Raw genomic sequence first — 114,879 nt, forward strand, 5'->3', positions numbered from 1 at the left:
CTGAAACATCGCGCATCAGCACTCGCCGCTGCGGGTGTTGTGCAGACGTTCCCTAGTTTTCCAAGAATCTTGAGTCTCTTATTTGCTAGACGTCCAAGTCTTGACTCGCTTTGCGACTCATAGGACAACCGCTGACACATTCGGCAACGGAACAGTTGACCAAGGAAAAACATCACGCTGCAGGGTCTCCTGCAACCGGGGCACAGAAACAGTACTCGAGTTCCACCGAAACCACATGGAACATGCTTTAGTTCGATAGTCTCTCGCACGTGGGTTGCGCCCACGTTGTATGAGATGAGCATCTGTAATGCGTAGGTACGAACCGAAATTGCGGAAGAGGTGCGCAGCGTCCGTGGATCCTTCCAGTACCAGAGACCTTTCCACGGTGTCTTGAACAGACCAGCTTTCTGCATCGCTCGTATGTCCAGCCTCCGGGCAGCCTCCACGTGACAAGCTTCACCAGGTCGACCAGCCCCTACGCGCGAACCACCCCAACCGTTCTCACTTCTCATTTCGGAATCAAGCCGGTGCGAGCGTTGCGCGTTGGGTGAACAAGGCGGCTGCCAACTTGGCAAAGTGCGTGCTCTTTCGGTGAGCCTGCTGGGCGACCATGGAAGTCCCCTTCCACAACATACGCATTCAAAGCTTCAATCGTGCCGGATGATGCCTTTAACTTTTCTACTTTTACTCGCGTAACGTTCTCATCACTAACGTCTGGATCGCCGGGCTCGGGACCCAGGTGGTTGCCGGGGGCACGCTGGATCGGGTTCGGTTCGTTCATTTTCGATCAGTGACGGTTAAGTTGACGGTATGGACGGGGGCTGAGTCAGCTGCGGGCCGCGCAGATACTGGGTTTTCTGGTGGCAGTTGATGATTCGCTACGAATGATTCGGAACGAACACGGCGCGCGACCCTGCGTTTTGGTGGACGTCGGCGTTGGCCAGTAACCCAGCGATGTACCGTCGATGGGTGCACGCCGCCCAGCTCGGCTGCAATGGCGCGCACGGAAAGGCCGGCGAGTCTCAGTGCCTGGGCACGCGCCACTACGCTGTCGGGGTAGACGCACCAGTGGTGACTCGGCCCCACGGGCAGCCCCTGGAGATTCGTGGTCTTGATGACGACGCTGGTCATACGTCGCCCTTCGTCTCGCACGGGGTGCGCATAAAGTGGTCGACACCAACCAGTTCCCTTACTGTTGCGGCGGTGTTCGGGCCGGCGCGGTGTTGGCGCCGCCCCAACCTGCAAAGATTCACCTGATACGGGTGATGCGGGTCAAAACCCATTGCAGGGCCCATAGAGCTCTCTCCACTGACCCCAACCCACCCACTTTTCTCAACACCGTAGAGAGAGCAGACCAACTGTCGGAATGTGTGGAGACCCGTATCACCCGCATCAGTGAGCCCAACGACCCCCGCCTGATGCGGGTGATACGGGTCAAAAGCCACCCGCAAGCGGCTCCGGGCAGAAAACCCCTCACGCGAGGTCCATCTCCGTCGCTTCATCGAAGACCTCCGTGTTTTCGTTACGCACGATTCGCGCGAGCCACTCAGCCTTGATGCGGGCGCCCTTGACCGCTTTCAGCGGCTTGCTCGCCCCGTCCTTGCCCTTCACCCGAGGGCTGAACGTGGTCAGGCGGCCATCGCTGTTGGTGTAGACCTCGCCCATGAAGCTGTTCTTTTGCAGGACATGCTTCGCGCCCTCGTCCGCACACCACTGCCGGTACACGTCGTAGAGCTCGTCCTTGCTCACCCACGCGCCGGCATCGAAGTCGAGAGCGTCGCTGATGAAGCCCAGAATCGGCGTCGTCTTGCGCACCAACTCCTCGACGGCCTCCAGACCGCTGGCCGGCTGAATGAAGGCTCCCCGGTCCTGCAACGCCTTCAGGCCATCGAGCGCCCAGTTCAGGATTCCCGGCAGCTCGGCCATCAGCTTCTCGGTCAGCTTGTGGTCCTCGCGCCCGAAGAACGACTGGGTGAAGCGGAGCACGATGAACCGGGAGGCCACCGCGCCGCCGCCGTCCACGATCCCGGGCAGGATGTTCGTCATGAGCACGAAGCGCGTGAGCAGCTTGCCCTCCCAGTTGGAAATACCTTTGCGCTGCACGCTGACCGCGTCCTCTCCGGTGATGCGCAGCAGGTTCTCGCTGATGGCCTGGAGGTCTGCGCTGCCGCTGATGCGGGCGTCCGAGATCACCGCCAGCTTCGCGTTGATCAGGCCCTGCAGACCGAATTCCTTGCCGATCTGGCCAAGAGTCGGGCCGGTGAAGTTGTGCTCACCGAGCAGGCCGCGCAGCACGCGGGCGATGGTTCCCTTGCCGCATCGCTTGGGACCGACGCAGATCAGAGCCTTCTGCTGCGAGGTGTCGCTCGTGACGAGGTAGCCGAACCACTGCTGCAGGCTGTCGATGGACTCCTGGTCGCCAGGGAAGACGTCGGCCAGGAACCGCAGCCAGTGCACGGGCTCGGGCGCCTGCGGGTCGTAGGCCACGTCTGCCGCATCCACGCTGAAGTACGACGGGTCGTGGGGCAGCAGCTTGCGGGTGGGGAGATGCAAGAGGCCGTTGCTGATGGCCACCACATCCCCGACGGCCACCGGCGGGGTCTTGGTCAACCAGCTGGGCATGCGGGTGGAGGACGCGACGTTGGTCAGCGCCTTCACTGCGTCGATGGTGTTGTCGACCACGCCGCGCCCTGGCAGGGGAACGCCGCTGCGCTCGAAAAGCCGGTACACCTTGGCGCGGATGTCGGCCACCGAGACCGACTGGTATCGGGATCCGTTCCACACGAGGAAGTCGTCCTGCCAGTGGCGCAGTTTCAGCGCGCCCTTGGGCGTGGTGAAGAACGATGCGAGGAAGGCACGGGCGGTCGGCACCGGCCACTCCACGCTGACCTCGGCCGCGTCCTCGTCAGGCCCTCGGCGCTTCGCCCTGGCCAAGTCATCGCGAAGCGCCTTGATCGACAAACCGGTGGCCTCCTTCAGGCGCTTGAGCAGTTCGTCGACTTCGCTGGGCCTGAGGCCCTTGGCCGACGCGAGTTCGCCAACCACGATATCGGCGAGATCCACCGGCGCGTAGCCGGCGAAGGATGCCGCGTCGATGGTGTTGGCGATCTCGGCGTGACTCTTGCCCGAGGCGTGGGCTGGTGCCTGCAGTCCGAGTGCAGCCGCCGTCGCCTTGATCGCGGCTCTGAAGTTGCCGCCGTGGGTGAAGTGGCAGTAGATGTCGAACGCGTCGCCGAAGCGGTGGCCGTCCTTGGACTCGGCACCAAGACCAGCCTCGGCATCGCTGCCGCTCAAGCTGATCCAGTGGTCGTCGAACACCCGCGTGGCGTAGCTGCCGCTGCCCTGGTACGGGCTGCGCCAGTCCTGGTCGCTGGCAGGCGACTGCTCGTACTGGTTGTCGATCAGCAGCTCATCGATGCTGTGGGCGGCGTTGTAGGCGTCGATCACGCTGACGTCTTCACCAACGCCCCGTTGTGCGCGCCGGCGGTCACGTGCGGCACGCGCCTCCGCTCGGGCAAGTTCAAGGGCAGCAGCGTCCGCCTGGCGCTGGGCCAGCAACTTGTTGACGTGCTGCTCGGCTACCCCGTCAGCCATCATGTGGCCCCGGCCGTCGTGCACATCACGGACGAAGAACTTGGGCGATCCATCGGCTTTGCGCGCGCCCCTGGGCACGTTGGGCAAGTAGGCGATCTGCCCGGCGCCTGCCAAGCTCCAGTCCATCTCGCAACCGTCGGCCTCCATGAACGCGTAGAAGGCCATGCACAGAGCATTCCACTCGGCGAATGCCTGCGGTTCAACCAGGGGCACCAGCGTGCGCCAGCGCTTGGATTCCGCGGTCGAGCTTGCCGTGCTGTAGATCAAATACGCGACGCCGTCGCCGAAGAACTGACGTACCAGCCGCCGGACTTTCTCGAGCGAGGTGTCACCCTTGTCGATGTCGCCAGGGATCGCGACGTACTGGCCGCGCTGGCGCTGCGCCTCATGCTTGCGCCCGTCGAAGGCGTGGTAGGTCGAGGTGATCAGCGCGGGCGCGCTCAGCTTGGGCCGATCGGTCGGCTCGGTCTGGTCAAACACCTCCCCGAGCGAAATCGTCTCGTAGTCGGCGCCTGTGTCGATCTGGGTGTCACCGATACCTGCGCACGTCAGCACACGCTGCTCTCGCCACCGGCGAGAAACCACTGCGGAGGCCATCGCGCCTTCCGCGTGTCCTTGACCCGCGTCGTGGCCCTCATCATTTAGCTGCTTTTCTTTCCCATCCGCCCGGCCTGCCAGCCGGGCTCCCTTTTCGAGATCCGCTGCGGCGGCTCGCTGCCGTCGAGCTTCGGCGTCTGTTGAATTGACATGGGCCATCACGCGCCTACGCTTTCTTTGGCGGCGCGCTCCAACACTGCCTCGAGGACCGATAAGCGCCAACCGATCGTTCTTTGGGTCAACTTCAGCGGCGGCGGGAGGATGCCTCGCCGAATCCACTCCTCTTGCGTCTTTGCGTCAATGCCACCGAGGAATTCGCGTGCCTGATGAGCCAACACAAATGGGTCTGCGAGATGTGGGGGTTTCGATCCGCGTTTCATGGGGTTCCTTTAGAACGGGGTTTCAGAGTCGATGCCGCACGATAGGAGACAAAGCCCAGTTCACGGACACGCGCGTATCCGTCAGCCGTCGAGCTACGGCCACGATGTACTCCGCCCTTTTCACGCGGAGCCAACACCATGCAGAAGACCGTGATCACGCTCTCGGAAACAAACCGACGAATCGGCTCCTGCCACCCCCGCGCCCGACTCACCGATGAAGAGGTGGACCTCATTCACGAGCTGCGCGAGACGGGCCTCTCGCTCGAAAAAATCGCTCGGAAGTTCGATGCCACCAAGGGGGCAATTTGGAAGATCACGACGGGATTGCGCCGCGCGCAAACAGTGGCGCGTTGGGTCACCGTTGATGCAGACGGAAAGCGACGCACCGTGGCGGGGGAAGCCCCAGCCAGAGCTGGCAAGTCGGTAGATGCGGTCGCAGCGCGCGACCTGAGCAACGCCCTAGCGGCCTGGCGCTGATCAGCCGGCCACTGTGGCAACCATGGCAGCGCAGACTCCTGCCATGCCCGCGGTCAGCAGCCAAAACGTTACGGCGGTGACCATGTTCAAGCTGCACTCCCCACGGCCTGGTCGACCTTGGACTTGACCCAGGCATCGACGGCCTGCTCGTCGAACAAGCTGCGGTTGTTGATGCGGATCGGTCGCGGGAACGTCGGGTCCTGCTGCAAGAGGTCGTAAACCCAGGTCTTGCGGCGCGAGAGCTTGTCGCACAGACGCGGGATCGACAGGTAGCGGGTGCCCGGTTGGGCGTTGAGTTCGGTCATGTAATTCCCCTTTCGGAAACTGTTGAAGACAGGGGGAATTACAGACCGCGGGCTCTCCCGATTGGTCGGGATTTTTCGGGAGAGAAAATGCAGAAGGCCGCGCGTGGCGGCCTTCTGATCGGTCAGTTCCAGGGATGCCCTACGGCTTGTCCCACCCGTCCTGCATCTGCTCGATGCCCAGCTCCTGGCGCCACTCGTTGATGCGGTTGACCGCAGTCTTTCGGGGTATGCCGACCAGGTGTCCAGCGGCCTGCAGCTTCTCGAGCCACTGCTCGGCGGTCAGGCGCGGCGCCTGCCTGCACTGGCCGTCCTCGCTCGCGACGGGGAAGCTGCCCACCAGGGCCATGTAGTCGCGCGCTGCGCGATAAGGGTCGGGCCTGCCGTAGAAGCCGATGGCCTTCAGGGCGCCCGGCGCGGCGTCACGCTCGGCCTTGTTGATGACAGTCTGCTCAATCTTGACGGCAACGTGCTGCGCCCACCGCAGCGTGTCCTCGACGCTGGCCTCGCCGGCAGCGATGGACGCCCACAGCGCGGTAGCCCTGGTCGTGTCGGGCCGGTCGAGCAGCGCCTCGAAATCGGGGTCGATCTCGGGGTCCCGCAGACGGGCCAGGTAGTCGTTGATGGTCATGCTGCACCCCTGCACTGCACGTCCCAGTCCTGCATGAGGACCACACGCTTGTCGAACAACTCACCACGACGATAAGCCGCCTCGACCTTGTTGCCGATGCTGTGGGCAAGCGCCATCTCGACGGCAAACGCGTCGTGGTTGGTCGTCTCGCTGGCCCAGTCGCGGAAGGTTGAGCGGAAGCCGTGGGGCACCACCTCTGGTGTGTCTTGGAGCTTGGGGTCCACCCACCTGGTGTCGATCTTGTTCATTGACCTGATCACCTTCGCCAGGGTCATGTCGGAGAGCGGCTGGTTGCGCATGCCGGGGAACACGAGATCGCCGGGCTTGGCGCCATCGGGCTTGACCGACCTCAACAGCGCGAGCGCCGACGCCGACAAGGGCACGCGGTGGTCGCCCTGTGCCTTGACCTTCATGTGGGCAGCCGGCACCGTCCAGACTTCGGACTCCAGATCGAATTCGCCCCAGCGCGCCAGCCGCACTCCCTGCGACCGCACCGCCGTCAGGATGGCGAGCTCGAGCGCCTTTGCCCCTTGGCCCTTTTGCGCCCGCAGTTCAGCCATGAAGTCCTTGATCTGAGCGAACGGCAGCGCAGGCATGGGCCGCACCGTCTGGATCTTTGCGGGCGATGCCAGTAGGTGTTCCAGGCAGCCGTCCCAGCGGGCCGGGTTGCTGCCCTCACGGTGCTTGGAGACGGTGGCCCAATCAAGCACGGCCTCGATGCGCTGGCGTACCCGCTTGGCCGTCTCGGTCTTGGTTTTCCAGAAGTCGTCACGCTCTAACACTCGCACCACATCTGACGGCTCGATGCTGGCCACGGACATCGCGCCCAGGACGGGCACGGCGTAGGTCGCCAGGGTGGTCTCCCACTGGTTCGCATGCTTGCTCGTCCACTGAGAGTCCATGGTGGCAACGTACTTCTCGACGGCCTTGCTGAACGTCATGGTCGCGCGGGCCTGGGTGATCGCCGCCTGCACCCGCATCTGCATCTGGGTGACCTGGTTGCCCTTGCGCTGCTCGATCGGGTCGACATTCTGCAGGAGCAACCTGCGCGCCTCAAGCGCGGCCTGCCTGGCCTCGGCGAGACTGATGGTGTGCGTCGGGCCGAGCCCCATCTCGCGCGCCTTGGCCTTTTCCATGCCGAGCTTGCGCGAGTACCGGAAGACCCATGACTTTGCACCGGTGGTGGTGACGTGCAGATACAGGCCGCCGCCATCGGCGTAGGCGCCGGGTTTGGCCATTTTGCGCACCAGCAGGTCGGTCAGGCGGTCCAGGACGTGCTTGCCAGCCTTGGGCTTGCCGAGCTTGGCGGTGCGCGTTTGCCACTCCCCAGCGGGGACTTGAGCTTCCACGTCACTCTCCTATCCACTTAATAACCCACAATTTACACCCGGAAGAAAACGGATGCAAGTGGACAATACCGGAGAGAGGGAAAGTGTTTATTTTGGTCCGTCCAGGAGTAAAACCTTTTTATATCAACGGCTTACATGTACGGAAGTGTCCGAAACAGACGAAAAAAAGCCCGCTTTTGGCGGGCATTTTTTGCGTCTTGGCGGAGCGAGAGGGATTCGAACCCTCGATGAGGCTCTACACCCCATACTCCCTTAGCAGGGGAGCACCTTCGGCCACTCGGTCATCGCTCCGGAAGCTGCGTATTATGCCTCATCTCACCCGGCGGTCTCCCCTGCAGAGGCCGTTCATCCGGTGATGGTGTCGGCGGTCTGGTCGAGGTCGAATTCGCGGTGCAGCGAACGCACGGCGAGTTCCATGTACTTCTCGTCGATCACCACCGATGTCTTGATCTCCGACGTCGAGATCATCTGGATGTTGATGCCCTCGGTGCTGAGGCACTTGAACATGCGGCTGGCCACGCCCACGTGGCTGCGCATGCCGATGCCCACGATGCTGACCTTGCAGATGCGTGCATCACCCACCACCTCGGCGGCGCCCAGCGCAGGAACCACCTTCGCCTTGAGCAGGTCCATGGTCTTCTGGAAATCGTTGCGGTGCACCGTGAAGCTGAAGTCGGTCAGCCCACCCTTGCTCAGGTTCTGGATGATCACGTCCACCTCGATGTTGGCGTCGGCCACCGCGCCCAGGATCTGGTAGGCGATGCCGGGGGTGTCGGGCACGCCGAGCACGGAGATCTTGGCTTCGTCGCGGTTGAAGGCGATGCCGGAGACGACGGCTTGTTCCATGGTTTCTGCTTCCTCAAAAGTGATCAGGGTGCCGGAGGCGGCTTCTTCAGTCAGGTCGATGTCCCAGGGCGTGAAACTGGAGAGCACGCGCAGGGGCACCTTGTACTTGCCGGCGAATTCCACCGAGCGGATCTGCAGCACCTTGCTGCCCATGCTGGCCATCTCCAGCATTTCCTCGAAGCTCACACGCTCGAGGCGGCGCGCTTCGGGCACCACGCGCGGGTCGGTGGTGTAGACGCCGTCCACGTCGGTGTAGATCAGGCACTCGGCCGCCTTGAGCGCTGCGGCCACGGCCACGGCCGAGGTGTCGCTGCCCCCGCGGCCCAGGGTGGTGATGTGACCCTGCGGGTCCACGCCCTGAAAGCCGGTGACGATGACGACCTTGCCCGCCGCCAGGTCACCCCGGATGCGCACATCGTCGATCGACTCGATGCGCGCCTTGGTGAAGGCGCTGTTGGTCTTGATGGGCACTTGCCAGCCCGCATAGCTCACCGACGCCAAGCCCTCGGCCTGCAGCGCGATGGCCAGCAGGGCCGACGACACCTGCTCGCCAGTGGCCGCGAGCATGTCGAGCTCCCGGCTGAAAGCGGTGGAGGACTGGGCGGGCGCGAGTTCCTTCGCCAGACCGAGCAGGCGGTTGGTTTCGCCGCTCATGGCGCTGGGCACGACCACGAGCTGGTGACCGGCACGGTGCCATTTGGCCACGCGGCGTGCGACGTTGCGGATGCGCTCGGTCGACCCCATCGAGGTGCCGCCGTACTTGTGAACTATCAAGGCCATCGGGTTGGATTGTTTGGGTTGAAGGCACCGACTGCGCTGTCGGGCAAAGCCCGCAATTATAGGAGGGGGGTGTATCGCAGGCGCTCGCCGTCGCGCTCCACATGGCCAGCACCCACCTTGATGTGGATGTGGTGGCCGCGCGTGGTGCAGGCGGCGATCTGGTCGAGCAATTCGTCGAGTTGCGCAGTGGCCGCGGCCACATCCGCACTGGCACGCAGCCAGTGGCGCAAGGCGTTGGCCTGGCGGTCGCGCGACAGCGACCGCAGTTGCGCCATTTGCGGCGGCTCGCCGGTGAGCGCGAGGTCGATGACCGCCAGCTCGTCGAGCAGGCGCTGGGCCTGGGCGGCGTGGCGGGCGCTGCGCGCCAGCAGGGGTCGAAAGCCCTCGAAGCAGGCCTGCCAGGCGGGCATGAGCACGGCGCGAATGCGGTTGCGGGTGAAGCGTGTGTCGGTGTTGCTGGGGTCGTCCACGAAGGCGTGTCCGTGTGCCAGCAACCAGCCGCGCAGGTCGCTGGCCGGCACATCGAGCAGGGGTCGGCCAAAGTGCACGCCCTCGCGCCCGAACCGCTCGGGCATGCCGGCCAGGCCCGGCAGACCGGCGCCCCGGCTCAGCGCGAGCAGCAAGGTTTCGGCCTGGTCGTCGGCGTGCTGCCCGAGCAGCACCCACTCGGCACCCTGCGTTCGCGCCATGGCACCGAGCGCGGCGTAACGAGCCCGGCGTGCGGCGTCTTCCGGGCTCTGGCCAACCTCGTGCATGGCCTGCACACGCTGCGTGCAAAACGCCACGCCGAGCTGCTCGCAAAACCGGCCGCTGTGCTGTTCGAATTCGTCTGCTGCTGCCTGCAGGCCGTGGTGCACATGCAGTGCCACCACGCGGTCGGGCCAGCGCTGTTGTGCGGCGAGCAGCAAGGCGGTGGAATCGGCCCCGCCGCTGAAGGCCACGGCCACCCGGGTGAGGTCGCCGGCGCAGCGCTCGCACCACCGTGCCAACGCCTGCTCGCAGGGGTTGGCGGCTGCGGTGTTGCGGCTCACGTCAACGCTTGTCGCTCTTGGCGTCGGCCTTGGTGTCGGTGAATCGGCCGTAGCTGTTGAGGCGCGCATAGCGCCGGTCCACCAGTTCCTTGACCTTGAGATCGGTCACCTGGCGCCAGGCATCGCCCAGCGCGCGCTTGAGGAATGCGGCCATCTGTTTGTGGTCGCGGTGGGCGCCACCCACCGGCTCGTTGACGATCTTGTCGATCAGCCCCAGTGCCTTGAGGCGGTGGGCGGTGATGCCCAGTGCGTCGGCCGCGTCGCTGGCGCGGTCGCTCGTTTTCCAGAGGATGGAGGCGCAGCCCTCGGGGCTGATCACCGAGTACACCGAGTACTGCAGCATCAGCACCTGGTCGGCCACGGAGATGGCCAGCGCACCGCCCGAGCCGCCCTCGCCGATGATGGTGGAAATGATGGGCACTTCCAGCTGCGCCATCTCGAAGATGTTGCGGCCGATGGCTTCGGACTGCCCGCGCTCCTCGGCATCAATGCCCGGGTAGGCGCCGGGCGTGTCGACAAAGGTGAACACCGGCAAGCGAAACTTTTCGGCCAGCTTCATGAGGCGAAGCGCCTTGCGGTATCCCTCGGGCTTGGTCATGCCGAAATTGCGCAGACCCCGCTCCTTGGTGTCGCGGCCCTTCTGGTGACCCAGCACCATGCAGGGCTGGCCGTTGAAGCGGGCCAGTCCACCCACGATGCTCAGGTCGTCTGAAAAATGGCGGTCACCGTGCAGCTCGACAAAGTGCGTGAAGATTTCGCGCACGTAGTCCAGCGTGTAGGGTCGGTCGGCGTGGCGCGCGATCTTGGTGATCTGCCACGGGGTGAGGCTGCTGTAGATGTCCTTGGTGAGCTGCAGGCTCTTGCCCGCGAGCTGTTCGATTTCTTCGGAGATGTCGACCGCGGATTCGGTCTGCACGTAACGCAGTTCCTCGATCTTGGTTTCGAGTTCGGCAATGGGCTGCTCGAAGTCGAGAAAGTTCTTTTTGGCCAAGATGGACTCCTGTGGTCTTGTGGTGCGGGGCGCCGCGCCTGACGTGCATCAGGCCACCGGGCCGGGGCCCGAAGGTGTCGGGCGTCTGCTGCAACGACGTGTTCGGATTCAGTAGGCGACCGGGACCGGGTCGAGAGAGCGCCAAATATACCAAGTCGCCACGCTGCTGAACGGGGCCCAGGACGTGGCCACCTCGCGGATTTCACTGCGACTCACCGGCTCACCCGAAAAGTAGCAGCGGCTGATCCCGTTCTGCAGACCAATGTCGTCCAGCGGTAGTACGTTGGGCCGCATCAGGTGGAAGATCAGGAACATTTCAGCGGTCCATCGGCCAATGCCGCGAATGGCCACCAGCTCGGTGATGATGGCCTCGTCGTCCATCTCCGCCCAGTCTTTCACATGCACCTGGTTGTTGGCGAAGTGCAGCGCAAGATCCACCAGGTATTCGACCTTGCGCGCCGACAAACCGGCCGCCCGCATGTCGTCGACCTTGAGCTTGAGCACCTGCGCCGGCACCATCTTCTTGGGCAACAAGACGAAGCGGTCCCAGACCGATTGCGCCGCCTTCACCGAGATCTGCTGGCCCACGATGCTGCGCGCCAGCGTGACGAAGGCATCGCCGCGCGACTGCAGGCTCACGCCGCCGTGCTGCGGAATCAGCTTCTTCATCACCCGGTCGCGCTTCATCAGATGGCGGCAGGCCTCCTGCCAGTATTCGGGCGCATCCGGGCCCACGTCGGGCAACTGGCTCGCGACCATCAGGCGCGTTCCCAGGTGGTGCCGCCGGGGCCGTCCTTGAGCACGATGCCCTGATCCAGCAAGGCCTGGCGGATTCGGTCGGCCTCGGCGAAGTCCCTGGCCTGTTTGGCCGCGGCGCGCTGCGCCATCTGTGCGGCGATGGCGGCTTCGTCCAGACCACCCGGCGAGCCGGCCCCACCTTGCAGGTAGGTGGCAGGATCGGCCTGCAACAAACCCAGCGTGCCGCCGAGCGCCTTCAACAGGCCCGCGGCAGCGGGGTCCTTGCTGCGGTTGACCTCGCCTGCCAGATCGAACAGCACGGCCACGGCTTCGGGCGTGCCGAAGTCCTCGTCCATCGCGGCGCGAAAACGCTGCGCGTGCGGCAGCGCCCAGTCGATCTGGCTCAGCGGTGCAGCCTGCACCAGCGACAAGGCGGTGTACAGGCGCTTCAAGGCGCCGCGCGCATCGTCCAGATGCACATTGCTGTAGTTCAGTGCGCTGCGGTAGTGCGCGCGCAGGATGAAGAAACGCACCGTTTCCGGGTCGTATCTGGCCAGCACCTCGCGAATGGTGAAGAAATTGCCCAGGCTCTTGGACATCTTCTCGTTGTCCACCCGCACGAAGCCGTTGTGCACCCAGAAACGCGCCAGCGGCTTGCCATGGGCACCTTCGCTCTGCGCGATCTCGTTCTCGTGGTGGGGAAACTGCAGGTCGGCACCGCCGCCATGGATGTCGAAGGTCTCGCCCAGCGTGGCGCAACTCATGGCCGAGCACTCGATGTGCCAGCCCGGGCGACCCGCGCCGTAAACGCTTGGCCAGCGGGCTTCGGCCGGCTCGTCGGGCTTGGCCGATTTCCAGAGCACGAAGTCCAGCGGGTCGTGCTTGTCGCTCGCCACGGCCACGCGCTCGCCGGCGCGCAGGTCGTCGAGCGACTTGCCGGAGAGCTTGCCGTAACCCTCGAACTGGCGAACCGCGAAATTCACGTCCCCGTTGTCGGCCTGGTAGGCCAGTCCCTTTTCCTGCAAGGTGCCGATCAGGGACAGCATCTGCGGCACGTAGTCGGTGGCCCGCGGCTCCAGGGTCGGTGGCTCGATGCCGAGCAGGGCGATGTCCTGGTGCATGGCTGCGGTCATTTCGTCGGTGAGAGCGCGCAGCGTGATGCCGCGCTCCACCGCACGCTGGATGATCTTGTCGTCGATGTCGGTGATGTTGCGCACATAGGTCACGCGGTAGCCGCTGACCTTCAACCACCGTTGCACCACATCGAACGCCATCATCATGCGGGCGTGGCCGATGTGGCACAGGTCGTAGATCGTCATGCCACAGACATACATGCGCACATGACCAGGTTCGATCGGCTGGAAGTCTTCCAGGCGTCGCGTGAGCGTGTTGTGGATTTTCAAGGTCATGTCGGGAGAACGGGCGCGGGGTCGGCGCGGCGAAGCGGAGTGGAAAACCTGACCCGGCAGCGGGTGCAGCAGTCCTGTGTCACACAGGCCACGCAGTGTGCTGCTGGCGGTCCGGATCGGCCATGAGAAACAGACCCCTCAGATACAATGCGCCAGTATATCCAGCCCGATGCTGCGCGCTGTGCATCGTCGGGCCTTCGATCAACGTGTCGCTGGATCCAGCCGCCTTGCGGTGTCCCAGGTTCGCTCTCCGAGGTCCCATGTCCCACCCTGTGAATCTCCCAGCCACGGCCCGTGGCAACCCTTCCTTTGCGGCTCGCAGCGGCCTGGGCCTGCGCCTGCGCTCCCTGGCGGTGGCCGTGGCAATGGGCGTGGGCACGTCGCTGGCCTGGGCCCAGACCGAGGACTACGCCGAAGTCAATCGGCTGTTGCGCAGCGGCCAGCTCGCCGAGGCGCTCGTCAAGGCAGACCAGTACCTGGCGGGCAAGTCGCGTGATCCGCAGATGCGCTTTCTCAAGGGCGTGATCCTCACCGAAAGCGGCAAGACGCAGGAGGCCATCTCGACCTTCAGCAAGCTCACCGAGGACTACCCCGAGCTGCCCGAGCCCTACAACAACCTGGCCGTGCTCTTCGCTGGGCAGAGCCAGTTCGACAAGGCACGCGCTGCACTCGAAATGGCGATCCGGACCAATCCGAGCTACGCCACTGCGCACGAAAACCTGGGCGATGTGTACGCCAAGCTGGCCAGCCAGGCCTACAGCAAGGCCTTGCAGCTCGACGGCGCCAACCCGGCTGTGGCACCCAAGCTCAGCCTGATCCGCAACCTGTTTGCCGCTGATACCCGCTCTGCGATGGCAGCCCCGGTGGCAACCGCGCCGGCGGCAGCGCCGGTGGTCGCCAGCGCGCGCCCGGCAGCGCCGGCTGTGGTTGCCGGGACAGCATCAACCCCGGCCGCCCCTGCGGTCTCGGGCGACGCCGCCCAGCGCGAGGTGGAAGCAGCCGTCCGTTCCTGGGCCGGTGCATGGTCGTCGCGGAACATGGGCAGCTACCTGGGCGCTTACGCCACCAGCTTCACCCCACCGGGCGGACAGGCGCGCAGCGCCTGGGAAGCCGAGCGGCGCGCGCGCATCGAGCCCCGCAGCCGCATCGGGGTCGAGGTCAACGATCTGGTCATCACGGTCGATGCGAACAAGGCCACGGCGCGCTTCCGCCAGGAGTACACCTCCGACACGCTCAACGTCACCAGCCGCAAGACGCTCGAGATGGTCAGGAGCGGTGACCGCTGGCTGATCGTGCGCGAATCCACGGGCTCTTGATGGCAGGTCGGCGGATGGGCCAGCGCGGTCATGCCGGTGTGCCCCCGGGATTCCCCTCTGCGGGCCCGGCCGGCAGCCGGCAAGCCCTGTGGGCGCTGGGCGTGCTGGCCGCAGCGGCTTTTCTCGTGCTGCTCTTCAACTCCGCCAGACCCGGGCCGGAACACGGCGCGGGCCAAGGCGACTTGCTTGAAGCAGCCCCCCCCTCCCTGCTCAACCAGGCGATGGCCAGCGTTCAGGACACGCCCCGCAGCCAGCTGGCGGCCCGGCGTTCCGGCCTGGAGCGCAACAGCCTGACCGAAGCCCGGCTGGACGCCTTCAAACCGCTGCTGGGCCAGGCCGAAACGCGCCTGATCGGCATCTACCAGCTGATCAGCCAGGGCCAGCACCGACAGGCGCTCGAGCAGGCCGAAGGACTGGTCAAGGACCACCCCAACTTCCAGCTCGCCCACCTGGTGCACGGCGATCTGCTGAGCCTGCAGGCGCGACCTGTGCGGCAACTGGGCGATGTGCCCGACACCAAGGCCCTGGCTGCCAGCCAGCAACTGGCCACCCTGCGCGAAGAATCGCGCCGCCGCCTGCTGGCCCTCACCGAGCGCCCCCCCGCCGGCAGCATCCCGACCCAGTTCCTCACGCTCGCACCTCAGAGCCGTCACGCCATCGCCATCGACGCCTCGCGCTCGCGGCTCTACCTGTTTGAAAACCTCAACCCGACGCGCGCCCAGCCGGTACCCGAGCGCCAGCCCGCGTTGCGCCTGGTGGGGGACTTCTACATTTCGGTGGGCCTGTCCGGCATCGAGAAAACGGTCGAGGGTGACAAGCGCACTCCGCTGGGCGTGTACTACATCACCAGCAACCTCAACCCCGCCGACCTGCCCGATCTCTACGGGGTGGGCGCATTGCCCATCAACTACCCCAACCCGCTGGACGTGCAGCGTGGCAAGACCGGCAGCGGCATCTGGCTGCACGGCACGCCCAGCGACCAGTTCGTGCGCGCGCCACAGGCGTCCGACGGTTGCGTGGTGCTGTCCAACCCCGACCTGCAGCGGCTGCTGCGCACGGTGCAGATCCGCACCACGCCGGTGGTGATCGCGCCCGAGCTGCAGTGGGTGCAACCCGAGGCGCTCAGCAGCGATCGCGAACAGTTCGAGGGCGTGCTCGAAGCCTGGCGTCGCAGCCGCAGCGAGGCCAATCTGGCCGAGCTCAAAGGGTTTTACTCCAGCCGCTTTTCAAACCAGGGGCGCGATCTGGCCCAGTGGTGGCCCCGCGTCGAGGGCGAGCTGCGCAGCAGCGGCCCGCGCGAGCTGGCCATCAAGGACTTGTCGGTGCTGCGCTGGAGCGACACCGAAGACACCCGCGTGGTCACGTTCGGCGAGGTTGCCGCAGGCCAGACCCGCGGCGTGACCAAGCGCCAGTACTGGGTCCGCGAGAACGACCGCTGGACCATCTTTTTCGAAGGAATCATCTGATGCCATTGCCTGCCGTCCAACCTCTGCGCCGAGCCGTGCTCGGGGCCCTCACCATCGCCGCTGCGCTGGCCTGGCTGCCTTCCATGGCACAAGACGCCGCACCCCGGGTCAAGCTCACCACCTCCATGGGCGACATCGTGCTGGAGCTGCACGCCGACAAGGCCCCCAGGACGGTCGAAAACTTCCTGCAGTACGTGAAGGACAAGCACTACGAAGGAACGGTCTTCCACCGCGTGATCGACGGCTTCATGATCCAGGGCGGCGGCTTTGGTGCCGACATGCAGCAAAAGGCCACCCGCGCACCGGTGCCGCTCGAAGTCTCGGGCGGCCTCAAGAACAACCGCGGCACCATTGCCATGGCACGCACCTCCAACCCGAATTCGGCCACCGCACAGTTCTTCATCAACCTGGTTGACAACGCCAACCTCAATCCACCGCAACCCGACGGCCACGGCTACGCCGTGTTCGGCAAGGTGGTTTCAGGCATGGACGTGGTCGACAAGATCCGGGCTGTGCCCACCGGCAACCGTGGCCCGTTCCAGAACGTGCCGCAGACTCCCATCACCATCCTCAAAGCCACCCTGGAGAAATGACCATGGCCAACCCCCAAGTCGAACTGCACATCACCGGTCACGGTGTCATCACCATCGAACTCGATGCCGAGAAGGCGCCCCTGTCCGCCGCCAACTTCCTGGCCTATGTGAACAAGGGCCACTACAACAACACCGTGTTTCACCGTGTCATTCCGGGCTTCATGGTGCAAGGTGGGGGCTTCGAGCCCGGCATGACCCAGAAGCCCACCGACGCGCCGATCGCCAACGAGGCCAACAACGGCCTGAAGAACGACACCTACACGCTGGCCATGGCGCGCACGAGCGACCCGCATTCGGCCACCGCCCAGTTCTTCATCAACGTGTCCAACAACGGCTTCCTCAACCACACCGCACCGAGTGCGCAGGGCTGGGGCTACGCCGTGTTCGGCAAGGTGGTCTCGGGCACCGAGATCGTGAAGAAGATCGAAGGCCTGCCCACCGGCCGCAAGGGCTTCCACGACGACGTCCCGAAGGACGACGTGGTGATCGAAAAAGCCGTCGCGCTGTGAACCCGGGGGCCTGGCCCCTGGCAGCCCCCGCTTCGATGTCCGCAGCCTCCCCCGACCGCTTCGCCAGCTTGCGCGCTCCCGCGCACTGGCAAGCGGTCGAATTCATTTCAGACCTGCACCTGCAAGCCGGCGAACGGCCGACCTTCGATGTCTGGCGGGCGTTCCTGCAGCGCCCGGCGCCCGGGCGGGCCGACGCCCTTTTCATCCTCGGCGACCTGTTCGAGGTCTGGGTCGGCGACGACGTGCTGCAGGCGCAGGCCTCCACCGACCAGGCCTTCTGGCGCGAATGCGCGCAGTCCCTCCAGGACTTCAGCCGGCACACGCCGGTGTTCTTCATGGCCGGCAACCGCGACTTCCTGCTGGGCGCCGCGGGCCTGAAGGCCTGCGGCATGCAGGGCTTGGTCGATCCGACCGTGCTCGACTTTCTGGGGCAGCGCTGGTTGCTCAGCCATGGCGATGCGCTGTGCCTGGCCGATACCGATTACATGGACTTTCGCGCCCAGGTTCGCCAGCCGGCGTGGCAGCGCGACTTTCTGGCCCGCCCGCTCGGTGAGCGCACAAGCATCGCGCGCCAGTTGCGGGAACAGAGCGAGGCGCGCAAACGGGACACGGCGGGCGACCCCGGCCTGTGGGCCGACGTGGACACCGCTGCGGCCCGCGCCGACCTGCAGGCCGCCGGCGCACGGACCCTGATCCACGGCCACACCCACCGTCCGGGCGAACACGCGCTGGGCGATGGCCTGCGCCGCGTGGTGCTCAGCGACTGGGATGTCGGCGCCAAGCCGGCGCGCGCCGAGGTGCTCCGGCTGGACGCCCGGGGCCTGCAGCGTGTGGCGCTGGTGGCGGCATGATCGATCTGCTGCAACGTCTGCTGCCGCGCTCGCTGCGCCAACCCAGGCCTGTCCCCGACACGCTCTGGCAGACCACCCTCGCCTCCCATCCCTTTCTCTCGGTGCTCGCCAGCGCCGAGCAGGACCGCCTGCGCCTGCTGAGCACCCACTTCCTGGTCGAGAAGGAGTTCTTTGGTGCCAACGGCCTGGAGCTCACCGATGCGATGGCCCTGGCGATCGCCGCCCAGGCCTGTCTGCCGCTGCTGCACATGCACGGCCCTTCGGGTGAGGCTGTGCGCGACCCGCTGAAGTTGCTGGACTGGTACGGTGATTTCGTCGGCATCGTGGTGCAGCCTGGTGCCGTGGTGGCAAAACGCAAGACCACCGACGCGGCGGGCGTGGTGCACCACTTTGACGAAGTGCTGGCCGGCGAAGCCATGGACCGCGGCCCGCTCATGCTGAGCTGGGAGGAAGTGGCCCACGCCAGCCTGGCAGCCGAGACTGGCAGCAATGTCGTGATCCACGAGTTCGTGCACAAGATGGACATGCGCGGCATCTCGCTCGGCGAACACCCCGACGGTGCGCCCCCCCTGCCCAAGGGCTTCCTGGGCACGCACAGCGCCGCAGAAGCCCGAAGCCTGTGGCGCCGGACGATGCAGCAGGCCTACGACCAGTTTCGTGAAGCCGTGACCCTCGCCGAGCGGTTCGGCGGCGAACGGCCCTGGCTCGACGACTACGCGGCCAAGGACCCTGCCGAGTTTTTTGCCGTCACCTGCGAGGCCTACTTCGTGAGCCGGGAGCGGTTCGCGCAAGAATTTCCCGCGCTGGTCCCTCTGTTCGACGGATTCTTCAGGCCGGCCACCGCCGCGCCATGAAAAAGCCCGTGCAGACGCTGTCTGCACGGGCATCGCCCTCGGACGGTCGATGGGCTCAGCGCTTGAGCAGCACCTTCAACACCGTCTGAAGGCGTCGGGCGGCCGATGCGTCGAAGCCCGAGGCCAGCACGCCTGCCACATCGTCCACCCAGGTCTCGGCAGGTGCCGCGGCATGACGGCGCGTGAGCAGTTGCAGTTGCAGCATGCGGCGCTCGCTCAGGTGCTCCGCGGGCGTGGGCACTTCGGCCGCCATTTCCAGACGCAACAAGGTCTCGCCTGGCAAAGCGGCCGGCGCCCTGGACAGGGCGGCCGACCAGGTGGCGCGGCTGCCGGCGTTCACGCGCGGGCCCAACGCCTGTGCGGTGGGCATCTGCTCGGCATCGCGCTGTTCCCAGGCGGTCATGAGCTGCGTGAGCACCTCGCCGTGGGCTTGGGCGGCGAGCTTGCGCAGGCTGGCTTCGGCCGACTCGATGGCCTGGCGCTGGGCGCGGAAAGCCGCATCGCCGAGGCGGGGACCGCGCTGCTCGCGTTCGTCGCGCCAGGGCGCTGCGCCGGCACCGCGCGCATCGCGGGGTCCGCGAGCGTCGAAGCGACCGGCACCACCGCCCTGGCGGCCGTCGGGGCGGGCGCCACGCGCATCCCGGCCAGCCGGTTCGGCCTTTTTCATGCCGGGACGGTCGTCGCCGCGCATGGCGACCAGCTTTTTGGGCGGTGCGGCGGGCTTGGCGGGTGCCGCTGGCTCGGCCGTCACCGCCTCGTCGGCCGACGCGGCATCGGCGGGTTCGGCAGCCGGTTCGGCAACGTCCGCGGCCGGTTCAGCCCCGGCTTCGGCCGGCGCAGCCGGATGGTCCGGTGCGGCTTTCACGGCCGCCGCCGGCGTGGCCTCGACCGCAGCAGGCCGACCGGCCAGCGCCGATTCAAGTTCCTGCATGGCCGCCCGGATGCGCTGCGCGTCGCCGCTGGCACTGGCCTGTTCCAGCGCACGCGAGGCATCGAGCACACGCTGGTCGTGGGCGTTGAGCGAGGTCGCGGCCTTCTCGCGCTCGGTGGTCTTGCGGTTGAACGCTTCATCGATGGGCTGGCGAAACGCCTCCCAGAGTTTTTGTTCGTGCTTGCGTTCCAGCGGCACCGCATGCGCCTCGGCCTGCCAGCGCTGCTGCAACGCCTTCACCGCGTCGATGCGCAGCATGGGCGCTGCGCCCAACGCGGTGGCTTCCTCGATCAGCGCCTTGCGACGCGCCGTGCTTTCGGCCTGTGCCGCTTCCAGGCCGGCATGAGCCGCATGCATCGCCTCTTTCCACTGCGGCTGCATTTCGGCAAAGGCCTTCTCGCTCATGTGGCCGGCCTCGCGCCAGCGCTCCGAGAACGAATGCAACTCGCGCACCTGGGCTTTCCAGTCGGTGTTGCCGGCGTGCGCTTCGGTCCAGGCCTTGAGCTCGGCAATGATGGCCAGGCGCTGGCCTTTGTGGGCCTCGGCCTGCTGGCGCACCTGCACCAGCCAGGTCTCGACCACCTTGTGCGCTTCGGTGCAGGCTTCGTCGAACCGTTTCCACAAGGCGTGGTTGGGCTGCCCCCCCTGGTCGGTGGTTTTCCACTGATCGCGCAGCCCGCGCAGGGTTTCCTGCATCTTGCGTCCACCCAGGCGCTGGCCTTCGGGCGCCTGCAGCAAGGCTTCGGCCTTCGCCACGAGTTCTTCGCGCAGCTGGTCGGCACGCCAGCGCTGCCAGCCCTCGAGTTCACCGGCCTGGCTCAACGCGGCGTGCGCGCGAGCGTCCAGGGCCGGGCTGACGAAACGGCCGTTGGATTTCAGGAGGGCGCGCACATCGGCGGCGGCCTTGGGCGTGGCCTTGCCGTGGCCTTCGGCGAGTTCGCGCTCCAGCACGTCGAGCGCGTGGCCGAGCTCGGTCGTCACGCGGGCACGGCGCTCCTGCTGGGCCTGTGTGTCCACCGCGGGCTTCTCGACCGGTGCAGCGGCTTCACCGCCGCGCGCCACGCGCAACTCGTCGGCCCAGACTGGCACGGCGGGCAATGGCGCCTGCGCGTCGGCATCGGCCGCGACCGCCTGGGCCAGTGCGGCTTCAAAGGCGTCCCAGACCAGCTGCAGCTGTTTGCGCGAGGCGTCCAGCATGGGCGGAAACTTCACGTCCACGCTGGCCCACTGAGGGTCTTGCGCCAGGCCGCTGGCCTGTTCCTGCCACTGGGCCACATCGGTCTGCAGCGTCTGCGCACTGTGCTGCGCTTCGCGCCAGGGTTTGGTGGACAGCACCTCGATGCGCTGCGCGATCAACACCGCGGCTTCGCGCTCCACCTGCACCCGGTGCTGCAGGTCTTCGATGGCCTTGACGCGTTCGGCCAGCGACTGGCGCAGCGCGGCCAGCGGCTCGCGCGAGAGCGGCGCGCCCGCGCGCGCGGCGTCGCGCTGCCAGGCCAGGGCATCGGCCAGGTTCAGGCGCGGGTGGTCCAGCAAGGCCTGCGCCTTCTGCGCCCATTCGACCGACATCTGCTCCTGCGTCTTCAGGCGCTTCTGTTCGTCGAGCTTTTCCTTCAACGGCTTGGCCGCTCCGCGGTCGCGGTTGGCCAGCTCCTTGTAGACCTCGTTCATCTGGTCCAGACCCGGCTCGGTGGCCAGCCACTCGCGGATGCGTGCGGCGCGTTCGCCCGATGTCGGCGCGGAAAACGCCCCGCCGGTCACAGCGTCCAGGGGATGGGCCGCAGCGGCGGACTTTGAGGGGGTGGGCGTGTTCACGGCGGGTGGAGAAACTTGAGGGGATGAGGAAGACTTGCGCAAGGAAAACAGCGACATGGAAGCGTCAGTTCGATCAGGACAGGGGCTGCGCCAGAGCGGCGCGGCAAACCGGTATTGTCGCCGCTGTTCGCCGCCGGCGTGCCTGGCCGGCCCGGCGGGGCGCTGGCGGGCCGCGTGATCAGCGAGGCGCCAGCCGGAGTTCGGCCTGCGGCCGCCAGCCTTCCCCCTGCCGGACCAGTTGCGGTGCGCCCAGAAACATGCGGTCTTCGGGCAACGACCGGCTGGCCAGAAAGTCCTTGACCGCCTGGCCACGCGCCACGGCGAGATCGCGCAGCGCGTCGGACGTGACCGGTATCGAGGCCAGCAGCAGCGCCTCCATGTCGGACTGTGGAATGTCCTTGACGATGCCGATGAGGTTGCGCGGTTTGGGCATGTCGGCGCGGCGGTAAACCTCCTTGAGCAGCGCGGGGTATTCCTCGGCGCCCACGGCCAGCACGTCGGGGATCGGCTGGCCGTTGCGCGCCAGCAGCCGGCGTTTTTCGGCCAGCAGACGCGCCTCCAGCTGAACGCGCTGGTAGCCGCTGCGTTCGGCCTCCAGATCGCTGTGTCCCACCACCGTGATCTGCAGCGCAGGGCGCTCGGCGAGGGCCTTGGCCACCGATGCCAGCTGTTGCCGGGTCTCGGCCGCCAGCACCGCGCTGCCGGGAGCAAACGCCACCTGCCCGGGCGACTCGGCACCTCCACCGAACGCACTGGCGATCAAGGAAAACGGTGCCGTCAGGGCCTTGCCGATCAGGTTGAAGATGAGCTTGAAGATGATGGGTGCCAGTCGAAACTGCGGGTCGTTGATGGAGCCGCTCACCGGCAGGTTGATGTCGATCACGCCGTTGCGGTCGGCCAGCAGCGCCACCGCCAGCTTCACCGGCAGGTTGGGCGCCTCGCTGCCGGCCACACGCTCGCCGAAGCTCAATTGGTTGAGGACGATCTGGTTGCTGGCGCTGAGCTGGCCATCGGGATCGATCCGGTAGGCCACGTCCACGCTGAGCTTGCCGCGCTCGATGCCGTAACCGGCGTACTTGACCGTGTAGGGAGACAGCGGGGGCAGCTCCAGATGGCGCACGCGACCCTGGATGTCCAGTGCGAGCGGCTGGGCCAGCGGGTTGAGCCGGCCCTCGATCTCGAGAGCGGCCGTGCCCTCGGCGCGTCCGCGCAGGGACAAGGCGGCCAGTTCGGGTGCGGTTCCCGCGGCTTGCCCATTCGAAAATGCACCCAGGCTGCCGGTGAGCTCGCTCAGCGTGGACGTGTAGTTCGGCTTGATGAAGCGGTCGGAAAACAGCACGCGGCCGTTGACCAGGCTGATCGGGCCCAGCCCGATCCCGGGCGCAGGACCGCCTGCGGCGGCATCGGCCTGCGCAGGAACATCGCCAGCGGGCAACTGCTGCGAAGGCTTCAGAAGGCCCTGCAGGTTGATCTTGCCGGCCTCGTCGATGATCACCCGCGCGAAGTAGTCGCTCAGCACGGTCTCACGCACCCTCAGCTGGGTGGATCGCCCGGGCGACATCGCCAGTTGCAGGCCGCGCACCTGCAAGGATTTCCAGGCCAGCAGGTCTTCGGCGGGCGACAAGGTGTTGGCACTCAAATCGTCCAGCGCAGCGTCTCCCTCCAGCTGGAGCGCCAGCGCACCGTCTGCCAGGCCGCCTTGCACCCGGCCGCGGTAGCTCGCGTCAGCGCGCAGCAATTCGAGGTTGAGCCGGTCCGCGACATACGGCACCAGCGCATGCGCGGGCAGGCGCTCGAGCTCGGTACGGGCATCCAGCCGCAGGCCCGCTCCGCCCGCTGTAGCGGGTTCGGGCAGGCGCAAGGCACCGGTGAGCACGACCTGGCCGGGCGCGACCGGGCTGGACGGGCCTGATCCCACCCGCGCCCGGACCGACAAGGCCATGTCCTTCTGCCCGGCATCGAACGGGCGAAGGTCTTTCAGGTCCAGTTGCAGGTTGGTGATGTCCAGCGTCACAGGCTCGGCGGGCAGGCGGTCCACGAATCCCAGTGAACCGCCGGAGACCTGCAGCCTGGCCAGGCCCACCCGCCACGGTGCCGCTTCTGCAGCCGGGGCCTTGACCGCCTGCCGGTCTTTGGGCGCTGGCAACCGCCAGGACTCGAACATCCAGGCGCCGTCGTGCCCGCGCTCCAGCGGCAGGCGAGGCTGGGTCAGGGTCAGGCCGCCGACCTCGGCGCTTCGCTGGACAAGATCCACCTGCAGGTCGTCGATCAGCAGGCGCTTCAGGCTGGCCAGAGGCTGGCGGGCCGGGCCCAGCACCAGATCGTTCACGTCGATGCGACCACCCAGCAGCTTCAACACCGCGGCCTGATCGCCCTGCGGGGCCCGCCATTCGATGCGGCCGTGCGCGCCGACCCGCCCGTCCAGGGCCGGCTGCATCGCTCCCTTCATATAAGAGGAGAAACGCCTCAGGGCGATCTCTCCCAGAAAGAGCTCGGCCTGCGCGGCAGCGTCGGTGACGGAACCCTTCACGCCGACCTCGCTTGAACCGAGGCCGGCCGACACCTCGAACGGCACGGGCGCGCGCACCGGCCAGCTCAGTCCACTGGCTTGCACGCGCACAGCCTCCAGCACCTCCGTGGCCATCGGTTGCACCGCTTCGTCCCGCCAGTGGATGCGCCCCCGCTCGAGGTCCAGCCGGCCCAGCACGAGCTCCCACGGCACTGAGGCAGCGGCGGGCGCCTGAACGGTCGGCGCCGGCTGGTGAGGCGGCACAAGACCTGCGGCCAGGCGCACGAGGTTGATCTGCCCCCGGGTATCGCGAGAGAGGTTCAGGCTGGGCGCTGCCAACTCGATGGCCGCCAGATCGACCCGCCGGGCCAGGGGTTCGACCCGGTTGAGTCGGACGCCCAGGCGCTCCCAGGACAACACGCCGGCGGCTTCGCCACCGACCGACCGCTCCACCACCTTCAGCCCCGACAGCGCCACATCGCCCGAGAGCCACACCTGCGGCGCATCGCGCTGCAAAAAAGCCAGTTTCAGGTCGAGGCTCAGGACACCCGCCTCGGGCTTGACGGGCCAGGCAGCGGGCCAGTAAGGGAAGTACGGGGCCAGATCCAGCGCGGGAATGCTCAGCGTGGCGTCGGTCTCGCGGTGCGCCGCAAACGGCGTGCTGGAAGCCTTCGAATCAAAAGCGCTGCCGTTGAGTTCGAAAGCCAGCCGCGGCTCGGTCACCACCTCCCGGCGCGACGCCAGGTTGCTGAGAAACGGCACGCTCAGAGTCAGTCCCCGCAGGCGGTGGGTTGCCCCCACCGGGTCATCCACGAAGGTGAATTCACCGCCGGCAAGCGCCAGGTTGAAAAGGGCAAACCGCGCCGGTTCGCTCCGGTCATCGGACGCTGGTGCGTTCAGGCGCTGCAGGATGTCGTCCACGTCGTAGCGGCCACCCCCCAGATGGCGCAAGGCCAGGCGCGGCTGCTCGATCTGGAGGGCATCGATCACGGGCGCGAGCCGCAGGAGCGACTGCAACTCGGCGTTGACGTACAGACGGGCCACCGACAACTGCTCCGCCGGGCCCTGCGCGGCAGCCACGCGCAAGCCCTCCACGACCAGTTCCAGCGACCAGGGCCGAAAGTCCACCCGCTGAACCGTCACGCCGCGCCCCAACAGTTCGCTGGCCTGCTTTTGCAACTGCCATTTCAGGAGCACCGGCACGACAAGCCAGGTGATCAGCCACAACAGCATCACACCCACGAGGGTCCAGGCGAAGCGCCTGAACCAGGATTTGCCAGGCGTTTGGGTCGGTCGGCTGCTCATGGGAATGCGGGCGGGGGTTGGCGGTCTTTCCAGTGTCTGCGAACTCGCTCACCGCTGCACGGCCTCGGCAGATCGAACCCCGAAAACAAGAAACCCCGGCAAACAGGGTCTGCCGGGGTTGACGGCGGGCTTGATGCTCATGCCGTCTGTTTTGGCGGAGGGAGTTTGATGTCTCTCCAGCCTGGAAGCAACAGATTGCTCCCGTTGGGGGCCGTCATGCGGAGACTCCGCTGGGTCGGCTGCTGCCAGTCATCACAACCGGCAAGCGCAGCGTACTCCGACACCACGGATGGCGCAATGCGGCTGGACCGGATCGACCATGAAGCTTTTCAATCGCGGTCCGGCGACCCATTCCGGGGGGCCGAAACCCGGTTTTGCGATTTGAAAGGTCGGTGCGAGCCGACAAACGGCGGTTTGTGGCCCGCACCGCCGCAAGCCTTGCAGGCGCTGGCTTTCTCGCTAGCGAAGCGCTTGAGCGGTCAATTGAAACCGTTTGTTTATAACCAAAAGCATCTTTAAACAGCGTTCTAAACATTGACCCGGCATTTATCTCCGCCTACCATCCGGCGACTTTGCCCACTCTCAAGGGTAAACCCCGACCGCAGCCCCCACGGGCCAGGTCGAGCGCCAGACCCGACGGGTCCGGCCTTCGACTGCGATCCCAGTCGGCGAGGCCGCATGTTGACGCGGCACACGCCATGAACGGAGCGAAACCATGACGACTTTCCATGCGCCACCCAAGAACACCTCAGGTGTCGTGGCATCCATCAAGACCACGCTGGCCGACACCTACCGTGGATTCCTCGACATCACGCACAACAGCGTGGCCTTGCTGGGCACGCTGTTCGCCGTCGGCCTGATCGTGCTGAGCGCGCGTGGCGATTTGCGCCAGAGCGCCGAGCAGCAGTTGCTGGGCTGGCTGCTGCAGCGCCAGGAAGCCGCCGCCGACGTGCCCCTGATCGCGGTGGAGCCCACCGCCATCGACCGGGTGACGGCCGCGGATCCGGGCGATCTGCCCAAGCAGCAGGCCAACGTGACCTACTGGCTCAGCCGCAAGTACCGCGTGGCCCCGGAGCCACTGGGCGCCCTGGTGGCCGAGGCCTTCGAGATCGGCGAGAAGGCCAAGCTCGACCCCACGCTCATCCTGGCCGTCATGGCCATTGAATCCCGCTTCAATCCGTTCGCCCAGAGCCCGGTGGGTGCCCAAGGCCTGATGCAGGTGCTCACGCGCGTGCACACCGACAAGTACGAGGACTTTGGCGGCCAACTCGCCGCTTTCGACCCGGTGTCCAATCTTCGCGTGGGCGTGCGGGTCCTGCAGGACTGCATCAAGCGGGCAGGCTCCGTCGAAGGGGGTTTGCGCCTGTATGTGGGTGCGGTCACGACCGACGGCAGCTGGTACATCAACAAGGTGATGGCCGAGCACATGCGCATCCAGAGCGTGGCCCTGGGCAAACCCCTGCAACGCTACGTGCCTCCCGCACGCACCGTCAATGTGGTCGCGCCGGCCGAGCCGGCTCCCGTGGTGGCGCCAGGCACCGAGATCGAGGCGGGCCCTGCGGCGCCCGCGGCCACTCCGGCATCGGCCCCCATCGCACAGTCCTGAGCATCTGTCGCCGGCGCACACCGCGCGCCGGGATTTGCTCCGCAGGCATGCCCTTCGCCTGCCCCTCGGCTAAACTCGCCGGGTACGCAACTGGCGATAGGCGCGCAGCGCCCGGAACTGTCCGGGCCAGCTGCCGCTGACGTGGCCCCCCTGCCCGATCACTCCCCTCTCGATCCGCGGCCGGGACAACCACTGGGAAGCGTGCCGCCCCCATCGAAAGAGCGGGGCGTTCAGCCGTTCGCCTGGGCAGCCCTTGTCAATGCGCAAGGATTCACCTCTTGAAGGACTGCCATGTTCGACCGCAACATTCTCATCGAGCAAACCGACCCCGAGCTGCACGCAGCCATCCAGGCTGAAAACACACGCCAGGAACACCACATCGAGCTGATCGCCAGTGAGAACTACGCCTCACCCGCGGTGATGGCGGCCCAGGGCACGCAGCTCACCAACAAATACGCCGAGGGCTACCCCGGCAAACGTTATTACGGCGGCTGCGAGTTCGTCGACATTGCCGAACAGCTGGCCATCGACCGGGTCAAGCAGATCTTCGGTGCGGATGCAGCGAACGTTCAGCCCCACTGTGGCGCCTCGGCCAACGAAGCCGTGTTCCTGGCCTTTCTGAAACCCGGCGACACCATCATGGGCATGAGCCTGGCCGAAGGCGGCCACCTCACGCACGGCATGGCCCTCAACATGAGCGGCAAGTGGTTCAACGTGGTGTCCTACGGTCTCAACGAGAAGGAAGAGATCGACTACGACGCCATGGAGCGCAAGGCCCACGAGAGCCGCCCCAAGCTGATCATCGCGGGCGCTTCCGCCTACAGCCTGCGCATCGACTTTGAGCGCTTCGCCAGGGTGGCCCGGGACGTCGGTGCCATCTTCCTGGTCGACATGGCACACTACGCCGGCCTGATCGCCGCTGGCGTCTATCCGAATCCGGTACCGCACGCCGATGTCGTCACATCGACCACGCACAAGAGCCTGCGCGGACCTCGGGGCGGCATCATCCTGATGAAGGCCCAACACGAAAAAGCGATCAACAGCGCCATCTTCCCCGGGCTTCAGGGCGGTCCCCTGATGCATGTCATTGCCGCCAAGGCAGTGGCGTTCAAGGAAGCACTTGCCCCGGAATTCAAGGCATATCAGCAGCAAGTGTTGACAAATGCACACATCGTCGCCGAAACGCTGGTATCACGCGGACTTCGAATCGTCAGTGGACGCACCGAGAGCCACGTCATGCTGGTGGATCTTCGCGCCAAGGGCATCACCGGCAAGGAAGCCGAAGCGGTGCTGGGCAGTGCCCACATGACCATCAACAAGAACGCCATCCCCAACGATCCCGAGAAGCCGATGGTGACCAGCGGCGTGCGCATCGGCACCCCCGCCATGACCACGCGCGGCTTCAAGGACGAAGAAGCGCGCGCCACCGCCCACCTGATTGCCGACGTACTCGACAACCCGCGTGACGCAGCCAACATCGATGCGGTGCGCGCCAAGGTCAACGCCCTGACGGCCCGCTTCCCCGTTTACCGCTGAGTCTGCGAGCCCGGCGCGATGAAATGCCCCTTCTGCGGCCATCTCGAAACCCAGGTGGTGGAAACCCGCGTGTCGGAAGACGCGGACTTCATTCGTCGCCGGCGCCAGTGCGGCCATTGCGAGAAGCGATTCACCACCTACGAACGCCCCGAAGTGAGCTTTCCGGCGGTGGTGAAAAAGGACGGGCGCCGGGTGGACTACATCCCGGCCAAGCTGCGTGCCTCGTTCGCCCTGGCCTTGCGCAAACGCCCCGTGAGCACCGAGCAGGTGGATGCCGCGATCGAGCGCATCGAGGAAAAACTGCTCAACCTGGGTGCCCGGGAAGTGCCGGCCACCCGGCTGGGCGAGATGGTGATGCGCGAACTCAAGAAGCTGGACAAGGTGGCCTACGTGCGCTTTGCCAGCGTCTATCGCAGCTTCGAGGACATCGACGAATTTCGCGCTCTGGTGGATGAAGTCCAGCGCTGAAATTGCCTTGGGGTCGCCACTTCCGTGAGCAATGTCACACGCCCTGAAGAACGTGGCCAGAAGTTGCTTTTTGTCATACTCAAATACACACCAAAAAGCCTCCATCAGAAGCAGGTTACATCCAAAGAACTATTTTTTGATTTGGCACAGAAATAGTGCCTCGGATGTATTCCTTGCTGGTGGAAAAGCCTCCTCTGAAAAGCGACCGTCTGTCCTGTGCAGAAGGCACTTCAGCGTCTGTCCAAGGCCGTCTTGGGGTTCAAGCCGAAAATCCAGGCGTGAAACATTCTCTTACCCGTAACCCCATCGCATCCGAGCACCGGCAGCGGGGCATGACCCTGATCGAATTGATGATGGGCATTGTCGTGACGGGCGCCTTGCTCGCCGTGGGCGTGCCCAGCTTCCAGTCGTTCATTGCGGCAAGTCGCATCACCACCACCAACAACGATTTTGTGAGCTCCATGGCGTTGGCCCGCAGCGAGGCCATTCGCAGAGGCAGTCGAATCACCGTGTGCAAGAGCACGAATGGCACGGCGTGTGTGACCACGGGAGATTGGGCTCAGGGCTGGATTGTGTTTGTGGACATCACCCGCGCGCCACCCAACGCAGCAGTGGACGCGGGCGACACGATTGTTTCAAGGTCGCCGGCGGCGCCGGCGGGCCTGACGATCGTGGGCGACACGGCCCTGGCCAATTTCGTTTCCTTCTCTGCGGACGGCACGGTGCGCGACATGGGTGGTGCAGCACAACAGGGGCGCCTGCGGGTATGCAGCACGTCCGCAGCCGTGGGCGACGAGCGCCGCGCGCGCGACATCGCTCTGGCCACCACTGGCCGGCTCACCACCACCCCCCCGGCCTCCGTGGCGGCCAACTGCCCTCTCACCTGAGCATGATGTTCATGACGATCTCCTCCCGACAGGGTTCCAGACCCTCCCTGCGTGGCCAGCGCGGCGTGGGGCTCATCGAAATCCTGGTTGCCGTTCTGATTCTGTCCCTGGGGCTGCTTGGCATGGCAGGCCTGCAAGCCAACGCCCTGAAGTCGAACCAGAGCAGCTACGGCCGCAGCCAGGCCGTCATGCTGAGTTATTACATTCTTGACGCAATGCGGGCTGATCGGGCGGCGGCGGTCGGGCTTTCGTACAACATGGGTCCCACCTGCAACTCGGGCGCCATCACCACCGCCGACCTCGCCGGAAACACGCGCCGCGACTGGCTCGACAGCCTGCGCACCGGGCTGGGTGATGCCAACACCACCTGCGGGGCCATCAACTGCGACGCGCTCGGCAACTGCACCGTGAGCATCACCTGGGACGACTCCCGCGCCATCGGAGGCACCACCGGCTCCACCCAGACCTTTCAGACCCGGAGCCGCATATGAGCGCCCGCCGAACCAAGAACCTTTCCATGTTGCGCCGCCAGGCCGGCTTCAGTCTGGTCGAGCTGATGGTGGCGTTGCTGCTGGGTCTGGTGGTCATTGGCGGCGTCGTCAACATCTTTCTGACCAACCAGCAGTCCTCCCGCTCGAACGAGGATCTGAGCCGCATGCAGGAAAGCGCCCGGCTTTCCTTTGAACTGATGGCGCGGGAAGCGCGGCAGGTCGGCGGCAACACCTGCGGTGCACAGGTCACGGCCAATGTGCTGAACAACGCCGCAGCCGACTGGTGGGCCAACTGGGATGCAGGTGCCTTGCAAGGCTTCGCGGCCGGCGTTGAAGCCACGGGCATCGTTGCCATCGGCACAGGGGTTGGAGAGCGCACCAACGACTCGGCCGCCTTGAAGATCCTGAGCGGCGGCATGTTCAACGGCGTGCCCATCGCGGGCCACGACGCCGCCACCGGCGTGGTGACCCTGTCCACCGTCAACCACGGCTTCGTGGCTGGAAACTATGTGGTGATCTGCGACACCGAATCGGCGGCCATCGCCCAGGTCACCGCGGCTTCTGCGGCAGGTGTGGGCAGCATCACCCATGCTGCCGGTGGAGCGAGCGCAGCGGTTCCCAACGTCTCGACCGCTCGTCCAGGGAACTGCTCCATCGGCATCAACTTCCCGACCAATTGCGTCACAGCCAATACCCGCAGCTTCGCGGCCGGGGGCTATGTCACCCGCTACAGCGCCAACACCTGGTTCGTCGGCAACAACGATCGCGGCGGCCGATCCCTGTTCCGCGTCGGCCCGGACGACCTCGCTCCCGTCGAGGTGGTCGAAGGTGTCATCAACATGACCATCGATTACGTGACTTTCAACGGCACCACCATGGCCAACGACTGGGTGGACGCAGCCGCCATCCTCGACTGGAGCCCGGCCGCTGCCGACCAGGTGGTGGCGGTGCGCCTGATGCTGGATCTGGAATCCACCGGCAACACCGGAACCGATCAGGCGCCGCTGCGGCGCCAGCTCATTCACGTGGTCAATCTTCGCAACCGCGTCACACCATGACATCACCCGGATCTTCCCGTCATCGCCTCCAGAGGCGCTCCCGTGGCCAGCAACAGGGCATCGCCCTCGTGGTGGCGCTGATCCTGCTTGTCGTCATGACACTGGTCGGCCTCAGCGGACTGCGTACCGTCACGCTGGAAGAGCGCATGACCTCGCACACCTATGACCGCAGCATCTCGTTTCAGGCAGCCGAGGCTGCGCTGAAGGAAGCTGAAGCCTTCGTGCAGGGCAACCAGGCCCTGCCTGCGCTGCAACCCGCTTTCGGAGCGGCCTGCAACGTGACCAACGGAGTCTGCGGTGCGCCCAACCCACCCACGCTGGAGCGGTGGTTCGACAACACCAGTCCTCCGTGGTTCGACGCCACCGCCCTCACCAACGGGGGCATCAGCATCACGCCGCAATACATGATCGAGTACCTGGGCAACGGCTTCAGTTGCTCGCCTGGTGTGGTGGGCAGTGCCACCAACTGCTCCCGATACCGCATCACTGCCCGCAGCAACGCAGGAGCCGACCGCTCGGTTGTCCTGCTGCAATCGATTTACGCACCGCTCTGAAGCCAAGGAGAAACGACCATGACCGTCCTGTCCACGCTGAACCGAACGCTGCAGGTGGCAGCCATTTCAGCGATTGTGGCCACCACAGCCACGGTCAGTGCGCTGGACTGGCCCACCAAACCGCTGAGTGCCACCGTCAGTGCCAAGCCGCTGACCATGCTCATCGCGGGTCGTGACCACAAGTTTTTCTACGAGGCCTACAACGATGCCAGCGACATCGACGCGGATGGCCTGATCGACACCCGCTTCAAGCCGGACATCACCTACTACGGTCTCTACGACTCGACGCTGTGCTACAGCTACGGGGGAACGGGCAATTCCGGCCTGTTCCAGCCCGCCAGGGCGGCCGACTCGCTCGGACGCTGCACGGGAACGGTGGCGTCGCAGCCCGGCCAATGGTCGGGCAACTGGCTGAACTACGTGACCACCAGCCGCATCGATGCCCTGCGCAAGGTGCTCTATGGCGGCTCTCGCGAGGTGGACAACGCCACCCAAACCGTGCTGCGCCGCTCCTACATTCCCCAGGACGCCCACAGCTGGGGCAAGGAATACCACCGCAGCCACGGCTACAACATCAGCGACTACACCGATCTGGCGGACCTGAGCGCAGACAACGTTCGCCACTTCTTCGGCAGCCTGACCGCCAACCGGAACACCAATTGCAGCACGCTGGACAACTGCAGCAGCCTGCCGCCATTGCTGCGCATCCGCGCCGACGTGGGCAACAACGCACGCATCTGGGAGTGGGCCTCCAAGGAACGCCCGGTTCTTCAGGACAACCTGTCCACGGGAAGCTTTCCCACAGGCACGGCCGCTGAACGCAACCTCACGGTCCGGGTGGAGGTGTGCACCTCCAGTTTCAACAGCGGATGCAAGCGCTACCCCAACGGGCAGTACAAGCCCATCGGCCTGTTGCACGACTACGGCGAGACCGACGCCATGCTCTTCGGCTTGATCACCGGCAGCTACGACCAGCACCTGTCCGGGGGTCGCCTGCGCAAGGTGGTGTCCTCGTTCAGCGACGAAGTCGACGCTGCAACGGGCCAGTTCACGGCCGGTGCACGCATCGTCACAACCTTTGACCGCTTGCGCATTCGCGGCTTCAACCAGAGCAGTACCAGCAGCGAGTACCGGAACTCCAACCCATACACCGCATCCGCCAGGTCTCCCACCGAAGGGGAGTTCATCGATTGGGGCAACCCCATCGGCGAGATGATGTACGAGGGCATTCGTTACTTCAGCGGCCGGCCGTCTGGCACTGCGAGCTACAACACCTCCACCACCCACGACACGGCCGTGGGCCTGACCTCGGCCACCTGGGACGACCCCTACAACCGGACCGCAGGGGCGGCGCGGGCCTCTTTCTGCGCGCGCGCCAACTTCCTGACCATCTCCGACATCAACCCCTCTTTTGACGGCGACCAGGTTCCAGGCAGTTACTGGGATGTTCGAGGAACGACGTCGAGGTTCACAGGTGACATCGGTGGCATCGAGTCCGAACTGCTCGCCAGGACGATCGGTGACGTCGAAGCACTGACCAACGAGTTGTTCTTCATCGGCGAGGTCGCGGGGAACGCCGACACGGCCCCCACGCCCAAGACCCTCACATCGCTGGGTCGTGCGCGCGGTCTCTCGCCGGAGGAGCCCACCAAACAAGGCTCTTTCTCCGCCGCCGCCATGGCCTACTACGCCAAGACAAGGGACTTGAGGGACGAATCCAACCTCCCGGGAAGACAGTCGGTGGACACCTATTCCGTGGCGCTGAGTTCACCCTTGCCCCGTATCGAGGCACGCATGAACAGCGGACGGACGATCAGCCTGGTGCCGTTTGCCAAATCGATTGCCGGCTCGGGCATCAACCGGACCAAGGGCCTCTACCAGCCCACCAACCAGATCGTCGACTTTTACGTGGAGCAGATTGCCAATTCCACGGGCACGACCGGTGCCGACTACGACGCCACCATCAACGGCGGCCGCTACTACGCACGTTTCCAGATCAATTACGAAGACGTGGAACAAGGCGGTGACCACGACATGGATGCCATCGCCGAGTACATCGTGCAGGTGACGGCCGCGAACACGCTGGAAGTCATCGTGCGACCGACCTACCAGGCCGGCGGCATGCAGCAGAACATGGGCTATGTGATCTCGGGCACCACGCGGGACGGGGTGTACCTCGTGGCCCAGGACGAAGCCACCAACCCGGCGTACTACCTGAACACTCCGACGGTTGCGTCTCTGCCCAATGGCTGCGATCTGGACCCGGTGCCGGCCGCCTGCGCCCCGCTGCGCACCATCGGACAGACACCACGGACCTTCGAATTCACACCCAGCGCCACCGGCGGGGCGCGCCTGCTCAAGGACCCGCTCTGGTACGCCGCCAAGTGGGGTGGTTTCACCGACCGCAACAGCAGCCAGACCCCCGACCTGCCACTGGAATGGGACGCGGACGCCGACGGCGTTCCAGACACCTATTTCCTGGTGCAGAACCCCCTCAGGCTCAGGGAATCACTGGCCAAGGCGTTTGACAACATCGTGCAGCGAAGCGGCTCGGGCGGCAACGTCATCGCCAACAGCACCTCGCTGTCGACCAACTCCCTGGTCTACCAGGGCAGCTTCAACGCCACCAACTGGTCTGGCGACCTGGCCGCCTACGCGGTCACAGCCGCAGGCGTGAGCCAGAACCCGCAATGGCGCGCCGCCGACTCCATCCCGCCAGAGGGCACGCGCCGCATTGTCTACCGCTCGCGATTCGACAATGTGGGACGCTACTTTGATCAGACCGGGATGTCCGCGTCCACAGCAGACTGGGCCACGCTGGGCAGCGACAACACCCAACGGGCCGCCATGTTGCGTTACCTGCGCGGCGCACGCACGCTGGAGATTCAAAACGGGGGCACGCTGCGCAACCGGTCTGCGAACACCGTGCTGGGGGACATTTCTCACTCGTCGCCCGCCTATGTGAACGACAGTGGCACCGTTTTCATTGGATCCAACGACGGCATGCTGCATGCGTTCAACGCCAACACGGGCGTCGAAAGATTCGCCTACATTCCCAGCACGGCGATGCCGGCGACCAACGCGGCCTCCAGCGGCATTCGCGCCTTGTCCCAGGTGATCTACAACGATCAACACCAGTATTTCGTGGATGGCGACATCGTCGTTTCCAACCGCAATCAGTTCAACAACCGGAACTACCTGGTGGGTACGCTCGGGCGTGGCGGCAAAGGGCTGTTCGCACTGGACGTGACAGACCCGGACAGTTTTTCGCCCACTCAAGCGCTTTGGGAGAGCGTGGGCTACGGAACGGGCGCCGACATCGACATGGGACATGTCATGGGTCGCCCCGTGATTGGTCGAATGGAAAATGGCACCTGGGCTGTGATCGTGGGCAACGGCTACAACAGCCGCGCCACCGCTTCGGACTCGCGCGCCGTGCTGTTCATCTACGAACTCGCCACCGGCAACCTGATCCGCAAGATCGACACCGGCGTGGCAGGAGACAACGGCATGGCGACCCCGGGCGTGTACGACTCCGACAACAACGGGCGCATCGACACCATCTACTCCGGCGATCTGGCGGGCAACGTGTGGAAATTCGACGTGAGCAGCGCGACGCCTTCGAGCTGGGGCATTGCATTCAGTGGTCAGCCCATGTTCACCGCTGTGGACGCCACCAACCGGGCTCAACCCATCACCGGCCCGATCAGCGTGTCTCGCAACACCGTGCCCAGCGACACCAACGCAGGGCGCACCTACCTTCATTTCGGCACTGGCAGCTACTTCCGGACCACCGACCCGAACGACGCCTCTTCCCAGACGCTGTACGGCTTGATCGATCGCGGAACCGTGATCGAGAACCAGACCAGCCCGACCAACCGGCTGGTGCAGCGCAGGGTGGAATTCATCGGCACCTTTGCCGGCTCCAGCGTGCGATCGTTCGAGAGAGCTGCCGCCAACGACATGGCGGGCAGGGACGGCTTCTACATGAACCTGCCAGGCACGGGCGAGCGCGTCGTCACTGCGGCTGCGGTCTACAACCTCAATGGACCTGTGTTGCTGTTCAGCAGCATCGTGCCCGTATTCGACGAGTGTTCTCCGGGCGGCAGTGGCTTCCTGAACGCCCTCGATCCCTTCACCGGGGGCCGCATCACCCGGCCGTTCTTCGATATCAACCGCAACGGGAACTACCTGGACGATGTGATGCCCAGCAACTTTGCGTCCCTGATCACCGGAACGACCGACGCGAACAACTCCGACCGCTTCATCGGCTCCATCGACTTGGGTCTGGGCAATCCCGGTCAGGCCACAGTCATTGACAATCAGGTGGTGGTGGGCGGCTCTGACGATGAGCGGGCTTCTCTGGCCACGGACCCTGGCGCGGTGACCGCGCGCGGCCGCCTGTCCTGGCGCGAAATCGTTCGCGATTGAACAGACACTACCGAAAGCGATTGAAGATGTTCACGATGACCCCCTCCCCCGCCCGATCCGCGGCTCGCCAGCGCGGCTTCAGCCTGATCGAAGTGATGATCGTGGTGGCCATTCTGGGCATCCTCACCGCCGTCGCCTACCCCAGCTATCAGAACCATGTGGAGAAAACGCGGCGCATCGCCGCGGCTGGCTGCCTGATGGAAATGGCCCAGTGGATGGAGCGCAACTACACCACCTGCCTGCGCTACGACCGCACCGGTGCGGCTTGCGGCACCGCCGTGGTCAATGCCCAGTTGCCGGCACTGATCTGCCGCGCAGAGCTGGGCGCCACCTACACACTCCAGTTCACCCCCGCCGTCGCACCAGCGACCAATCCATCGCAAAGTGCGTATGCCCTTGAAGCGGTGCCCGGTGCGGCGCAGGCAGGAGATACCCGCTGCGCCACGCTCACGCTCGACCAGACGGGCACCAAAGGCGTGACGGGAACGAACTCTGCCACGCCCAACACCTGCTGGCGGTGAAGCCGGACTTGAACCCGGGCGAGTCGTGGGCGCAAGCCATGGCCCGGGCACAAGCGGCACTGTGTCTGTCGAACCCGAATCCGCGTGTCGGTTGCGTCATTGTCGACAACAGCGGCACACCGATCGGCGAAGGTCACACCCAGCAAGCCGGCGGCCCGCACGCCGAGGTCATGGCCCTGCGCGACGCCGGTGCCAGGGGACACCCGGTGCTCGGCGCCACAGCGTTTGTCACGCTGGAACCTTGTTCTCATCACGGCCGAACCCCGCCGTGTTGCGACGCACTCGTTGAAGCCGGTGTCGCCCGGGTGGTGGTGGCCAACGAGGACCCCAACCCGCTTGTCGCCGGCAGAGGTCTGGCACGACTGCGGGCCGCAGGCATTGCGGTGGACCTGATGCCCTTTGACAGCGATGTGGCCATGGCCTCCCGCGAACTCAACATCGGTTTTTTCAGCCGCATGGTGCGAGGCATGCCGTGGGTGCGCATGAAGATGGCGGCATCCCTCGATGGCACGACTGCCCTGGCCAATGGGCAAAGCCAGTGGATCACCGGCGAGGCTGCCCGCGCCGACGGGCACGCCTGGCGGGCACGCTCTTGCGCCGTGCTCACCGGCATCGGGACCGTGCTGCACGATGATCCACGGCTCGATGTGAGGTTGTCGGGCATGACTCGCCAGCCCCACCTGGTGATTGTGGACAGCGCGCTCGAGACGCCCTTGTCTGCCCGGCTGTTCGAGCCTGCGCACGGCGGTTTGCAGCGGCAGGTCTGGGTCTACCACGCCGCACTGGACGCCGCGAAACAGGCTGCCCTGGCCGCTCGTGGCGCCATCCTGGTTCACATGCCGGGTGCCGGCAACAAGGTGGACCTCAGCGCCCTGTTGCGTGATCTCGCACAACGCGAAGTGAATGAGCTGCACGTGGAAGCCGGCCACAAACTCAATGGGTCGCTGCTGCGGGAAGGCCTGGTCGACGAACTGCTTGTGTACCTGGGGCCCAAGCTGCTGGGGCAAGGAGCGGGCCTGTCCAACTTCGGGCCACTGCAACAGTTGCAGGACGGTCTGTCGCTGCACTTCACCTCCGTGGACCGCGTGGGTGAAGATCTGCGAATCGTGGCGCGGGTGCAAGGGCGAGACGGATTTCTTCGGGCGCCAGCGGGCTGATTCCCCGGAAACGGGTTGGCAAACGCTGCGCGGCTTTCAGCGATTCAGTGCTACTGCCAATAAAGCACTAACTCCACTCGTCCCGCCCGCGATATCAGCCATCTGAATCACACTTAGGTATTCAATCTGCCTGCTAGAGTGCCGGCATGTTTGAGTCCAAGACCCTTTCCATCGCTGCGCGCCGGCAAACCCGCGGCTTCACGCTGGTCGAGCTGCTGGTGACGATGGGCCTGCTGGGCATTCTGGCGGCCCTGGCCGCGCCCAGCTTTGCAGACTTCATGCGCCAGCAGCGCGTGAAGTCGATGCGCGACGAAATGATGGCTTCGATCGCGCATGCCCGGGTGGAGGCGATCACACGCGGACACAGCGTGGTCCTGCTGCGCACCACGCCCTGCCCACAGGCCGTGAGCCCGCTCGACTGGGACTGCGGCTGGGCCGCATTTGCCGACCTGAACGGCAACGGTGCGCTTGACGCCAACGAAACCGTCCTTCACGAAGTGCAGGGCAGGCCGGGCACACGAATCAGAAGGAGCCCTGCGGCCTCCTTCCACACCATCAAACGGATGGGGAATTCGACCTTCGGGCGTTTCGAGATTTTCCCGGCGGGTTCGGCGTTCAGCCCGGTGAACGGAGTGCTCCTGTGCCTGTCCAAAGGCGGCCGCGTGCGCTCTGCCCGCGACGCTGCCGACTGTCACTAGCGCGGCAAGCCATGTCGGTCACTCCACCAAGACAACGCGGTGTCGCCATGATGGAAGCGCTGGTGGCCTTGCTCGTCCTGGCTTTCGGCGTGCTGGGGCTGGCGCGTCTGCAGGTCGGTGCCCTCACGGAGTCCCGCAACACCAACGCACGGGCTGTGGCGGTGCAACTGGCTGCCGACCTGGCCGAGCGCATGCAGAGCAACGTGGCTGTTCGCCGGGCAAATCCAGCCCTCAACCCCTACGAAATCCGCTGGGGAGCTCCGCCGGCTGCGGGCACCGACTGCCTCGCCACCGCCTGCGATGGAGAAGAGCTCGCCGCGTTTGACGTTCGCGCCTGGAAGCTCAACGTTCGGTCCTTGCTGCCCAACGGCGACGCCAGCGTGTTCCGGTCCGACACCGACAACAACCAGTTCGGGGTTCTGATGCGCTGGACTTCATTCAAGGCCATGAACGAAGACATTGCGCCTGCAGGGCAAGACGCCCTTTACACCCGAGCAGACGCCGTGACCGACGCCACCGGAGCTGTCGGCACCGGTGTGGCGTCAGAGATCTGCACGACGGGCTTCACCTGCCACCTGGTCTACATACGTCCATGATGCAACGCGCACTCCCCAAGGCCCGCGCCAGACACCAGGCCGGCGTGAGCCTGATCGAACTCCTGGTGGGGCTGGTCATCGGAGCGCTGGTGTCGGTCGCTGCGATCGCCAGCTTCAGCGCCACGCGTTCCACCTCGGTCACGGTGAGCGACAGCACCAGGCTCCATCAAGACGCCGCCTTGGCGTTTCGAGCCATCGGCCACCACATTCGACAGGCGGGTGCCCAGCAACTGCTCGATGCCGGGGGTGGAACCGTCATCTTCAACCCGGAGTTCGAAGGCTATGGCAGCGCGCAGGTGCCCCAGAGCCTGCGAGGCAGCAACGGGCCCAACAACGGGCCCGATGTGCTCGAAATCAGCCACGACGACGAGGCATCCCTCAATCCCCTGGATTGCCTGGGTCGGGACGCTCACCCGCCGAAAGGCATCGGGAACAAGTTCGAACTCGTCAACGGAAGCTTGCGCTGCCAAGGCTCCGATGGAGGGAACTCAGATCCCTTGGTCGCCGGCATTGAAGATTTTCAGGTCCGCTATGGTGTGCGCACCTCAGACAGACTGCAATACCTGGACGCAGACGCCAGCTGGACCTCGGCCAACTGGAACGCTGTGGAAACCGTGATGGTGTGCCTGCGTCTGTCGGGTCAGGCCGGTGGCCAAGCGGGCCTGGACACCACCGGTTGCAACAACGAGAACATTGCCAACGACGGACGCATCCGCCGGGTGTTCGTGCGGGTGTTCACCGTCCGGAGCTCCGCGCTGTGATGCCCCACCACCGCCCCCGCATGCGGACACAGCAAGGGATTGCACTGGTCGTCGTCATGGTGATGCTGCTGCTCACCACGCTGGTGCTGCTCACCAGCAACCGCGTCGGGTGGCTCAATGAAAAGCTGGTCGGCAGCGAAAGCGACCACCAGCGCGCATTCGCCGCGGCCGAAGCCTTGATCCGCGACGCAGAACTGGACATCAGTGGTCGCCAGTTCGACGGCTCGCCCTGCCCTGCGAATCCAGCCACACAGTTCGGTTGCCGCAACCTGAACGCGCCCCACTTTCCCCAGGAGGAAGACGATCTGGACACGCTCGCAGCGTTCGTGGCGGCCGGGGTCAACAAATGCCTGCAGGGAATCTGCCTGCCCGACAGACCCAAGGAGCTGGAAAGTGCAGGCGCCTGGAGCCAGCAGCTGGCAGCCATGCAGAGCGTTGGCGCCAGCTATGGCCAATTCACCGGCGCCAGGCCGGAGGCGGCAGGCAACCCACTGCTCACCGCAGGGGCGGCCTGGTACTGGGTCGAGGTCTTGCGCTACAGCAAAACCTTCAGCAGCGCCGGGGCAGCCTTCTCGACGCCAGTGCCCGTGGATCAGCACCCCTTCGTTTACCGGATCACCGCCCACGTACAGGGCACCAAACCCGGTACCCAGGTGCGGCTGCGCTCCACCTTCGTCCCCTACCTGGCCAGAGATTTCGAATGAAAGCGAGCACGCCGTGTCCAACCGATCCTTCACACTGAGCGCCATAACACTCGCCATCGGTGGCTGCAGCCCCTTTGCACTGGCCGCACCCTTGCTGCTTTCCCAAGCACCGCCCACGCTTCCCCACCCGCCGGCACCCAACATCATCGTCTCGGTGGACAACTCCACCAGCATGGGCAGGGCAGGGATTTCAGACCTTCAGGCGGCCCTCAGGGCCACGTTCTCTGCCGGGAACATTCCAGACAACCAGATTCGCCTGGCCTGGCAGTCCATGCACCACTGCAACACCTTGCCGGGCCGCGACACGACCGACGCAGGCGCATGCAAGGGATACAACGGCATGCGTCGGCTGACGGGCGCGCACCGCAGCAGTTTCTTCAACTGGATCGATTCCCTGAGCATGAGGCGGGGCACACCCTCTCATTACATGATGGAGAACGCAGGCGAGTACCTCAGCGCCACCGGCCTGGGCATCAACAGCCCCTGGGCGTCCAACCCCGGGGTTGAGGAGTCACCTGTGTTGTCGTGCCGTCGCTCGTATCACATCCTGATGACCGATGGCGAATACGGGCACGCGTGGACAGGACAAGAGCTCGACACTTCCGGCCCGCCCGGCACGCCCATCGTTCGTGGTGGCAATGCCGACGGCACGGCAACCAGACTGCCCGACGGAACGCCGTACCCGGTCGACGCGGCCAACGAACAGACGCGCCTGTACCGGGACACCTGGGGAAGTTCCACCTTGAGCACGCTCTCGGACCTGGCCTTTCATTACTGGTCGCGCGATCTGCAGAAGAGCATGAACAACGACCTCAAACCGACACCCGCACAGCGGTTTCCGAGGGAAAACTTCGGCACCGCGAGCGAGCCCGCCGAGCTTGACCCGTATTGGAATCCGCGCAACAACCCGGCGACATGGCAACACATGGTGACCTACACCATCGGCTTCAAGGACGCGGCCAGCTGGGCAGCAGCCAGCGATGAACCCACATGGATGGGAAGCACCCACGTGGGACTGGGTCCCCTGATCCGGGGCGACAAGCAATGGGCCTCGCCGTTCTGCAACGCCACGGTCGATGGGCCGGGCAACCTGCCATGCGACAAACGCTTCAACTACTCGGTGCGCAGAGACGCCCGCAAGATGGAGCTCTGGCACGCCGCACTCAACAGCCGGGGGCGGTTCGTGCCTGCGCCCGATGCGCAGTCCCTGGTCAATGCCTTCCGCGACATCCTGGCGGATCTCACGGCGGAAAACCGGCAGGCTCGCGTGAGCATCGCGGCGAGCTCAGGCAGCCTTCGCTCCGACGGTCGTGTCTACCTTGCCAGTTACAACATGCAGCGGTTCAGCGGCGAGGTTGAAGCCTACCGGCTCAAGGCCGGTTCCCTTGAGGTGGACACACAGCCCGCCTGGACAACTTCGACCGTGCTGGATGCCGCCAACACGAACTGGTCTGGTCGCCGCATCCTCTCGCACTCGGAGACTGAAGGCATCCGTTTCGAGTGGGCCTCCCTCGGCGATAAGCAAAAGGCTGCCCTGCGCGGTCCCGACACCGACGCAGTGGGTGCTCAACGGGTGGCCTATTTGCGCGGCGACCGCACACTCGAAGGCCCTTCCGGCGGGTTTCGCGAGCGGGCCTCCCGCATGGGCACCATCGTCAACTCGAATCTCTGGACCGTGGGCGCTCCTCGCAGGATGGCGTTTGCCCACCCGGGTCATGTCGTTTTCCGTCGCGCGCAGGCCAGCCGTCCCGAAACCGTCTACATCGGTGCCAACGGCGGCATGCTGCATGGATTCGATGCCGCCACCGGCGCAGAGCGCTTTGCCTACGTGCCGCTGGCAGCCTACGCAGGACTGCGTGACCACACCTCACCGCAGTACACGCACCGGCTGTTTGTGGATGGTCATCCCTTCACCGGCGACGCCGATCTGAGCGGGCCGCCGACCGACTCCCGAAACCCGCCAGAACCCCAATGGAGAACGGTGCTGGTCGGTTCGCTGGGTGGAGGTGGCCGCGGCTATTTCGTGATGGATGTGACGGACCCCACCAACATGACGGCCGGATCGGTCCTGCTTGACCGGACGTTTGCGACCACGGAGAACCCCAATTTCGACGGTCACGAAGACGTGGGTCACCTCTACGGCGCGCCGGTGACCGATGCCATCTCGGGCGGACGAAGCGAACAGATCGTCAAGCTCAACAACGGGCGTTGGGCCGTGGTGCTTGGCAACGGGGTGAACAGCTCCAACGAACGACCTGTGCTGTTGATCCAGTATCTGGATGGCGACAAGAGTCTCAAGCGCCTCGTCGCCCATTCGGCGACGCAGCAGTCCAATGGTCTCGCGCCGCCGCGGCTCCTTGACGTGGACGGCAACGGCACGATGGACATCGCCTACGCTGGCGATCTGCTGGGTCAGCTGTGGAAATTTGATCTTTCCAACCGGACTGACATCGACTGGGGAGTGAGCGCCTGGGGCAACAGCACGCTGCCCTGCAAGGATGCAACCACCTGCCAGCCTCTCTTTGTGGCCACCGACGGTGCATCGCCGGCCCGGGCGCAAGCCATCACCACCGCTCCCCTGGCGATGGCCCACCCCTTGGGCGGCATCCAGGTCATGTTCGGTACCGGCCAGAACATCCAGCCAGGCGATCCGGCCAACACCGCGGTGCAAACGATCTACTCCGTCTGGGACATGAATGCGCTTGACAACGCAGAAAGGAACTCGGGTCCTCCGCACCTGCGACCCATCACAGCCGGGCGCGCTTCGCTGGTGAAACAAGGCATCACCACGGCGGTAAAAAAGACAACACAGGGCGGCGAGCTCGTGGACACGATCTACTCCAACTCCACCGACAACACCATCGCCTACTCGCGCACCGACCCCAGGACCCACCGCGGCTGGTTCATGGACCTGCCTCTCGAAGGTGAGCGGGTGCTGCAGCCACCGGGCGCGCTCCAGGGCCAGCGGGTGCTCATCCCCAGCCTGGCCCCCTCACCCACCGCCGGTGGCGAAAGCTGCGAACCGAAGGTGGCCGCCGGGCAGGCCCGCGCGACCGTCCTGAACATGATCACCGGTCGTCCCCCGGCCACACCGGTCTTCTTCAGCAGCGACAGCACCATGGACCTGAGCAAAGCCTCCAGCGTGCTGCTGGCATCCGACGAGCTCGTCTCGATCACGTCCTTCCCGGTGGCCGCGGACTTTCTGGGCATCAGTGGTGATGGTTACGGCACGTCCAGGGGCACCAAGCTGGGGGAGACGGTCAGCAATGACGAAGGCGGCGCCCAGACTTGTGCGGGCAACGGCTGTGTGACCCGCAACGGTGTGCGTCTGGGCACCAGCCGCGGGGCCCGCGCAGACTGGCGGGAGGTGCGTTGATGGTTCCCGCCGCCAACCAGACCCGGGGCTTCACCCTCATTGAATTGATGATCGTGGTGGCGGTGGTGGCTCTGTTGGCCGCCGTGGCCTTGCCCAGCTACAACGACCATGTGATGCGCAGCCACCGCGCCAACGCCCGCGCGGCGCTTTTGCAAACCGCGCAATGGCTGGAGCGAGCGGCCACGGCCCAGGGACGGTATCCACTCGCGGCAGCCATCCCCGCGGGTGTGCAGGTGGTGGAAGGTGGGCGCTACCGGGTCGTCGTGGAGTCCAACAACGGAACGAACTACCGGCTGATCGCCCTGCCGGTCGGGCAACAGGCCAGGGATCGGTGTGGCTCATACGAGCTCAACGAAGCGGGGACCCGGGCGCAGCGGCCCACCGTTGAAGTGCCCCAGCCGCTCGATTCCCTGGCTTGCTGGAACCGGTAGTTCCAGTCAAAACAACCGGTGGGACGTCCACCGGAATCCGGGGCCGTTCAAACCCTGCGAAAATAGCCCGATGTTTACCGGCATCATCACCGGCGTGGGGCGCATCGCCGCCCTCCACGACCTGGGCAGCTCTTTGGACCATGGCAAGCGACTCACGATCGAGGCACCCCCCGGGTATCTTGACGACGTTGGCCTGGGCGACAGCATTGCGCTCAACGGCGCCTGCATGACCGTGACTTCGCTGGATCTGCCCCAGCGCCAGTTCACGATCGACATCTCGGCCGAATCGCTGGCCCGCACCACGGGACTGGCGCAAACCGGCTACCGCATCAACCTGGAGAAGGCCTTGCGCGCCCACGACCGGCTCGGCGGCCACATTGTCTCGGGTCATGTGGACGGCGTGGGCAAGGTGACCCGGTTCGCCCAGGTGGGCGAAAGCTGGGAACTGTGCGTTGAAGCACCGCCCGGCTTGGGAAAATACCTGGCGTACAAGGGCTCCATCACGGTCAATGGCGTCAGCCTGACCGTCAATTCGGTGCAGGACCATGCCCATGGCTGCGAATTCAGCATCAACCTCATTCCCCACACGGTGCAAAACACCGCCCTGGGCCAGCTGGGCGCAGGCAGCCCGGTCAACCTCGAAATCGACACCGTGGCGCGTTATGTCGAGCGCATGCTCAGCGCCGGCCAACCCCATCTCAAGGAATCTGCATGAACGCGCCTGAAACCCTGGCCCCGGTGGCCATCTCGCCCGTGGAAGACATCGTGGCCGACATTCGAGCGGGGCGCATGGTGATCCTGGTGGACGAAGAAGACCGCGAAAACGAAGGCGACCTGGTGCTCGCGGCCGAGCACGTGACACCCGAGACCATCAACTTCATGGCCCGCTTCGGCCGTGGCCTGATCTGCCTCACGCTCACCAGGGAGCGCTGCGAGCGCCTGCGCCTGCCCCCGATGGTGCCGCGCAACGGCACCAAGATGGGCACCGCGTTCACCATCTCCATCGAAGCGGCCGAGGGCGTGACCACGGGCATTTCAGCGGCCGATCGCGCGCGCACGGTGCAGGTGGCGGTGGCGGCCAACGCCGTGGCCACCGACCTCGTGCAGCCCGGTCACATCTTCCCGCTGCAAGCCGTCGATGGCGGCGTGCTCATGCGCGCCGGCCACACCGAAGCCGGTTGTGACCTCGCTGCCATGGCCGGCTGCAGCCCGAGCGCAGTGATCTGCGAAATCATGAAAGACGACGGCACCATGGCCCGTCTGCCCGACCTGCAGGTGTTCGCCGCCGAGCACGGTCTGAAGATCGGCACCATCGCCGACCTGATCGAGCACCGCAGCCGCACCGAAAGCCTGATCCACAAGCTGGGCACCCGGCCCCTGCACACCGCCTTCGGCGAGTTCAGCGCCACCGCGTTTCGCGACGAGCCCAGCGGCGCGTTGCACCTGGCGCTGGTCAAGGGCCAATGGAGTCCCGACGAGTCGATCCATGTGCGTGTGCACGAGCCGCTCTCGGTGCTTGACGCGCTGGAAGTCGGTCGTTCCATGCATTCGTGGAGCCTGGAGGCGAGCCTGCGGCAGATCAACGATGCCGGGGCCGGTGTGGCGGTGTTGCTCAACTGCGGAGAGACCGCCGAGCAGCTGCTGGCCCAGTTCGAAGGCACGGCCCGCTCGGCCCAGGCGCCCGAGCGCGGCCGCATGGACCTGCGCACCTACGGCGTGGGTGCGCAGATCCTGCGTGAATGTGGCGTGCAGAAAATGCAGCTCATGGGCAATCCCCGCCGCATGCCGAGCATGACCGGCTACGGCCTTGAAATCACCGGGTACCTCAGCCGCAACGGCTGAACCCTTTTCCCCTCAAGAAGAAACGGAGCCGCACATGTTCGGCGCAGACAAAGGCACAGCCAGCTTGCTCGACGGCAAGAAGCTCAGCATCGGGATCGTTCAGGCCCGGTTCAATGAACCCATCACCGACGCGCTGTACAGCGCCTGCCTGGCCGAGCTGCTCACGCTCGGCGTGCAGGAGAAGAACATCGCCCACGTCAAGGTTCCCGGCGCGCTGGAAGTGCCGGTGGCCCTGCAGGCCATGGCCGAGCGCGACGACTTCGATGCGCTCATCGCGCTGGGTTGCATCATCCGTGGCGAGACCTACCACTTCGAACTGGTGGCCAACGAATCCGGCGCGGGCGTCACGCGCCTGGCACTGGACTACCAGATCCCCATCGCCAATGCCATCCTGACCACCGAAACGCTGGAGCAGGCGATCGCACGCAAGACCGACAAAGGCCGCGACGCGGCCCGTGTGGCGGTGGAGATGGCACACCTGCTTCAAGAGATCGGTTGAAAATGTCCACAGAACTGCCCACCCCCGCCAGCGAAGGCGCCAAAAGCGGCCTGACCGGCCGCAAGGCCGCCGACAAGTCGGCCCGCACGCGCGCACGCGAATTTGCCCTGCAGGCGATCTACCAGCATCTTGTGGGTCGCAACGCCGCCAGCGACATCGATGCGTTCACCCGCGACCTGGCCGGATTCCACAAATGCGACAGCGTTCACTTCGATGCGCTGCTGCACGGCTGCCTTGCTCAGGCGGGCGCGCTGGACGCGCTGATCGCACCGGCGCTGGACCGTCCGTTGTCCGAACTCTCACCCATCGAACGCGGCGTGCTGTGGATCGGTGCCTACGAGTTCCAGCACTGCATGGACGTCCCATGGCGCGTGGTGCTCAACGAATGCATTGAGCTGGCCAAGTCGTTCGGCGGTACCGACGGGCACAAGTACGTCAACGGCGTGCTGCACCAGCTGGCAGCGCAGCTGCGCCCGGCCGAGGTGGCCGCAGCGCCGTCCAGAACCGGTGCCCGCAAGAACGCTGCACCGTGAGGATCGCGCAGCGCGCCCGGCGCGTCGAACCCTTCTACGTGATGGAGCTGGCCAAGGCCGCGTCTGCCCTGCAGAACCAGGCGAAAGCGGGCGACCGGTCGATGATCTTTCTGAACATCGGGGAGCCGGACTTCACCGCACCGCCCCTGGTCGTGGCCGCGGCCGAGCGCGCCATCCGTGACGGGCGCAGCCAGTACACCCAGGCCCTCGGCCTGCCCGCCTTGCGCGAAGCCATCAGCGCCTGGTACGCCAGCCGCTTCGGGCTGGCCATCGACGCCAGCCGCATCGTGGTCACGGCGGGCGCCTCTGCCGCCTTGCAGCTGGCCTGCCTGGCACTGATCGAGGCCGGAGACGAGGTGCTCATGCCCGACCCGAGCTACCCGTGCAACCGGCAGTTCGTGCAGGCGGCCGAAGGCCGTGCGGTGATGATCCCCAGCGGTCCCGACCAGCGCTTCCAGCTCAGCGCCGACCAGGTCGAAGCCCGGTGGAACCCCGCCACGCGCGGCGTGCTGCTGGCCTCACCCTCCAACCCCACCGGCACTTCGATCGCACGTCACGAACTCGAGCGCATCGCCCGCTTCGTGCGCGCCAAAGACGGCGTGACGATGGTCGACGAGATCTACCTGGGCCTGAGCTTTGACGACGCCTTCGGCCAGAGCGCACTCGGCCTGCCCGACGGCCTGGGCGAGGACATCATCAGCATCAACAGCTTCAGCAAGTACTTCAACATGACCGGTTGGCGCCTGGGCTGGCTGGTGTTGCCACCCGCACTGGTGCCGGCGGTGGAACGGCTGGCGCAAAACCTGTTCATCTGCGCGAGCACCATCGCGCAGCATGCCGCCCTCGCCTGCTTCGAACCCGACAGCCTGACCGAATACGAACGCCGGCGCAGCGAATTCAAGGCGCGGCGCGACTTCTTCATTCCCGAACTCGACCGCCTGGGCCTGAACGTGCCGGTCATGCCCGACGGCGCGTTCTACGCCTGGGCCGATGTGAGCGGACTCTGTGAACGCTGGGGCATCCCGCCGCAAGGCGCTCGACCCGACGAAGGCGGCAGCTGGGCGCTGGCGTTCGAACTGATGAAACGCTGCCAGCTGGCCACCACGCCCGGGCGCGATTTCGGCAGCGCCGACCCTGGCCGCTACCTGAGGTTTTCCACCGCCAATTCGATGGCCCAGCTCCAGGAAGCCGTGGCCCGCCTGGAGCTGGCGCTGTGAGCTTGCTGCACAAACCCGGCGAAGCGGGGAGCGCGGGGGCACTGTTCACCTGGCCGGTTCGCGTGTACTGGGAAGACACCGACGCCGGCGGCATCGTGTTCTATGCCAACTACCTCAAGTTTTTCGAACGCGCCCGCACCGAGTGGCTGCGCGCCCTGGGCATCGAACAGCAACGGCTGCGCGAACAGGTCGGCGGCTTGTTCGTCGTGACCCAGACGCAATTGCACTACCACCGCCCGGCGCGGCTCGATGATTTGCTTCTGGTTACAGCCCGGGTGGTGGATGCAGGCCGTGCGTCCATGACAATCGAGCAGACCGCGCTCCTGAATCCGCAGCACAGCGAGGCCGTTGGTGCGACGCAGTCCGGCTTGCTGTGCAGTGGAACCATCCGCATTGGATGGGTCGACGACCGTGAGTTGCGACCGCAGCGCATGCCGCCGGCCATTGTCGCTGCGCTGCAGCTGCCGCTGCGGGCGCCCTGAAACTTCTCCGCGATCCTCCCCCTCTGAACACGCATGAACCAAGATCTTTCCATCGTTCAATTGATGCTCAACGCCAGTTGGGTGGTGCAGGCCGTGGTGGTGCTGCTCATGGTGGTCTCCGTCATGAGCTGGGCCGCCATCTTCCGCAAGGTGTTCTCGCTCAAGCGCGTGCGCGCGCACAACGACGACTTCGAGCGTGAGTTCTGGTCGGGCACCAACCTCAATGACCTGTATGCCGCGGCGGCGCAGAGCGCCAAACACGGTGGTCCGATGGAACGCATCTTTGCCAGCGGCATGCGCGAGTACCAGAAGCTGCGCGAGCGGCGCATCACCGACAACGGCGCCCTGCTCGACGGTGCGCGGCGCGCCATGCGCGCGAGCTTTCAGCGTGAACTCGATGTGCTTGAAACCAACCTCTCGTTCCTGGCCTCGGTCGGTTCGGTTTCCCCTTATGTGGGCCTGTTCGGAACGGTCTGGGGGATCATGCATGCCTTCACGGGTCTCGCGTCGCTCGCACAGGTGACGCTGGCCACCGTGGCGCCCGGCATCGCTGAAGCGCTGGTGGCCACCGCCATCGGCCTGTTCGCGGCCATTCCCGCGGTGGTGTTCTACAACCGCTTCGCGCACGACATCGACCGTGTGGCCAACGCCATGGAAACCTTCATGGAAGAGTTCTCCAACATCCTGCAGCGCAACCTGGGCGCCCAGGCTCAAACCCCCTCGGGCCACTGAACATGCCCGCTGTTTCATCACGCGGCCGAGGCCGCCGCACCATCAACGAGATCAACATGGTCCCGTTCATCGACGTGATGCTGGTGTTGTTGATCATCTTCATGGTCACCGCGCCGCTCATCACACCGAGCCAGATCGCGCTGCCCAGCGTGGGCCAGGCCGGACGTCAGCCCGATCGCTTCGTGGCCGTGATGATCGACAAGGACGAGCAACTGACGGTGCGCGAAGGCTCGGCCAGCACCGAGGGGCAGAGCGTGGGCATGGCCCAGCTGGTGGCCCGCGTGCAGCAATTGCAGGCCAGCAAGGGCCCTTTGCCTGAGGGCGGTGTGCCGGTTGTCATCAGCGCCGACAAGAACGTGAAGTACGAAGCCGTTGTTCGCGTCATGAGCACCCTTCAGGAAGCCGGCATCGCCCGCGTCGGGCTGTCCGTGCAAACCTCGCGCTGACCCGACCCGCCACACCATGCAGTCCACCGCCGACCACCTCGACCTCGCGCCGCCCCCCGGCGGCCGCTGGCTCGGGCCCATGGGTCTGGCGCTGGTGGCCCACGGACTGCTGGTGATCGCGCTCACCCTGGGCGTGCAGTGGCAACACGATGCCGAGCCGGTGACGGTCGAAGCCGAGCTCTGGTCACGCCTGCCGGTGCAGGCCGCACCCCGCGCGGTGGCCCCGCCCCCCCCGGAGCCAGTGCCCCAGCCCACCCCACCGCAACCGACGCCCAAACCCGCCCCGGCGCCGGCGCCCGCTCCGCCACCACCCGCCCCCAACCAGGCCGACATCGCCACGGCGCAGGCCAGGAAGAAGGCCGAGGCGGAGAAAAAGGAGCGCGAAGAGCAAGCGAAAAAGCTGGCCGCCGCGAAGGCTGCCGAGAAGGCGGCAGCGGAGAAGAAGGCCGCAGCGGAAAAAGCGGCCGACGAGAAAGAGCGCCAGCAGAAACTCGCCGAGCAAAAGCGTGAGCAGGAACGCAAGGCCGCTGCCGACGAGAAGCGCATGGCCCAGCTGCGCGAAGACCAGATCAACCGCATGATGGGCCAGGCCGGCGCCAGTGGCGGCCCGCAAAGCACCGGCAGCGCCCTGCAGTCCAGCGGCCCGACGCCGGGCTATGGCGCCAAGGTGGCCGCGCGCATCAAGCCCAACGTGGTGTTCACCGACGTGGCCCCCGGGAACCCGCGCGCCGAGGTCGAGGTGCGCACCGCACCGGACGGCGCCATCACCTCACGCAAGCTCACCAAGAGCAGCGGCAACGCGGCATGGGACGAAGCCGTGCTGCGTGCCATCGACCGCACCGCCACCCTGCCCAGAGACACCGACGGCCGCGTGCCGTCCTCCCTGGTGATCGGCCTGCGCCCGCTGGACTAGGAGCCCACCTGCGCCGCGCAGCGGCACAGGGGTGGGTCAATCAAACACGATTTCGGCGCGCCGCTCATGGGCTTGCGCCATCCAGCTGGCGAGCGCCGCATCGGTCGGAAAAAACAGCGCCCGATCGTCGAGCTGCAGTTCGCACTGGGCGCCTTCGCGAAGCAACTGCAGGCGCACCGGCAAACCGCGCACCAGCTCACCCTGCTCGGTCACTTCGCGCTTGGGCGGAAACTCGCGCACCAGCTGGGCCACGGCGGGCGCGTGGCCGTTCACCGCCACACGCAAATACTTGCCGAAACGGCAGCGCGCGGCCGCCAGGTCCCACACCTGCTGGATCTTCAGGCGCACCCCGCCCGAGAAGCGGTCGGGCTGGGCCACGGCCTGCACGATGATGAGTTCGTCGTCCTTGAGCAGGTTGCGGTGCGCATTGACCAGGTTCTCGTCCGCGCTGGTCTCGAACACACCGGTCTTGTCGTCGAGCTTGAACAGCGCGAGCTTGCCGCGCTGGCCATTGATCACACGGAAGTCGGTCACGATGCCGGCCAGGATCACCGGGTCGCGGCTTTCCACCACGTCACCCAGCGGCGTGCGCGCAAAGCGCCGCACCTCGCGCTCGACCTCGTCGAACAGGTGGCCCGAGAAGTAGAAGCCGATCGCCGTCTTCTCCATCGTCAGGCGTTCCTTCACGCCCCAGGGCGTGGTGGCCACCAGATCGGGCTCCTGGGTGCTCGATCCGTGGTCGTCGGCGCCCATCATGTCGAACAGGCCACCCTGGTTGGCGTTGGCCAGGCTCGCGGCAGCGAACTCGAACGCACGATCGACCGAGGCCAGCAGCTCGGCGCGGTTGAGGTGCAGCGAATCGAAGCCACCGGCCTTGATGAGCGCTTCCACCGTGCGCTTGTTCAGGCGCGTGCGGTCCACGCGCACGCAGAAGTCGAACAGGCTCTTGAACGGGCCTTTTTCATCGCCCCGAGGCCCTTCGCCACGGCCTTCGCGCGCGGCCACGATGGCTTCGATCGCCTGCTGTCCGGTGCCCTTGATGGCGCCCAGGCCGTACCGGATGGCCTTGTTCGTGACCGGCTCGAAGCGGTGAAAGCCGCGGTTCACATCGGGCGCCTCGAAGCTCATCCCCATCTTGAGGGCGTCTTCATGCAACACCTTGAGCTTGTCGGTGTCGTCCATCTCCACCGTCATGTTGGCGCAGAAGAACTCGGCCGTGTAATGCACCTTGAGCCAGGCCGTGTGGTAGGCCAGGAGCGAGTAGGCCGCCGCGTGTGACTTGTTGAAGCCGTAGCCCGCGAACTTCTCCATCAGGTCGAACACCTCGTCGGCCTTCTCCTGGGTGATGCCGTTCCTGGCGGCGCCGGCGCGGAAGATCGAGCGGTGCTCGGCCATTTCCTCGGCCTTCTTCTTGCCCATGGCGCGGCGCAGCATGTCGGCGCCGCCCAGCGAGTAGCCGCCCAGGATCTGCGCGGTCTGCATCACCTGCTCCTGGTAGACCATGATGCCGTAGGTCTCGCTCAGCATCTCGGCCACCAGTGGGTGCGGGTATTCGATGACTTCCCGACCGTGCTTGCGCGCCACGAAACTGGGGATCAGGTCCATGGGGCCGGGCCGGTACAGCGCGTTCAGGGCAATCAGGTCTTCCAGGCGCGATGGCTTGGCGTCCTTGAGCATGCCCTGCATGCCGCGGCTTTCGAACTGGAACACCGCCTCGGTCTGGCCCCGCGAAAACAGCGCATAGACCTTCGGGTCGGTCAGCGCAATGTCTTCAAAACGGAAGCCTTCCTGCCCCGGGTGGCGCTTCATGATGAGTTCGCGCGCGATCTCCAGGATGGTCAGCGTGGCCAGGCCCAGAAAGTCGAACTTCACCAGCCCGATGGCCTCCACGTCGTCCTTGTCGAACTGGCTCACCGCGGAGTCGCTGCCGGGCTGCGCGTACAGCGGACAGAAGTCGGTGAGCTTGCCGGGCGCGATCAGCACGCCGCCGGCGTGCATGCCGATGTTGCGCGTCATGCCCTCGAGTTTTTGCGCGAGTTCGATCAGCGTCCTGACGTCGTCCTCCTTCGCGATGCGCTCGGCCAGCACCGGCTCCATCTCGATCGCATAGTTGTTCTTGTCGCCCTCCTTCTTCGGGTTGGGCGGGTACTGCAGCGTGACCGACATGCCGGGCTTGTTCGGGATCAGCTTGGAGATGCCGTCGCAAAAGCCATAGGAATAATCGAGCACCCGGCCCACGTCGCGGATCGCCGCACGCGCAGCCAACGTGCCGAAGGTGGCGATCTGGCTCACCGCGTCCTTGCCGTACTTGTCCTTGACGTAATCGATCACGCGGTCGCGGTTGGTCTGGCAGAAGTCGATGTCGAAGTCGGGCATGGAGACCCGCTCCGGGTTCAGGAAGCGCTCGAACAGCAGCTTGTACTGCAGCGGGTCGAGATCGGTGATCTTGAGCGCATAGGCCACCAGCGAGCCCGCACCCGAGCCCCGTCCCGGGCCGACCGGACAACCGTGGCTCTTGGCCCAGTTGATGAAGTCGCCCACGATCAGAAAGTACCCCGGAAAACCCATGTTCAGGATCGTGTTGATCTCGAACTCCAGGCGCTCCACATAACGCGGCCGCTCGGCGTCGCGCCTGGCCGGATCGGGATACAGATGGGCCAGCCGCTCCTCGAGCCCTTCGAAGGACGATTGCCGGAAGAAATCTTCCATCGGCATCGGCACGCCGTCGATCAGCGGTGTGGGGAAGTTGGGCAACTGCGGCTTGCCCAGCACCAGCGTGAGGTTGCAGCGACGGGCGATCTCCAGCGTGTTGGCCAGGGCCGAGGGCACGTCGGCGAACAGGGCCTGCATCTGGCTGGCGCTCTTGAAATACTGCTCGTGCGTGAAGCGGCGCACGCGCCGGTTGTTGCCCAGGATCTCGCCTTCGGAGATGCAGACCCTGGCCTCGTGCGCCTCGTAGCCGTCGGGCTCCAGAAACTGCACCGGGTGCGTGGCCACCACCGGCAGGTGCAGCCGGGCGGCGAGCTGCACGGCTTGCGTCACATGGCGCTCGTCGTCGGCGCGCCCGGCGCGCTGCAGCTCCAGATAGAAGCGGTGCGTGAACATCGTGGAGAGCTGCAGGGCGAGGTCGGCGGCCCGCTGCGTGTCGCCCTGGATCAGCGCCTGGCCGACCGGGCCGGCCTGAGCACCCGACAACATGATCAGACCCGCATGGCATTCCTGCAGCCAGTCGCGGTGCACCAGCGCCTGGCCCCGACCCTGGTTGCGCGTCCAGGCGCGTGCCAGCAACTCGCTCAGGTTCAGGTAGCCCTGGTGGTCCTGCACCAGCAGCAACACGCGGGGTGCCGCCGGCTGGTGGCTGCCGGGCAAGGCACCGGGCGTCTCTTCGGAAAACCCTTGCAGCGCCACCTCGGCGCCGATGATGGGTTTGACGCCCGCGCCGCGCGCGGCCTTGTAGAACTTGACCGCGCCGAACAGGTTGTTCAGGTCGGTGATGGCCAGTGCCGGCTGGCCATCGGCCGCCGCAGCGGCCACGACTTCATCGATGCGGTTGGTGCCGTCGACGACGGAGTATTCGGTGTGCAGACGCAGGTGTAGGAACATCGGTCCATTTTAGGAGGCGCCATCCCTCATCACGGCCTCAGGGCAGCGGTGTCACATCTTCTTTCAGGATCTGCAGCACTTCAGAGCGGAACTCCCGCATGTACAGAATGGCGACCACCGCCAGCGTGGCCAGCACCATCGACAGCGGCGAGATGAACCAGGCCAGCGCAGCGAACGAAAAATAATACGCCCGCAGTCCGTCGTTGAAGGTCTCGGCGGCCGCACCCACCATGGCCGCTGCTCGTCGAGCGTAATGTTCCCGGTCGTACTTGCCCGCCTCGAAGTCATCAGCCGACGGCATGGCGCCGATCACCAGCGCCACGAAGGTGTATTGGCGCATGCACCAGGAGAAGCGGAAGAAGGCATAGACAAAGATCGCGACCATGACCAGCACCTTGAACTCGAAAACGATCAGCGTGGTGGCCTGCGCAAACGGGATCTCGCTCATCAGTTCGGTGGCTTTGTCGGTGGTGCCCAGCAGAGCAAACAGACCACCGATCACCAGGATGGAGGTGGAGGAAAAAAACGCCGGCGTGGCAGACAGCGTCTGGGTGATCACGCCGTCGACCATGCGCGGGTCTCGCGCTGTCGCCTGCGTCATCCAGTAGCCGCGATAGCGGTTGGTGGTCTGAATCAAGGAGCCCACCTTGCGCCCCCACACACGCGCAAACCAGGCGTAGCCGGTCCACAAAACAAAAAAGCAGACCAGCGCCAGCCAGTCTGCCCAGGGAATGAGGCTCAGGAATTTCATTCGCCAATGGTACGACGCCCTCCACCCCAAACCCCCGTTCGGGCTGAGCTTGTCGAAGCCCATCCAGGCCACTGGGTGTGCAGGCCCTTCGACAGGCTCAGGGTGAACGGCATCAAGCCTTCATGCCTTGAATTTCGCCGCGGTCGCCGCCACGCGCTCACCGAACAGGCGGGCGGTCTCCAGGTCACCCGGCAGCATTTCGTTCGCACCGGCGTCCGAGGGGCTCTGTGCCATCGCACCACTGAACGAGCCGACGTAGTTCACGTCGTTGCGTTGCGCGGCCTTGCTGTTGGCGGGCATCAGGCCGGTGCCGACCCAGATGCCGCTGTGCTGCATGGCCAGGGTGAACAGGTAGTGCAGCGTGGACAGCTTGTCGCCGTTCATGGTGGCGCTGTTGGTGAAGCCGGCGAACACCTTGTCCTTCCACTGCTGGCTGAACCAGGGCTTGCTGGTGGCGTCGGCGAACTTCTTGAACTGCCAGCTCACGGTGCCCATGTAGGTGGGCGAGCCCATGATGATCGCGTCGGCCGCGGCCAGGGTTTCCCAGCCACCGTCGGGCAGGTTGCCGTCGGCGTCGATGGCGAGCAATTCGGCACCGGCGCCGTCCGCCACCGATTGCGCCATGCGCTGGGTGTGGCCGTAGCCGGAGTGGTACACAACAACAACTTTGGTCATGAGATGGCTTTCGTGGGGTGCGCCGACGTCGGGTCGGTCGCGGGTTGAAGGAAAAACGGAAACGGGCGAATTCAGGCCTTGCGGCGGGCGTCCAGGCTGAACGCGCCGGCACCAAAAGCGGCCAGCGCCAACAGGCCACCGACCACGCCCATGTTCTTCATGAACATCAGCTGCTGCATCATTTGTTGCTCGGCGGGCATCGCCCAGTAAGCGTGGAAGAACCAGGAAGCCACCAGGGTGAAACCGGCCAGCGCCAGCGCTGCCCAGCGGGTGCCCAGGCCCAGGATCAGCGCGATGCCTCCCAGCACCTCGACCGCAATCGCGATGGCCGCACCCAGTTCGGGCATGGGCAGGCCCACCGACCCGATGTAGCCGGCGGTGCCGGCGAAGCCGCTGATCTTGCTGATGCCGGCGGGCAGGAACAGGGCGGCCAGCAGCAGGCGTGCCAGCAGGGCGAGGGGGTTTTGCAGAGCGTTCATGGAAAGTCCTTGATTGAAAAAAAGCGGTTCGGAAAAGGTCAGGCAGCGAGGTCGAACACCAGCACCTCGGCGTCGGTGCCCTTGGCCAGACGCAGCCGGCTCTCGGCCGACAGCACCGCAGCGTCGCCGCCCTGGAGGGTCTCGCCGTTCACCTCCAGCGAGCCCCGCACCAGGTGCACATAAGCCTTGCGCTGCGGGTTCAGGGCCAGCTCGGCGGTCTCGTCGCCGTCGAACAGGCCGGCGTACATCGATGCGTCGGCATTGATGTGCACCGAGCCCTGCAAGCCGCCGTTGGAGGCCACCAGACGCAACTGGCCGCGCTTTTGCGCGTCGTCAAAACTCTTCTGCTCGTAGCCCGGCTCGATGCCCCGCACATTGGGCTCGATCCAGATCTGCAGAAAGTGCGTGGTGCTGGCCGGCGCGTGGTTGAACTCGCTGTGGCGCACGCCGCTGCCCGCGCTCATGCGCTGCACGTCGCCGGGCGGAATGCCCTTGACGTTGCCCATGCTGTCCTTGTGCGCAAGGTTCCCCTGCAGCACGTAGCTGATGATTTCCATGTCGCGGTGGCCGTGCGTGCCAAAGCCGGTGCCCGGGGCGATGCGGTCTTCGTTGATCACACGCAGGTTGCCCCAGCCCATCCAGGCGGGGTCGACATAGTCGGCGAACGAAAACGAGTGAAAGCTTTTGAGCCAGCCGTGGTCGGCCTGGCCGCGGGCGTCGGAGCGTCGAATCTGGAGCATGGTGTGGTCCTTTCCGTCTGGGTGGGGCCTCGATGGAACCGGGTGGGTCTGGCGGGGCAAGGCTTGAATTGTGGGCGGGCGCATGGCCTTTGGGACTGCACGTTTTTGATGGCATCATTCAAATCATTTGAACAGTCCTGCCCCAACCGCCATGGCCACTTCCCACCCGCGCGCCGCCTTGTCGCCTGAAAACCTGGGCCTTCTGGAGGCGGTGGCCCGGCTGGGCAGCATGGCCGCCGCCGCGCGCGAGGTGGGCATGGTGCCCAGCGCCCTGACCTACCGCATCCGCCAGGTCGAAGATGCGCTGGACGTGCTGCTGTTCGACCGCAGCGCCCGGCGCGCGGTGCTCACGCCGGCCGGCGCCGAGCTGTTGCGCTCGGGCGAGTACCTGCTGAACGAACTCGACGCGGTGGCGCAGCGGGTCAAGCGCGTGGCCACCGGCTGGGAGCCGCAACTCACGCTTGCGGTCGACGCCATCGTCGCTCGCGCCACGCTGTTCGAGCTCTGCGAGGCCTTCTATGCCGAGGGCGCACCCACCCGCCTCAAGCTGCGCGAGGAAACCTTGTCCGGCACCGTGGAAGCCCTGCAAACCGGCCAGGCCGACCTGGCACTGGGTGTGCCCACAGACCTTGCCCTGCCCGAGATCCAGTCGGCGCCGCTGGGCTCGATCACCTTTGTGTTTGCGGTGGCGCCGCACCACGCCCTCGCGGCTGTCGGCCACAGCCTGTGCGACGAAGAACTGCGTGAGCACCGCGCCGTGGCCGTGGCCGACAGCACGCAGCGCGGGCGCGGCGTCACGCACAACCTGCTGCCCGGGCAGGACGTGCTCACCGTGCCCACCATGCAGCACAAGCTGGAAGCCCAGCTGCGCGGCCTGGGCAGTGGTTTCCTGCCCCTGCCGCTGGCCCAGCCCTTCATCACCGCCGGCCGGCTGGTGGTCAAACAGGTGCAACGCCCCGATCGCACCCTGCGCGTGGCCTACGCCTGGCGCCTGCCGCGCAAACAGGCCGATACCGGCCGGGCCTTGGGCTGGTGGCTGGCTCGACTGAAGAGCCCGCAGACGCGCGCGGCGCTGCTGAGCAATCACCACCAGACGTGACCCTCGCGCAGCGCCGGCGGGCAATGCCTGCGGTTCGAGGGAAAGCAATGAACCCGGGGTGGCAACTGCTACAGTCGCCGAAACCCCACCCAGACCGATCAAGCGTCACCAAGAAAGCGCCCACCCCATGAGCACCCAGCCCAAGACCCGCACCCCCAAAGTCACGGCCCCGACCGCCAGGGCCACCCGCCCGGCGGGCCTGCATGTCGCGGTGGTGGGTGCCGGCATGGCGGGTGTGGTCTGCGCGCGCACGCTGGTGCAGGCCGGTCACCGCGTCACGCTGCTCGAAAAGAGCCGGGGCCTGGGTGGCCGCATGTCGACACGCCACACCGAGTTCGGCGGCTTCGACCACGGTTCGCAGTACTTCACCGTGCGCGACGCGCGCTTCGAGACCGCGCTGCGCAGCAACGCCACCTCGGTCGTGCGCCCCTGGAGCGCCAGCACCGTGCGTGTGCTCGACGAATTCGGTCACGTGCTGGCCAGCGCACCGCCCCCCACCGAGCCGCACTTCGTGGCCTCGCCCGGCATGAACGCCCTGGTGGGCCTGTGGGCGCAACCGCTCGCGGCCGACACCCTGACCGACACCCGCGTGGCGCAGATCGAGCGCGACGCCCTGCACCCGGAACAATGGCAGTTGCGCACCGAAGACAGCGCCGGTGGACAGCAGGTCCTGGGCGGCTTTGACCGGGTGGTCCTGGCCATACCGCACCCACAGGTGCACGACCTGCTGCGCGCTTCCGGCCTGGCTCCCGAGCTGCGCCAGGCGCTGGCCCCCGTTCACGTGGCGCCCTGCTGGACACTGATGGTGGCCTTCCCCCAGGCCATGCAGCCAGGCCTGCCGCACCTGGGCCCGCAGTGGAACGCCGCGCGCAGCACCCACCACCGCATCAGCTGGCTGGCGCGCGAATCGAGCAAGCCCGGGCGCGACCCCATCGAACGCTGGACCATCCAGGCCAGCCCGGCCTGGTCCACGAAACACCTCGAAGACGACGCCGAGCGTGTGAAGGCCAAGCTGCTCAAGGGTTTCGCCGAGATCACCGGCATCCGCGCCACGCCCACCTTCGCGGTGGCGCACCGCTGGCGTTTTGCGCAGACACAAACCCCGCTGGGCAAGAGCCACCTGTTCGACAAGGCGCTGGGTATCGGTGCCTGCGGCGACTGGTGCCTGGGGCACCGCGTCGAAGACGCGTTTGTCTCTGGCCTGGAGATGGCGCTCGAACTCGCCTGACTCCTGCCTTCCCGCGCGATGATGGAGGCCAAGCGTTTCGCCGCCGGGCCGCCCCAAGGCGAAACAGCCCCCTCGGGGGGCAGCGACCCGCGCAAGCGGTGGAGCGTGGGGGCGACATACCGCGGCCGCTTCGCCCCCTCCCCCACCGGCCCGCTGCACGCGGGCTCGCTCGTGGCCGCGCTGGCCAGCTGGCTGGACGCCCGCGCCCAGGGCGGCGCCTGGCTGGTGCGCATCGAAGATGTGGACACACCGCGCTGCCTGCCCGGCATGGACGAGATCATCCTGCAGCAACTGGCCCGCTGCGGGCTGGTGAGTGACGAGCCGGTGCTGCGGCAATCGCAGCGCGGTGAGGCCTACCGGCAGGCGCTGGACAGGCTCATCGACCAAGGGAATGCCTATCCCTGCGGCTGCTCGCGCAAGGACATCGAAGCCAGCCTGCAGGCGCAAGGCAGCGCGCGCGAGCGCCACCACATCGCCGTCTACCCGGGCACCTGCCGTCCGGCCAACGGTGGCCTGCAGGGCAAGCCTGCACGCGCCTGGCGGTTCCAGCTGCCCGACGACGCTGCAGTGCGCTGGACCGACCGCCGTCTCGGGCCACAGGCCCAGAACGTGGCCACCGAGGTTGGCGACTTCATCCTGCATCGCGCCGACGGTCTCTGGGCCTACCAGCTGGCCGTGGTGGTCGACGATGCCGCGCAGGGCATCACCCACGTGGTGCGCGGCGCCGACCTGGCCGACAACACCGCGCGCCAGATCCTGCTCCAGCGTGCGCTGGGCCTGCCCGCGCCGGCCTGGCTGCACACCCCGCTGGTGCTCGGTGCAAACGGTGAAAAGCTCAGCAAGCAGAACGGCGCTTCGCCACTGGACCTCACCGACCCCTTGCAGGCGCTCAACAGCGCGGCACAGGCACTGGGCCTGATGCGCCAGACCGGGGGCCTGGCGCAGGCCCTGGCCGCCTGGGTGATCGCCTGGCGGCAAGCCTGGCCGGCCTAAAATCCACCGCTTTGCCCTGCGACGCCCCCCCATGACCGATCCCCGCCACGCGCAACCGCGCATACCGCCCAGCGACGTGCCCCACCTGCGCGAGGTGAAGAGCTATGTGCTGCGCGCCGGGCGCATGGGGCCCGGCCAGGCACGGGCCTATGAGCAACACGGCCCCCGCTTCCTGCTGAGCTATGCGCCCGTGCCGTTCGACGCCAGCGCCGCCTTCGGCCGCAGCGCCCCGCTGATCCTGGAAATCGGCTTCGGCATGGGTGGTGCCACTGCGCACATCGCAGCGGTGCGCCCGGGCGACAACTTCCTGTGCTGCGAGGTGCACGAGCCGGGCGTGGGTGCCCTGCTCAAGCTGGTGGGAGAACAGGGTCTCGAGAACATCCGCATCCTGCGCCACGATGCGGTCGAGGTGCTCGACCACATGCTGGGCGAGTCCAGCCTGGACGGCGTGCACATCTTTTTCCCCGACCCCTGGCACAAGAGCCGCCACCACAAGCGCCGCCTGATCCAGGGCCCGTTCGTGAACCGGCTGGCGCGCCACCTCAAGCCCGGCGGCTACCTGCACCTGGCGACCGACTGGGAGCCCTATGCGCAGCAGATGCTCGATGTGCTGGGCGCCGAGCCGCTGTTGCACAACACCGCCGAAGCGGGCTCACACGGCTTCGTTCCCCAGCCCGGCTACAGGCCCCTCACCAAGTTCGAGAACCGCGGCCTCAAGCTCGGCCACGGCGTGTGGGATCTGGTGTTCCGCCGGGTCTGACGTCGCCGAGCGCCCGAGGCACCGTCCCCTGCCGTGGCCCGTCCCCCGAAACATCCGCAGATTCCCGCACGCGAGGGTGTGTCGCCCAGCTGCGTGGTGCTGCCCCACAGCCGCAGTGCCCCCTGGTCGCTGCTGCTCGACTTCCTCACCGAGCGCCTGAGCGTGGTGGACCGGGCGGCCTGGGCCGAGCGCCTGGCACGCGGCGAAGTGCTCGACGACACCGGCCAGCCGCTGACCCCCGACGCGCCCTTCGAGCCCGGCGCGCGGGTCCACTACTACCGCCACCTCGACGACGAGCCGGCGATCCCTTTCGAAGCGTCCGTGCTGTTCCAGGACGAACACCTGCTGGTGGCGGACAAGCCGCATTTCCTGCCGGTCACGCCGGGCGGGCGCTATGTGCAGCAAAGCCTGCTGGTGCGACTCAAACGCCAGACCGGCATCGACAGCCTGAGCCCGATCCATCGCATCGACCGCGAGACCGCCGGACTCGTCCTGTTCAGCGTGCAGGCGCGGGACCGCAACGCCTACCAGGCGCTGTTTCGAGAACGCGTGGTCCACAAGACCTACGAAGCCATCGCCGCCCACCGTCCCGAACTGGTGCTGCCGACCACGCGACGCAGCCGCATCGAAGAAGACGGCGAACGGTTCTTTCGCATGGTCGAACCCGACGGAGCCGCCAACAGCGAAACACGGATCGAACGGTGCGAGGTGCGGGGTGCCTGGGCGCGCTACCGGCTCACACCGCTGACCGGCAAGCGGCACCAGCTGCGTGTCCACATGAATGCCCTGGGCGCGCCGATCGTGGGCGACCAGTTCTATCCGCAGGTCCTGCGCGGCCCGCAGGAGGCCGAGGATTTCTCCGAACCGCTGCGCCTGCTGGCGCGCAGCATCGCGTTCGAGGATCCCGTGACCGGGCTCTCCAGGCGGTTCGACAGCGAGCGATCGCTGGACTGGCCGGCGCCCTGAGAACGAAGAATCGCCCTTTCGCAACGCCTTCGCCGATGAAAGGCGGTTCGGTAGCGCATAATCGGGCGGTGCGCGTGAAAACGCGCGCACACAGTTCAGGTGATCGGTCAGTTTCGCGCGCTACGGCGGTACTTTTAGAGTTAGTTGTGCTTTCGGGACCCCATCGCTTTTGTTTTCAGTTATTTTGAGGAGTCCACATGGGCAACAAACTTTACGTCGGCAACCTGCCGTACACCGTGCGCGATGAAGACCTGCAACAGTCTTTCAGCGAATTCGGCTCTGTCAACAGCGCCAAGGTCATGATGGAGCGCGACACCGGCCGCTCCAAAGGCTTCGGTTTCGTCGAGATGGGCAATGACGCGGAAGCGCAAGCCGCCATCTCCGGCATGAACGGCCAGTCGCTCGGCGGCCGCAGCATCACCGTGAACGAAGCCCGTCCGATGGAGGCACGTCCTCCCCGCACCGGCGGCTACGGCGGCGGCGGTGGTGGTGGCGGCTACGGTGGTGGCGATCGCTCCGGCGGTGGCGGCTACGGCGGCGGCGGCGGTGGTCGCGGCGGCTACTGAGCCCTTTCAGCCCAGCGCTGAAAAAATCACAAAGGCCCCGGCGCTTCGGCTCCGGGGCCTTTTTCATGGCGCCTGCTCTTGTTGCGGTCTGCACCCTCAGAAGCCCGGGGACGTGGGTGCAGGTGGCATGACCGAGCGCCCGACGGCTGGGCAACCGGTGGTGGCAAGCCCTGCGCGAGACCATCCGCGAGAATGGGCTGATGCGCTCGATGTCCGGGCGCAATCAAGCTGGGCCCACCCGCGAATCTCCGACATGCGTCGCCCGACCCACCCCACCAGAGAGCCCTCTGCCCTGGCCAGACTGCTGTGCACCCTGTGCGCCGCCTTCCTCGCGGCCCTGGGCCTGCTGGCCATCGTCACCGAAACCCACAGCGGATACGCGCGCTTCAAGGGCCAGGTGACGCTGCTGGGCGATCAGGCGGTCTCGATGGGGCTGGTCATCCTCTGCCTGGCCCTGCTGCCGCTGGTGGTCTGGGTGCCCCGGCGGTGGATCGGCTGGACGCTGGTGGCCTGGTGGCTGCTGCTGATGGGCACGATCTTTCAGGCGGTCTTCAAGCCGTTCTGAGGATCCGTCACGGCACCAGCAAGTCCGCCAGCAGGCGGCTCACATGCACCGCCTCCCGCTGCGCACCGTCGGCGATCTGGTGGCGGCAGCTGGTGCCGTCGGCCACCACGATGGCATCGGGCTCGGCGCGCACGGCCGGCAGCAGGCTGAGTTCGGCCATTTGCATCGACACCTCGTGGTGGGTGGCCTCGTAGCCGAAGCTGCCGGCCATGCCGCAGCAACTGCTCTCGATCAACCGGGGGTTGGCACCCGGGATCCAGCGCAGCACCTCGAGGATCGGTGAGACCGCGTCGAACGCCTTCTGGTGGCAATGGCCATGCAGCAGCACCGGTTTGTCCACCGACCCGAGCCGGGCCTTCAGGGCATCGAGCCGCCCGGCCCTGGCCTCGCGCGCGAGGAACTCCTCGAACAGCAGCGCGTGTTCGGCGATCTCGCCGGGCGCCTTGCCCAGACCCATGACCAGCATTTCGTCGCGCAGCGTGAGCAGGCACGACGGCTCCAGGCCCACGATGGCGATGCCCTTGTGCGCGAAAGGCAGCAGGCTTTGCACCACCTCGCGCGCCTTCTCGCGCGCCTGCTCGACCATGCCGCTGGCGAGATAGGTGCGCCCACAACACAGGTGTGTGCCGTCGTCCAGGGCCTTGGTGGCCACGTGCACGGTGTAGCCCGCTGCCTGCAGCACCTTGACCGCGGCATGGGCATTCTCCGACTCGAAGTAGCCGTTGAAGGTGTCGACGAACAGCACCACGCCGCGCTCGGCCGCCAGCACCTCGTCGCGCGTGGCCGTCTGCAAGGGGGTGTTGAAAAAGTGCCGCATGCGCCAGCGCGGCAGGCTGCGCCGGGCCGACAGGCCCAGCATCTTCTCGGTCAGCGAGGCCAGCAAGGGCACGCGGTTGCGCAGGTTGAGCAGCGGCGCCAGCCGCGCGGCCCACGCGGCGTACTCGGGCAGCTGGGCCACCAGACGGTCCTTGAGCGTGTGGCCGTGCTTCGCCTTGTAGTGCTGCAGGAACTCGACCTTCATCTTCGCCATGTCCACACCGGTCGGGCAGTCGCGCTTGCAGCCCTTGCAACCCACGCACAGGTCCATGGCATCGCGCACCACCTCGCTGGTGAGCGCCTCCTTGCCCGAGAGCCCCGGGATCTGCCCGCTGAGCGCCAGCCGCAGGGTGTTGGCGCGACCGCGCGTGAGGTGCTTTTCGTCGCGCGTCACGCGGTAGCTCGGGCACATGGTGCCGGCGTCGAACTTGCGGCAGTGGCCGTTGTTGTTGCACATCTCGACCGCCTTGGCCAGTCCACGCGACGGGTCTTCGCCGGTGCCCGGTGCGCTGGTCACTTCGGTCACGGGATCGGCCTGCACGTCCCACGCACTCCAGTCGAGCACGGGCGTGATGGGCACCACCTTGTAGCTCGGCGGGAACCGCATGAGCCGCGTGTCGTCCATCTTCGGCGGGTCGATGATGCGGTTGGGCGAGAACAGGCCGCCCGGGTCGAGGTGTGCCTTGATGCGGGCAAACGCTTCGTTGATGCGCGGGCCGAACTGCCACTCGATCCACTCACCGCGGCACAGGCCGTCACCGTGTTCGCCGCTGAAGGCGCCCTTGTACTTGCGCACGAGCTCGCTGGCCTCTTCGGCGATCGCGCGCATCTTGGCGGCGCCGCCGCGGCGCATGTCCAGGATCGGCCGCACGTGCAGCGTGCCCACCGAGGCGTGGGCGTACCAGGTGCCGCGGCTGCCGTGCTTGTGGAACACCTGCGTGAGCGCGTCGGTGTACTCGGCCAGGTGAACCAGCGGCACGGCGCAGTCTTCGATGAAGCTCACCGGTTTGCCGTCGCCGCGCAGGCTCATCATGATGTTCAGCCCGGCCTTGCGCACCTCCCACAGGTTTTTCTGCGGTGCGTCGTCCACCATCTCCACCACGCTGCCGGGCAGGCCGAGGTCCCCCATCAGCTCCACCAGTTCGCGGATCTTGTGGGCGATGTCGGCCTTGCTCGGGCCGCTGAACTCCACCAGCAACACGGCCTCGGGTTTGCCGCCGTTGATGTGCGGCGAGAGCGCGGTGCGGATGGTGGGAGCGAACGCCGGGTTCTTCAGCGAGAGCTCGATCATCGTGCGGTCGACCAGCTCCACCGCGGTGAGCTGGCCCACGGCCATGCCCTCGCCCAGTTTGACGATGTGCTGCGCGCTGTCCATCGCCTGGAAGAACGTGGGGAAGTTCACCACGCCGAGCACCTTGGCGCGCGGCAGTTCGCCCAGGCGCAGCGTGAGGGATCGGGTGAGCGCCAGCGTGCCCTCGCTGCCGATCAGCAGGTGCGACAGGTTCACCGACCTGTCGGCGGTGTAGGGCTTCTCGTTCTGGTTGCGGAAGATGTCGAGGTTGTAGCCGGCGACACGGCGCAGCACCTTGGGCCAGCGCGCATCGATCTCGTCGGCGTGCTCCAGCGCCAGTTCGCGCACGAAGTCGCCGATGGCACGGGCTTGCGGGCTGCCCGTGGCATGGTCCCCGAAGTCGACCAGGCTGCCGTCGGCCAGCCAGGCCTGCGCACCCAGCACGTTGTGCACCATGTTGCCGTAGGCGATCGAGCGGCTGCCGCACGAGTTGTTGCCGGCCATGCCGCCGAGCGTGGCCTGGGCGCTGGTGGACACATCCACCGGATACCACAGGCCATGGGGCTTGAGTTGCGCATTGAGGTGGTCGAGCACCAGGCCGGGCTCCACCGTGGCGGTGCGGGCCTGCAGATCCAGGTCGAGCACGCGGCGCATGTGTTTGCTGTGGTCGATCACCAGCCCCGCACCCACGGTCTGGCCGCACTGGCTGGTGCCGCCGCCGCGCGGCACGACCGGCACGGCCATGTCGCGGCAGATGTCGAGCGCCAGCCGGGTGTCGGTCACATCGCGCGGCACGAACACGCCCACCGGCATCTGCTGGTAGATCGAGGCGTCGGTCGCGTAGCGGCCACGGTCGGCCGGGCCGAACAGCACCTCGCCGCGCGTCTGCACCGTCAGGCGCCTGGCCAGCAGGCCGGCCACTTCGTTGGTGGCACGCGCCACGCGGTCAAACACATCGTCCGGCTTGTCGCGGGTCACCGCCAGAGGCAAGGGGGCATTCATTCGGCGTTTCCTTGGCGTTGCATCGTCTGGGCCTCCTGCGAGCGCAGCTGCTCCATCACCACCGCGCGCTTGTTGTCGAGGTGGCTGGTGAGCACGCGGCTGAGCGCGTGCGCATCGCGGGCTTCCAGCGCCCTGACCATGGCTTCGTGCTCCTGCACCGCATGGCTCCATTTGTCACCGTCCTGGTTGGAGCGGAAGCGCAGCGCCTGCAGGCGCGCATTGACCTGGTTGTAGGTGGAGGTGAGCACCGGGTTCTTGGCCGCGGCGTTGATGCAGCGGTGGATGGCGGCGTTGAGCCGGTAGTAGGTGGAGAGGTCGCGCCGGGTGAAGGCCGCCAGCATCTCGTAGTGCAAGGCCTTGATCTCGGCGAGTTCGGCTTCGGTGATGCGTTGTGCGGCCAGTTCGCCCGACAGCGCCTCCAGGCCCGCCATCACTTCAAAGGTGTTGTGCACGTCGGCCTCGCTGAGCTGCACGGCGACCGACCCGCGGTTGGGCAGCAACTCGACCAGACCCTCGGCGGCCAGCATCTTGATCGCCTCGCGCAACGGCGTGCGGGAGATGCGCAGTTCCTCGCACAGCGTGCGCTCGTTGAGCTTGGCGCCGGGTGCGATGCGGCCTTCGACCAGCATCTGGCGCAGCCGGCTCGCGACCTGTTCGTGCAACACGGGGCGCTGGATGGAGACGATGTCTGCGGTCATGTCGGCAATTTTGTATTCATTTTTTCGGGAAGAAAAGGCGATTTTAGGGGTGATTACCCTTGACACTTGTATTTTGAATACAAAAAATGGACTGCTTCAAGAAAGGCCTTTTTCGCATGCTGACGACGAACTCCCACCCGACCGGGCGCCATTTCCTGCAGATCCCCGGCCCCTCTCCGGTGCCCGACCGCATCCTGCGGGCGATGAGCCTGCCCACCATCGACCACCGCGGCCCGGAGTTCGGGCGGCTGGGCCTGAAGGTGCTGGCCGACATGCAGGCGGTCTTCAAGACACAGCACCCGGTGATGATCTACCCGGCCTCGGGCACGGGCGCCTGGGAAGCGGCGCTGGTCAACACCCTGCAGGCGGGCGACCACGTGCTGATGTACGAGACCGGCCACTTCGCCTTTCTGTGGAACCGCCTGGCCACGCAGCTCGGCCTGAAGACCGAGGTGCTGAGCCTGCCCGGCCTGGAAGGCTGGCGCAACGGCGTGCAGGCCGACCTGATCGAACAACGCCTGAAGGCCGACAGCGGCCACAGCATCAAGGCGGTCTGCGTGGTGCACAACGAAACCTCCACCGGCGTGACCAGCGACATCGCGGCGGTGCGCCGCGCCATGGACGCGGCCCGCCACCCGGCCCTGCTGCTGGTCGACACCATTTCCGGCCTGGCCGGCGCCGAGTACGAACACGACGCCTGGGGCATCGACGTGTCCATCAGCGGCTCGCAAAAGGGCCTGATGCTGCCACCGGGCATCAGCTTCAACGCCTTGTCGCCCAGGGCCATCGAGGCCAGCAAGGCCTGCAAGACCCCGCGCAGCTACTGGGCCTGGGGCGAAATGATCGAGATGAACAAGGGCGGCTACTGGCCCTCGACCCCCAACACCAACCTGCTCTACGGCCTGAGCGAGGCCTGCGACATGCTGCAGGCCGAAGGCATGGCCCATGTGTATGCGCGCCACCAGCGCTGGGCAGCCGGGGTGCGCGCCGCCGTGAACGCCTGGGGCCTGCCGATCCAGTGCGCCGACCCGGCCGTGTATTCGCCCATCCTCACCGGCGTGATGACACCCGAAGGCGTGGACGCCGACGCGGTGCGCAAGCTGATCTACGAACGCTTCGACTGCTCGCTGGGCACCGGTCTGGGCAAGGTCAAGGGCCGCATGTTCCGCATCGGCCATCTTGGCGACAGCAACGATCTCACGCTGGTGGCCACCGTGGCCGGCTGCGAGATGGGCCTCAAGCTCGCGGGCGTGACGCTTGCCGGCTCGGGCGTGCAGGCCATCATGGACCACTTCGCCGCACACCCGGGCGGTATCGCCAAGGCCTGAGCGTTTTCACCGTGCGCCGCAGCGTCCGTGGGCGGGGCACCTGTTTTTCGAGCGGACAACAACCACAGGAGACAAGCATGCAGACACGCCACAACACCCTGGCAGCCTTCACCCGGCGGACCCTCGCCACCGCCATGGGCGCCTGCGCCCTGTTGCTGGCCACGGGCGCAGCACAAGCGCAAACAGAGATCAAGCTCGGTCACGTCGGAGGCCCGGGCTCGCTGTTCGAGCGCTCGGCCAACGAATTCGCGCGCCTGGCCAACGAGCGCCTGGGCAACAAGGCCAAGGTCGTGGTGTTCGGCTCCAGTCAGCTCGGCGGCGATTCGGAAATGATGCAGAAGCTGCGCCTGGGCACGCTGGAGCTGTCCATTCCGTCGACCATCATGTCGTCCAACGTGCCGGCCTTCGGCATGTTCGAGATGCCCTATCTGGTGAAGAACCGCGATCACATGAAGAAGATCGAGTCGGACATCCTGCGCCCGACCATGCTGCCCATGGCCGAGGAAAAGGGCTACAAGATCCTGGGCGTGTGGGAGAACGGCTTTCGCCACATCACCAGCAACACCAAGCCCATCGTCAAACCCGAAGACCTCAAAGGCATGCGCCTGCGGGTGCCACCGGGCGTGTGGCGCGTGAAGATGTTCCAGGCCTACGGGGCGAACCCGTCTCCCATGGCGCTGTCCGAGGTGTTCGTGGCGCTGCAGACCGGCGTGATGGACGGGCAGGAGAACCCGCTCACGCAGATCTTCTCGTCCAAGTTCCAGGAAGTGCAGAAGTTCATGTCGATGACCGGCCACGTGTACACGCCGGCCTTTCTGACGGCAGGCACGCGCAAGTTCGCCTCGTTGCCGGCCGAAGTGCGCGAGATCCTGGAGAAGACCGCGCAGGACGTGCAACCCTTCGTCTACAAGACCGCGGCCCAACTCGACGGTGAACTGGTCGACAAGATCAAGGCCGCCGGCACCAAGGTCAATGAAGCCGACAAGAACGCCTTCATTGCCGCGAGCAAGGCGGTCTACGAAGAGTTCGGCAAGGAAGTGCCGGGCGGTGCCGACCTGGTGAGCAAGGCCGTGGCCCTGGGCGCGGCGTTCTGAGCCCGCACTGCACACGTCCCGGGCCTGGCCTCGACCAGCGCCCGGGGCGTGTGCACAACCCTCTCTCCCTCAAGGATCTCCCCTGTGTTCTACACACTGCGCACCGCGTTCGACCGCACGCTGACCGCGTTCGTCATTTTCCTGCTGGCCTCGCTGGCGGTCATCGTCCTGATGGGCGTGACCTACCGCAAGCTGGGCATCGCCATGGTCTGGTACGACGAGGTGGCCTCGATTGCGCTGGCCTGGCTCACCTACTACGGTGCGGCACTGGCGGCCCTCAAGCGCGCGCACATCGGGTTTCCGGGCCTGGTCAACGCCATGCCGCCGGCCCTGCGCGTGCCGGTCGTGCTGTTCGGTGAAGCGGTGGTGATCACCTTCTTTGCACTGCTGGCCTGGTACGGCTACCAGGTGCTCGACATCCTGCAGGGCGACACCATGGTGAGCCTGCCCTGGGTGCCCACGCAACTCACGCAGTCGGTCATTCCGGTGGGTTCGGTGATGTTCATCCTGGCGCAACTCCTGAGCCTGCCCGAGCTGCTGGCGCAGGCGCGAGGCGCCGGCGTGATCGACGCCGAGAAGCAGGAAATGGAAAAAGAAATCCAGAAGGCGATGCAGTCATGACCGCCCTCTTTCTGTTCCTGGGCCTGATCGCCCTGATCCTGATCAACGTGCCCATCGGTGTCTCGCTCGGTGTGGTCGCCATGATCGCCATGGTGTTCCATGGCGGCACGGACTCGCTGCTGAGCGCGGCCATCACCATGTTCACCGGCGCCACCAGCTTCCCGCTGCTGTCGATCCCGCTGTTCATCCTGGCCGGCGCCATCATGAACTCGTCGAGCCTGTCGCGCCGGCTCATCGCTTTCGCCTCGGCCTGCTTCGGCTTCATCAAGGGCGGCCTGGCCATGGTCAACATCGGCACCTCGCTGTTCTTTGCCGAGATCTCCGGCTCCGCCGTGGCCGACGTGGCCGCCATGGGCTCCATCCTGATACCGGCGATGAAGAAGAAGGGGTATCCGAAAGAATTCGCAGCCGCGGTCACCTCGTCGTCGGCCACGCTGGCCATCATCATTCCGCCCTCGATCCCGATGATCCTGTACGCGGTGATGGCCGAGGCGTCGGTGGTGCAGATCTTCGTGGCCGGTATCGTGCCCGGCATTCTGGGCGGCGGCGGCATGATGGCGCTGGCCTACTGGTATGCCAAGCGCTACAACTACCCCGTGGAAGAAGTGTTCAGTTGGGCCAAGTTCCGCTCGACCTTCAAGGACGCAGCCTGGGCCTTCATGCTGCCGATGATCATCCTGGGCGGCATCTTCGGCGGCGTGGTCACCGCCACCGAAGGCGCGGCGCTGGCCGTGCTGGCCGCGCTGTTCATCGGTGGGGTCATCTACCGCGAACTCAACTTCAAGCACCTGTACGAGTCCATGCTCGAAGGCGGCATCCAGACCGCGGTGGTGATGCTGCTGGTGGCCGCCTCCGCCCTGCTCGGCCACCTGCTGACCGAGCAGCAGATTCCGCAACAGCTCGCATCCTGGATCTCGGCGCTCACCGACAACCGCTACGCGGTGCTCGGCATCCTCAACATCTTCTTCCTGGTGGTGGGCCTGTTCCTGCACTCGGCCGCAGCCATCATCCTGGTGGTGCCGATCGTGATGCCCCTGGTGCTCGCCGTGGGCATCGACCCGGTGCACTTCGGCCTGATCGTCACGCTCAACCTGGGCATCGGCCAGCAGACACCGCCGGTGGCCAGCGTGCTCATGACGGCCTGCTCGATCGCCAAGGCCGACATGTGGAAGGTGACGCGCGTGAACCTGCCCTTCATCGGGGTGCTGGTGGCACTGCTGCTCATGGTGACCTACGTCCCGGCGATCCCGATGTTCCTTGTTGAATACTTTTATCGTTGAGCATGACGGCCGACAACGGTGAGGTGACGCTGCACATCGAGGCCGACCTGGCTTCGGTGGTGTTCAACCGGCCCCAGGCACGCAACGCGATGACCTGGGCCATGTACGAACAGCTCGGCACCATTGGCCGCTCGCTCAAGGCCGACACCCGGGTGCGCTGCGTGGTGTTTCGCGGCGCAGGCGGACAGGCCTTCGTGGCGGGCACCGACATCGAACAGTTCACTGCCTTCAGCAGCGGTGAGGACGGCGTGGCTTACGAGCGGCAGATCGAGGCCTGCATCGATCTGCTGTGCAGCCTGCCCATGCCCACGGTGGCCGTGATCGATGGCTGGTGCGTGGGCGGCGGTCTGGCGATCGCCACCAGTTGCGACTTTCGCCTGGCCACGCCGGGCGCCCGGTTCGGCGTGCCGATTGCCAAGACGCTGGGCAACTGCCTGTCGATCCAGAACGTGGCCAGGCTGAGTGCGGCCTTCGGGCCGCAGCGCGTGCGGCGCATGCTGATGCTCGCCGAGTTCATCGGCGACGACGAGGCGCTGGCCTGTGGCTACCTGCACGCCATCGAGACCACCGAGGCCATGGACAGCGCCATCGCCTCGCTCACGCAGCGTCTCGCAGCGCTGGCGCCGGTGACCCAGCGCGTGAGCAAGGCCGCCCTGGAGCGGTTGGTCACGCAGGGTCTGGCCGAGGCCGACGACCTGATCCGCGCCGCGTACGGCAGCCAGGACTTCCACGAGGGCGTGGCGGCCTTCGTGGCCAAACGACCCCCCGTCTGGAGCGGCCAGTGAAAACCTCCAACGGACCGCTCGCGGGTCTGCGCGTGCTCGAGATCACCCAGATCATGTCGGGCCCGACCTGCGGCCTGCTGCTGGCCGACATGGGCGCCGACGTGATCAAGATCGAGAAAATCCCCGGCGGCGACGATGCGCGCGGCTACCGCGACCCGCAGGTCGGTGGCGTCTCGGCCCCGTTCATGATGATGAACCGCAACAAGCGCGGGCTGGCCCTCGACCTCAAGAGCCCGAAGGGCCGCGCACTGCTGCTGAAGATGGTGAAGAGCGCCGACGTGCTGGTGGAGAACTTTCGCGGCGGCACCATGGACAAGCTGGGCCTGGGGTACGAGGCTCTGAAGGCCGGGAACCCGGGCCTGATCTACTGCGCCATCACCGGCTACGGGCGCACCGGGCCGTATGCCGACAAGGGTGGTTTTGATCTGATCGCGCAGGGCTTCGCCGGCCTGATGTCCATCACCGGCGAGGCGGGTCGCCCGCCGGCCAAGAGCGGCAGCGCGGTGTCGGACATGAACGCCGGCATCCTGGGCGCGTTGGGCATCCTGGCGGCCTACATCCACAAGCTCAAGACCGGCGTAGGCCAGGTGGTGGACACCTCGCTCAGCGACGCGGCCCTGCAGCAGACCTACTGGCACGCAGCCGTGTGGTTCGCCACCCGGCGATCGCCCGAGCCCACCGGTTCGGCCCACATCCTGACCGCGCCCTACCAGGCGTTCGAGGCCAGCGACGGCTGGATCAACATCGGCGGCGCCAACCAGACCAACTGGGAACGCATCTGCGACGTGCTGGAGCACCCGCAGTGGCGCGACGACCCGCGCTTTGCCACCAACAGCGACCGCATGGCCAACCTCGGTGCGCTGGTGGACCTGATGAACGCGGTGCTGCGCACCGGCACGCGCGCCCGGTGGCAGGCGGCGTTCGACGCCGCGGGTGTGCCGGCCGGCCCGGTGCACACCATCGGCGAAGCGCTGAGCCACCCGCAGACGCTGGCGCGCGGCATGGTGGTGGACATCGAGCATCCCCAGGCCGGCCGCACGCAGGCCGTGGGCTGCCCGATCCACTTTTCAGCCACGGCCGATCGCAGCAGCACGCCTGCGCCGCTGCTGGGCCAGCACACGCGCGAGGTGCTGCGCGAGTTTGACCTCGCGGAAGCCGAGATTGACGCCCTGCTGGCCGAAGGCGTGGTCAGCGAGCCACTTCCTCGCACGGGCTGAGGCCACCCCCGTTCGGGCTGAGCCTGTCGAAGCCTCGCCCAGGTGCTGGTGAGCCCTTCGACAAGCTCAGGGCGAACGGGGAAGGGTTGGCGCGGGGCGAACGGAGTTGGGTTGGCGGCCTCAGGCCCGCTCGGCCACCCAGGCCTGCACCGACTTCAGCGCAGTGCCCAGGTTGGAGGCATCGGTGCCGCCGGCCATGGCCATGTCGGCCTTGCCGCCGCCCTTGCCGCCCACCTGTTGCGCCACGAAATTCACCAGCTCGCCGGCCTTGAGCCGGCCCACGCTGTCGGCGGTGATGCCCGCCGCGATCTGCACCTTGTTGCCGTCCACCGACGCCAGCACGATGGCCGCGGTCTTGAGCTTGTCCTTGAGCTTGTCCATGGTCTCGCGCAGGGCCTTGGCGTCGGCGCCGGCCAGCACCGCTGCCAGCACCTGGATGCCCTTGACCTCGATCGCCTGGTTCACCAGCTCGTCGCCCTGCGCCGAGGCCAGGCGGCTCTTGAGCGCGTTCATGTCCTTTTCCAGCTCACGCATCTGCTCGAGCAGCGCGCCCACCCGCGCGGGCACTTCGCCGGGTGTGACCTTGAGCGTGCCGGCCACGCCACCGAGCGTCTCTTCCATGCCCTGCACATAGGCCAGCGCATTGAGACCGGTGACCGCCTCCACCCGCCGCACGCCGGCGGCCACACCGCCCTCGGCGGTGATGGTGAAGAAGCCGATGTCGCCCGTGGCCTTGACGTGGGTGCCGCCACACAGTTCGCGGCTGGAGCCGATGTCGAGCACCCGCACCGACTCGCCGTATTTCTCGCCGAACAGCATCATCGCGCCGGTCTTCTGTGCCGACTCGATGTCCATCACACGCGCCTGCGTGGGGGCGTTGGACACGATCTCGGCGTTCACCTGTCTTTCGATCTCGCGGATCTGTGCGTCGGTCACGGGCGCGTTGTGCGTGAAGTCGAAACGCGTCTTGTCGGCATCGACCAGGCTGCCTTTCTGCTGCACGTGATCACCGAGCACTTCGCGCAGCGCCTTGTGCATCAGGTGGGTGACCGAATGGTTGCGCACGGTGGCGGCGCGCACCGCCGTGTTGACCTGGGCCGCCGCGCTGTCGCCCACGCTGATGGTGCCCTGCACCACGGTGCCGTGGTGACCGAACACGTCGGCCTTGATCTTCTGCGTGTCGGCCACGTCGAAGCGCGCCGAGCCGCTGGTGATCACACCCTCGTCGCCCACCTGGCCGCCGCTCTCGGCGTAAAACGGGGTGCTGTCGAGCACGACCACACCGCTCTGGCCGGTCTTGAGTTCGGCCACGGGCGTGCCGTCGAGGTAGAGCGCCACGATCTTGCCGGTGGCGTCGAGCTGTTCGTAGCCCACGAAGGCATTGCCCGCTCCGGCGTACTCCAGCGCCTTGTCCATCTTGAACTTGCCGGCCGCGCGGCCCTTGGCCTTTTGCGCTTCCATGGCGGCATGAAAGCCGGCCTCGTCCACCGTCAGACCGCGCTCGCGGCACACGTCGGCAGAGAGGTCGAGCGGAAAGCCGTAGGTGTCGTGCAGCTTGAAGGCCACGTCGCCGGGCAGCACCTTCGATCCATCGGCCAAGGCCGCGTCCAGGATCTCCATGCCGTTGGCCAGCGTCTCGTAAAAGCGCTCTTCCTCCACCCGCAACACCTCGGTGATGCGCTGCGCCTGGCTCGCGAGGTTCGGATACGCCTGGCCCATCAGGCGAACCAGGTCGGGCACCATCTTGTGAAAGAACGGCGTCTTCTGGCCCAGCTTGTAACCGTGGCGTATGGCGCGGCGCACGATGCGGCGCTGCACGTAACCACGGCCTTCGTTGCTCGGGATCACGCCGTCGCTGATGAGGAATGCCGTGGCGCGGATGTGGTCGGCGATCACCTTGAGCGACGGGTTGGAGAGGTCGTCGGTGTGGGTCTCGCGGCCCGCGGCCTTGATCAGCGCCTCGAAGATGTCGATCTCGTAGTTGCTGTGCACATGCTGCAGGATCGCAGCCAGGCGCTCCAGGCCCATGCCGGTGTCCACGCAGGGCGCGGGCAGCGGCGTCACGGCCCCGGTCTCGTCCATGTTGAACTGCATGAACACGTTGTTCCAGATCTCGATGAAGCGGTCGCCGTCTTCATCGGGGCTGCCGGGTGGGCCGCCGGGGATGTGGTCGCCGTGGTCGTAGAAGATCTCCGAGCAGGGGCCACACGGTCCGGTGTCGGCCATCATCCAGAAGTTGTCGCTCTTGTAGCGTCCGCCCTTGTTGTCGCCGATGCGGATCACGCGCTCGGGCGGCAGGCCGATCTCTTTCGTCCAGATGTCGTAGGCCTCGTCGTCCTCTTCGTACACCGTGGCCAGCAGGCGTTCCTTGGGCAGCCGGTAGACCTCGGTCAGCAGCTCCCAGGCCCATGTCAGGCTCTCGCGCTTGAAGTAGTCGCCGAACGACCAGTTGCCCAGCATCTCGAAGAAGGTGTGGTGGCGTGCGGTGTAGCCCACGTTCTCCAGGTCGTTGTGCTTGCCGCCGGCGCGCAGGCAGGCCTGCACCGACGCTGCGCGCACATAGGGGCGCTTGTCGGTGCCGAGGAACACGTCCTTGAACTGGACCATGCCCGAATTGGTGAACATGAGCGTGGGGTCGTTGCCGGGCACCAGCGGGCTGGAGGCGACCACGGTGTGGCCCTTGGAGGCGAAGAAGTCCAGAAAGCTCTTGCGGATGTCGGCAACGGAAACAACTGCGGTGACAGGGCGGGTCATGGGGGCCTTGTGGTTTTCGGTCAAAGGAGGCGACTGCCGCGCGGGCGCGCGAAACCCCGTATTTTCCAACATGGCGGGCCGGTTGCTTCCCGGCGGGCTTTCACCGCGTTGCCGCGCGGGTGGACCGGGGGCCGAGGTCGCCAGCGGTACTGCACGCCGGGAGCCAAAAGGCTATGCTTTGCGGCTGCCCCGCCACGCTGGCGCGCCGTACCCCGGAGACACCCCATGGACATGAAGACATCCCCCCTCGCCCTGCTCAAGGACCCCACCCTGCTCAAGACCGACGGCCTGGTCAACGGCCAGTGGGTCGCGGGTGCCAGCCGCTTCGACGTGCTCGACCCGGCCACCGGCCACAAGCTCGCCGACGTGGCCAACCTCGGCCCGAAGGACGCCGAAGCAGCCATTGCCGCGGCCAACGCCGCCTGGCCCGCCTGGAAGGCCAAAACCGCCAAGGAACGCAGCATCATCCTGCGCAAGTGGTTCGACCTGCTCATGGCCAACCAGGAGGACCTGGGCCGCATCCTCACCGCCGAACAAGGCAAGCCCTTTGCCGAGGCCAAGGGCGAGATCGCCTACGGCGCGAGCTTCGTGGAGTGGTTTGCCGAAGAGGCCAAACGCGTCAACGGCGAGACCCTGCCCACCTTCGACAACAACCGCCGCCTGATCGTGCTCAAGCAGCCCATCGGCGTGTGCGCGGCCATCACGCCGTGGAACTTCCCGCTGGCCATGATCACCCGCAAGGTCGCACCGGCCCTGGCTGCTGGCTGCCCGGTGATCATCAAACCCGCCGAACTCACCCCGCTGACCGCGCTGGCCGCGGCCGAGCTGGCCATCCGGGCCGGCATTCCGGCCGGTGTGCTCAACATGCTGTGCGCCGATGCCGACAACAGCATCGCCGTGGGCAAGGTGCTGTGCGAGAGCGACGTGGTGCGCCACATCAGCTTCACCGGCTCGACCGAAGTCGGCCGCATCCTCATGGCGCAGTGCGCGCCCACGGTCAAGAAGATGTCGCTCGAACTCGGCGGCAACGCGCCCTTCATCGTGTTCGACGACGCCGACGTCGACAGCGCGGTCGAGGGCGCCTTCGCCAGCAAGTACCGCAACGCCGGCCAGACCTGCGTCTGCTCCAACCGCATCTACGTGCAGGCCGGTGTGTACGACAGCTTTGTGGAGAAGTTCTCTGCCAAGGTCAAGACCACCAAGGTCGGCAACGGCTTTGAGGACGGGGTGAACCAGGGCCCGCTGATCGAAGAGGCCGCGCTGGTGAAGGTGCAGCGCCACGTGGACGATGCGGTGGCCAAGGGCGCGCGCGTGATGACCGGCGGCAAGCGGCTGACGAACATCGGCAGCGGCCAGTTCTTCGAGGCCACCGTGGTGGCCGACGCCACGGCCGACATGCTCTGCGCCAGGGAAGAAACCTTCGGCCCGTTTGCCCCGGTGTTCAAGTTCCACACCGAGCAGGAGGCCATCGACGCGGCCAACAACACCGAATTTGGTCTGGCCAGCTACTTCTACAGCCGCGACGTGGGCCGCATTTTCCGAGTGAGCGAAGCGCTCGAATACGGCATGGTCGGCATCAACGTCGGCATCCTGGCCACCGAACACGTGCCGTTCGGCGGCGTGAAGCAGTCGGGCCTGGGCCGCGAAGGTTCGCACCACGGCATGGACGACTATGTGGAGATCAAGTACCTCTGCGTGGGCGACATCCTCAAGTAAACTCTCTCGCTCTGCGGGTGTAGTTCAATGGCAGAACGGCAGCTTCCCAAGCTTCATACGAGGGTTCGATTCCCTTCACCCGCTCCACTCGTGCAAAAGGCCCCTCCCGGGGCCTTTTTTGTTGTTCCGGCGTTGCCGGCGCGGGTCAGCCGATGAAGGATTTCCCGACGCCCAGCAGGGTCAGCACACCCAGCGCGGCGAAGATCAGCGCGGCGATGGTGTGGACCAGCTTGATGGGCACCCGCCGGGTGAGCTTGTCGCCAAAGAAGACGACCGGCGCATTGGCCAGCATCATGCCGAACGTGGTGCCGAGCACCACGGCGTACAGCGGCTCGTATTGAGCGCCGAGTGCCACGGTGGCGATCTGGGTCTTGTCGCCCATCTCGGCCAGAAAGAAGGCCCACACGGTGACGAAGAAGACGCCCATCTGCCGCCGGGGCACCGCGTCCTCGTCGTCGAGTTTGTCGGGGATCAACATCCACAGCGCCATGGCGATGAAAGACACGCCGAGCACCCAGCGCATGACGTCCGGCCCCATGGCCGCCATGACCCAGGCACCGGCGGCGCCCGCGATGGCGTGGTTGAGCAAGGTGGCCACCAGGATGCCCCAGACGATGGGCCAGGGGCGCTTGAAGCGCGCGGCCAGCACGAGGGCCAGCAGTTGCGTCTTGTCGCCCATTTCAGCGAGCGTGACGATGCCGGTGGACAGAAGAAAGGCTTCCAAGGCGGACCTGACAGGAAATGGAAACGCCCGCACGGGGCGGGCGTGAAACTGGCGCGAGTTTAGCTGCTCAGATCAGCTGCGGCTCGGTCCTGGACTGGATGAATTCGCGCGTCACGCCAGGGGCGAGCTCCACCAGCTTCAGGCCTTGCGGCGTCACGTCCATCACACCCAGGTCGGTGATGATGCGGTCCACCACGCCCACGCCGGTCAGGGGCAGCGAACACTGCTTGAGGATCTTCAGGTCTTCGGTACCATCCTTCTTTTTGGCCACGTGCTCCATCAGGACGATCACGCGCTTGACACCGGCCACCAGGTCCATCGCGCCGCCCATGCCCTTGACCATCTTGCCGGGGATCATCCAGTTCGCCAGATCGCCCTTTTCGCTGACCTGCATGGCGCCCAGGATGCTCAGGTTGATCTTGCCGCCGCGGATCATGGCGAAGCTGTCGTGGCTGCCGAAGATGCTGGAGCCTGCAATGGTGGTCACGGTCTGCTTGCCGGCATTGATGAGGTCGGCATCGACCTCGTCTTCCGTGGGGAACGGGCCGATGCCGAGCATGCCGTTCTCGCTCTGCAGCCACACCTCCTTGTCGGCGGGCACGAAGTTGGCCACCAGCGTGGGAATGCCGATGCCCAGGTTCACATAGAAGCCGTCTTCGAGTTCGTGGGCTGCGCGTGCAGCCATCTGGTCTTGGTTCCAGGGCATCTCAGACTCCTTCCTTGGGGGTGATCGTGCGCTTCTCGATGCGCTTTTCGGGCGTGGCGTTGAGCACCAGGCGGTGCACGTAGATGCCGGGCAGGTGGATGTGGTCGGGTTCCATGGCGCCCTTCTCCACGATTTCCTCGACCTCGACCACGCAGATCTTGCCGGCCATGGCCACGGCCGGATTGAAGTTGCGCGCCGTGAAGCGGAACTGCAGGTTGCCCGAGGTGTCGGCACGCCAGGCCTTCACCAGCGAGACGTCGGGCACCAGCGCGCGCTCCATCACGTAGGTCTCGCCGTCGAACTCGCGCAGTTCCTTGCCTTCGGCCACGATGGTGCCCACACCGGTCCTGGTGAAGAACGCCGGGATGCCGGCGCCACCGGCGCGCAGCTTCTCGGCCAGCGTGCCCTGGGGCGTGAATTCGAGTTGCAGTTCTCCGGCCAGGTACTGGCGCTCGAACTCCTTGTTCTCGCCGACGTAGCTCGAGATCATCTTGGTGATCTGGCGCGTCTCGAGCAGTTTTCCGAGGCCGAAACCGTCCACGCCCGCGTTGTTCGAGATCACGGTGAGGTTCTTTTTGCCACTGTCGCGCAGGGCATCGATCAGGGCTTCGGGGATGCCGCAGAGGCCAAAGCCGCCCACGGCAAACAACTGGCCGTCGGCCACGATGTCTTTGAGCGCGTCGGCGGCGCTCGGGTGGATCTTGTTCACGTTGCTGACTCCTGGGTTGAGGCAAGGAAGCCGGTACGATACTACGTAACCACATACGTAGTAACTCGTAAAGCAAAACCCTCACCGGCATGGACATCGACTACCGCCTGGCCTTCGATCTGGCCCCTGTGGGCCTGGCGCTGTCGCGCCAGCGCACCATGGTCGATTGCAACCAGGCGCTGTGCGACATGTTCGGCGCCCCGCGCGAGCAGCTGGTGGGCCAGAGCTTCCAGATCCTGTATCCGAGCGTCGACGAATACGAACGGCTGGGCGCACGCATGGCCACCTTGCTGGGCAAAGGGGGCACCTATGCCGACGACCGCATCATGAAGCGGGTGGGCGGGCGGCTGCAGGACGAAACCTTCTGGTGCCATGTGACCGGTCGCGCGCTCAACCGCGAGACGCCGCACGCCGCCGGCATCTGGAGCTTCGAAGACCTGAGCTCGCGCCGCACCGCGCACGCCGACCTCACGCCGCGAGAGCGCGAGGTGGCCGCCCACCTCATGAGCGGCCTGACCAGCAAGGAGATCGGCAAGGCCCTGGCGATCAGCCACCGCACCGTGGAGATCTACCGCGCAAGGCTCATGCGCAAGTACGGGGCGCACAGCACGCCGGACCTGGTGCACCGTTTGCTGGCGGGTTGATTCCCCGTTCGGGCCGAGGTCCGTTCATTCCGAGTCTGCCGAAAGGGTCGAAGTCTTCACACCACCGCGTGAGGATGCCCTTCGACAGGCTCAGGGCGAACGGAGGTGTTTGCCGTTCGGACTGAGCCTGCCTCCGTTCGGACTGAACCTGTCGAAGTCCCGCCAACAGCCCTGTTGAGCCCTTCGACAAGCTCAGGGCGAACGGGGCCGCCCCAAGCCGGATCAGCCCCCCCGGGGGGCAGCGGACCTCGCGCAGCGGGGGAGCGTGGGGGCAAAAGACCGGGCCAGCCGCCGGGCCGCCCCAAGGCAGGCCCAGCCCCCCCGGGGGGCAGCGGACCTCGCGCAGCGGGGCAGCGTGGGGGCCACATTCACTGAGGCACGAAGCCGCTGTCCTGAACGATCTTCCCCCACACCTTGCCGTAGGCCTGCTCACGCGCGCCCAGTTGTTCGCCGGTCATGAAGCCCACGCTCAGTCCCATGGCGGTGAGCTTGTCGCGCACATCGGGCTGGGCAATGGCCTTCTGCACCGCCTGGGCGATGCGGTCCAGCGTCGCCTTGGGCGTGACGGCAGGCGCGAACAGGCCGTAATACGGCACGTCTTCAAATCCCTTGAGGCCGAGCTCGGCGAAGGTGGGCACCTCGGGCATGGCGGCCTGACGCTGCGAGCCCATGACAGCCACCACCCGCAGCTTGCCGGCCTTGTGGTTCTCGATGAAGTCGGGAATGGAGGCCACGCCGGCCGGGATCTGGTTGCCCAGCATGTCGGACATCATGGGTGCGCTGCCGCGGTAGGGGGCGGCAACCAGGTCCAGGCCATTCTGTTTCGCGATCACCTGCACCAGGAACTGCGGCACCGAGGCCGGCGCGGGAATGCCCACCGTGCCCTTGCCGCCGGAGGCCTTCACGCCGTCGACCCAGGCCTTGAAACCGTTGGCGGGTGTGCCGCCCGACACCGCGAAGGCGTTGACGAAGGTGGCAAAACCAGCCACCGGCACGAAGTCTCTGGCGGGCTCGTAGCCCGGCGACTTCATGACCATGGGCAGGATGGTGATGCTGTGGTCGTGGCTCAGGAACAGGGTGTTGCCGTCGGCTGCCGAGGCCTTGAGGGTCTGGGCCGCGATCTGGCCGCCGGCACCCGGCTTGTTCTCGACGATGACCGCGTGGCCCAGCTCGTCCTTGAGCCGCTCGCCCAGGATGCGGGCGATGGCATCGGTGCCGCCGCCGGGCGGGAACCCGACCAGGATGCGGGTGGTGGTCTGGGCTTGCGCCAGGCCGAAGCCGAGAGCGAGGCAGGCCGCCACGGCGGTGCGGCGGGTGAGGGTGAAGGGAAAGGTCATGGGAACTCCGGTCTGAAAAAATCAGGTGCGATCGGCTTCGACGACAGACGCAGCGGTGCGGAACGCCTCCACCGCGGTGGGCACGCCACAGTACACCGCCACCTGCAACAGCACTTCCTGCAGCTCGGCCGGCGTGGCCCCGTTGTTGAGCGCGCCGCGCACGTGGCCCTTGAGCTCGTGCTGCTTGCCCAGCGCGGCGAGCATGGTCACGGTGATCAGGCTGCGCGTCTTCAGGTCGAGCGTGCCGCGCTGCCACACGTCGCCCCAGGCCTTGCGCGTGATGTGCTGCTGTATCGGTTCGGTGAAAGGCGTCATGTTGTCCAGCGCGTTGGCCACGAAGGCCTCGCCCATGACCCGCTTGCGCATGGCCAGGCCGCGCTCGAACTCGGGGTCGCTGGTGTTCTGCATGGTGTGATCCTTGGAAAAGAGAAAACGTCTCACCAACGATACCGCAGCCCCCGGGGTCGCTACGATCGGTGAAACACGCTTTGCCACCCAAACCCTGGAGACCACCATGAACCGCTACCCCGCCCCCGACATCAACGACCTGCCCGAGGACATCAAGGCCAAGGTGCTGGAAGTGCAGGCCAAGGCCGGTTTCGTGCCCAACGTGTTCCTCGCTTTCGCCCGCCGCCCGGCCGAGTGGCGCGCCTTCTTTGCCTACCACGACGCGCTCATGCTCAAGGAAGAAGGCTCGCTGACCAAGGGCGATCGAGAGATGATCGTCACCGCCACCAGCGCGGCGAACCACTGCCTCTACTGCGTGGTGGCCCACGGCGCGATCCTGCGCATCCACGAGAAAAAGCCCATGGTGGCCGACCAGGTGGCCGTGAACCACCACAAGGCCGACATCACACCGCGCCAGAAGGCCATGCTCGACTTCGCGCTGAAGGTCTGCCTGGCCTCCCACGAGATCAACGAAGACGACTTCGCCCCGCTGCACGCCCACGGCTTCTCCGACGAAGACATCTGGGACATCGCCGCCATCACCGCGTTCTTCGGCCTGTCCAACCGCATGGCCAGCTTCAGCAACATGCTGCCGAACCCGGAGTTCTATTTGATGGGACGTGTGCCCAAGGTCAAGGCGTCCTGAAGAACGCGCAGCGCTGCACCACCGGCCCGGCGGCGCTCAGTCGCCGAGGTGGCTGCGCAGCTTCTGCGGAATGGGCGCCGATTTCTGCTTCGGGAAATCCACCCACACGGTGGTGGCACCGCCCGAGGCGTACACCGTCCCGGGGTCGTCGCTGCGCGTCAGGGTGCACCAGGTCTCGAAGCTGCTGCGCCCGACATCGCTCGCGTACATGGTGGCGATCACGTCGCCTGGAAATTCCAGCTGTTTGTGAAACGTGCAGAAGGCGTTGACGATCACCGGGCCCTCGCCCTGCGGGTCGGGCGCGCAGCCGATGCTGTGCATCCACTCGATGCGGATGGTCTCGAGATAACGGAAGTAGGTGGTGTTGTTCACATGCCCCATCGCATCCATGTCGCCCCAGCGGATGGGAATGCTCATGCGAAACACCTGCTTCTTGCTGTCGGGCAATTCGAACTTCATCGGTGGGCCTTGATGGATGCGAGGATGCCCAGGACGAACAGCAGGCAGGCGGCCCACTGCACCGGCACGGGCCAGGCGCCGTCCCAGGCGAAGCTGTAGAGCAGACCGAACACGGTCTCGCTCACGATGAGCTGGCCGGCGAGGCTGGCGCTCAGGCGCCGGCTGGCCATGTTCCAGAGCACCGACGCCACCCAGGCCGCGCCGATGCCGGTGACCACACACACCGCGACAAAGGTGCCGAAGCCGGGTCGCGAGGCCAGGGTGGACAGATCGGTGCCCGCCACGGCCCAGATGAGCAGTGCGCCCGCACCCGCGGCCACGCCGAGCCAGTTGGCCCACACGGTGGAGTTCACCTCGGGGTGGCGGGTGAGCCAGCGCGCGTTGAGCAGGCCGAACGCGGTCCACGACAGCATCGCCAGCACCGCATAGAAGATGCCCAGCCACAGGTCTGTGCCCGAACCCTCGCCCCGCTCCTGCGCGGTGGCCTGCATCATCAGCAGCATGCCCGCCACCGTGAGCAACAGGCCCGGCGCGAGCGAGCGCCAGCGCAGGCCCGAAGGTTTGCCCAGCAACATGATCCACAGCGGAATGGTGCCGATGATGAGCACCGGCAGCGCCGCGCCGGCCGCCTGGATGGCCAGCACCAGCAACAGGTAGTAGCCGGTGTAGCCCAGCAGGCTGAGCCACAGCGCCGCCCCGGCCTGGGCCAGCGTGGGGCGCTGCGCATCGCCGCGCGCGGCGGCCCACAGCAGCAGCACCACTGAAAGCAAGCCGCAGGACAGGTATCGCCCCACGGTGAGGTCGATCGAGCTGAAGCCCGGCGCGATCAGCGGCGCAACGAAGGTCGTGCCCCAGAACGCGCCGGCGCCCACGCCGGCCAGGATGCCGGTCACCATGCCCGGCGGCCAGCCCGACGGCCGGCCCAGCACCGCAACGTTCACTGACAACCCCTCTCGCGCGGGCCAGGGTCCAATCCGGAAACACCGCAGAACCGGCTTTGCCGGGCTGCAGGTGTTGTCCCCTGGGGGGTGACGCCGCAGGCGGCGCGGGGGGGATTCATTGACTAGGCACCAAAGCCGTCGTCGGCAGCGATCACCGCGCCATTGATGAAATGGCTTTCGTTCGAACACAGCATCACCAGCAGCGCGTCCAGGTCGGTCGGCACCCCGACACGCTTGCGCGGCAGCATGCCGATGAGCTTCCGGCCCTGTTCGGTCTGCCAGTGGTGGTGGTTGATCTCGGTGTCGATGTAGCCCGGGCAGATGGCGTTCACGTTGATGCCGTACTTGCCCCACTCCACCGCCATCGCCTTGGTCATCTGCACCACCGCGGCCTTGCTCATGCAGTACACGCCGATCTGCGGCAGCACCTTGAGGCCCGCCATGGAGGCGATGTTGACGATGCGGCCACCCACGTAGGTACCCGGTGCTGCGCCCTTGGCGCGGGCCAGCATGCGCTTGCCCACTTCCTGTGCCACGAAGAACGCGCCCTTGGTGTTGGTGTTGAAGATGAAGTCGTAGTCTTCCTCGGTCACGTCCTGCAGGCGCTGCGTGGTGCTCACGCCCGAGTTGTTGACCAGGATGTCGATGGCGCCGACCTCGGTCTCGGCATGTGCCACCGCCGCCTTGATGGAGGCCTGATCGGTCACGTCCATGGCCACCACGTGGGCATCGCCCCCCTCGGCTTCGATGTGGGCCCGCAGGGCCATGAGGCGGTCGGTGCGCCGGCTGGCCAGCACGACGGCGGCACCGGCCCTGGCCAGGGTCTTGGCGAACTGTTCGCCCAGCCCGCCCGATGCACCGGTGATCAGGGCCACGCGGCCCGACAAGTCCATGCTGTATGCCACGATGCAAACTCCCGAGTGAAGATTAGAACGACCGTTCGATTTTGTGCGGCTGCCGCATAAAATGCTGTCTGTCGAGTGACACGCAAGGCGCAGGCTGCGCCTTCTTCAAAAATCATTATCAGCGAGACCCCCGATGACCCACGAAGAATTGCTGGCCCAGTTCGGCCCCCGCGAAGCCATGGAATACGACGTGGTCGTGGTCGGTGGCGGCCCGGCTGGCCTGGCCACCGCCATTCGCCTGAAACAACTGGCCACCAGCAAGGGCAGCGAGATCAATGTGTGCGTGCTGGAGAAAGGCTCCGAGCCTGGTGCACACATCCTCAGCGGCGCGGTCATGGACCCGATCGCGATCACCGAGCTCTTTCCCGACTGGAAAGAACGCGGCGCACCACTGAACCAGCCCGTGACCGGTGACGACCTGCTGGTGCTCACCGAGACCGGCGCCACCCGCACGCCCGACTGGCTGATGCCGCGCAATTTCCACAACGACGGCTGCTATGTGATCAGCCTGGGCGCGGTCACCAAATGGCTGGGCGAACAGGCCGAGGCGCTCGGCGTGGAAATCTTCCCCGGCTTCACCGCCGCCGAAGTGCTCTACAACGACGACGGCTCGGTCAAGGGCGTGGCCACTGGCCACCTGGGCCTGGGCAAGGACGGCGAGCCCACGGGCCACTTCCAGCTCGGCATGGAACTGCACGCCAAATACACCGTGTTCGCCGAAGGCGCGCGCGGCCATCTGGGCAAACAGCTGATCAGCAAATTCCAGCTCGCCGAAGGCAAGGACGCCCAGACCTTTGCCATCGGCATCAAGGAACTGTGGGAAGTGCCGGCCGACAAAGCCAGGCCCGGTCTGGTGGTGCACACCGCCGGCTGGCCGATGGACGCCGACACCTTCGGTGGCGGCTTCCTCTACCACCTCGAAGGCAACAAGGTCACGCTGGGCCTGGTGGTGGGTCTGGACTACCAGAACCCCTGGATGTCGCCGTTTGAAGAGATGCAGCGATGGAAAACGCACCCCAGCATCCTGGCCCACATCGAAGGCGGCAAGCGGCTGGGTTACGGCGCGCGTGCGCTGAACAACGGCACGCCGCAGGCCCTGCCGAAACTGAGCTTTCCGGGCGGCGCCATGGTGGGCTGCAACGCCGGCTTTTTGAACGCCGCGCGCATCAAGGGCAGCCATGCCGCCATCAAGAGCGGCATGCTCTGCGCCGAAGCCGCTTTTGAAGCGGTCAGCGCCGGGCGCCAGAGCGACGAGCTGACGGCGTTCACCGAGGGTTTCGAAAAGAGCTGGCTGTTTGATGAGCTCTGGACCTACCGCAACTTCAAGAACTGGTTCAAGAAGAGCCCGCTGCTGGGCAAGCTCATGACCGGCGTGGAGCACTGGTTCCTGCCCAAGGTGGGCGTGAAGACGCCGCCCTGGACGCTGCACAACAGCACGCCCGACCACCTGAAGCTGCGTCCGGTCGACGAGATGCCGAAGATCACGTATCCCAAGCCGGACAACAAGATCACCTTCGACAAGCTCTCCAGCGTCTTCGTGTCCAACACCAACCACGAAGAGAACCAGCCGGCCCACCTCACGCTGCGCAACAACACCGTGCCGGTGCAGATCAACCTGGCGAAATACGCCGGCCCCGAGAGTCGCTACTGCCCGGCGGGCGTGTACGAGTACGTGAAGAACGACGACAACACCGACCGGCTGCAGATCAACGCGCAGAACTGCGTGCACTGCAAGACCTGCGACATCAAGGACCCGACGCAGAACATCGTGTGGGTCACGCCCGAGGGCGGCGGCGGGCCGAACTACGCGGGCATGTGAGCGCGTGCTCCGATCCACCTGGTCGGGCTGAGCTTGTCGAAGCCTCCACGCGATGTGGGCTTGCCTGGCTTCGAGAGGCTCGGCACGAACGGAGAGCGCAACACGCCACCGGGTACCCCTTCAGTGAACTAGAATCCATTCCGTCAGGAGAGCGCCACCCCGAGGTGGCCGCCGAAGGCGCAGGAGGCCACCCACGTGGCCCTGAACGCTCAGGCAAAAGGACTGACAAACACGGGCTGCGAGGCCGGTGTACCCCCCTGGAGAGAGGTCGTCCAACGAGGCGATCCACCGAAGGAGCAAACGCGGCATCGCCCGCGTGAATCTCTCAGGTAAAGCGGACAGCGGGGCAGCGCACGGATGAACCGTGTTCCGCCCCATCGGGGCCTGCCCCTTTTGCCTGCGAGCGCTGCCTTGTCCGACACCGAACTCCTGAAAACCCCGCTGCACGCCCTGCACACCGAACTCGGCGCCCGCATGGTGCCGTTTGCCGGTTACAGCATGCCGGTGCAATACCCCGCCGGCCTGATGGCCGAGCACCACCACACCCGCGCCGCTGCCGGCCTCTTCGACGTCTCGCACATGGGTCAGCTCAGGCTGGTCGGGGCCGAGGCGGCGGCGGCTTTCGAAACCCTGATGCCGGTGGACGTGATCGACCTGGCCGTGGGCAAGCAGCGCTACGGGCTGTTGCTCACCGACGAGGGCGGCATCATCGACGACCTGATGTTCGTGAACCGGGGCAGCGACCTGTTCGTGATCGTCAACGGCGCCTGCAAACACGGCGACCTGGCCCACATCATTGGGCGCATCGGCAGCCGCTGCAGCGTCGAGCCGCAATTCGATCGCGGCCTGCTCGCTCTGCAGGGCCCGCAGGCCGTGACGGCGCTTCAGCGACTTGTCCCCGGCGTGGAAAAGCTGGTCTTCATGACCGGTGGTGCCTTCGACTGGCAAGGCGCCGACCTCTTCATCACCCGCAGCGGCTACACCGGCGAAGACGGTTTCGAGATCTCGGTGCCGGGCCACCAGGCCGAGGCCTTCGCTCGCGCACTGCTGGCCGGGCCGGAGGTCAAACCCGTGGGCCTGGGCGCACGCAACTCGCTGCGCCTGGAGGCCGGCCTGTGCCTGTATGGCAACGACATCGACACCACCACCACGCCGGTGGAGGCTGCACTCAACTGGGCGATGCCGAAGGTGCGTCGGACCGGTGGCGCGCGCGCCGGCGGTTTTCCGGGTGCGCACCGCGTGCTCGCGCAGCTCGACGGCGCCGAACCGTTGCCCCGCAAGCGCGTGGGCCTGGTCGCTCTCGAGCGCATTCCCGTGCGCGACCACACCGAGCTGCAAACCCCCGGCGGCGAGACCGTCGGCGAAGTCACCAGCGGCCTGCTCGGACCGAGCGCCGACAAGCCGGTGGCCATGGGCTATGTGAGCCCGGGGCACGCCGCCATCGGCACGCGCCTGCACGCCATCGTGCGCGGCAAACCGGTGCCGATGGAAGTGAGCGCGATGCCTTTTGTGCCCAACCGCTATTTCCGGGGATGAATTCCATCCGTTCGGGCTGAGCCTGTCGAAGCCCTCACACCATGCCACGTTTGCTGCCCTTCGACAGGCTCAGGGCGAACGGTTCAGATTGACACACCAAGGAAACCACATGACCACCAAGTACACCGAAGACCACGAATGGATCAGCGTTGATGGCGGCATCGCCACCGTCGGCATCACCGTGCATGCGCAGGACGCGCTGGGCGACGTGGTGTTCGTCGACCTGCCCGAGGTCGGCAAAAGCTTTGCCCAGAAAGACGTGGCCGGCGTGGTCGAGTCGGTGAAGGCCGCGGCCGACGTGTACATGCCCGTGAGCGGCGAAGTGACCGAAGTCAACGAAGCCCTTCGCGCCGACCCCTCGCTGGCCAACAGCGACCCGCTCAAGAGCGGCTGGTTCTTCAAGGTCAAGCTGTCCGACCCCGCACAGGTCGATGCCTTGCTGGACGAGACGGCCTACAACGCCTTCTCTGCAAACGCCTGACATCTCCTCAGGCCGAGCTTGCCTTTGGACAAGCCCGACCTGATCGGAATACCCACACCACCGTTCGGGCTGAGCCTGTCGAAGCCCTCACACCATGCCACGTTTGCTGCCCTTCGACAGGCTCAGGGCGAACGGGAAACAGGTCACTCGCCATGCTGATGCCGTCTGTCAAACCCCTGGACGAACTCGAGAACCCGTCCGAGTTCATTGCCCGCCACATCGGCATCAGCGAAGCCGACGAGACGCTGATGCTGTCGGTCATCGGTGAGGCCTCGCGCCGTGCGCTGATCGACGGCATCGTGCCGCGCAGCATCGCGCGCAGCCAGGGCATGCAGCTGCCACCCGCCATCACCGAGGCCGCCGCGCTGGCCGAGCTCAAGGCGATTGCAGACCAGAACCGGTTGCTCAAGAGCTTCATCGGCCAGGGCTACCACGGCACCCACACGCCCGGCGTGATCCTGCGCAACGTGTTGGAGAACCCCGCCTGGTACACGGCCTACACGCCCTACCAGGCCGAGATTTCGCAAGGCCGCATGGAAGCGCTGATCAACTTCCAGACCATGGTGTGCGACCTCACCGGCATGGCGATTGCCAATGCCTCCATGCTCGACGAAGCCACCGCCGCCGCCGAAGCCATGACGCTGGCCAGGCGTTCGGTCAAGAGCAAGGGCAACACCTTCGTGGTGGCCGGTGACTGCCACCCGCAGACCATCGAGGTGGTGCAGACGCGTGCCACGCCACTGGGTATCACCGTGCTGGTGGCGAACTCCGCCGCCGAGTGGGACGCGGCACTGGCGGGCGACCAGTACTTCGCCGTGCTCGCGCAGTACCCCAGCACCAGCGGTCGCATCGAAGACCTGGGCGCCGACGTGAAGACCGTGCAGGGCAAAGGCGCGGCCTTCATCGCCGCTGCCGATCTGCTCGCGCTCACGCTCATCACGCCCCCCGGTGAATGGGGTGCCGACATCGTGGTCGGCACCACGCAGCGCTTCGGCATGCCCATGGGCGCCGGCGGACCCCACGCCGCCTTCATGGCCTGCCGCGACGAATTCAAGCGCTCGCTGCCCGGCCGTCTGGTCGGGGTGAGCGTGGACGCCCACGGCAACCCCACCTACCGCCTCGCGCTGCAGACGCGCGAGCAGCACATCCGCCGCGAAAAGGCCACCTCCAACATCTGCACCGCGCAGGTGCTGCCGGCCGTGGTGGCCAGCATGTACGCCGTGTACCACGGCCCGGCGGGCTTGAAGCGCATCGCGCAGCGCGTGGCGGCCTACACCGCCGTGCTCGCGCAAGGCCTGGAGCAACTCGGCTGGACGCCCACCAGCGAGACCGCCTTCGACACCCTCAGCTTCAAGGCCGGTGACCGCGCCGCCACGCTGCTCCAGCGCGCGGTGGACGCCGGCATGAACCTGCGCCTCTCGTGGGGCGAATACGTGGGCATCACGCTGGACGAGACCACGACGCGCGAAGACATCGAAAAGCTGTGGGCGGTGTTCGCGCTGCAAGGCCAGAGCCTGCCCGGCTTTGCCGAATTCGAGAAAGGCATCGAGCCGCGCATTCCCACCGAACTGCGCCGCACCAGCACCTACCTCACGCACCCGGTGTTCCACAACCACCACTCCGAGACCGGCATGCTGCGCTACATCCGCGCGCTGTCCGACAAGGACCTGGCGCTGGACCGCAGCATGATCCCGCTGGGCTCGTGCACCATGAAACTCAATGCCACCAGCGAGATGATTCCGATCACCTGGCCGGGCTTTGCCAACGTGCACCCGTTCGCACCCGCCGAGCAATTGATCGGCTACCGGTTGCTCGACGAACAGTTGCGCGCCTGGCTCTGCCAGGCCACGGGCTACGCGGGCATCAGCCTGCAGCCCAACGCCGGGTCGCAGGGCGAATACGCCGGCCTGCTGGTGATCCAGGCCTGGCACGCCTCGCGCGGCGAGAGCCACCGCAACATCTGCCTGATCCCCAGCAGCGCGCATGGCACCAACCCCGCATCGGCGCAGATGGTGGGCATGCAGGTGGTGGTGACCCGATGCGACGAGAACGGCAACGTGGACATGGCCGACCTGCAGGCGAAGTGCGAACAGCACAGCGCCAACCTGGCCGCCGTGATGATCACCTACCCCAGCACGCACGGTGTGTTCGAGACCACGGTCAAGGAACTCTGCGCGCTGGTGCACCGGCACGGCGGGCGTGTGTACGTGGACGGCGCCAACATGAACGCGCTGGTCGGCGTGGCCGCACCGGGCGAGTTCGGCGGCGACGTGAGCCACCTCAACCTGCACAAGACCTTCTGCATCCCGCACGGCGGCGGAGGACCGGGTGTGGGTCCGGTGTGTGTGGTCGAAGACCTGGTTCCCTTCCTGCCCGGGCACGCCACGGGTGGTCTGCCGGTGAACGGCGTGGGGGCCATCTCCGCTGCACCGCTCGGGAACGCGGCGGTGTTGCCGATCAGCTGGATGTACATCCGCATGATGGGTGCCGACGGCTTGAAGCACGCGACCGAAGCGGCCATCCTGGCGGCCAACTACATCAGCAAGCGCCTCGCACCCCACTACCCCACGCTCTACGCGAGCGCCAACGGGCATGTGGCGCACGAGTGCATCCTGGACCTGCGCCATTTCAAGGACACCAGCGGCGTGATGGCCGAGGACGTGGCCAAGCGCCTGATGGACCATGGTTTTCACGCGCCCACACTGTCCTTCCCGGTGGCCAACACCTTGATGGTGGAGCCCACCGAGAGCGAGACGCTGCAGGAGCTGGACCGTTTCATCGACGCGATGATCGCGATCCGCGAAGAGATCCGTCTGGTCGAAACCGGCACCTGGCCGCAGGACGACAACCCGCTGAAGAACGCACCGCACACGGCCGCGAGCCTCATGACCGCCGACTGGTCTCACCCCTACCCACGCGACGTGGGCGCAGCCAGCACCTCGACCCGGGCGCACGCCAAGTACTGGCCACCGGTGGGGAGGGTGGACAACGTGTACGGGGACCGCAACCTGTTCTGCAGTTGTGTTCCCTTGTCCGATGACTCGGCTTGATTTCCTGGGTTTCCCGCCTGCGTGGCGGGTGAGGTCGGGCGGTCCGGTCATTCGCACGCCGGCCTGAGGCGAGGTCCACGAGCGAAACCTGAAGGCACCAACCCCACAAAACAGAACAACAACCCCAAGCCTCACAATCAAGGACCCAAAAAAGCGCCTCCATGACCACCCCAGCCCTGCGCGTGCTCAGCCTCATCCCGCCGATGACGCAGCTCAACACGCCCTACCCCTCCACCGCCTACATCACCGGCTTCCTGCGCTCGCGCGGGGTCGATGCGGTGCAGGCGGACCTGGCGCTGGCGCTGGTGCTCAAGCTGTTTTCGCCGGCGGGTCTGGAGTCCGTGCGCAGCCACGCGCTGGCCCAGGCCGAGGCAAGGCGCAGTGCCAGCGTGCACGCCTTCCTCGACCAGTTCGCCCGCTACCGCTCCACCATCGGCCTGGTGATCGCCTTCCTGCAGGGACGCGACTCGACCCTGGCGCACCGCATCGCCGCGCGCGAACTGTTGCCCGAGGGCCCGCGCTTTGCCGCGCTGGAGGTGTATGTGGACGCGGCGCTGGGCGAAGAAGGCGGCGACCCGCTGGCCTGGGCGTTCGGCGCGCTGGGCGTGCAGGACAAGGCGCGCCACATCGCCACGCTCTACCTCAACGACCTGGCCGATGTCCTGCGCGACGCGGTGGACGAGCGATTTGCCTTCGTGCGCTACGCCGAGTCGCTGGCCAGCAGCCAGCCCACCTTCGAGCCCATGGCCGCCGCACTCGCCGCGCCCTTCACGCTGATCGACGAGATCCTGCACACGCTCACCCTGGCCACCCTGTCGCAGCACAAGCCCGACCTGGTGCTGCTCTCGGTTCCTTTCCCGGGAGCGCTCTACGCCGCCCTGCGCATGGCGCAGACCATCAAGGCACAGAACCCGCACATCACCATTGCGCTCGGTGGCGGCTTCGTCAACACCGAGCTGCGCGAGCTGGCCGAGCCGCGCGTGTTCGACCTGGTGGACTTCGTGACGCTCGATTCGGGCGAGCGGCCGCTGCTGGCCTTGATGGAGTACCTGCAGCGAAAGCGATCCAAACAACGGCTCGTGCGGACCTTTGTGCGCGAAGAGCAGCGCGTGCGCTACATCAACTTTGTCGAGCCCGAAGTACCGTTCGAGGAAGTCGGCACCCCCACCTGGGACGGCCTGCCGCTGGACCGCTACCTGAGCCTGCTCGACATGCTCAACCCGATGCACCGCCTCTGGAGCGACGGGCGCTGGAACAAGCTCACCGTGGCGCACGGTTGCTACTGGAAGAAGTGCAGCTTCTGCGACGTGAGCCTGGACTACATCAGCCGCTACGAAACCGCATCCGCCGCCACACTGGCCAACCGGATCGAGACCATCGTCGGCGAGACCGGGCAGACCGGCTTTCATTTCGTCGACGAGGCCGCACCGCCCAAGGCCTTGAAGGCACTGGCCGACGAGCTGATCGCCCGCCAGCTGCCGATCTCATGGTGGGGCAACATCCGCTTCGAGAAGACCTTCACGCCCGAGCTGTGCCAGCTGCTGGCCGACAGCGGCTGCATCGCCATGAGTGGCGGGCTCGAGGTGGCGTCCGACCGGCTGCTCACGCTGATGAAAAAAGGCGTGACGGTCGAGCAGGTGGCGCGCGTGACCAAGGCCTTTTCAGACGCCGGGATCCTGGTGCACGCCTACCTCATGTACGGCTTTCCCACACAGACCGTGCAGGACACGGTGGACGCGCTCGAATACGTGCGCCAGCTGTTTGAAAACGGCTGCATCCAGAGCGGCTTTTTTCACCGTTTCTCGTGCACGGTGCACTCACCGGTGGGGCTGGACCCGGCCGCCTACGGCATCGAACTGATTCCGCTGCCCCCGGTCACGTTTGCCAGGAACGACATCGGCTTCATCGACCCCAGCGGCGTGGACCACGAGGCCCTGGGCGTGGGCCTGCGCAAGGCGATCTACAACTACATGCACGGCATCGGGCTCGATGAAGACGTGCGCGCCTGGTTCAGCCACTTGCCAGGCAAGGTGCCCAAGCCGACGGTGGGCCGGCACCGCATCGCGAAAGCGCTGGCCCAGCCGGCCTGATCGTCAAGCCATTTCAGAAGCGATCTGCCGCAACGCCTGCTCGAACACCGCCGCCGGCTGCCCGCCCGAGATCAGGTGCTGGTCGTTGATGATCACCGCCGGCACCGAATGGATGCCGACGCTGGTGTAGAAGGCCTCGCGTTCGCGCACTGCCTGCGCAAACTCGTCGCTCGCGAGAATGGCTTGCGCCCGCGCTTCGTCCAGCCCCGCCTCCTGCACACAGGCCAGCAGCACGCCGTGGTCACCCATGGCCTCCGAGCGCGTGTGGCAGGCCGCCAGCAGTGCCTTCTTCAGCGCGTGCTGCCGGCCCGCTGCGCCTTCGATGGCAGCCCAGTGCAACAGGCGGTGCGCGTCGAAGGTGTTCCAGATGCGGCCACGTCCGTTGCGGTTGAATTCAAAACCCACCTCGGCGCCGCGCGCGCGGATGGTCTCGCGGATCTGCACCTGCTGGTCGGCGGTGGAGCCGTACTTCTGGGTCAGGTGCTCACCGATGTCCTGGCCTTGCGCGCCCATCTTCGGGTTGAGCTCGAACGGCTGGAAATGCAGCTCGGCCGACACCTCGCCCTGCAGCTTGCCCAGCGCTTCTTCGAGCGCGCCCAGCCCGACAGCGCACCAGGGGCAGGACACGTCGGACACAAAATCGATCTTGAGGGATGTGGTCATGGCCCCGATGGTAGGCCCCCCGGCCTTGACCGCAAACCTGGCAGGGCCTTGCGCGACAATCGCCGCACACCACTTTCCCGTTCTTCCATGACCGACCGCTACGCCGTTCTCGGCCACCCCATTGGCCACAGCAAGTCACCGCTGATCCACCGCCTGTTTGCGCAGGCCACTGCACAGGACATCGACTACACCGCCATCGAGGCGCCGCTGGACGGCTTCAAACAGACTGTGCTGGGGTTCCGGGCCGAAGGGGGTCGCGGTGTCAACGTCACGCTGCCGTTCAAACTGCAGGCCTTCGAGATCGCCACCGACCCGAGCGACCGCGCCCGGCTGGCCGGTGCGGCCAATTGCCTGAAGTTCGAGGGCGAGCGCATCCGGGCCGACAACTTCGACGGCGTGGGCCTGGTCAACGACCTGCAGCGCAACCTCGACTGCCCGCTGGCCGGCAAGCGCGTGTTGCTGCTGGGCGCCGGCGGCGCCACCCGCGGTGTGCTGCTGCCCATCGCGGCAGAACAAGCCGCCGGGCTCTGGATCGCGAACCGCACGGCCGACAAGGCGCATGCGCTGCGGCAGGACTTCGCGGCCCACGCCGCGCTGCACAGCGGTGGCTTCGAGGCGCTGGCCGGGCACAGCTTCGACGTCGTGATCAACGCCACCTCCACCGGCCTCACCCAAGAAGCGCTGCCACTGCCTGCGGGCGTGTTCGCACCGGGTGCCCTCGCCTACGAGATGGTCTATGGCAAGGGCCTCACGCCGTTCCTGCAACAGGCCCGGGCCGCCGGCGTGCAGCGCGTGGCCGACGGCGTGGGCATGCTGGTCGAGCAGGCGGCAGAGGCCTTCGTCTGGTGGCGCGGTGTGCGGCCCGACACCCGGGCCGTGATCGACCGGCTCACCGTGCCGCTGGTTTAAGCTGGCGGCTGATTTCTCCACACCCGCCACTGCCATGCCCACCATCCTCATCCTCAACGGTCCCAACCTCAATCTGCTGGGCACGCGCGAGCCCGCGGTGTACGGCGCCAGCACACTGGCCGATGTGGAAGCCGGCTGCACGGCGCATGGGCAGCGCCTGGGCCTGGCTGTTGAATGCTTTCAGAGCAACCACGAGGGTGCCCTGATCGACCGGATCCAGGACGCGGGCCGTCGCTTCAAGGCCGGCGAACTGGCAGGCGTGGTGTTCAACCCCGGTGCCTTCACCCACACCTCGGTGGCCTTGTTCGATGCCATCAGCGCGGTGCATCCGATGCCGGTGATCGAGGTGCACATCTCCAACGTGCATGCGCGAGAGGCTTTCCGCCACCATTCCTATGTGTCGCCCGCCGCCGCCGGCATCGTGGTCGGCTTCGGCACCGATGGCTACCGGCTGGCCATCGAAGGCCTGGCGCAAAAGATCCAGGCGGGCGCCTGAGCCGCGCGCGAGTCCTGCGTGCGACAGCACGCGCAGCGCTGCGCGCCGGTCTGCGCCGCACAATCGGTCGGTGAAAACCCGCCACTTCGCCCAGCTCGTGGGCCTGTCCGCGCTCTGGGGCGCGTCCTTCCTGTTCATCCGCATCGCCAGCCCCGTGATCGGGCCGATGGTGCTGGCGGGCTGCCGCGTGGCGCTGGCCGGCCTCACGCTGGCCTTCATCATGCGGGCGCTCAAGCAAGGCTGGCCGTGGGAGCACTGGCGCGAGCTGCTGCTGCTGGGCGCACTCTCGGTGGCCGCTCCCTTCCTGCTGTACGCCTGGGCTGCGCTGCGCCTGCCGGCCGGCTACAGCGCGCTGCTCAACACCACGGCGGTGCTGTTCGGCACGCTGGCGTCCGCCTGGTTCAAGGAAGACACGCTGACCGTGCGCAAGCTGCTGGGCTGCCTGTGCGGCTTCATCGGCGTGGGCCTGATCGTGCGGCTGGGCCCGGTGCAACCCGACGCGGGCACCATCGCCGCGGCACTGGCCTGCATCCTGGCGGCGGCCTGCTACGGCTGCTCCACCCCGCTCATGAAGCGTGCCACCACCCGCATGCAGCCGCTGGCCATCGCCGCCGGCATCCACCTCGCGGCCATGGTGCTGGTGTTTCCGGGCGCGGTGTGGGCCTGGCCAGAGGCCAGGTTCACGCCGGCCGCACTCGCCGCGCTGTTCATCATGGGCGTGGTCACCTCGGGCCTGGCCTACTGGGCGCACCTGCGCATCATCCGCCACGTGACGCCGGTGGCGGCCATGAGCCCGGCCTTCCTGATTCCGGTGTTCGGCGTGACCTGGGGCCACCTGTTCCTGGGCGAGGCCTTGTCGCCCGGCATCTTTGCCGGCGGCGCACTGGTGCTGCTGGCCACCGCCCTGGTGACCGGCTTCAACCCGCTCAGGCGCTGGTTCGCTGCAACGCCCACGCCTTGATCGCACACGCGCAGGCCACTGCCGCGCAGGCCGACGAGAGCCAGAACACGCTCGCCAGCCCGAAGGCCGAGCTGAGGAAGCCCCCGGCCACACCCCCCACCACGCCGGGCAGGCCGTAACCCACCACGGTGTAGAGCGCCTGCCCGCGCCCGCGCAATCGGCCGGGGAAGTGGTGGGAGATCAGGGCGATGCACACCGTGTGGTGCGCGGCGAAGGTGATGGCATGCAGTGCCTGCGCCAGCAGCAACAGCGGCCACACCAGCGGGAAACCGGCGGTCAGGCCCATGCGCAACGCCATGGTGGCGGCACACAGCACGAGCCAGGCCGTGAGCGACAGGCGCGGCAGCCAGCGGCCCTGGGTGAAGAACCAGCCGATCTCGATCACCACCGACAGGGCCCACAGCAGGCCGATCACCGTCTTGCTGTAACCCAGCGAGTCCAGGTAGAGCGAGAAGAAGACGTAGATGAAGATGTGCGCGAGCACATGGAAGAACACCGCCGCGAAGAACCAGCGCACCGGCGGCTGGCGCAGCACCGGCCACACGGCAGGCTGCACCTCGTCGGCGTGACCCGGCTCGCGAAAGTCGGGCAGCAGCCAGACGCTGAGCGTCACGGCCGCCAGCGTGGCCAGCGTCCAGCCCGGAAAGTGCACCAGGCCAAAGCGCTCGAACCAGAAGCCCGCGGCCACCACCGTCACCAGAAACCCGAGCGATCCCCACAAGCGGATGCGCCCATAGCGCTTCGCGTCAAACGCGCCGCCGTGGCTCACCAGGTGCGCCAGCGCCGCCTCGCTCATGGGCATCATGCCGCTGGTGTGGGTGAACATCAGCAGCAACACCACGAACAGGCCCACACCGCCGAGGTCGAACCACAGCCCCAGCGACAGCAGCAGCGCCACCGTGGCCCCGAAGCGCAGCAGCCGAACGCGCTCCCCGGTGCGGTCGCTCAGCGACCCCCAGAGGTAGGGTGCAAACAGGCGCGAGGCCGACTGCACCGAGGTCAGCACGCTGATGGCCAGCAGGCTGAACCCGAGCTCCTTGAGCCACAAGGGCAGGTAGGGGTTGAAGAAGCCGATGTGCGCGAAGTAGCTCGCGCTCAGGGCTGAAAAAGCGAAGAGATTTTTCTTGCGGCTCACAGGACTTTCCGTTCGCCCTGGGGCTGTCGAAGGGCTCGCAAGGGCTTCGACAGGCTCAGCCCGAACGGAAAACGGTGGCGCACAAAAGGATGGGTCGGATCAACGCCGACCCGCAGCCGCGATGTCGGGCGTGGGCAACTGCACGTCGCCGCATTGCGCGCGGTGGCGCAAGGCGTGGTCCATCACCACCAGCGCCAGCAAGGCTTCGGCGATCGGCGTGGCGCGGATGCCCACGCAGGGGTCGTGCCGGCCCTTGGTGATGATTTCGGTGCTCTCGCCGGCCACGTCGATGGTCTCGCGCGGGATCAGGATCGAGCTGGTGGGCTTGATCGCGATCGAGACCTCCAGGTCCTGCCCGGTGCTGATGCCGCCCAGCACGCCGCCGGCCTTGTTGGCGGCAAAGCCGCCGGGCGTGAGGCTGTCCCCGTGGGTGCTGCCCTTGTCGGCCACGCTGGCGAAACCGGCGCCGATCTCCACGCCCTTGACGGCGTTGAGACCGAGCATGGCGTGCCCGATGTCGGCGTCCAGTCGGTCGTAGAGCGGCTGGCCCAGACCCACCGGCATGCCTTGCGCGGTCACGCGGATGCGCGCGCCGCACGAGTCGCCGCTCTTGCGCAGCGCATTCATGTAGTCCTCGAGCGCCGAGACGTCGGCCACGGGCGCGAAGAACGGGTTGTCGGGCACGTGCGCCCAGCTCTCGAACGGAATGACCACATCGCCGATCTGCGTCATGCAGCCCAGGAAGGTGGTGCCGAACTTCTCCTTCAGCCACTTTTTGGCCACCGCGCCGGCCGCCACGGTGGGCGCGGTGAGGCGGGCCGAACTGCGGCCGCCACCGCGCGGGTCGCGGATGCCGAATTTCTGCCAGTAGGTGTAGTCGGCGTGGCCGGGGCGAAAGGTCTGGGCGATGTTGCCGTAGTCCTTGCTGCGCTGGTCGGTGTTGCGGATCAGCAGGGCGATCGGTGTGCCGGTGGTTTTGCCTTCGTACACGCCGCTGAGGATCTCCACCGCATCGGGCTCGTTGCGCTGGGTGACGAACTTGCTGGTGCCCGGGCGGCGGCGGTCCAGATCGGCCTGGATGTCGGCCTCGCACAATTCCATGCCCGGCGGACAGCCGTCGATCACGCAGCCGATGGCCGGGCCGTGGGACTCACCGAAGTTGGTGACGCAAAACAGGGTGCCGAAGGTGTTGCCGCTCATGCGCTGGATTATCCCTGAGGCACGCTGGTGCACCGGCGGGCCGCCGTGGTGCGTGAAACGCCGGAAAACGCCTGCCCGGGGCACCCCGGCCCACAGGAACAATTCGTGCTTTGCGCTGCAGTGCAGCAAATCCTGGCTGTGCAGCCCCGAAAAGGAGCGTTCCATGCTTGACCGCACCAGCACCCTGTTCTCGCACGTCAAGGGCACCGACACCCCCTGGGTCGGTGGTGGCCTGCGCGATTTTTTCCTCTACCGCGACCTCGGCATTGCCGCCGCCACCCACGGCCAGGTGATTGCGCACCTGGTCAAGGCCAACCAGCCACCCGAGCAAGGCACCGGCTGGCACCGGCACGAGGCCGACTTCCAGATCGTGATCATGCTCAAGGGCTGGGCCAGGTTCATGTACGAGGACCAGGTGACGCTGGTGGAGGCCGGCGACTGCGTGCACCAGCGCCCGGGCATTCGCCACTACCTGTTCGACTATTCGCCCGACATGGAGTACCTGGAGATCGTGTCGCCGGCGGACTTCAAGACCATCGATGTGGAACCGGTCTGTGAGATTCCCAAACCGGCGCCCTGGGTCTGAGTGGGAAGCAGGGCGCCCAGGTGCCCGATCCGGCGAGGGACTGCCGGGAAACGCAACGACAGACCAAGCCTCAGAACTCGGCGTCCAGCTCATCGATGTCGTCCGGCTCGGCCTCGGCCGCCGCCACCCACTCCTGCATGGCCGGCAAGGCCATGATGGTGTCGCAGTAGGCCACGCAGACCTCGTCGATTTCCACCCCGTAGGTGATGAAGCGGGTGACCACCGGCGCGAACATCGCGTCGGCCATGCAGGGCCTGGCACCGAACAGGTAGGGCCCGCCGTAGGTCTGCAGGCATTCGGTCCAGATCGCCTCGATGCGGTCGATGTCGGTGCGGGCGCGCGACCAGAGCTTGAAGTTCGGGAAATGCGCCTTGATGTTCATCGGCAACGACGAACGCATGGCGCTGAAGCCCGAGTGCATCTCGCCGCAAATGGCGCGGCAATGGGCCCGCGCCGCGCGATCGGCGGGCAGCAGGCCGGCCTTGGGCCTGATTTCGTTGAGGTATTCGCCAATCGCCAGCGTGTCCCACACATGGATGCCGTTGTGCTCCAGCGCGGGCACCCGCATGGAGGCCGACAGCAGCAGCATCTCGGCCTTCATCGCCGGATCGTCCGGCGAGATCACCTTCTCGGTGAACTCCAGCCGGGCCAGGCGGGCCATCAGCCAGCCGCGCAAGGCCCAGGCGCCGTAGTTCTTGCTGCTGATCGTGAGTACCGTGGTGGTCATGACATGCTCCTCGTTGACCCTTGGGGTTGACCCGGGTCTCAGCAAGGGCTGTGCCACAAAAGTGACACACCACGCACCGGGCCGGTGCGCAACTGGCTGGCGCGGTACTTGCCTGCAGGCATTCACGTTGTTTCAGGATCCCACCATGCTGTACCAGGCCTACCAGACCCAGTCCGATCTGCTTTCGCCGTTGCGACTCATGGCCCAGCACCTGAGCGCCTCGCTGTGGCTGCAGGACACCGAACGCAGCGTGGTGCGCAAGGTGGCGTCCGCCTGCGACGTGATTTCGCGCCTGCGCCTGACGCACTCACGACCGCCCTACAACATCGGGCAGGTGATGGTGGGCGGCGAACCGGTGCCGGTGACCGAAGAGGCGGTGCTCACACTGCCCTTCGGCACGCTGCTGCATTTTCGCAAGCAAGGTGTGGAGCCGCAGCCCCCGGTTCTGCTGGTGGCGCCGCTCTCGGGTCACTTCGCCACCCTGCTGCGCGAGACCGCGCGCACCCTGCTGCAGGACCACGACGTCTTCATCACCGACTGGCACAACGCGCGCGACGTGGCGCTGCGCCACGGCGGCTTCTCGCTCGACGACTACATCGCCTACCTGATCCGTTTCACCGAGGCCGTGGGCCCGGGCAGCCACATGGTGGCGGTGTGCCAGCCCTGCGTGGCCGCACTCGCCGCCACGGCCCTCATGGCCGAAGACGACAACCCGGCCCAGCCGCGCAGCCTCACGCTGATGGCCGGGCCGGTGGATTGCCGGGTGAACCCGACCGAGGTGAACGTGCTGGCCACCAGCAAGCCCATCGAATGGTTCGAGAAAAACCTCATCAACCACGTGCCGCTGCCGCACGCCGGCTTCATGCGCCGCGTCTATCCCGGCTTCATCCAGCTCTCGGCCTTCATGGCGATGAACCCGCAGCGCCACAAGCAGTCGTTTCGCAACATCTACGACCACCTGCAGCACGGCCGCACCGAAGAGGCCCAGGTGATCCAGGATTTCTACGAGGAATACCTCGCCGTGAACGACCTGCCGGCCGAGTTCTACCTGGAGACGGTGGCCAAGGTGTTCCAGACCTGGGACCTGGCGCGCGGTGAACTCACCTGGCAGGGGCGCAAGGTCAACCCGGCTGCGATCCGTCGCACCGCCCTCATGACGGTGGAAGGCGAGCGCGACGACATCTGCGCCGTCGGCCAGACGGTGGCCGCGCAGGACCTGTGCACCAGCGTGCGCCCTTACCTCAAGACGCACCATGTGCAGACCGGCGTGGGCCACTACGGCGTGTTCAGCGGCCGGCGCTGGAACCAGCAGATCTATCCCCTTGTGCGCGACATGATCCACTCCACCCAGTAACACCCCGCGCAGCCATGCAAAACGCCCCGGCTGGCGGGGCGTTCTGTGAGGCGGGCGGGGTTCAGCGCGCGCGGGCGGCGGGTTGTGGCTCGTCTTCGGCCGGCCAGTCGCGGATGTAGGCCTTGAGCATCTGGTTCTCGAAGTTCTGGCTGTCCACGACGGCCTTGGCCACGTCGTAGAAGCTGATCACGCCCATGAGCATCTTGTTGTCCATCACCGGCATGTAGCGGGTGTGCCGCTCCAGCATCATGGGGCGCACCTGTTCCAGCTCGGTCTCGGGCGTGCAGCTCATGGGATGGTCGTCCATCACCGTGCGCACGGTCTTGTCGCCCAGCGAGCCCCCGTTGCGGGCCAGCGTGTGGATGATCTCGCGGAAGGTCAGCATGCCCACCAGTTCGCCGTGGTCCATCACCGCCAGCGAGCCGATGTCGAACTGCGACATGGTCTCGACCGCGCGGTGCAGGGTTTCCTGCGGATGGGTGGTGTAGAGCGTGCCGCCCTTGACGCGAAGGATGTCGCTGACTTTCATGACCGGTCTCCTGTTGTGGGGGGTGTCTCCAGCACGGCTGGCATGCCCGCAATATACCCCCACAATACCGCTCAAAACCAGTGCACGCCGGCTTCGCAGGCGAGCCAAACAAACACCCAGGAGACCCCATGTCCGGTTACTCAGACCCCGGTTTCGACACGCTCGCGCTGCACGCGGGCGCTGCGCCCGACCCGGCCACCGGCGCGCGCGCCGTGCCGATCCACCTCACCACCTCCTTCGTCTTCGAGTCGAGCGACCACGCCGCGGCCCTCTTCAACCTGGAGCGCGCGGGCCATGTGTACAGCCGCATCAGCAACCCGACCAACGCCGTGTTCGAGCAGCGCATGGCCGCCCTCGAGGGCGGCATCGGCGCCATCGCCACCGCGAGTGGCCAGGCCGCTCTTCACCTGAGCGTGGCCACGCTGATGGGCGCGGGCTCGCACATCGTGGCCAGCACCGCGCTCTACGGCGGCAGCCAGAACCTGCTGCACTACACCATGCGCCGCTTCGGCATCGAGACGACCTTTGTCAAACCGGGCGACATCGACGGCTGGCGCGCCGCCGTGCGACCCAACACCAGGCTCTTCTTTGGCGAGACCGTGGGCAACCCCGGCCTGGATGTGCTGGACATCCCCACCGTCTCGGCGATTGCGCACGAAGCCCGCGTGCCGCTGCTGGTGGACTCGACGCTCACCACGCCCTACCTGATCAAACCGTTCGAGCTCGGCGCCGACCTGGTCTACCACTCGGCCACCAAGTTCCTCAGCGGCCACGGCACCGTGATCGGTGGCGTGGTGGTGGACGCCGGCAGTTTCGACTGGGACGCGTCGGGCCGTTTTCCCGAGCTGACCGAGCCCTACGACGGCTTTCACGGCATGACCTTCAGCGAAGAAAGCACCGTCGGCGCCTTCCTGCTGCGCGCGCGCCGCGAAGGCCTGCGCGATTTCGGCGCCTGCCTCTCGCCGCACAGCGCCTGGCTGATCCTGCAAGGCATCGAGACGCTCTCGCTGCGCATGGACCGCCACATGGGCAACACCGAAAAGATCGTGCAGTTTCTGGCCAGCCACCCGCTGGTGAGCCGCGTGGGTCACCCGCTGCTGGAGAACCACCCGAGCCACGCACTGGCCGACAAGCTGTTGCGCTTTGGCGCCCGGGGCGCGGGCTCGGTGTTCAGCTTCGACATCAAGGGCAGCCGCGAACAGGGCAAGGCCTTCATTGAAGCGCTCAAGATCTTCAGCCACCTGGCCAACGTGGGCGACTGCCGCTCGCTGGTGATCCACCCGGCCAGCACCACGCATTTCCGCATGAGCGACGAGGCGCTGGCCGCAGGCGGCATCGGTCCGGGCACGATCCGCCTGTCGATCGGCCTGGAGGACGCAGACGACCTGATCGACGATTTGAAGCGCGCGCTCAAAGCGGCCGAGAAAGCAAAGGCCTGACCATGTACCTCACAGTCAACCGCCAAAAAACCTACTGCTACACCGGCGGCAAGGCTTTCGATGCCGCCAAACCCACCGTGATCTTCATCCACGGCGTGCTGTTCGACCACAGCGTCTGGATCCTGCAAAGCCGCTACATGGCCCACCACGGCTGGAACGTGCTTGCGGTGGACCTGCCGGGACACTGCAGAAGCGCAGGTGATGCGCCGTCATCGGTCGAAGAGGGGGCGGACTTCATCGGCGCACTGATGGACGCCGCTGGCGTGCAGCGGGCGGCACTCGTCGGCCACAGCTGGGGTTCGCTCATCGCCATGGAAGCTGCAGCCCGCCTGAAAGACCGCGTGACCCACGCGGTGCTGGTCGGTACGGCCTTCCCGATGAAAGTCTCGGCGGTGCTGCTCGATGCCGCCTTGAACGCGCCCGAGAAGGGCATCCAGATGATCAACACCTTCAGCCGCAGCACCCTGGCCGGGCCTCCTTCGGCGCACGGCCCCGGCACCTGGGTCTTCGGCAGCAGCATCGCCCTCAACCGGCGCGTGCTGCGAAGCAACCCCGGGGTCAACGTGTTCCACCGCGGCTTTCTCGCCTGCGACAGCTATGCCGGGGGCGAAGCGGCGATGGCGGCGTTGACCTGCCCGGTGCTGTTCCTGCTCGGCGGGCAGGACCAGATGACACAGCCCAGGGCAGCCCAAGGCCTGATCCAGGCGGCCACGGCAGCAGGCAAGACCTTGCAGGTGATCACCCTGCCGGTTGGCCACTACCAGATGACCGAAATGCCGGACCCGGTTCTGTTTGCGATCCGCGATTTCCTGCGCACATGAACGCTGTCCCAGCGGCCGCCATCACCCCGCCCTTGAGCGCGGAGCGTGTGCGCGAGATCGCCACCAACTTCGACCTGCGCGCCCTGCCCGCCGACTTCCTGGCCAACCCCTACCCGGTCTATGCCGCGCTGCGCGAGACCGAGCCCGTGCGGCGCATGCCCGACGGCTCCTGCTTCCTGACGCGCCACGCCGATCTGACGTCGGTGTACCGCGACGCGGCGGTCTTCAGCTCGGACAAGCGGGTCGAGTTCGCGCCGAAATACGGCACCGACTCGGCGCTGTACGAGCACCACACCACCAGCCTGGTGTTCAACGACCCGCCGCTGCACACCCGCGTGCGCCGGCTCATCATGGGGGCGCTGACCCGCCGTGCCATTGCCGACATGGAACCCGGCCTGACCGCGCTGGTCGACCAGTTGCTGGACGACCTCGCCGAACAAGGCGGTGGTGACCTCATCGAAGACTTCGCCTCGGCCATTCCGGTGGAAATCATCGGCAACCTGCTGGATGTGCCGCACGCCGACCGGGGCCCGCTGCGTAACTGGTCGCTCGCCATCCTGGGCGCGCTGGAGCCCACCCTCACGCCTCGGCAGCAGACCCTGGGCAACCGGGCCGTGACCGACATGCTGGACTATCTGCGCACGCTGGTGGCGCAGCGCCGGCAACACCCCGGTGACCCGGAGCGCGACGTGCTCACGCGCCTGATCCAGGGCGAGGCGAACGGCGAGCAACTCGGCGAGGTCGAGTTGCTGCAGAACTGCATCTTCCTGCTCAATGCGGGGCACGAAACCACCACCAACCTGATCGGCAATGGCCTGATCGCGTTGCAGGAACACCCGCAGGCCCTCCGGTATCTGCGGGTCGGGCTGCAGCACACGGCGGGCGACGCACCGGCGCAAGAGGCACTGCTCAACCGGGCGGTGGACGAGTTCCTGCGTTTTGAATCGTCCAACCAGCTGGGCAACCGGCGCGCGCTGCAGGACACGCAGGTGGGTGGAGTCGACCTGCCCGCCGGCACCCTGGTGACGCTGTGCATCGGCGCGGCCAACCGCGATCCGGCGCAGTTCTCCGATCCCGAACTGCTCAACCTTGCGCGCGAGGGCAACAAGCACCTGGCCTTCGGTTTCGGCATCCACCAGTGCGCCGGCCTGAGCCTGGCCCGGCTCGAAGGGCGCATCGCCATCGGGCGCTTTGTGCAGCGTTTTCCCGGCTTCCGGCTGACCGAGGCACCCGTGCGCGGCGGTCGCGCGCGCTTTCGCGGCTTCCTGCGCGCGCCCTTCAGCGTGGCGTGAAGGCCCGTCAACCCGAGGCGACCGATGGCCCTTCGGTCATCTCGTGGACGGCTGTTGCGCACGGTGTGGCCACCAGCGCCTGGGCCAGCGTGAGACGAGCCCAGCGGCTCTCCGACCAGAACCGTTCGGTGTTCGGCTGGTGCGCGAGCAGCAGCCGCTCCACCATCGGCGCCATGGGCGTTCTGGCCGGATCGACCAGCAGCACATAACGCTCACCGTCTTCGTCCAGACGGCCCAGCCAGTCGAGCGACACCAGCGCGGCCACCGGCTCTTCGAGTTGCAGCGCCTCCACCCTCAACACCTGGGCCAGCGCTTCCAGACTCAGGCCCTTGGGGGCCGACTCACGTGCCTTGTGCAGCTGATCCAGGACTTCCAGCGCGAGCTGAAAACTCCAGCCCGGCGAATCGCCCCGCCGCGCGATGCCCGACAGCAGGCTGGGCAGGTAGGCCGACACCACCGCCCCGAGCAGCACGATGACCCAGGCCACGTAGAACCACACCAGCAGGATCGGCACGGTGGCAAAGGTGCCGTAGACCACCGAGTAGGTGGGCACCTGGGCCAGGTACCAGGCCAGCAATTTCTTCGCCAACTCCAGGCCCGCAGCCACGAACACGCCGCCAACGAGCGCATGGCTCCAGCGCACCCGCGTGTTGGGCACATAACGGTAGAGCGCGGCAATGCCGCCGGTCAGCAGCGCGAACTGCACCGCATCCAGCAGGAGCCGCACGCCGCCAGGCAGGCCCGACACCACGCCCCGTGAAGCGGTCACCGCGTAGGTGGTCACGGTCAGGCTCACAGCCAGCAGCAGCGGCCCCAGCGTGAGCACCGCCCAGTACACCAGCACCCGCTGGGTGAACGGGCGGGGCTGGCGCACGCGCCAGATGTCGTTGAGCTTGCGGTCGATGGTGAGGATCAGCGCCAGCGCCGTGACCAGCAGCACGATCGCGCCGGCCCAGCCGATCTGCCCGGCCTTGCCGGCAAACTGGTTGAGGTAGCTGAAGACCTGCTTGGCGATGTCGGGGGGCACCAGGCTCTGCACCAGCCAGCGCTGCAGCGTGACCTGCAGCCGGTCGAACATGGGAAACGCACTGAAGATGGCCAACGCCACCGTGAACAGCGGCACCAGCGAAATCGTGGTGGTGAAGGTCAGGCTGCTGGCGGTGATGCCCAGACGGTCTTCACGAAAGCGCTCGCGCAGGGTGATCGCGGTGTTGGCCCAGGGAAAGCTCAAGGCGTCGCGCCACAGTTCGCGAGCGAGGGTCTCCAGGGCACGAAGGCGCTCGTTCAAGGTCATCCCGGTATCATGCCACCTGCTCTTCTTCACCCGCCATGTCCGACCTCCCCACCCCCCCTGGCGCCGACGCCCACCTTCCCGACCACGCCGATTCGGCGCGTGCCGTCAACGCCACGCGCTGGCTGGCCGTGGGCAGCCTGCTCGGCCTCATCGTGCTCGGTTTTCTCTGGGAAATGTGGCTGGCTCCGCTGCGTGAAGGGGGTTCGTGGCTGGTGCTCAAGGTGCTGCCACTGGCGATTCCGCTGGCCGGTCTGCTGAAAAACCGCATGTACACCTACCGTTGGGTCAGCCTCATCGTGTGGCTCTACTTCACCGAGGGCGTGGTGCGCGCCACCAGCGACACCGGTCTCTCGGTCTGGCTGGCCGTGATCCAGACGCTGCTGTGCGTGGCGCTGTTCGTGGCCTGCGCGCTGCACGTGCGCATCCGCCTGCGAGCGGCGGGCAAGGAGGCGGTGGCGGCCGACGTGGCCAGCGCCACCGCTGCCGCTCAAGGCACGGCGCCTGCCCCGGCACAGCCATGACCCCTGTCCACACCGAGCTGTTGGCGCAACTGCGCCGGATCGTTGGCGCACCGAACGTGCTCACCCACGAAGACCCGGCGACCGACCTCTCGGCATGGGAACACGACTGGCGCAAGCGCGCGCAAGGCGTTGCCCTCGCGGTGGTCCGCCCGGGCAACACCACCGAAGTCGCCGCCGTCGTCAAGGCCTGCGCCGGCGCGGCGGTGTCGATCGTTCCGCAAGGCGGCAACACCGGCCTGGTGGTGGGCTCGGTGCCCGATGCCTCGGGTTCGCAGGTGGTGCTGAGCCTGATGCGCATGAACGCCGTGCGCGATGTCGACGCCGCCAACCTGACCATGACGGTGGAGGCCGGCTGCGTGCTGCAGACCCTGCAGGACGTGGCCGAACAGGCCGGCTTCCTCTTCCCGCTGAGCCTGGCAGCCGAAGGCAGCTGCAGCATCGGCGGCAACCTGGCGACCAACGCCGGAGGCACGCAGGTGGTGCGCTACGGCAATGCACGCGATCTCTGCCTGGGCCTGGAGGTGGTGACCGCGCAGGGCGAGACGTGGCACGGTCTGAGCGGGCTGCGCAAGGACAACACCGGCTACGACCTGCGCGACCTGTTCATCGGCAGCGAAGGCACGCTGGGCATCATCACCGCCGCCACGCTCAAGCTCTACCCGCTGCCCGCGGCGCGACTCACCGCCTGGGCGGCCATGCCCACACTCGATGCCGCCGTGGCCCTGCTCGGCCTGGCGCACCAGCACCTGGGGGCGGGCCTCACCGGCTTCGAGGTCATGGGGCAGTTCGCGCTGAGCCTGGTGGACAAACACATGCCGCAACTGCGTGTGCCCTTCATCGCAGGCACCGCCGCATCGGCGCCAGCCTATTGCGTTCTGGTGGAAAACAGCGACAGCGAATCGGAGCAGCATGCCCGCGCCCAGTTCGAACGCCTGCTCGAGACCGCCTTCGAGCAGGGCCTGGTGAGCGACGCCGTGGTGGCCGAGAGCCTGGCGCAGGCCCGCGCACTGTGGCACATCCGCGAGAGCATCCCTCTGGCGCAGGCCGAGGAAGGCCTGAACATCAAGCACGACATCAGCATCCCGGTCTCGCGCATTCCGGCCTTCTGTGCCGAGACCGATGCCCTGCTGCAGCGGGAGATTCCCGGCGTGCGGCTGGTGAACTTCGGCCATCTGGGGGACGGCAACCTGCACTACAACGTGCAGGCGCCCGACGGTGGCGACGCGAGGGCCTTTCTGGCCGGGCAGGAGGCGCGTGTCAACACGCTGGTGTTCGACGCGGTGGCGCGCTACCATGGCTCGATCAGCGCCGAGCACGGCGTGGGCAGCCTCAAGGCCGACCACCTTCCCCACTACAAAGACCCGGTCGCACTGGGTCTGATGCGGTCCGTCAAGCTGGCGCTGGACCCGAGCAACCTCATGAACCCCGGCCGAATCCTCACACCATGACAGCCCGACAGCTGCTGCGCTTTCTGCTGGCGCTTGCGCTCACCGCCACCGGGCAGGTGCACGCGACGGATGCTGCGCAGCGTCTGGCGTGGCGCCAGCAGGCGAAGGCCTTCGAGCACGGCGAGGGCGTGGCGCGCGACACCGAGGCGGCACTGCGCCTGTACTGCCAGGCCGCGTTGGCCGGTGACGGACGCTCCGCCTACAGCCTGGGCTGGATGTACGCCAATGCGCGCGGTGTGCCCCGCAACGACGGTCTTGCCGCCTACTGGTTCGCGCGCGGCGCCTTGCTGGGCGACGCCCATGCCGAGGCGATGTTCAACCTGCTGTCCACACCAGCCGAGAAACCCGACTGCGTGCTGCAGGCCGAGCGCACCGACCTGCAGCAAGTGGACGAAGCCCGCAAGGCGGCCGAGGCCAGCGCGCTCACCACCCGCTACCGGGATCTGGTGGACACGCCCGAGAAGCAGCGCATCATGAAAATTGTCTACCGGCTGGCGCCGCAGTTCGGCATCGAACCGGGCCTGGCGTTTGCAGTGATCCGTGCCGAGTCCAATTTCAACGTCAACGCCCTGTCGAACAAGAACGCACAGGGCCTGATGCAGCTCATCCCGGAAACCGCCGAACGCTTTCGCGTGCGCAAGCCGTTCGACGCCGAGCAGAACATCCGCGGTGGCCTGTCGTACCTGCAATGGCTGCTGGCCTATTTCAAGGGTGATGTGCCGCTCGTGCTGGCTGCCTACAACGCCGGCGAAGGCACGGTCGACCGCTTCCGGGGGGTGCCGCCCTACCCCGAAACCCAGGGCTACATCAAGCGCATCCAGCAGGTGTTCGCCTTGCAGCACCACCCTTTCGACGCCCGCATCACCTCGCCTTCGCGGGCCCTGCCTGCGCGCAACCCATGACCCGTCCGATCCGTTCCCAGTACGAAGACTTCATGCGCCACGTGTTCACCACGGGCGTGCAGAAAACAGACCGCACCGGCACCGGCACCACCAGCGTGTTCGGTCACCAGATGCGTTTCGACCTGAGCGAGGGGTTTCCGCTGGTGACCACCAAGAAGGTGTTCCTGCGCGCCATCATCGTGGAGCTGCTGTGGTTCCTGCGTGGCGACAGCAACGTGAAGTGGTTGCAGGAGCGGGGCTGCACCATCTGGGACGAATGGGCCCGCGAAGACGGCGACCTCGGTCCGGTGTATGGCGTCCAGTGGCGCAGCTGGCCGACGCCCGACGGGGGTCACATCGACCAGATCAGCGAGGTGATGAACACGCTCAGAAGCAACCCCGATTCGCGTCGCATCATCGTGAGCGCCTGGAACGTGGCCGAGCTCTCGAAGATGGCGCTCATGCCCTGTCACGCCTTTTTCCAGTTCTACGTGGCGCCCGCGTCCGAACCCGGCGGCCGCGGCAAGCTCAGCTGCCAGCTCTACCAGCGCAGTGCCGACATCTTCCTTGGCGTGCCGTTCAACATCGCCAGCTACGCCCTGCTCACCCACATGGTGGCGCAGCAGTGCGACCTGGACGTCGGCGACTTCATCTGGACCGGCGGCGACTGCCACATCTACAGCAACCACCACGAGCAGGTTGCTTTGCAGCTCACACGCCAGCCCATGGCCTACCCGAGCCTGCACATCAAGCGCCGCCCGGCCAGCATCTTCGACTACGAATTCGAGGACTTCGAGGTGCAGGGCTACGAACACCACGCGGCGATCAAGGCGCCCGTGGCGGTCTGACAGCGCCGTGAACCCGCTGTGATCAACCGCCGCCAGCTGTGGGCGTTGCTTGCGCTCACGCTCATGTGGGGCGTGAACTGGCCCATGATGAAGCTCTCGCTGCAGGAGCTCTCGCCGCTGTATTTCCGGGCGACCACCATGCTGCTGGGTGCGCTCTGGCTGTTCGTCTATGTGGCGCGGCGCGGAGAACGCATGTGGCCGGTGCGCGCCGAGTGGTCAACCATCGCCTGGCTGGGCGTTCCCAACGTGCTGGGCTGGCACACGCTGTCCATCTTCGGCGTGCAGGAACTGGCCTCGGGACGCGCGGCCATCCTCGGCTTCACCATGCCGATCTTCACCGTGCTGATCGGGGCGGCCTTCTTCGGCGAACGCATCACTTCACGCGTGCGGGTGGCGGTGGTGTGTGCCGGCATCGCCATCGGCCTGCTGCTGTGGCATGAACTGCAGAGCCTCAGCGGGCGACCTGTGGGCATCGCCTGGATGCTGGGCGCGGCCTTTTGCTGGGGACTGGGCACCCTGATGTTCCGTCGGGCGCATTTCACCTTGTCGCCCATGGTGGTCACGGTCTGGATGCTGCTGCTGGGCAGCGCGGTGGTCTGGCTGCTGGCACTGACGCTGGAGCCGCTGCCCAGGCCATCGACCTTCTCCGTTCCCATGTGGATCAGCCTGTTGTACGGCGTGTTCGTCAACTACGGCATCGCACAACTGATCTGGTTCGGCATGGCGCGCGAGCTGCCACCGGCCACCAGCGCCATGAGCGTCATGGCGATTCCGCTGGTGGGCACGCTGAGCGCGACCTTCATCGTGGGTGAGGTGCCGCATTGGCAGGACTGGGTGGCCATCGGCTTCGTGATGATGGCCATCGCCAGCGTGTTGCTGCCATCGCGCCCGACCCGGCCGGCCCCGGACCCGGCGGCACAATAGCGGCATGCCCGACACCGCACTGCCCAGCCCTCGACTGCACCTCATCTTCGCGCGCGCCGCCAACGGCGTGATCGGCAGGAACAACACCCTGCCCTGGCATCTGCCGGAAGACCTGGCGCACTTCAAGCGCACCACACTGGGCTGCCCGGTGATCATGGGGCGCAAGACCTGGGATTCCCTGCCACCGAAGTTCAGGCCACTGCCGGGCCGCCTCAACATCGTCGTCACGCGCGACCCACAGTGGCAGGCCGAAGGCGCCGTGCGTGCCGGCTCGGTCGACGATGCGGTCACGCTTTGCCCGCCCGGCGCAGACGCCTGGGTCATCGGTGGCGCGCAGATCTACGCCGCCGCGCTGGACCGCGCCGACACCGCCGTGGTCACCGAGATCGCACAGGACTTCGAGGGCGACGCCTTCGCGCCGGTCTTCGGGCCCGGCTGGCGCGAGACCTCGCGGGAAGCCCACACCGCGGCCAACGGCCTGCCGTTCGCCTTTGTCACCCACACCCGGACCCGCTGAAGCCATGCAACTTGCCACCTGGAACATCAACTCGCTCAACGTGCGCCTGCCCCAGGTGCTGGACTGGCTCGCCGCCAACCCGGTCGACGCACTCGGCCTGCAAGAGCTCAAGCTGGTGGACGAAAAATTCCCGTTCGACGCACTGCGGGAGATCGGCTATCACGCCGCCGCGTTTGGCCAGAAAACCTACAACGGCGTGGCGATCCTGAGCCGCACGCCGCTGCGCGAGGTGGTGCGCAACATCCCGGGGCATGCCGACGAACAGGCGCGCGTGATCGCTGCAACGCTGGACACACCCGAGGGAGCGCTGCGGCTGGTGAACTGCTATTTCGTCAACGGGCAGGAGCCCGGCTCCGAGAAGTTCGCCTACAAGTTGCAATGGCTGGCTGCGCTGCATCGCTGGGTGAGCGAGGAACTGCGGGCGCACCCACGGCTGGTGCTGATGGGCGACTTCAACGTGGCGCCGGAAGACCGCGACTCGTTCGACCCGGTTGGCCTCAAGGACAGCATCCACCACACGGTGGAAGAACGCGCGCACTTCCAGGCCTTGCTGCAACTGGGTCTCACCGACGCCTACCGCGTGTTCGAGCAGCCCGAGAAGAGCTACTCGTGGTGGGACTACCGCATGCTCGGATTCCAGAAAAACCGCGGCCTGCGCATCGACCACATTCTGGTGAGCGAGGCGCTGCGCGACAGCATCAAGGCTTGCACCATCGACCGGGCACCGCGCAAGAACCCGCAACCCAGCGACCACGCGCCGGTGGTGGTGACGCTCGCCTGAACAGGCAGGTACCCGGGGGCGCCGCGGAGGGTCACTCCAGGTTCAGTTCCTGGATCTTGCGGGTGATCGTGTTGCGGCCAATGCCCAGCTTGTGGGCGGCCTCGATGCGGCGACCCCGCGTGTTCACCAGGGCGGTCTGAATCAGCCTGGTCTCGAAACGGCGGGTGAGCACGTCCCACACATCGGTGCGACCCTCTTCCAGCAGGGCCAGCGCCTCGGCCTGCAAACCGGTCTCCCAGCCGGCCACGGCCGATGCCGGCGCCGCTTCGAACGCCGGAACGAACTCGGCCGCAGCATGCGCAGGCACTCCCGCGTGCACCGGCTCCGGCAGCGCTGCAGACGCCGCCACGGCCGCCATCGGGCCGGGCGCGGGGGTTGCAACCACCGCATCCGGCCATGCCGCCTGTGCCGCACCCGGCGCGGCTGCCATCGCCAGCACCTCGGGGGGCAGATCCTTGAGCTCGATCACCTGCGCGGGCGCCATCACGGTCAGCCAATGGCACACGTTCTCGAGCTGGCGCACGTTGCCCGGGAAGTCGAAGGTGCCGAGCAGGCGGATCGCCGGCTCGGAGATGCGCTTGGGCTCCACACCGAGCTGTTTGGCGCTTTGCTGCAGGAAAAAACGCGTGAGCATGGGAACGTCTTCGCGGCGTTCGCGCAGCGCAGGCAGGCGCAGCCGGATCACGTTGAGGCGGTGGAACAGGTCCTCGCGAAACACCCCTTCCTTGACGCGCTGCTCCAGGTTCTGGTGGGTGGCCGCGATCACGCGCACGTTGGCCCGCACGGCGCTGTGGCCCCCCACGCGGTAGAAGTTGCCGT

General features: G+C 66.4%; 104 protein-coding genes, 2 tRNA genes and 2 riboswitches (1 of these 108 only partly in view). Of the genes, 69 read left to right on the top strand and 37 right to left on the bottom strand.

Annotation, left to right across the window (positions count from 1 at the left end):
* Positions 1-508: 508 nt before the first annotated feature.
* The 3 genes from QUV35_RS07460 to QUV35_RS07465 form a co-directional block, all read right to left on the bottom strand.
* Positions 509-781: a hypothetical protein gene (locus QUV35_RS07460; protein ID WP_300872150.1), complete on the bottom strand. Its 273-nt coding sequence runs from the start codon at positions 779-781 to the stop codon at positions 509-511.
* On the bottom strand, positions 778-1,131 hold the full coding sequence (locus QUV35_RS18910; RefSeq protein WP_366945409.1) for a helix-turn-helix domain-containing protein: 354 nt from the start codon (positions 1,129-1,131) through the stop codon (positions 778-780). The genes QUV35_RS07460 and QUV35_RS18910 overlap by 4 nt, the downstream gene beginning before the upstream one ends.
* A gap of 342 nt (positions 1,132-1,473) precedes the next feature.
* Complete coding sequence (locus QUV35_RS07465) at positions 1,474-4,350, bottom strand: phage/plasmid primase, P4 family (RefSeq protein WP_300872153.1); 2,877 nt, start codon at positions 4,348-4,350, stop codon at positions 1,474-1,476.
* 359 nt (positions 4,351-4,709) lie between these two features.
* Between QUV35_RS07465 and QUV35_RS07470 the strand changes: the two genes are divergently transcribed.
* Positions 4,710-5,048, top strand: a complete 339-nt coding sequence (locus QUV35_RS07470; RefSeq protein WP_300872155.1) for a hypothetical protein — start codon at positions 4,710-4,712, stop codon at positions 5,046-5,048.
* Between the two features lie 86 nt (positions 5,049-5,134).
* On the opposite strand, the gene QUV35_RS07475 is transcribed toward QUV35_RS07470, so the two are convergent.
* From QUV35_RS07475 to cysS, 9 genes are all read right to left on the bottom strand, one after another.
* On the bottom strand, positions 5,135-5,353 hold the full coding sequence (locus QUV35_RS07475; protein ID WP_300872158.1) for a hypothetical protein: 219 nt from the start codon (positions 5,351-5,353) through the stop codon (positions 5,135-5,137).
* Between the two features lie 139 nt (positions 5,354-5,492).
* A complete protein-coding gene (locus tag QUV35_RS07480) occupies positions 5,493-5,981 on the bottom strand; it encodes a hypothetical protein (protein WP_300872161.1) in 489 nt (162 codons plus the stop codon).
* A complete protein-coding gene (locus tag QUV35_RS07485; RefSeq protein WP_300872165.1) occupies positions 5,978-7,330 on the bottom strand; it encodes a site-specific integrase in 1,353 nt (450 codons plus the stop codon). The genes QUV35_RS07480 and QUV35_RS07485 overlap by 4 nt, the downstream gene beginning before the upstream one ends.
* A gap of 198 nt (positions 7,331-7,528) precedes the next feature.
* Positions 7,529-7,621: transfer RNA gene (locus QUV35_RS07490), tRNA-Ser, on the bottom strand.
* Positions 7,622-7,675: 54 nt separating this feature from the next.
* The gene (locus QUV35_RS07495) at positions 7,676-8,956 is read right to left on the bottom strand and encodes an aspartate kinase (protein WP_300872168.1); all 1,281 of its coding nucleotides are present in this window, start codon (positions 8,954-8,956) and stop codon (positions 7,676-7,678) included.
* Positions 8,957-9,012: 56 nt separating this feature from the next.
* Entirely contained in the window at positions 9,013-9,945 is a 933-nt protein-coding gene (gene tilS / locus QUV35_RS07500) for a tRNA lysidine(34) synthetase TilS (protein WP_300872462.1), read from the bottom strand.
* A gap of 43 nt (positions 9,946-9,988) precedes the next feature.
* The gene (locus QUV35_RS07505) at positions 9,989-10,978 is read right to left on the bottom strand and encodes an acetyl-CoA carboxylase carboxyltransferase subunit alpha (protein WP_300872171.1); all 990 of its coding nucleotides are present in this window, start codon (positions 10,976-10,978) and stop codon (positions 9,989-9,991) included.
* Between the two features lie 108 nt (positions 10,979-11,086).
* Entirely contained in the window at positions 11,087-11,737 is a 651-nt protein-coding gene (locus tag QUV35_RS07510) for a DNA-3-methyladenine glycosylase 2 family protein (protein WP_300872174.1), read from the bottom strand.
* On the bottom strand, positions 11,737-13,125 hold the full coding sequence (cysS, locus tag QUV35_RS07515) for a cysteine--tRNA ligase (protein WP_300872176.1): 1,389 nt from the start codon (positions 13,123-13,125) through the stop codon (positions 11,737-11,739). The genes QUV35_RS07510 and cysS overlap by 1 nt, the downstream gene beginning before the upstream one ends.
* Positions 13,126-13,490: 365 nt before the next feature.
* On the opposite strand from cysS, the gene QUV35_RS07520 reads away from it, so the two are divergent.
* The 6 genes from QUV35_RS07520 to QUV35_RS07545 are packed head-to-tail and all read left to right on the top strand — an operon-like array spanning position 13,491 to position 18,714.
* Positions 13,491-14,441 carry a tetratricopeptide repeat protein gene (locus QUV35_RS07520; protein WP_300872465.1) on the top strand — a complete coding sequence of 317 codons (951 nt, stop codon included), beginning with the start codon at positions 13,491-13,493 and terminating at the stop codon, positions 14,439-14,441.
* Positions 14,441-15,907: a L,D-transpeptidase gene (locus tag QUV35_RS07525; protein WP_300872178.1), complete on the top strand. Its 1,467-nt coding sequence runs from the start codon at positions 14,441-14,443 to the stop codon at positions 15,905-15,907. The genes QUV35_RS07520 and QUV35_RS07525 overlap by 1 nt, the downstream gene beginning before the upstream one ends.
* Positions 15,907-16,500: a peptidylprolyl isomerase gene (locus QUV35_RS07530; protein WP_300872181.1), complete on the top strand. Its 594-nt coding sequence runs from the start codon at positions 15,907-15,909 to the stop codon at positions 16,498-16,500. The genes QUV35_RS07525 and QUV35_RS07530 overlap by 1 nt, the downstream gene beginning before the upstream one ends.
* Positions 16,501-16,502: 2 nt before the next feature.
* Positions 16,503-17,009, top strand: coding sequence for a peptidylprolyl isomerase (locus tag QUV35_RS07535; RefSeq protein WP_300872183.1), 507 nt, complete (start codon positions 16,503-16,505; stop codon positions 17,007-17,009).
* Positions 17,010-17,044: 35 nt separating this feature from the next.
* Entirely contained in the window at positions 17,045-17,860 is an 816-nt protein-coding gene (locus tag QUV35_RS07540; RefSeq protein WP_300872185.1) for a UDP-2,3-diacylglucosamine diphosphatase, read from the top strand.
* On the top strand, positions 17,857-18,714 hold the full coding sequence (locus tag QUV35_RS07545; RefSeq protein ID WP_300872188.1) for a M90 family metallopeptidase: 858 nt from the start codon (positions 17,857-17,859) through the stop codon (positions 18,712-18,714). Before QUV35_RS07540 ends, QUV35_RS07545 begins: the two co-directional genes overlap by 4 nt.
* Before the next feature lie 55 nt (positions 18,715-18,769).
* On the opposite strand, the gene QUV35_RS07550 is transcribed toward QUV35_RS07545, so the two are convergent.
* Both QUV35_RS07550 and QUV35_RS07555 read right to left on the bottom strand, forming a co-directional pair.
* The gene (locus QUV35_RS07550) at positions 18,770-21,517 is read right to left on the bottom strand and encodes a DUF349 domain-containing protein (protein WP_300872191.1); all 2,748 of its coding nucleotides are present in this window, start codon (positions 21,515-21,517) and stop codon (positions 18,770-18,772) included.
* Between the two features lie 121 nt (positions 21,518-21,638).
* Positions 21,639-25,274, bottom strand: coding sequence for a DUF748 domain-containing protein (locus QUV35_RS07555; RefSeq protein WP_300872194.1), 3,636 nt, complete (start codon positions 25,272-25,274; stop codon positions 21,639-21,641).
* Between the two features lie 715 nt (positions 25,275-25,989).
* Here QUV35_RS07555 and QUV35_RS07560 point away from each other — a divergent pair.
* The 25 genes from QUV35_RS07560 to tolA all read left to right on the top strand — a co-directional run bounded on the left by QUV35_RS07560 (position 25,990) and on the right by tolA (position 51,213).
* Positions 25,990-26,880 (top strand): lytic transglycosylase domain-containing protein, encoded by an 891-nt coding sequence (locus QUV35_RS07560; protein ID WP_300872197.1) that lies wholly within the window; start codon positions 25,990-25,992, stop codon positions 26,878-26,880.
* Positions 26,881-27,171: 291 nt separating this feature from the next.
* Positions 27,172-28,416, top strand: a complete 1,245-nt coding sequence (gene glyA / locus QUV35_RS07565; protein ID WP_300872200.1) for a serine hydroxymethyltransferase — start codon at positions 27,172-27,174, stop codon at positions 28,414-28,416.
* An 18-nt stretch (positions 28,417-28,434) separates the two neighbouring features.
* Entirely contained in the window at positions 28,435-28,884 is a 450-nt protein-coding gene (gene nrdR, locus QUV35_RS07570) for a transcriptional regulator NrdR (RefSeq protein WP_300872202.1), read from the top strand.
* Positions 28,885-29,048: 164 nt separating this feature from the next.
* Entirely contained in the window at positions 29,049-29,771 is a 723-nt protein-coding gene (locus QUV35_RS07575; protein WP_300872204.1) for a GspH/FimT family pseudopilin, read from the top strand.
* An 11-nt stretch (positions 29,772-29,782) separates the two neighbouring features.
* Positions 29,783-30,262 carry a type IV pilus modification protein PilV gene (gene pilV, locus QUV35_RS07580; RefSeq protein WP_300872207.1) on the top strand — a complete coding sequence of 160 codons (480 nt, stop codon included), beginning with the start codon at positions 29,783-29,785 and terminating at the stop codon, positions 30,260-30,262.
* On the top strand, positions 30,259-31,320 hold the full coding sequence (locus tag QUV35_RS07585; protein ID WP_300872208.1) for a prepilin-type N-terminal cleavage/methylation domain-containing protein: 1,062 nt from the start codon (positions 30,259-30,261) through the stop codon (positions 31,318-31,320). The genes pilV (QUV35_RS07580) and QUV35_RS07585 overlap by 4 nt, the downstream gene beginning before the upstream one ends.
* Complete coding sequence (locus tag QUV35_RS07590; protein WP_300872210.1) at positions 31,317-31,874, top strand: pilus assembly protein; 558 nt, start codon at positions 31,317-31,319, stop codon at positions 31,872-31,874. The genes QUV35_RS07585 and QUV35_RS07590 overlap by 4 nt, the downstream gene beginning before the upstream one ends.
* An 18-nt stretch (positions 31,875-31,892) precedes the next feature.
* Entirely contained in the window at positions 31,893-36,305 is a 4,413-nt protein-coding gene (locus QUV35_RS07595) for a PilC/PilY family type IV pilus protein (RefSeq protein ID WP_300872212.1), read from the top strand.
* 35 nt (positions 36,306-36,340) lie between these two features.
* Positions 36,341-36,826, top strand: a complete 486-nt coding sequence (locus QUV35_RS07600) for a type IV pilin protein (RefSeq protein WP_300872214.1) — start codon at positions 36,341-36,343, stop codon at positions 36,824-36,826.
* Positions 36,827-36,864: 38 nt separating this feature from the next.
* Complete coding sequence (ribD, locus tag QUV35_RS07605; RefSeq protein WP_300872467.1) at positions 36,865-37,983, top strand: bifunctional diaminohydroxyphosphoribosylaminopyrimidine deaminase/5-amino-6-(5-phosphoribosylamino)uracil reductase RibD; 1,119 nt, start codon at positions 36,865-36,867, stop codon at positions 37,981-37,983.
* Positions 37,984-38,129: 146 nt separating this feature from the next.
* Entirely contained in the window at positions 38,130-38,681 is a 552-nt protein-coding gene (locus QUV35_RS07610) for a GspH/FimT family pseudopilin (protein WP_300872216.1), read from the top strand.
* Between the two features lie 11 nt (positions 38,682-38,692).
* Complete coding sequence (gene pilV, locus QUV35_RS07615; RefSeq protein WP_300872218.1) at positions 38,693-39,277, top strand: type IV pilus modification protein PilV; 585 nt, start codon at positions 38,693-38,695, stop codon at positions 39,275-39,277.
* Positions 39,274-40,038, top strand: a complete 765-nt coding sequence (locus QUV35_RS07620) for a PilW family protein (RefSeq protein ID WP_300872262.1) — start codon at positions 39,274-39,276, stop codon at positions 40,036-40,038. The genes pilV (QUV35_RS07615) and QUV35_RS07620 overlap by 4 nt, the downstream gene beginning before the upstream one ends.
* A 20-nt stretch (positions 40,039-40,058) precedes the next feature.
* Positions 40,059-40,742, top strand: coding sequence for a PilX N-terminal domain-containing pilus assembly protein (locus tag QUV35_RS07625; RefSeq protein ID WP_300872264.1), 684 nt, complete (start codon positions 40,059-40,061; stop codon positions 40,740-40,742).
* Positions 40,743-40,755: 13 nt separating this feature from the next.
* A complete protein-coding gene (locus tag QUV35_RS07630; RefSeq protein WP_300872266.1) occupies positions 40,756-44,118 on the top strand; it encodes a PilC/PilY family type IV pilus protein in 3,363 nt (1,120 codons plus the stop codon).
* Positions 44,118-44,549: a type IV pilin protein gene (locus QUV35_RS07635; protein ID WP_300872268.1), complete on the top strand. Its 432-nt coding sequence runs from the start codon at positions 44,118-44,120 to the stop codon at positions 44,547-44,549. Before QUV35_RS07630 ends, QUV35_RS07635 begins: the two co-directional genes overlap by 1 nt.
* A gap of 70 nt (positions 44,550-44,619) precedes the next feature.
* Positions 44,620-45,264 (top strand): riboflavin synthase, encoded by a 645-nt coding sequence (locus QUV35_RS07640; RefSeq protein ID WP_300872269.1) that lies wholly within the window; start codon positions 44,620-44,622, stop codon positions 45,262-45,264.
* On the top strand, positions 45,261-46,391 hold the full coding sequence (gene ribBA / locus QUV35_RS07645) for a bifunctional 3,4-dihydroxy-2-butanone-4-phosphate synthase/GTP cyclohydrolase II (RefSeq protein WP_300872271.1): 1,131 nt from the start codon (positions 45,261-45,263) through the stop codon (positions 46,389-46,391). Before QUV35_RS07640 ends, ribBA begins: the two co-directional genes overlap by 4 nt.
* A gap of 34 nt (positions 46,392-46,425) precedes the next feature.
* On the top strand, positions 46,426-46,890 hold the full coding sequence (gene ribH, locus QUV35_RS07650) for a 6,7-dimethyl-8-ribityllumazine synthase (RefSeq protein ID WP_300872273.1): 465 nt from the start codon (positions 46,426-46,428) through the stop codon (positions 46,888-46,890).
* Between the two features lie 2 nt (positions 46,891-46,892).
* A complete protein-coding gene (gene nusB, locus QUV35_RS07655) occupies positions 46,893-47,423 on the top strand; it encodes a transcription antitermination factor NusB (protein ID WP_300872275.1) in 531 nt (176 codons plus the stop codon).
* Positions 47,420-48,640, top strand: a complete 1,221-nt coding sequence (locus QUV35_RS07660) for a pyridoxal phosphate-dependent aminotransferase (RefSeq protein WP_300872278.1) — start codon at positions 47,420-47,422, stop codon at positions 48,638-48,640. Before nusB ends, QUV35_RS07660 begins: the two co-directional genes overlap by 4 nt.
* A complete protein-coding gene (gene ybgC / locus QUV35_RS07665; protein ID WP_300872280.1) occupies positions 48,637-49,122 on the top strand; it encodes a tol-pal system-associated acyl-CoA thioesterase in 486 nt (161 codons plus the stop codon). Before QUV35_RS07660 ends, ybgC begins: the two co-directional genes overlap by 4 nt.
* A gap of 33 nt (positions 49,123-49,155) precedes the next feature.
* Positions 49,156-49,854, top strand: a complete 699-nt coding sequence (gene tolQ / locus QUV35_RS07670; protein WP_300872282.1) for a protein TolQ — start codon at positions 49,156-49,158, stop codon at positions 49,852-49,854.
* 2 nt (positions 49,855-49,856) lie between these two features.
* Entirely contained in the window at positions 49,857-50,300 is a 444-nt protein-coding gene (locus tag QUV35_RS07675) for a biopolymer transporter ExbD (RefSeq protein ID WP_300872284.1), read from the top strand.
* A gap of 16 nt (positions 50,301-50,316) precedes the next feature.
* Complete coding sequence (gene tolA / locus QUV35_RS07680) at positions 50,317-51,213, top strand: cell envelope integrity protein TolA (RefSeq protein WP_300872286.1); 897 nt, start codon at positions 50,317-50,319, stop codon at positions 51,211-51,213.
* 36 nt (positions 51,214-51,249) lie between these two features.
* On the opposite strand, the gene dnaE is transcribed toward tolA, so the two are convergent.
* The 5 genes from dnaE to QUV35_RS07705 all read right to left on the bottom strand — a co-directional run bounded on the left by dnaE (position 51,250) and on the right by QUV35_RS07705 (position 57,461).
* Complete coding sequence (dnaE, locus tag QUV35_RS07685) at positions 51,250-54,816, bottom strand: DNA polymerase III subunit alpha (RefSeq protein WP_300872288.1); 3,567 nt, start codon at positions 54,814-54,816, stop codon at positions 51,250-51,252.
* A gap of 37 nt (positions 54,817-54,853) precedes the next feature.
* Positions 54,854-55,567, bottom strand: a complete 714-nt coding sequence (locus QUV35_RS07690) for a DUF599 domain-containing protein (RefSeq protein ID WP_300872290.1) — start codon at positions 55,565-55,567, stop codon at positions 54,854-54,856.
* A gap of 120 nt (positions 55,568-55,687) precedes the next feature.
* Entirely contained in the window at positions 55,688-56,242 is a 555-nt protein-coding gene (locus QUV35_RS07695) for a flavodoxin family protein (protein ID WP_300872292.1), read from the bottom strand.
* 71 nt (positions 56,243-56,313) lie between these two features.
* Positions 56,314-56,721, bottom strand: a complete 408-nt coding sequence (locus QUV35_RS07700; protein WP_300872294.1) for a DoxX family protein — start codon at positions 56,719-56,721, stop codon at positions 56,314-56,316.
* 38 nt (positions 56,722-56,759) lie between these two features.
* Positions 56,760-57,461, bottom strand: a complete 702-nt coding sequence (locus QUV35_RS07705; protein ID WP_300872296.1) for a pirin family protein — start codon at positions 57,459-57,461, stop codon at positions 56,760-56,762.
* 151 nt (positions 57,462-57,612) lie between these two features.
* On the opposite strand from QUV35_RS07705, the gene QUV35_RS07710 reads away from it, so the two are divergent.
* The 7 genes from QUV35_RS07710 (at position 57,613) to QUV35_RS07740 (ending at position 63,638) form a co-directional block, all read left to right on the top strand.
* Complete coding sequence (locus QUV35_RS07710) at positions 57,613-58,560, top strand: LysR family transcriptional regulator (protein ID WP_300872299.1); 948 nt, start codon at positions 57,613-57,615, stop codon at positions 58,558-58,560.
* Positions 58,561-58,687: 127 nt separating this feature from the next.
* Positions 58,688-59,788 carry an FAD-dependent oxidoreductase gene (locus tag QUV35_RS07715; RefSeq protein WP_300872302.1) on the top strand — a complete coding sequence of 367 codons (1,101 nt, stop codon included), beginning with the start codon at positions 58,688-58,690 and terminating at the stop codon, positions 59,786-59,788.
* A 105-nt stretch (positions 59,789-59,893) separates the two neighbouring features.
* Positions 59,894-60,781, top strand: a complete 888-nt coding sequence (gene gluQRS / locus QUV35_RS07720) for a tRNA glutamyl-Q(34) synthetase GluQRS (protein ID WP_300872307.1) — start codon at positions 59,894-59,896, stop codon at positions 60,779-60,781.
* A 31-nt stretch (positions 60,782-60,812) separates the two neighbouring features.
* Positions 60,813-61,541 (top strand): tRNA (guanosine(46)-N7)-methyltransferase TrmB, encoded by a 729-nt coding sequence (gene trmB / locus QUV35_RS07725; protein ID WP_300872309.1) that lies wholly within the window; start codon positions 60,813-60,815, stop codon positions 61,539-61,541.
* 33 nt (positions 61,542-61,574) lie between these two features.
* On the top strand, positions 61,575-62,507 hold the full coding sequence (locus QUV35_RS07730; RefSeq protein WP_300872311.1) for a pseudouridine synthase: 933 nt from the start codon (positions 61,575-61,577) through the stop codon (positions 62,505-62,507).
* A 197-nt stretch (positions 62,508-62,704) separates the two neighbouring features.
* A complete protein-coding gene (locus tag QUV35_RS07735) occupies positions 62,705-63,073 on the top strand; it encodes an RNA-binding protein (RefSeq protein ID WP_069046030.1) in 369 nt (122 codons plus the stop codon).
* A gap of 253 nt (positions 63,074-63,326) precedes the next feature.
* Positions 63,327-63,638 (top strand): hypothetical protein, encoded by a 312-nt coding sequence (locus QUV35_RS07740; RefSeq protein WP_300872316.1) that lies wholly within the window; start codon positions 63,327-63,329, stop codon positions 63,636-63,638.
* 7 nt (positions 63,639-63,645) lie between these two features.
* On the opposite strand, the gene QUV35_RS07745 is transcribed toward QUV35_RS07740, so the two are convergent.
* The gene (locus tag QUV35_RS07745; RefSeq protein WP_300872319.1) at positions 63,646-66,747 is read right to left on the bottom strand and encodes an FAD-binding and (Fe-S)-binding domain-containing protein; all 3,102 of its coding nucleotides are present in this window, start codon (positions 66,745-66,747) and stop codon (positions 63,646-63,648) included.
* The gene (locus tag QUV35_RS07750; protein ID WP_300872321.1) at positions 66,744-67,445 is read right to left on the bottom strand and encodes a GntR family transcriptional regulator; all 702 of its coding nucleotides are present in this window, start codon (positions 67,443-67,445) and stop codon (positions 66,744-66,746) included. The genes QUV35_RS07745 and QUV35_RS07750 overlap by 4 nt, the downstream gene beginning before the upstream one ends.
* A gap of 116 nt (positions 67,446-67,561) precedes the next feature.
* Between QUV35_RS07750 and QUV35_RS07755 the strand changes: the two genes are divergently transcribed.
* The 6 genes from QUV35_RS07755 (at position 67,562) to QUV35_RS07780 (ending at position 73,770) form a co-directional block, all read left to right on the top strand.
* Positions 67,562-68,773 (top strand): aminotransferase class V-fold PLP-dependent enzyme, encoded by a 1,212-nt coding sequence (locus QUV35_RS07755; protein ID WP_300872324.1) that lies wholly within the window; start codon positions 67,562-67,564, stop codon positions 68,771-68,773.
* A gap of 77 nt (positions 68,774-68,850) precedes the next feature.
* Positions 68,851-69,867 (top strand): TRAP transporter substrate-binding protein, encoded by a 1,017-nt coding sequence (locus tag QUV35_RS07760; protein WP_300872327.1) that lies wholly within the window; start codon positions 68,851-68,853, stop codon positions 69,865-69,867.
* Positions 69,868-69,951: 84 nt separating this feature from the next.
* Entirely contained in the window at positions 69,952-70,488 is a 537-nt protein-coding gene (locus tag QUV35_RS07765) for a TRAP transporter small permease (RefSeq protein ID WP_300872330.1), read from the top strand.
* A complete protein-coding gene (locus tag QUV35_RS07770; RefSeq protein ID WP_300872334.1) occupies positions 70,485-71,768 on the top strand; it encodes a TRAP transporter large permease in 1,284 nt (427 codons plus the stop codon). The genes QUV35_RS07765 and QUV35_RS07770 overlap by 4 nt, the downstream gene beginning before the upstream one ends.
* A gap of 2 nt (positions 71,769-71,770) precedes the next feature.
* Positions 71,771-72,553, top strand: coding sequence for an enoyl-CoA hydratase/isomerase family protein (locus QUV35_RS07775; RefSeq protein ID WP_300872339.1), 783 nt, complete (start codon positions 71,771-71,773; stop codon positions 72,551-72,553).
* Entirely contained in the window at positions 72,550-73,770 is a 1,221-nt protein-coding gene (locus tag QUV35_RS07780) for a CoA transferase (RefSeq protein ID WP_300872342.1), read from the top strand. Before QUV35_RS07775 ends, QUV35_RS07780 begins: the two co-directional genes overlap by 4 nt.
* A gap of 120 nt (positions 73,771-73,890) precedes the next feature.
* On the opposite strand, the gene alaS is transcribed toward QUV35_RS07780, so the two are convergent.
* A complete protein-coding gene (gene alaS, locus QUV35_RS07785; RefSeq protein ID WP_300872345.1) occupies positions 73,891-76,524 on the bottom strand; it encodes an alanine--tRNA ligase in 2,634 nt (877 codons plus the stop codon).
* Positions 76,525-76,749: 225 nt separating this feature from the next.
* Between alaS and QUV35_RS07790 the strand changes: the two genes are divergently transcribed.
* The gene (locus QUV35_RS07790; RefSeq protein ID WP_300872347.1) at positions 76,750-78,240 is read left to right on the top strand and encodes an NAD-dependent succinate-semialdehyde dehydrogenase; all 1,491 of its coding nucleotides are present in this window, start codon (positions 76,750-76,752) and stop codon (positions 78,238-78,240) included.
* Positions 78,241-78,253: 13 nt separating this feature from the next.
* Positions 78,254-78,327, top strand: a tRNA-Gly gene (locus QUV35_RS07795).
* Between the two features lie 58 nt (positions 78,328-78,385).
* Here QUV35_RS07795 and QUV35_RS07800 read toward each other — a convergent pair.
* The 3 genes from QUV35_RS07800 to QUV35_RS07810 all read right to left on the bottom strand — a co-directional run bounded on the left by QUV35_RS07800 (position 78,386) and on the right by QUV35_RS07810 (position 80,379).
* Positions 78,386-78,964: a TMEM165/GDT1 family protein gene (locus tag QUV35_RS07800; protein WP_300872349.1), complete on the bottom strand. Its 579-nt coding sequence runs from the start codon at positions 78,962-78,964 to the stop codon at positions 78,386-78,388.
* A gap of 67 nt (positions 78,965-79,031) precedes the next feature.
* Positions 79,032-79,670, bottom strand: a complete 639-nt coding sequence (locus QUV35_RS07805) for a CoA transferase subunit B (protein ID WP_300872351.1) — start codon at positions 79,668-79,670, stop codon at positions 79,032-79,034.
* A gap of 1 nt (position 79,671) precedes the next feature.
* Complete coding sequence (locus QUV35_RS07810) at positions 79,672-80,379, bottom strand: CoA transferase subunit A (protein WP_300872353.1); 708 nt, start codon at positions 80,377-80,379, stop codon at positions 79,672-79,674.
* Positions 80,380-80,468: 89 nt separating this feature from the next.
* Here QUV35_RS07810 and QUV35_RS07815 point away from each other — a divergent pair, with 89 nt between their 5' ends.
* Entirely contained in the window at positions 80,469-81,023 is a 555-nt protein-coding gene (locus QUV35_RS07815; RefSeq protein WP_300872355.1) for a LuxR C-terminal-related transcriptional regulator, read from the top strand.
* A 368-nt stretch (positions 81,024-81,391) separates the two neighbouring features.
* Here the strand turns inward: QUV35_RS07815 and QUV35_RS07820 are convergent, their stop codons facing one another.
* Together QUV35_RS07820 and QUV35_RS07825 are read right to left on the bottom strand one after the other, a co-directional pair.
* Positions 81,392-82,360, bottom strand: coding sequence for a Bug family tripartite tricarboxylate transporter substrate binding protein (locus tag QUV35_RS07820; protein WP_300872357.1), 969 nt, complete (start codon positions 82,358-82,360; stop codon positions 81,392-81,394).
* 21 nt (positions 82,361-82,381) lie between these two features.
* Entirely contained in the window at positions 82,382-82,768 is a 387-nt protein-coding gene (locus QUV35_RS07825; protein ID WP_300872359.1) for a carboxymuconolactone decarboxylase family protein, read from the bottom strand.
* A 106-nt stretch (positions 82,769-82,874) separates the two neighbouring features.
* On the opposite strand from QUV35_RS07825, the gene QUV35_RS07830 reads away from it, so the two are divergent.
* Entirely contained in the window at positions 82,875-83,453 is a 579-nt protein-coding gene (locus tag QUV35_RS07830) for a peroxidase-related enzyme (RefSeq protein ID WP_300872361.1), read from the top strand.
* 36 nt (positions 83,454-83,489) lie between these two features.
* On the opposite strand, the gene QUV35_RS07835 is transcribed toward QUV35_RS07830, so the two are convergent.
* From QUV35_RS07835 to QUV35_RS07845, 3 genes are all read right to left on the bottom strand, one after another.
* Positions 83,490-83,912, bottom strand: a complete 423-nt coding sequence (locus QUV35_RS07835) for a thioesterase family protein (protein ID WP_300872363.1) — start codon at positions 83,910-83,912, stop codon at positions 83,490-83,492.
* Positions 83,909-84,853, bottom strand: a complete 945-nt coding sequence (locus QUV35_RS07840) for a DMT family transporter (protein WP_366945411.1) — start codon at positions 84,851-84,853, stop codon at positions 83,909-83,911. Before QUV35_RS07840 ends, QUV35_RS07835 begins: the two co-directional genes overlap by 4 nt.
* A 122-nt stretch (positions 84,854-84,975) precedes the next feature.
* Positions 84,976-85,758 carry an SDR family oxidoreductase gene (locus QUV35_RS07845; RefSeq protein WP_300872366.1) on the bottom strand — a complete coding sequence of 261 codons (783 nt, stop codon included), beginning with the start codon at positions 85,756-85,758 and terminating at the stop codon, positions 84,976-84,978.
* 133 nt (positions 85,759-85,891) lie between these two features.
* On the opposite strand from QUV35_RS07845, the gene QUV35_RS07850 reads away from it, so the two are divergent.
* The 5 genes from QUV35_RS07850 (at position 85,892) to QUV35_RS07870 (ending at position 94,734) form a co-directional block, all read left to right on the top strand.
* The gene (locus tag QUV35_RS07850; protein ID WP_300872369.1) at positions 85,892-87,577 is read left to right on the top strand and encodes an electron transfer flavoprotein-ubiquinone oxidoreductase; all 1,686 of its coding nucleotides are present in this window, start codon (positions 85,892-85,894) and stop codon (positions 87,575-87,577) included.
* 134 nt (positions 87,578-87,711) lie between these two features.
* Positions 87,712-87,812, top strand: a riboswitch (glycine riboswitch).
* A gap of 12 nt (positions 87,813-87,824) precedes the next feature.
* Positions 87,825-87,929: riboswitch (glycine riboswitch) on the top strand.
* A gap of 122 nt (positions 87,930-88,051) precedes the next feature.
* On the top strand, positions 88,052-89,113 hold the full coding sequence (gene gcvT / locus QUV35_RS07855; RefSeq protein WP_300872473.1) for a glycine cleavage system aminomethyltransferase GcvT: 1,062 nt from the start codon (positions 88,052-88,054) through the stop codon (positions 89,111-89,113).
* A gap of 109 nt (positions 89,114-89,222) precedes the next feature.
* Positions 89,223-89,594: a glycine cleavage system protein GcvH gene (gcvH, locus tag QUV35_RS07860; protein ID WP_300872372.1), complete on the top strand. Its 372-nt coding sequence runs from the start codon at positions 89,223-89,225 to the stop codon at positions 89,592-89,594.
* A gap of 152 nt (positions 89,595-89,746) precedes the next feature.
* Positions 89,747-92,644, top strand: coding sequence for an aminomethyl-transferring glycine dehydrogenase (gcvP, locus tag QUV35_RS07865; protein WP_300872374.1), 2,898 nt, complete (start codon positions 89,747-89,749; stop codon positions 92,642-92,644).
* 161 nt (positions 92,645-92,805) lie between these two features.
* Positions 92,806-94,734 carry a radical SAM protein gene (locus QUV35_RS07870; protein WP_300872377.1) on the top strand — a complete coding sequence of 643 codons (1,929 nt, stop codon included), beginning with the start codon at positions 92,806-92,808 and terminating at the stop codon, positions 94,732-94,734.
* A gap of 3 nt (positions 94,735-94,737) precedes the next feature.
* Here QUV35_RS07870 and QUV35_RS07875 read toward each other — a convergent pair whose 3' ends face one another.
* Positions 94,738-95,397 (bottom strand): DsbA family oxidoreductase, encoded by a 660-nt coding sequence (locus QUV35_RS07875; protein ID WP_300872381.1) that lies wholly within the window; start codon positions 95,395-95,397, stop codon positions 94,738-94,740.
* An 87-nt stretch (positions 95,398-95,484) separates the two neighbouring features.
* Here QUV35_RS07875 and aroE point away from each other — a divergent pair, with 87 nt between their 5' ends.
* The 3 genes from aroE (at position 95,485) to QUV35_RS07890 (ending at position 97,763) form a co-directional block, all read left to right on the top strand.
* Positions 95,485-96,306 carry a shikimate dehydrogenase gene (gene aroE, locus QUV35_RS07880; RefSeq protein ID WP_300872384.1) on the top strand — a complete coding sequence of 274 codons (822 nt, stop codon included), beginning with the start codon at positions 95,485-95,487 and terminating at the stop codon, positions 96,304-96,306.
* A gap of 34 nt (positions 96,307-96,340) precedes the next feature.
* Positions 96,341-96,802 (top strand): type II 3-dehydroquinate dehydratase, encoded by a 462-nt coding sequence (aroQ, locus tag QUV35_RS07885; RefSeq protein ID WP_300872387.1) that lies wholly within the window; start codon positions 96,341-96,343, stop codon positions 96,800-96,802.
* 70 nt (positions 96,803-96,872) lie between these two features.
* Positions 96,873-97,763 (top strand): DMT family transporter, encoded by an 891-nt coding sequence (locus QUV35_RS07890; protein ID WP_300872390.1) that lies wholly within the window; start codon positions 96,873-96,875, stop codon positions 97,761-97,763.
* On the opposite strand, the gene QUV35_RS07895 is transcribed toward QUV35_RS07890, so the two are convergent.
* On the bottom strand, positions 97,729-98,898 hold the full coding sequence (locus QUV35_RS07895; protein ID WP_300872393.1) for an MFS transporter: 1,170 nt from the start codon (positions 98,896-98,898) through the stop codon (positions 97,729-97,731). The two genes, QUV35_RS07890 and QUV35_RS07895, sit on opposite strands and share 35 nt — an antisense overlap.
* A gap of 99 nt (positions 98,899-98,997) precedes the next feature.
* On the bottom strand, positions 98,998-100,098 hold the full coding sequence (gene aroC, locus QUV35_RS07900; RefSeq protein WP_300872476.1) for a chorismate synthase: 1,101 nt from the start codon (positions 100,096-100,098) through the stop codon (positions 98,998-99,000).
* A 163-nt stretch (positions 100,099-100,261) separates the two neighbouring features.
* Here aroC and QUV35_RS07905 point away from each other — a divergent pair, with 163 nt between their 5' ends.
* Entirely contained in the window at positions 100,262-100,684 is a 423-nt protein-coding gene (locus QUV35_RS07905) for a cupin domain-containing protein (RefSeq protein ID WP_300872396.1), read from the top strand.
* Positions 100,685-100,754: 70 nt separating this feature from the next.
* On the opposite strand, the gene QUV35_RS07910 is transcribed toward QUV35_RS07905, so the two are convergent.
* Positions 100,755-101,411, bottom strand: a complete 657-nt coding sequence (locus tag QUV35_RS07910; protein ID WP_300872399.1) for a glutathione S-transferase — start codon at positions 101,409-101,411, stop codon at positions 100,755-100,757.
* A gap of 145 nt (positions 101,412-101,556) precedes the next feature.
* Between QUV35_RS07910 and phaZ the strand changes: the two genes are divergently transcribed.
* On the top strand, positions 101,557-102,765 hold the full coding sequence (gene phaZ / locus QUV35_RS07915; RefSeq protein ID WP_300872401.1) for a polyhydroxyalkanoate depolymerase: 1,209 nt from the start codon (positions 101,557-101,559) through the stop codon (positions 102,763-102,765).
* A 61-nt stretch (positions 102,766-102,826) separates the two neighbouring features.
* On the opposite strand, the gene QUV35_RS07920 is transcribed toward phaZ, so the two are convergent.
* A complete protein-coding gene (locus QUV35_RS07920; RefSeq protein WP_300872404.1) occupies positions 102,827-103,294 on the bottom strand; it encodes a CBS domain-containing protein in 468 nt (155 codons plus the stop codon).
* Positions 103,295-103,422: 128 nt separating this feature from the next.
* Here QUV35_RS07920 and QUV35_RS07925 point away from each other — a divergent pair, with 128 nt between their 5' ends.
* The 3 genes from QUV35_RS07925 to QUV35_RS07935 are packed head-to-tail and all read left to right on the top strand — an operon-like array spanning position 103,423 to position 106,846.
* Positions 103,423-104,733, top strand: coding sequence for an O-acetylhomoserine aminocarboxypropyltransferase (locus QUV35_RS07925; RefSeq protein WP_300872406.1), 1,311 nt, complete (start codon positions 103,423-103,425; stop codon positions 104,731-104,733).
* A gap of 2 nt (positions 104,734-104,735) precedes the next feature.
* On the top strand, positions 104,736-105,554 hold the full coding sequence (locus QUV35_RS07930; protein ID WP_300872408.1) for an alpha/beta hydrolase: 819 nt from the start codon (positions 104,736-104,738) through the stop codon (positions 105,552-105,554).
* Positions 105,551-106,846, top strand: coding sequence for a cytochrome P450 (locus QUV35_RS07935; RefSeq protein ID WP_300872410.1), 1,296 nt, complete (start codon positions 105,551-105,553; stop codon positions 106,844-106,846). Before QUV35_RS07930 ends, QUV35_RS07935 begins: the two co-directional genes overlap by 4 nt.
* Before the next feature lie 7 nt (positions 106,847-106,853).
* Here QUV35_RS07935 and QUV35_RS07940 read toward each other — a convergent pair whose 3' ends face one another.
* Positions 106,854-108,140 (bottom strand): YihY family inner membrane protein, encoded by a 1,287-nt coding sequence (locus QUV35_RS07940; RefSeq protein ID WP_300872411.1) that lies wholly within the window; start codon positions 108,138-108,140, stop codon positions 106,854-106,856.
* A gap of 35 nt (positions 108,141-108,175) precedes the next feature.
* Between QUV35_RS07940 and QUV35_RS07945 the strand changes: the two genes are divergently transcribed.
* Genes QUV35_RS07945 through xth form a run of 7 tightly spaced genes read left to right on the top strand, consistent with a single transcriptional unit; the run spans position 108,176 to position 114,060 of the window.
* Entirely contained in the window at positions 108,176-108,661 is a 486-nt protein-coding gene (locus tag QUV35_RS07945) for a DUF2069 domain-containing protein (RefSeq protein ID WP_300872413.1), read from the top strand.
* A complete protein-coding gene (locus tag QUV35_RS07950; protein WP_300872415.1) occupies positions 108,658-110,109 on the top strand; it encodes an FAD-binding oxidoreductase in 1,452 nt (483 codons plus the stop codon). Before QUV35_RS07945 ends, QUV35_RS07950 begins: the two co-directional genes overlap by 4 nt.
* The gene (locus QUV35_RS07955; RefSeq protein WP_300872418.1) at positions 110,106-111,011 is read left to right on the top strand and encodes a lytic transglycosylase domain-containing protein; all 906 of its coding nucleotides are present in this window, start codon (positions 110,106-110,108) and stop codon (positions 111,009-111,011) included. Before QUV35_RS07950 ends, QUV35_RS07955 begins: the two co-directional genes overlap by 4 nt.
* Entirely contained in the window at positions 111,008-111,838 is an 831-nt protein-coding gene (locus tag QUV35_RS07960) for a thymidylate synthase (RefSeq protein WP_300872421.1), read from the top strand. The genes QUV35_RS07955 and QUV35_RS07960 overlap by 4 nt, the downstream gene beginning before the upstream one ends.
* An 18-nt stretch (positions 111,839-111,856) precedes the next feature.
* The gene (locus tag QUV35_RS07965; RefSeq protein ID WP_300872423.1) at positions 111,857-112,762 is read left to right on the top strand and encodes a DMT family transporter; all 906 of its coding nucleotides are present in this window, start codon (positions 111,857-111,859) and stop codon (positions 112,760-112,762) included.
* 4 nt (positions 112,763-112,766) lie between these two features.
* Positions 112,767-113,279: a dihydrofolate reductase gene (locus QUV35_RS07970; RefSeq protein ID WP_300872425.1), complete on the top strand. Its 513-nt coding sequence runs from the start codon at positions 112,767-112,769 to the stop codon at positions 113,277-113,279.
* Between the two features lie 4 nt (positions 113,280-113,283).
* The gene (gene xth / locus QUV35_RS07975) at positions 113,284-114,060 is read left to right on the top strand and encodes an exodeoxyribonuclease III (RefSeq protein WP_300872428.1); all 777 of its coding nucleotides are present in this window, start codon (positions 113,284-113,286) and stop codon (positions 114,058-114,060) included.
* 31 nt (positions 114,061-114,091) lie between these two features.
* On the opposite strand, the gene ntrC is transcribed toward xth, so the two are convergent.
* Positions 114,092-114,879: the 3' portion of a nitrogen regulation protein NR(I) gene (gene ntrC, locus QUV35_RS07980; RefSeq protein ID WP_300872430.1), read on the bottom strand. Its footprint extends 772 nt past the window's final position; only the last 788 of its 1,560 coding nucleotides appear in the window; its start codon lies beyond the right edge, outside the window — the gene reads right to left on this strand; its stop codon occupies positions 114,092-114,094.

The sequence above is a fragment of the Hydrogenophaga sp. genome (genome assembly GCF_030373225.1).
In the GTDB taxonomy this organism is placed as follows: Bacteria; Pseudomonadota; Gammaproteobacteria; order Burkholderiales; family Burkholderiaceae_C; genus Hydrogenophaga.

Coding starts and splice junctions, on each gene's coding strand:
- QUV35_RS07460 (WP_300872150.1), bottom strand. CDS start 781: ATGAACGAACCGAACCCGATCCAGCGTGCCCCCGGCAACCACCTGGGT.
- QUV35_RS18910 (WP_366945409.1), bottom strand. CDS start 1,131: ATGACCAGCGTCGTCATCAAGACCACGAATCTCCAGGGGCTGCCCGTG.
- QUV35_RS07465 (WP_300872153.1), bottom strand. CDS start 4,350: ATGGCCCATGTCAATTCAACAGACGCCGAAGCTCGACGGCAGCGAGCC.
- QUV35_RS07470 (WP_300872155.1), top strand. CDS start 4,710: ATGCAGAAGACCGTGATCACGCTCTCGGAAACAAACCGACGAATCGGC.
- QUV35_RS07475 (WP_300872158.1), bottom strand. CDS start 5,353: ATGACCGAACTCAACGCCCAACCGGGCACCCGCTACCTGTCGATCCCG.
- QUV35_RS07480 (WP_300872161.1), bottom strand. CDS start 5,981: ATGACCATCAACGACTACCTGGCCCGTCTGCGGGACCCCGAGATCGAC.
- QUV35_RS07495 (WP_300872168.1), bottom strand. CDS start 8,956: ATGGCCTTGATAGTTCACAAGTACGGCGGCACCTCGATGGGGTCGACC.
- QUV35_RS07510 (WP_300872174.1), bottom strand. CDS start 11,737: ATGGTCGCGAGCCAGTTGCCCGACGTGGGCCCGGATGCGCCCGAATAC.
- cysS (WP_300872176.1), bottom strand. CDS start 13,125: ATGACCTTGAAAATCCACAACACGCTCACGCGACGCCTGGAAGACTTC.
- QUV35_RS07520 (WP_300872465.1), top strand. CDS start 13,491: ATGGGCGTGGGCACGTCGCTGGCCTGGGCCCAGACCGAGGACTACGCC.
- QUV35_RS07525 (WP_300872178.1), top strand. CDS start 14,441: ATGGCAGGTCGGCGGATGGGCCAGCGCGGTCATGCCGGTGTGCCCCCG.
- QUV35_RS07530 (WP_300872181.1), top strand. CDS start 15,907: ATGCCATTGCCTGCCGTCCAACCTCTGCGCCGAGCCGTGCTCGGGGCC.
- QUV35_RS07535 (WP_300872183.1), top strand. CDS start 16,503: ATGGCCAACCCCCAAGTCGAACTGCACATCACCGGTCACGGTGTCATC.
- QUV35_RS07540 (WP_300872185.1), top strand. CDS start 17,045: ATGTCCGCAGCCTCCCCCGACCGCTTCGCCAGCTTGCGCGCTCCCGCG.
- QUV35_RS07545 (WP_300872188.1), top strand. CDS start 17,857: ATGATCGATCTGCTGCAACGTCTGCTGCCGCGCTCGCTGCGCCAACCC.
- QUV35_RS07550 (WP_300872191.1), bottom strand. CDS start 21,517: ATGTCGCTGTTTTCCTTGCGCAAGTCTTCCTCATCCCCTCAAGTTTCT.
- QUV35_RS07555 (WP_300872194.1), bottom strand. CDS start 25,274: ATGAGCAGCCGACCGACCCAAACGCCTGGCAAATCCTGGTTCAGGCGC.
- QUV35_RS07560 (WP_300872197.1), top strand. CDS start 25,990: ATGACGACTTTCCATGCGCCACCCAAGAACACCTCAGGTGTCGTGGCA.
- glyA (WP_300872200.1), top strand. CDS start 27,172: ATGTTCGACCGCAACATTCTCATCGAGCAAACCGACCCCGAGCTGCAC.
- nrdR (WP_300872202.1), top strand. CDS start 28,435: ATGAAATGCCCCTTCTGCGGCCATCTCGAAACCCAGGTGGTGGAAACC.
- QUV35_RS07575 (WP_300872204.1), top strand. CDS start 29,049: ATGTATTCCTTGCTGGTGGAAAAGCCTCCTCTGAAAAGCGACCGTCTG.
- pilV (WP_300872207.1), top strand. CDS start 29,783: ATGACGATCTCCTCCCGACAGGGTTCCAGACCCTCCCTGCGTGGCCAG.
- QUV35_RS07585 (WP_300872208.1), top strand. CDS start 30,259: ATGAGCGCCCGCCGAACCAAGAACCTTTCCATGTTGCGCCGCCAGGCC.
- QUV35_RS07590 (WP_300872210.1), top strand. CDS start 31,317: ATGACATCACCCGGATCTTCCCGTCATCGCCTCCAGAGGCGCTCCCGT.
- QUV35_RS07595 (WP_300872212.1), top strand. CDS start 31,893: ATGACCGTCCTGTCCACGCTGAACCGAACGCTGCAGGTGGCAGCCATT.
- QUV35_RS07600 (WP_300872214.1), top strand. CDS start 36,341: ATGACCCCCTCCCCCGCCCGATCCGCGGCTCGCCAGCGCGGCTTCAGC.
- ribD (WP_300872467.1), top strand. CDS start 36,865: ATGGCCCGGGCACAAGCGGCACTGTGTCTGTCGAACCCGAATCCGCGT.
- QUV35_RS07610 (WP_300872216.1), top strand. CDS start 38,130: ATGTTTGAGTCCAAGACCCTTTCCATCGCTGCGCGCCGGCAAACCCGC.
- pilV (WP_300872218.1), top strand. CDS start 38,693: ATGTCGGTCACTCCACCAAGACAACGCGGTGTCGCCATGATGGAAGCG.
- QUV35_RS07620 (WP_300872262.1), top strand. CDS start 39,274: ATGATGCAACGCGCACTCCCCAAGGCCCGCGCCAGACACCAGGCCGGC.
- QUV35_RS07625 (WP_300872264.1), top strand. CDS start 40,059: ATGCGGACACAGCAAGGGATTGCACTGGTCGTCGTCATGGTGATGCTG.
- QUV35_RS07635 (WP_300872268.1), top strand. CDS start 44,118: ATGGTTCCCGCCGCCAACCAGACCCGGGGCTTCACCCTCATTGAATTG.
- QUV35_RS07640 (WP_300872269.1), top strand. CDS start 44,620: ATGTTTACCGGCATCATCACCGGCGTGGGGCGCATCGCCGCCCTCCAC.
- ribBA (WP_300872271.1), top strand. CDS start 45,261: ATGAACGCGCCTGAAACCCTGGCCCCGGTGGCCATCTCGCCCGTGGAA.
- ribH (WP_300872273.1), top strand. CDS start 46,426: ATGTTCGGCGCAGACAAAGGCACAGCCAGCTTGCTCGACGGCAAGAAG.
- nusB (WP_300872275.1), top strand. CDS start 46,893: ATGTCCACAGAACTGCCCACCCCCGCCAGCGAAGGCGCCAAAAGCGGC.
- tolQ (WP_300872282.1), top strand. CDS start 49,156: ATGAACCAAGATCTTTCCATCGTTCAATTGATGCTCAACGCCAGTTGG.
- QUV35_RS07675 (WP_300872284.1), top strand. CDS start 49,857: ATGCCCGCTGTTTCATCACGCGGCCGAGGCCGCCGCACCATCAACGAG.
- tolA (WP_300872286.1), top strand. CDS start 50,317: ATGCAGTCCACCGCCGACCACCTCGACCTCGCGCCGCCCCCCGGCGGC.
- dnaE (WP_300872288.1), bottom strand. CDS start 54,816: ATGTTCCTACACCTGCGTCTGCACACCGAATACTCCGTCGTCGACGGC.
- QUV35_RS07690 (WP_300872290.1), bottom strand. CDS start 55,567: ATGAAATTCCTGAGCCTCATTCCCTGGGCAGACTGGCTGGCGCTGGTC.
- QUV35_RS07695 (WP_300872292.1), bottom strand. CDS start 56,242: ATGACCAAAGTTGTTGTTGTGTACCACTCCGGCTACGGCCACACCCAG.
- QUV35_RS07700 (WP_300872294.1), bottom strand. CDS start 56,721: ATGAACGCTCTGCAAAACCCCCTCGCCCTGCTGGCACGCCTGCTGCTG.
- QUV35_RS07705 (WP_300872296.1), bottom strand. CDS start 57,461: ATGCTCCAGATTCGACGCTCCGACGCCCGCGGCCAGGCCGACCACGGC.
- QUV35_RS07710 (WP_300872299.1), top strand. CDS start 57,613: ATGGCCACTTCCCACCCGCGCGCCGCCTTGTCGCCTGAAAACCTGGGC.
- QUV35_RS07715 (WP_300872302.1), top strand. CDS start 58,688: ATGAGCACCCAGCCCAAGACCCGCACCCCCAAAGTCACGGCCCCGACC.
- trmB (WP_300872309.1), top strand. CDS start 60,813: ATGACCGATCCCCGCCACGCGCAACCGCGCATACCGCCCAGCGACGTG.
- QUV35_RS07735 (WP_069046030.1), top strand. CDS start 62,705: ATGGGCAACAAACTTTACGTCGGCAACCTGCCGTACACCGTGCGCGAT.
- QUV35_RS07740 (WP_300872316.1), top strand. CDS start 63,327: ATGCGTCGCCCGACCCACCCCACCAGAGAGCCCTCTGCCCTGGCCAGA.
- QUV35_RS07745 (WP_300872319.1), bottom strand. CDS start 66,747: ATGAATGCCCCCTTGCCTCTGGCGGTGACCCGCGACAAGCCGGACGAT.
- QUV35_RS07750 (WP_300872321.1), bottom strand. CDS start 67,445: ATGACCGCAGACATCGTCTCCATCCAGCGCCCCGTGTTGCACGAACAG.
- QUV35_RS07755 (WP_300872324.1), top strand. CDS start 67,562: ATGCTGACGACGAACTCCCACCCGACCGGGCGCCATTTCCTGCAGATC.
- QUV35_RS07760 (WP_300872327.1), top strand. CDS start 68,851: ATGCAGACACGCCACAACACCCTGGCAGCCTTCACCCGGCGGACCCTC.
- QUV35_RS07770 (WP_300872334.1), top strand. CDS start 70,485: ATGACCGCCCTCTTTCTGTTCCTGGGCCTGATCGCCCTGATCCTGATC.
- QUV35_RS07775 (WP_300872339.1), top strand. CDS start 71,771: ATGACGGCCGACAACGGTGAGGTGACGCTGCACATCGAGGCCGACCTG.
- alaS (WP_300872345.1), bottom strand. CDS start 76,524: ATGACCCGCCCTGTCACCGCAGTTGTTTCCGTTGCCGACATCCGCAAG.
- QUV35_RS07790 (WP_300872347.1), top strand. CDS start 76,750: ATGGACATGAAGACATCCCCCCTCGCCCTGCTCAAGGACCCCACCCTG.
- QUV35_RS07805 (WP_300872351.1), bottom strand. CDS start 79,670: ATGCCCTGGAACCAAGACCAGATGGCTGCACGCGCAGCCCACGAACTC.
- QUV35_RS07815 (WP_300872355.1), top strand. CDS start 80,469: ATGGACATCGACTACCGCCTGGCCTTCGATCTGGCCCCTGTGGGCCTG.
- QUV35_RS07820 (WP_300872357.1), bottom strand. CDS start 82,360: ATGACCTTTCCCTTCACCCTCACCCGCCGCACCGCCGTGGCGGCCTGC.
- QUV35_RS07825 (WP_300872359.1), bottom strand. CDS start 82,768: ATGCAGAACACCAGCGACCCCGAGTTCGAGCGCGGCCTGGCCATGCGC.
- QUV35_RS07830 (WP_300872361.1), top strand. CDS start 82,875: ATGAACCGCTACCCCGCCCCCGACATCAACGACCTGCCCGAGGACATC.
- QUV35_RS07835 (WP_300872363.1), bottom strand. CDS start 83,912: ATGAAGTTCGAATTGCCCGACAGCAAGAAGCAGGTGTTTCGCATGAGC.
- QUV35_RS07850 (WP_300872369.1), top strand. CDS start 85,892: ATGACCCACGAAGAATTGCTGGCCCAGTTCGGCCCCCGCGAAGCCATG.
- gcvT (WP_300872473.1), top strand. CDS start 88,052: ATGGTGCCGTTTGCCGGTTACAGCATGCCGGTGCAATACCCCGCCGGC.
- gcvH (WP_300872372.1), top strand. CDS start 89,223: ATGACCACCAAGTACACCGAAGACCACGAATGGATCAGCGTTGATGGC.
- gcvP (WP_300872374.1), top strand. CDS start 89,747: ATGCTGATGCCGTCTGTCAAACCCCTGGACGAACTCGAGAACCCGTCC.
- QUV35_RS07870 (WP_300872377.1), top strand. CDS start 92,806: ATGACCACCCCAGCCCTGCGCGTGCTCAGCCTCATCCCGCCGATGACG.
- QUV35_RS07875 (WP_300872381.1), bottom strand. CDS start 95,397: ATGACCACATCCCTCAAGATCGATTTTGTGTCCGACGTGTCCTGCCCC.
- aroE (WP_300872384.1), top strand. CDS start 95,485: ATGACCGACCGCTACGCCGTTCTCGGCCACCCCATTGGCCACAGCAAG.
- aroQ (WP_300872387.1), top strand. CDS start 96,341: ATGCCCACCATCCTCATCCTCAACGGTCCCAACCTCAATCTGCTGGGC.
- aroC (WP_300872476.1), bottom strand. CDS start 100,098: ATGAGCGGCAACACCTTCGGCACCCTGTTTTGCGTCACCAACTTCGGT.
- QUV35_RS07905 (WP_300872396.1), top strand. CDS start 100,262: ATGCTTGACCGCACCAGCACCCTGTTCTCGCACGTCAAGGGCACCGAC.
- QUV35_RS07910 (WP_300872399.1), bottom strand. CDS start 101,411: ATGACCACCACGGTACTCACGATCAGCAGCAAGAACTACGGCGCCTGG.
- phaZ (WP_300872401.1), top strand. CDS start 101,557: ATGCTGTACCAGGCCTACCAGACCCAGTCCGATCTGCTTTCGCCGTTG.
- QUV35_RS07920 (WP_300872404.1), bottom strand. CDS start 103,294: ATGAAAGTCAGCGACATCCTTCGCGTCAAGGGCGGCACGCTCTACACC.
- QUV35_RS07925 (WP_300872406.1), top strand. CDS start 103,423: ATGTCCGGTTACTCAGACCCCGGTTTCGACACGCTCGCGCTGCACGCG.
- QUV35_RS07930 (WP_300872408.1), top strand. CDS start 104,736: ATGTACCTCACAGTCAACCGCCAAAAAACCTACTGCTACACCGGCGGC.
- QUV35_RS07935 (WP_300872410.1), top strand. CDS start 105,551: ATGAACGCTGTCCCAGCGGCCGCCATCACCCCGCCCTTGAGCGCGGAG.
- QUV35_RS07940 (WP_300872411.1), bottom strand. CDS start 108,140: ATGACCTTGAACGAGCGCCTTCGTGCCCTGGAGACCCTCGCTCGCGAA.
- QUV35_RS07945 (WP_300872413.1), top strand. CDS start 108,176: ATGTCCGACCTCCCCACCCCCCCTGGCGCCGACGCCCACCTTCCCGAC.
- QUV35_RS07950 (WP_300872415.1), top strand. CDS start 108,658: ATGACCCCTGTCCACACCGAGCTGTTGGCGCAACTGCGCCGGATCGTT.
- QUV35_RS07955 (WP_300872418.1), top strand. CDS start 110,106: ATGACAGCCCGACAGCTGCTGCGCTTTCTGCTGGCGCTTGCGCTCACC.
- QUV35_RS07960 (WP_300872421.1), top strand. CDS start 111,008: ATGACCCGTCCGATCCGTTCCCAGTACGAAGACTTCATGCGCCACGTG.
- QUV35_RS07970 (WP_300872425.1), top strand. CDS start 112,767: ATGCCCGACACCGCACTGCCCAGCCCTCGACTGCACCTCATCTTCGCG.
- xth (WP_300872428.1), top strand. CDS start 113,284: ATGCAACTTGCCACCTGGAACATCAACTCGCTCAACGTGCGCCTGCCC.